The 112,827-nt window shown below is 72.6% G+C and carries 98 protein-coding genes, 1 pseudogene and 1 CRISPR repeat array (2 of these 100 only partly in view); of the genes and pseudogenes, 57 read left to right on the top strand and 42 right to left on the bottom strand.

What is annotated here, in order from left to right:
* Both ACWCRA_RS18105 and ACWCRA_RS18100 read left to right on the top strand, forming a co-directional pair.
* Positions 1-69: the final stretch of a TIGR01777 family oxidoreductase gene (locus tag ACWCRA_RS18105; protein WP_351552604.1), read on the top strand. It extends 828 nt beyond the left edge of the window; 69 of the gene's 897 nt are visible here — the last part of the coding sequence; the start codon falls outside the window, past its left edge; it ends in the stop codon at positions 67-69.
* A 221-nt stretch (positions 70-290) separates the two neighbouring features.
* Positions 291-1,610: an NAD(P)/FAD-dependent oxidoreductase gene (locus tag ACWCRA_RS18100; RefSeq protein WP_451068041.1), complete on the top strand. Its 1,320-nt coding sequence runs from the start codon at positions 291-293 to the stop codon at positions 1,608-1,610.
* Between the two features lie 488 nt (positions 1,611-2,098).
* On the opposite strand, the gene ACWCRA_RS18095 is transcribed toward ACWCRA_RS18100, so the two are convergent.
* On the bottom strand, positions 2,099-3,553 hold the full coding sequence (locus ACWCRA_RS18095) for a regulator (RefSeq protein ID WP_351552610.1): 1,455 nt from the start codon (positions 3,551-3,553) through the stop codon (positions 2,099-2,101).
* Between the two features lie 268 nt (positions 3,554-3,821).
* On the opposite strand from ACWCRA_RS18095, the gene lipB reads away from it, so the two are divergent.
* From lipB to ACWCRA_RS18075, 4 genes are all read left to right on the top strand, one after another.
* Entirely contained in the window at positions 3,822-4,616 is a 795-nt protein-coding gene (gene lipB / locus ACWCRA_RS18090) for a lipoyl(octanoyl) transferase LipB (RefSeq protein ID WP_451068040.1), read from the top strand.
* A 168-nt stretch (positions 4,617-4,784) separates the two neighbouring features.
* A complete protein-coding gene (locus ACWCRA_RS18085; protein WP_351552616.1) occupies positions 4,785-5,747 on the top strand; it encodes a lipoyl synthase in 963 nt (320 codons plus the stop codon).
* A 295-nt stretch (positions 5,748-6,042) separates the two neighbouring features.
* Positions 6,043-6,288, top strand: coding sequence for an SCO2195 family GlnR-regulated protein (locus tag ACWCRA_RS18080; protein WP_451068039.1), 246 nt, complete (start codon positions 6,043-6,045; stop codon positions 6,286-6,288).
* A gap of 10 nt (positions 6,289-6,298) precedes the next feature.
* Positions 6,299-7,009 carry a DUF4191 domain-containing protein gene (locus ACWCRA_RS18075; RefSeq protein ID WP_351552622.1) on the top strand — a complete coding sequence of 237 codons (711 nt, stop codon included), beginning with the start codon at positions 6,299-6,301 and terminating at the stop codon, positions 7,007-7,009.
* Positions 7,010-7,189: 180 nt separating this feature from the next.
* Here ACWCRA_RS18075 and ACWCRA_RS18070 read toward each other — a convergent pair whose 3' ends face one another.
* Positions 7,190-7,657, bottom strand: a complete 468-nt coding sequence (locus ACWCRA_RS18070; RefSeq protein ID WP_351552625.1) for an RDD family protein — start codon at positions 7,655-7,657, stop codon at positions 7,190-7,192.
* A 246-nt stretch (positions 7,658-7,903) separates the two neighbouring features.
* Here ACWCRA_RS18070 and glnA point away from each other — a divergent pair, with 246 nt between their 5' ends.
* The 5 genes from glnA to ACWCRA_RS18045 all read left to right on the top strand — a co-directional run bounded on the left by glnA (position 7,904) and on the right by ACWCRA_RS18045 (position 12,384).
* On the top strand, positions 7,904-9,313 hold the full coding sequence (gene glnA, locus ACWCRA_RS18065; RefSeq protein ID WP_351552628.1) for a type I glutamate--ammonia ligase: 1,410 nt from the start codon (positions 7,904-7,906) through the stop codon (positions 9,311-9,313).
* Positions 9,314-9,516: 203 nt separating this feature from the next.
* Positions 9,517-10,452 carry a hydroxymethylbilane synthase gene (gene hemC, locus ACWCRA_RS18060; protein WP_451068038.1) on the top strand — a complete coding sequence of 312 codons (936 nt, stop codon included), beginning with the start codon at positions 9,517-9,519 and terminating at the stop codon, positions 10,450-10,452.
* 62 nt (positions 10,453-10,514) lie between these two features.
* Entirely contained in the window at positions 10,515-10,814 is a 300-nt protein-coding gene (locus ACWCRA_RS18055) for a mycothiol transferase (RefSeq protein ID WP_351544079.1), read from the top strand.
* A 78-nt stretch (positions 10,815-10,892) separates the two neighbouring features.
* On the top strand, positions 10,893-11,486 hold the full coding sequence (locus ACWCRA_RS18050) for a GNAT family N-acetyltransferase (protein ID WP_351544082.1): 594 nt from the start codon (positions 10,893-10,895) through the stop codon (positions 11,484-11,486).
* Positions 11,473-12,384, top strand: a complete 912-nt coding sequence (locus ACWCRA_RS18045; protein WP_451068037.1) for an MOSC domain-containing protein — start codon at positions 11,473-11,475, stop codon at positions 12,382-12,384. The genes ACWCRA_RS18050 and ACWCRA_RS18045 overlap by 14 nt, the downstream gene beginning before the upstream one ends.
* 166 nt (positions 12,385-12,550) lie before the next feature.
* Here ACWCRA_RS18045 and ACWCRA_RS18040 read toward each other — a convergent pair whose 3' ends face one another.
* Positions 12,551-12,883, bottom strand: coding sequence for a hypothetical protein (locus ACWCRA_RS18040; RefSeq protein ID WP_451068036.1), 333 nt, complete (start codon positions 12,881-12,883; stop codon positions 12,551-12,553).
* 133 nt (positions 12,884-13,016) lie between these two features.
* Here ACWCRA_RS18040 and ACWCRA_RS18035 point away from each other — a divergent pair, with 133 nt between their 5' ends.
* The gene (locus tag ACWCRA_RS18035; RefSeq protein WP_451068035.1) at positions 13,017-13,415 is read left to right on the top strand and encodes an ArsC/Spx/MgsR family protein; all 399 of its coding nucleotides are present in this window, start codon (positions 13,017-13,019) and stop codon (positions 13,413-13,415) included.
* A gap of 55 nt (positions 13,416-13,470) precedes the next feature.
* Positions 13,471-14,427, top strand: coding sequence for an aminoglycoside phosphotransferase family protein (locus ACWCRA_RS18030; RefSeq protein WP_451068034.1), 957 nt, complete (start codon positions 13,471-13,473; stop codon positions 14,425-14,427).
* Between the two features lie 755 nt (positions 14,428-15,182).
* Here ACWCRA_RS18030 and ACWCRA_RS18025 read toward each other — a convergent pair.
* Complete coding sequence (locus ACWCRA_RS18025; protein ID WP_451068033.1) at positions 15,183-16,094, bottom strand: Gfo/Idh/MocA family oxidoreductase; 912 nt, start codon at positions 16,092-16,094, stop codon at positions 15,183-15,185.
* A 206-nt stretch (positions 16,095-16,300) separates the two neighbouring features.
* On the opposite strand from ACWCRA_RS18025, the gene glnII reads away from it, so the two are divergent.
* The gene (glnII, locus tag ACWCRA_RS18020) at positions 16,301-17,329 is read left to right on the top strand and encodes a glutamine synthetase (RefSeq protein WP_351544099.1); all 1,029 of its coding nucleotides are present in this window, start codon (positions 16,301-16,303) and stop codon (positions 17,327-17,329) included.
* Positions 17,330-17,835: 506 nt separating this feature from the next.
* Positions 17,836-18,468, top strand: coding sequence for a winged helix-turn-helix domain-containing protein (locus tag ACWCRA_RS18015; RefSeq protein WP_351544102.1), 633 nt, complete (start codon positions 17,836-17,838; stop codon positions 18,466-18,468).
* A gap of 57 nt (positions 18,469-18,525) precedes the next feature.
* On the opposite strand, the gene ACWCRA_RS18010 is transcribed toward ACWCRA_RS18015, so the two are convergent.
* A complete protein-coding gene (locus tag ACWCRA_RS18010) occupies positions 18,526-19,977 on the bottom strand; it encodes a PepSY-associated TM helix domain-containing protein (protein WP_351544104.1) in 1,452 nt (483 codons plus the stop codon).
* Between the two features lie 45 nt (positions 19,978-20,022).
* Entirely contained in the window at positions 20,023-20,643 is a 621-nt protein-coding gene (locus ACWCRA_RS18005) for a hypothetical protein (RefSeq protein ID WP_351544107.1), read from the bottom strand.
* An 861-nt stretch (positions 20,644-21,504) separates the two neighbouring features.
* On the opposite strand from ACWCRA_RS18005, the gene ACWCRA_RS18000 reads away from it, so the two are divergent.
* The 5 genes from ACWCRA_RS18000 to ACWCRA_RS17980 all read left to right on the top strand — a co-directional run bounded on the left by ACWCRA_RS18000 (position 21,505) and on the right by ACWCRA_RS17980 (position 29,536).
* On the top strand, positions 21,505-22,542 hold the full coding sequence (locus ACWCRA_RS18000; RefSeq protein WP_451068032.1) for an NAD-dependent epimerase/dehydratase family protein: 1,038 nt from the start codon (positions 21,505-21,507) through the stop codon (positions 22,540-22,542).
* Between the two features lie 116 nt (positions 22,543-22,658).
* Entirely contained in the window at positions 22,659-23,960 is a 1,302-nt protein-coding gene (locus ACWCRA_RS17995) for a sensor histidine kinase (RefSeq protein WP_351544113.1), read from the top strand.
* Positions 23,945-24,592: a response regulator transcription factor gene (locus ACWCRA_RS17990; RefSeq protein WP_351544116.1), complete on the top strand. Its 648-nt coding sequence runs from the start codon at positions 23,945-23,947 to the stop codon at positions 24,590-24,592. The genes ACWCRA_RS17995 and ACWCRA_RS17990 overlap by 16 nt, the downstream gene beginning before the upstream one ends.
* 441 nt (positions 24,593-25,033) lie before the next feature.
* Positions 25,034-28,147 carry an alpha-N-acetylglucosaminidase gene (locus ACWCRA_RS17985; protein ID WP_451068031.1) on the top strand — a complete coding sequence of 1,038 codons (3,114 nt, stop codon included), beginning with the start codon at positions 25,034-25,036 and terminating at the stop codon, positions 28,145-28,147.
* Positions 28,148-28,819: 672 nt separating this feature from the next.
* Entirely contained in the window at positions 28,820-29,536 is a 717-nt protein-coding gene (locus ACWCRA_RS17980) for a TetR/AcrR family transcriptional regulator (protein WP_351544122.1), read from the top strand.
* An 86-nt stretch (positions 29,537-29,622) separates the two neighbouring features.
* Here the strand turns inward: ACWCRA_RS17980 and pulA are convergent, their stop codons facing one another.
* Positions 29,623-34,956 carry a pullulanase-type alpha-1,6-glucosidase gene (pulA, locus tag ACWCRA_RS17975; RefSeq protein ID WP_451068030.1) on the bottom strand — a complete coding sequence of 1,778 codons (5,334 nt, stop codon included), beginning with the start codon at positions 34,954-34,956 and terminating at the stop codon, positions 29,623-29,625.
* A gap of 50 nt (positions 34,957-35,006) precedes the next feature.
* A pseudogene (locus ACWCRA_RS17970) lies at positions 35,007-36,353 on the bottom strand (alpha-amylase); the annotation flags it as partial.
* Between the two features lie 537 nt (positions 36,354-36,890).
* On the opposite strand from ACWCRA_RS17970, the gene ACWCRA_RS17965 reads away from it, so the two are divergent.
* The 6 genes from ACWCRA_RS17965 (at position 36,891) to ACWCRA_RS17940 (ending at position 43,990) form a co-directional block, all read left to right on the top strand.
* On the top strand, positions 36,891-38,189 hold the full coding sequence (locus tag ACWCRA_RS17965) for an extracellular solute-binding protein (RefSeq protein ID WP_351544127.1): 1,299 nt from the start codon (positions 36,891-36,893) through the stop codon (positions 38,187-38,189).
* A gap of 89 nt (positions 38,190-38,278) precedes the next feature.
* A complete protein-coding gene (locus ACWCRA_RS17960) occupies positions 38,279-39,220 on the top strand; it encodes a carbohydrate ABC transporter permease (RefSeq protein ID WP_351544130.1) in 942 nt (313 codons plus the stop codon).
* A gap of 5 nt (positions 39,221-39,225) precedes the next feature.
* Positions 39,226-40,131 carry a sugar ABC transporter permease gene (locus tag ACWCRA_RS17955; protein ID WP_451068063.1) on the top strand — a complete coding sequence of 302 codons (906 nt, stop codon included), beginning with the start codon at positions 39,226-39,228 and terminating at the stop codon, positions 40,129-40,131.
* 157 nt (positions 40,132-40,288) lie between these two features.
* Positions 40,289-41,890 (top strand): glycoside hydrolase family 13 protein, encoded by a 1,602-nt coding sequence (locus tag ACWCRA_RS17950; protein WP_351544132.1) that lies wholly within the window; start codon positions 40,289-40,291, stop codon positions 41,888-41,890.
* A 1-nt stretch (position 41,891) separates the two neighbouring features.
* Positions 41,892-42,986 (top strand): LacI family DNA-binding transcriptional regulator, encoded by a 1,095-nt coding sequence (locus tag ACWCRA_RS17945; RefSeq protein WP_351544134.1) that lies wholly within the window; start codon positions 41,892-41,894, stop codon positions 42,984-42,986.
* A gap of 110 nt (positions 42,987-43,096) precedes the next feature.
* Positions 43,097-43,990: a phosphatase PAP2 family protein gene (locus ACWCRA_RS17940; protein ID WP_351544438.1), complete on the top strand. Its 894-nt coding sequence runs from the start codon at positions 43,097-43,099 to the stop codon at positions 43,988-43,990.
* Between the two features lie 65 nt (positions 43,991-44,055).
* On the opposite strand, the gene ACWCRA_RS17935 is transcribed toward ACWCRA_RS17940, so the two are convergent.
* Positions 44,056-45,252 (bottom strand): serine hydrolase domain-containing protein, encoded by a 1,197-nt coding sequence (locus ACWCRA_RS17935; RefSeq protein WP_451068029.1) that lies wholly within the window; start codon positions 45,250-45,252, stop codon positions 44,056-44,058.
* A 413-nt stretch (positions 45,253-45,665) separates the two neighbouring features.
* Between ACWCRA_RS17935 and ACWCRA_RS17930 the strand changes: the two genes are divergently transcribed.
* The gene (locus tag ACWCRA_RS17930; protein WP_451068028.1) at positions 45,666-46,202 is read left to right on the top strand and encodes an RICIN domain-containing protein; all 537 of its coding nucleotides are present in this window, start codon (positions 45,666-45,668) and stop codon (positions 46,200-46,202) included.
* A 48-nt stretch (positions 46,203-46,250) separates the two neighbouring features.
* Here the strand turns inward: ACWCRA_RS17930 and ACWCRA_RS17925 are convergent, their stop codons facing one another.
* On the bottom strand, positions 46,251-46,673 hold the full coding sequence (locus tag ACWCRA_RS17925; RefSeq protein WP_451068027.1) for a hypothetical protein: 423 nt from the start codon (positions 46,671-46,673) through the stop codon (positions 46,251-46,253).
* 14 nt (positions 46,674-46,687) lie between these two features.
* On the bottom strand, positions 46,688-46,924 hold the full coding sequence (locus tag ACWCRA_RS17920) for a hypothetical protein (RefSeq protein ID WP_451068026.1): 237 nt from the start codon (positions 46,922-46,924) through the stop codon (positions 46,688-46,690).
* Between the two features lie 120 nt (positions 46,925-47,044).
* Here ACWCRA_RS17920 and ACWCRA_RS17915 point away from each other — a divergent pair, with 120 nt between their 5' ends.
* Both ACWCRA_RS17915 and ACWCRA_RS17910 read left to right on the top strand, forming a co-directional pair.
* Complete coding sequence (locus tag ACWCRA_RS17915) at positions 47,045-47,863, top strand: helix-turn-helix domain-containing protein (RefSeq protein WP_351544149.1); 819 nt, start codon at positions 47,045-47,047, stop codon at positions 47,861-47,863.
* Positions 47,860-48,138, top strand: coding sequence for a DUF397 domain-containing protein (locus ACWCRA_RS17910; RefSeq protein ID WP_451068025.1), 279 nt, complete (start codon positions 47,860-47,862; stop codon positions 48,136-48,138). Before ACWCRA_RS17915 ends, ACWCRA_RS17910 begins: the two co-directional genes overlap by 4 nt.
* Positions 48,139-48,257: 119 nt before the next feature.
* A CRISPR array of direct repeats spans positions 48,258-48,955; the repeat unit is 28 nt; unit sequence GTGGTCCCCGCGCACGCGGGGGTGGTCC.
* A gap of 97 nt (positions 48,956-49,052) precedes the next feature.
* Here the strand turns inward: ACWCRA_RS17910 and ACWCRA_RS17905 are convergent.
* Positions 49,053-50,303, bottom strand: a complete 1,251-nt coding sequence (locus ACWCRA_RS17905) for an acyl-CoA thioesterase/bile acid-CoA:amino acid N-acyltransferase family protein (protein ID WP_451068024.1) — start codon at positions 50,301-50,303, stop codon at positions 49,053-49,055.
* A gap of 59 nt (positions 50,304-50,362) precedes the next feature.
* Positions 50,363-51,931, bottom strand: a complete 1,569-nt coding sequence (locus ACWCRA_RS17900; RefSeq protein ID WP_451068023.1) for an amidohydrolase — start codon at positions 51,929-51,931, stop codon at positions 50,363-50,365.
* A gap of 90 nt (positions 51,932-52,021) precedes the next feature.
* Here ACWCRA_RS17900 and ACWCRA_RS17895 point away from each other — a divergent pair, with 90 nt between their 5' ends.
* Entirely contained in the window at positions 52,022-52,630 is a 609-nt protein-coding gene (locus ACWCRA_RS17895; protein ID WP_451068022.1) for a TetR/AcrR family transcriptional regulator, read from the top strand.
* A gap of 172 nt (positions 52,631-52,802) precedes the next feature.
* On the opposite strand, the gene ACWCRA_RS17890 is transcribed toward ACWCRA_RS17895, so the two are convergent.
* Positions 52,803-55,793, bottom strand: a complete 2,991-nt coding sequence (locus ACWCRA_RS17890) for a bifunctional [glutamine synthetase] adenylyltransferase/[glutamine synthetase]-adenylyl-L-tyrosine phosphorylase (RefSeq protein ID WP_451068021.1) — start codon at positions 55,791-55,793, stop codon at positions 52,803-52,805.
* A gap of 222 nt (positions 55,794-56,015) precedes the next feature.
* On the opposite strand from ACWCRA_RS17890, the gene ACWCRA_RS17885 reads away from it, so the two are divergent.
* The gene (locus ACWCRA_RS17885) at positions 56,016-56,531 is read left to right on the top strand and encodes a pyridoxamine 5'-phosphate oxidase family protein (protein WP_451068020.1); all 516 of its coding nucleotides are present in this window, start codon (positions 56,016-56,018) and stop codon (positions 56,529-56,531) included.
* A gap of 240 nt (positions 56,532-56,771) precedes the next feature.
* On the opposite strand, the gene ACWCRA_RS17880 is transcribed toward ACWCRA_RS17885, so the two are convergent.
* From ACWCRA_RS17880 to ACWCRA_RS17870, 3 genes are all read right to left on the bottom strand, one after another.
* Positions 56,772-56,963 carry an antitoxin gene (locus tag ACWCRA_RS17880; protein WP_351544168.1) on the bottom strand — a complete coding sequence of 64 codons (192 nt, stop codon included), beginning with the start codon at positions 56,961-56,963 and terminating at the stop codon, positions 56,772-56,774.
* Between the two features lie 165 nt (positions 56,964-57,128).
* On the bottom strand, positions 57,129-58,046 hold the full coding sequence (locus ACWCRA_RS17875; RefSeq protein WP_351544171.1) for an SAM-dependent methyltransferase: 918 nt from the start codon (positions 58,044-58,046) through the stop codon (positions 57,129-57,131).
* Between the two features lie 236 nt (positions 58,047-58,282).
* Positions 58,283-59,644 (bottom strand): glutamine synthetase family protein, encoded by a 1,362-nt coding sequence (locus ACWCRA_RS17870; RefSeq protein WP_351544174.1) that lies wholly within the window; start codon positions 59,642-59,644, stop codon positions 58,283-58,285.
* 230 nt (positions 59,645-59,874) lie between these two features.
* Between ACWCRA_RS17870 and ACWCRA_RS17865 the strand changes: the two genes are divergently transcribed.
* The 3 genes from ACWCRA_RS17865 to ACWCRA_RS17855 all read left to right on the top strand — a co-directional run bounded on the left by ACWCRA_RS17865 (position 59,875) and on the right by ACWCRA_RS17855 (position 61,618).
* Positions 59,875-60,246 (top strand): hypothetical protein, encoded by a 372-nt coding sequence (locus ACWCRA_RS17865; protein WP_351544177.1) that lies wholly within the window; start codon positions 59,875-59,877, stop codon positions 60,244-60,246.
* A 65-nt stretch (positions 60,247-60,311) separates the two neighbouring features.
* Positions 60,312-60,959 carry a DUF3105 domain-containing protein gene (locus tag ACWCRA_RS17860; protein WP_351544180.1) on the top strand — a complete coding sequence of 216 codons (648 nt, stop codon included), beginning with the start codon at positions 60,312-60,314 and terminating at the stop codon, positions 60,957-60,959.
* Positions 60,960-60,964: 5 nt separating this feature from the next.
* Complete coding sequence (locus ACWCRA_RS17855) at positions 60,965-61,618, top strand: DUF305 domain-containing protein (RefSeq protein ID WP_351544182.1); 654 nt, start codon at positions 60,965-60,967, stop codon at positions 61,616-61,618.
* Positions 61,619-61,759: 141 nt separating this feature from the next.
* Here the strand turns inward: ACWCRA_RS17855 and ACWCRA_RS17850 are convergent, their stop codons facing one another.
* Positions 61,760-62,188: a DUF5990 family protein gene (locus ACWCRA_RS17850; protein ID WP_451068019.1), complete on the bottom strand. Its 429-nt coding sequence runs from the start codon at positions 62,186-62,188 to the stop codon at positions 61,760-61,762.
* Positions 62,189-62,302: 114 nt separating this feature from the next.
* Between ACWCRA_RS17850 and ACWCRA_RS17845 the strand changes: the two genes are divergently transcribed.
* A complete protein-coding gene (locus tag ACWCRA_RS17845; protein WP_351544188.1) occupies positions 62,303-62,722 on the top strand; it encodes a CBS domain-containing protein in 420 nt (139 codons plus the stop codon).
* 21 nt (positions 62,723-62,743) lie between these two features.
* On the opposite strand, the gene ACWCRA_RS17840 is transcribed toward ACWCRA_RS17845, so the two are convergent.
* Both ACWCRA_RS17840 and ACWCRA_RS17835 read right to left on the bottom strand, forming a co-directional pair.
* Complete coding sequence (locus tag ACWCRA_RS17840) at positions 62,744-63,568, bottom strand: alpha/beta fold hydrolase (protein ID WP_451068018.1); 825 nt, start codon at positions 63,566-63,568, stop codon at positions 62,744-62,746.
* The gene (locus ACWCRA_RS17835; protein WP_351544194.1) at positions 63,568-64,230 is read right to left on the bottom strand and encodes a DUF998 domain-containing protein; all 663 of its coding nucleotides are present in this window, start codon (positions 64,228-64,230) and stop codon (positions 63,568-63,570) included. The genes ACWCRA_RS17840 and ACWCRA_RS17835 overlap by 1 nt, the downstream gene beginning before the upstream one ends.
* A gap of 502 nt (positions 64,231-64,732) precedes the next feature.
* On the opposite strand from ACWCRA_RS17835, the gene ACWCRA_RS17830 reads away from it, so the two are divergent.
* Complete coding sequence (locus ACWCRA_RS17830) at positions 64,733-66,490, top strand: NAD+ synthase (protein WP_351544197.1); 1,758 nt, start codon at positions 64,733-64,735, stop codon at positions 66,488-66,490.
* 64 nt (positions 66,491-66,554) lie between these two features.
* Here ACWCRA_RS17830 and ACWCRA_RS17825 read toward each other — a convergent pair whose 3' ends face one another.
* Positions 66,555-67,580 (bottom strand): endonuclease/exonuclease/phosphatase family protein, encoded by a 1,026-nt coding sequence (locus tag ACWCRA_RS17825; protein WP_451068017.1) that lies wholly within the window; start codon positions 67,578-67,580, stop codon positions 66,555-66,557.
* A 430-nt stretch (positions 67,581-68,010) separates the two neighbouring features.
* On the opposite strand from ACWCRA_RS17825, the gene panB reads away from it, so the two are divergent.
* The 3 genes from panB (at position 68,011) to ACWCRA_RS17810 (ending at position 70,928) form a co-directional block, all read left to right on the top strand.
* The gene (gene panB, locus ACWCRA_RS17820; protein ID WP_351544203.1) at positions 68,011-68,871 is read left to right on the top strand and encodes a 3-methyl-2-oxobutanoate hydroxymethyltransferase; all 861 of its coding nucleotides are present in this window, start codon (positions 68,011-68,013) and stop codon (positions 68,869-68,871) included.
* Between the two features lie 138 nt (positions 68,872-69,009).
* Positions 69,010-70,029: an ATP-binding cassette domain-containing protein gene (locus tag ACWCRA_RS17815; RefSeq protein ID WP_351544206.1), complete on the top strand. Its 1,020-nt coding sequence runs from the start codon at positions 69,010-69,012 to the stop codon at positions 70,027-70,029.
* On the top strand, positions 70,026-70,928 hold the full coding sequence (locus ACWCRA_RS17810) for an ABC transporter permease (RefSeq protein WP_451068016.1): 903 nt from the start codon (positions 70,026-70,028) through the stop codon (positions 70,926-70,928). Before ACWCRA_RS17815 ends, ACWCRA_RS17810 begins: the two co-directional genes overlap by 4 nt.
* Before the next feature lie 50 nt (positions 70,929-70,978).
* Here the strand turns inward: ACWCRA_RS17810 and ACWCRA_RS17805 are convergent, their stop codons facing one another.
* Positions 70,979-74,242, bottom strand: coding sequence for a BTAD domain-containing putative transcriptional regulator (locus ACWCRA_RS17805; RefSeq protein ID WP_451068015.1), 3,264 nt, complete (start codon positions 74,240-74,242; stop codon positions 70,979-70,981).
* 384 nt (positions 74,243-74,626) lie between these two features.
* Between ACWCRA_RS17805 and ACWCRA_RS17800 the strand changes: the two genes are divergently transcribed.
* The gene (locus ACWCRA_RS17800) at positions 74,627-75,427 is read left to right on the top strand and encodes a site-2 protease family protein (RefSeq protein ID WP_451068014.1); all 801 of its coding nucleotides are present in this window, start codon (positions 74,627-74,629) and stop codon (positions 75,425-75,427) included.
* Positions 75,428-75,461: 34 nt separating this feature from the next.
* Here the strand turns inward: ACWCRA_RS17800 and ACWCRA_RS17795 are convergent, their stop codons facing one another.
* Both ACWCRA_RS17795 and npdG read right to left on the bottom strand, forming a co-directional pair.
* The gene (locus tag ACWCRA_RS17795) at positions 75,462-75,641 is read right to left on the bottom strand and encodes a hypothetical protein (protein ID WP_351544216.1); all 180 of its coding nucleotides are present in this window, start codon (positions 75,639-75,641) and stop codon (positions 75,462-75,464) included.
* Between the two features lie 85 nt (positions 75,642-75,726).
* Complete coding sequence (gene npdG / locus ACWCRA_RS17790; RefSeq protein ID WP_351544219.1) at positions 75,727-76,440, bottom strand: NADPH-dependent F420 reductase; 714 nt, start codon at positions 76,438-76,440, stop codon at positions 75,727-75,729.
* A gap of 107 nt (positions 76,441-76,547) precedes the next feature.
* Here npdG and ACWCRA_RS17785 point away from each other — a divergent pair, with 107 nt between their 5' ends.
* Entirely contained in the window at positions 76,548-77,150 is a 603-nt protein-coding gene (locus ACWCRA_RS17785; RefSeq protein ID WP_451068013.1) for a hypothetical protein, read from the top strand.
* Positions 77,151-77,665: 515 nt separating this feature from the next.
* Positions 77,666-78,949 carry an MFS transporter gene (locus ACWCRA_RS17780; RefSeq protein WP_351544225.1) on the top strand — a complete coding sequence of 428 codons (1,284 nt, stop codon included), beginning with the start codon at positions 77,666-77,668 and terminating at the stop codon, positions 78,947-78,949.
* A 6-nt stretch (positions 78,950-78,955) separates the two neighbouring features.
* On the opposite strand, the gene ACWCRA_RS17775 is transcribed toward ACWCRA_RS17780, so the two are convergent.
* A complete protein-coding gene (locus tag ACWCRA_RS17775; RefSeq protein ID WP_351544228.1) occupies positions 78,956-79,204 on the bottom strand; it encodes a hypothetical protein in 249 nt (82 codons plus the stop codon).
* An 81-nt stretch (positions 79,205-79,285) separates the two neighbouring features.
* Here ACWCRA_RS17775 and map point away from each other — a divergent pair, with 81 nt between their 5' ends.
* Together map and ACWCRA_RS17765 are read left to right on the top strand one after the other, a co-directional pair.
* The gene (gene map / locus ACWCRA_RS17770) at positions 79,286-80,143 is read left to right on the top strand and encodes a type I methionyl aminopeptidase (RefSeq protein WP_351544231.1); all 858 of its coding nucleotides are present in this window, start codon (positions 79,286-79,288) and stop codon (positions 80,141-80,143) included.
* 141 nt (positions 80,144-80,284) lie between these two features.
* Positions 80,285-80,962 (top strand): biliverdin-producing heme oxygenase, encoded by a 678-nt coding sequence (locus tag ACWCRA_RS17765; RefSeq protein ID WP_451068012.1) that lies wholly within the window; start codon positions 80,285-80,287, stop codon positions 80,960-80,962.
* Between the two features lie 97 nt (positions 80,963-81,059).
* Here the strand turns inward: ACWCRA_RS17765 and ACWCRA_RS17760 are convergent, their stop codons facing one another.
* The 3 genes from ACWCRA_RS17760 to ACWCRA_RS17750 form a co-directional block, all read right to left on the bottom strand.
* The gene (locus tag ACWCRA_RS17760) at positions 81,060-81,821 is read right to left on the bottom strand and encodes a PhzF family phenazine biosynthesis protein (RefSeq protein ID WP_351544236.1); all 762 of its coding nucleotides are present in this window, start codon (positions 81,819-81,821) and stop codon (positions 81,060-81,062) included.
* A gap of 93 nt (positions 81,822-81,914) precedes the next feature.
* Entirely contained in the window at positions 81,915-83,615 is a 1,701-nt protein-coding gene (locus ACWCRA_RS17755) for an HtaA domain-containing protein (protein ID WP_451068011.1), read from the bottom strand.
* Between the two features lie 23 nt (positions 83,616-83,638).
* A complete protein-coding gene (locus ACWCRA_RS17750) occupies positions 83,639-85,114 on the bottom strand; it encodes an HtaA domain-containing protein (RefSeq protein WP_451068010.1) in 1,476 nt (491 codons plus the stop codon).
* Positions 85,115-85,350: 236 nt separating this feature from the next.
* Between ACWCRA_RS17750 and ACWCRA_RS17745 the strand changes: the two genes are divergently transcribed.
* From ACWCRA_RS17745 to ACWCRA_RS17730, 4 genes are all read left to right on the top strand, one after another.
* Positions 85,351-86,388: a heme/hemin ABC transporter substrate-binding protein gene (locus ACWCRA_RS17745; RefSeq protein ID WP_451068062.1), complete on the top strand. Its 1,038-nt coding sequence runs from the start codon at positions 85,351-85,353 to the stop codon at positions 86,386-86,388.
* Complete coding sequence (locus ACWCRA_RS17740; protein WP_451068009.1) at positions 86,385-87,566, top strand: FecCD family ABC transporter permease; 1,182 nt, start codon at positions 86,385-86,387, stop codon at positions 87,564-87,566. Before ACWCRA_RS17745 ends, ACWCRA_RS17740 begins: the two co-directional genes overlap by 4 nt.
* Complete coding sequence (locus ACWCRA_RS17735) at positions 87,563-88,396, top strand: heme ABC transporter ATP-binding protein (RefSeq protein WP_451068008.1); 834 nt, start codon at positions 87,563-87,565, stop codon at positions 88,394-88,396. The genes ACWCRA_RS17740 and ACWCRA_RS17735 overlap by 4 nt, the downstream gene beginning before the upstream one ends.
* A 405-nt stretch (positions 88,397-88,801) precedes the next feature.
* Positions 88,802-89,818, top strand: a complete 1,017-nt coding sequence (locus ACWCRA_RS17730) for a hypothetical protein (RefSeq protein ID WP_451068007.1) — start codon at positions 88,802-88,804, stop codon at positions 89,816-89,818.
* Positions 89,819-89,957: 139 nt separating this feature from the next.
* On the opposite strand, the gene ACWCRA_RS17725 is transcribed toward ACWCRA_RS17730, so the two are convergent.
* A complete protein-coding gene (locus ACWCRA_RS17725) occupies positions 89,958-90,782 on the bottom strand; it encodes a bifunctional DNA primase/polymerase (protein ID WP_351544254.1) in 825 nt (274 codons plus the stop codon).
* Between the two features lie 127 nt (positions 90,783-90,909).
* Positions 90,910-91,593: a TetR/AcrR family transcriptional regulator gene (locus ACWCRA_RS17720; protein ID WP_451068006.1), complete on the bottom strand. Its 684-nt coding sequence runs from the start codon at positions 91,591-91,593 to the stop codon at positions 90,910-90,912.
* Between the two features lie 157 nt (positions 91,594-91,750).
* Here ACWCRA_RS17720 and ddaH point away from each other — a divergent pair, with 157 nt between their 5' ends.
* On the top strand, positions 91,751-92,575 hold the full coding sequence (gene ddaH / locus ACWCRA_RS17715) for a dimethylargininase (protein ID WP_351544260.1): 825 nt from the start codon (positions 91,751-91,753) through the stop codon (positions 92,573-92,575).
* A gap of 55 nt (positions 92,576-92,630) precedes the next feature.
* Here ddaH and ACWCRA_RS17710 read toward each other — a convergent pair whose 3' ends face one another.
* From ACWCRA_RS17710 to ACWCRA_RS17700, 3 genes are all read right to left on the bottom strand, one after another.
* Complete coding sequence (locus tag ACWCRA_RS17710; RefSeq protein ID WP_451068005.1) at positions 92,631-93,683, bottom strand: small ribosomal subunit Rsm22 family protein; 1,053 nt, start codon at positions 93,681-93,683, stop codon at positions 92,631-92,633.
* Between the two features lie 42 nt (positions 93,684-93,725).
* Positions 93,726-95,006, bottom strand: coding sequence for a Bcr/CflA family multidrug efflux MFS transporter (locus ACWCRA_RS17705; RefSeq protein WP_351544266.1), 1,281 nt, complete (start codon positions 95,004-95,006; stop codon positions 93,726-93,728).
* Between the two features lie 656 nt (positions 95,007-95,662).
* The gene (locus ACWCRA_RS17700) at positions 95,663-97,330 is read right to left on the bottom strand and encodes an alkaline phosphatase D family protein (RefSeq protein ID WP_451068004.1); all 1,668 of its coding nucleotides are present in this window, start codon (positions 97,328-97,330) and stop codon (positions 95,663-95,665) included.
* Between the two features lie 423 nt (positions 97,331-97,753).
* Between ACWCRA_RS17700 and ACWCRA_RS17695 the strand changes: the two genes are divergently transcribed.
* Complete coding sequence (locus tag ACWCRA_RS17695; protein WP_351544271.1) at positions 97,754-98,080, top strand: MazG-like family protein; 327 nt, start codon at positions 97,754-97,756, stop codon at positions 98,078-98,080.
* Between the two features lie 16 nt (positions 98,081-98,096).
* Here the strand turns inward: ACWCRA_RS17695 and ACWCRA_RS17690 are convergent, their stop codons facing one another.
* Complete coding sequence (locus tag ACWCRA_RS17690) at positions 98,097-98,702, bottom strand: CGNR zinc finger domain-containing protein (protein ID WP_451068003.1); 606 nt, start codon at positions 98,700-98,702, stop codon at positions 98,097-98,099.
* Positions 98,703-98,800: 98 nt separating this feature from the next.
* Positions 98,801-99,445, bottom strand: a complete 645-nt coding sequence (locus ACWCRA_RS17685) for a TetR/AcrR family transcriptional regulator (RefSeq protein ID WP_351544275.1) — start codon at positions 99,443-99,445, stop codon at positions 98,801-98,803.
* 184 nt (positions 99,446-99,629) lie between these two features.
* On the opposite strand from ACWCRA_RS17685, the gene ACWCRA_RS17680 reads away from it, so the two are divergent.
* Positions 99,630-100,235 (top strand): CatB-related O-acetyltransferase, encoded by a 606-nt coding sequence (locus tag ACWCRA_RS17680; RefSeq protein WP_351544441.1) that lies wholly within the window; start codon positions 99,630-99,632, stop codon positions 100,233-100,235.
* A gap of 277 nt (positions 100,236-100,512) precedes the next feature.
* On the opposite strand, the gene ACWCRA_RS17675 is transcribed toward ACWCRA_RS17680, so the two are convergent.
* From ACWCRA_RS17675 to ACWCRA_RS17655, 5 genes are all read right to left on the bottom strand, one after another.
* Positions 100,513-101,439, bottom strand: a complete 927-nt coding sequence (locus ACWCRA_RS17675) for a GlxA family transcriptional regulator (protein WP_451068002.1) — start codon at positions 101,437-101,439, stop codon at positions 100,513-100,515.
* A 10-nt stretch (positions 101,440-101,449) separates the two neighbouring features.
* Positions 101,450-102,049, bottom strand: coding sequence for an isochorismatase family protein (locus ACWCRA_RS17670; protein ID WP_351544279.1), 600 nt, complete (start codon positions 102,047-102,049; stop codon positions 101,450-101,452).
* A gap of 132 nt (positions 102,050-102,181) precedes the next feature.
* Positions 102,182-103,090 carry a S1 family peptidase gene (locus ACWCRA_RS17665; RefSeq protein WP_351544281.1) on the bottom strand — a complete coding sequence of 303 codons (909 nt, stop codon included), beginning with the start codon at positions 103,088-103,090 and terminating at the stop codon, positions 102,182-102,184.
* Between the two features lie 798 nt (positions 103,091-103,888).
* Positions 103,889-104,236, bottom strand: coding sequence for a DUF397 domain-containing protein (locus ACWCRA_RS17660; RefSeq protein ID WP_451068001.1), 348 nt, complete (start codon positions 104,234-104,236; stop codon positions 103,889-103,891).
* A 4-nt stretch (positions 104,237-104,240) separates the two neighbouring features.
* The gene (locus ACWCRA_RS17655) at positions 104,241-105,125 is read right to left on the bottom strand and encodes a helix-turn-helix domain-containing protein (protein WP_451068000.1); all 885 of its coding nucleotides are present in this window, start codon (positions 105,123-105,125) and stop codon (positions 104,241-104,243) included.
* Positions 105,126-105,408: 283 nt separating this feature from the next.
* Between ACWCRA_RS17655 and ACWCRA_RS17650 the strand changes: the two genes are divergently transcribed.
* Positions 105,409-105,897, top strand: a complete 489-nt coding sequence (locus tag ACWCRA_RS17650) for an ATP-binding protein (protein ID WP_451067999.1) — start codon at positions 105,409-105,411, stop codon at positions 105,895-105,897.
* A gap of 63 nt (positions 105,898-105,960) precedes the next feature.
* Complete coding sequence (locus ACWCRA_RS17645) at positions 105,961-106,497, top strand: NUDIX hydrolase (protein WP_351544291.1); 537 nt, start codon at positions 105,961-105,963, stop codon at positions 106,495-106,497.
* Positions 106,498-106,717: 220 nt separating this feature from the next.
* Here ACWCRA_RS17645 and ACWCRA_RS17640 read toward each other — a convergent pair whose 3' ends face one another.
* On the bottom strand, positions 106,718-108,103 hold the full coding sequence (locus ACWCRA_RS17640; protein WP_351544294.1) for an APC family permease: 1,386 nt from the start codon (positions 108,101-108,103) through the stop codon (positions 106,718-106,720).
* A gap of 268 nt (positions 108,104-108,371) precedes the next feature.
* On the opposite strand from ACWCRA_RS17640, the gene ACWCRA_RS17635 reads away from it, so the two are divergent.
* Genes ACWCRA_RS17635 through ACWCRA_RS17620 form a run of 4 tightly spaced genes read left to right on the top strand, consistent with a single transcriptional unit; the run spans position 108,372 to position 112,034 of the window.
* Positions 108,372-109,250, top strand: a complete 879-nt coding sequence (locus tag ACWCRA_RS17635; protein WP_451067998.1) for a polysaccharide deacetylase family protein — start codon at positions 108,372-108,374, stop codon at positions 109,248-109,250.
* Positions 109,247-110,053: an SDR family NAD(P)-dependent oxidoreductase gene (locus ACWCRA_RS17630; protein ID WP_451067997.1), complete on the top strand. Its 807-nt coding sequence runs from the start codon at positions 109,247-109,249 to the stop codon at positions 110,051-110,053. Before ACWCRA_RS17635 ends, ACWCRA_RS17630 begins: the two co-directional genes overlap by 4 nt.
* Entirely contained in the window at positions 110,050-110,826 is a 777-nt protein-coding gene (locus ACWCRA_RS17625; RefSeq protein WP_451067996.1) for an SDR family NAD(P)-dependent oxidoreductase, read from the top strand. Before ACWCRA_RS17630 ends, ACWCRA_RS17625 begins: the two co-directional genes overlap by 4 nt.
* Positions 110,823-112,034 (top strand): C45 family autoproteolytic acyltransferase/hydolase, encoded by a 1,212-nt coding sequence (locus ACWCRA_RS17620; RefSeq protein ID WP_451067995.1) that lies wholly within the window; start codon positions 110,823-110,825, stop codon positions 112,032-112,034. Before ACWCRA_RS17625 ends, ACWCRA_RS17620 begins: the two co-directional genes overlap by 4 nt.
* A gap of 21 nt (positions 112,035-112,055) precedes the next feature.
* Here ACWCRA_RS17620 and ACWCRA_RS17615 read toward each other — a convergent pair whose 3' ends face one another.
* Positions 112,056-112,827, bottom strand: partial view of an ABC transporter substrate-binding protein gene (locus tag ACWCRA_RS17615; protein WP_451067994.1) — the 3' end only. The gene runs 998 nt beyond the window's last position; only the last 772 of its 1,770 coding nucleotides appear in the window; the start codon falls outside the window, past its right edge; the stop codon is at positions 112,056-112,058.

Raw genomic sequence — 112,827 nt, 5'->3', positions numbered from 1 at the left:
GAGTCGGGGTTCGTCTTCGCCTGTCCGACCATCGACGAGGCCATCGCGGCGGCGCTCGCCCCGGCCTGAGCGGGGTGCGCGGGGCCGCCGGGCGGGCGCGGCGGGCGGGGGCGGGGCGGGGCACCCGGGCGGGACCGGCGGGCGCGCGCCCCCGCGCAACGGTGACCCGCTCCGTGCGCGCGTCGAAGTCCGGCCACCGCTCCCTACCCTCGGTGCGAACTCCGCTTTCCGGGCGCCGGCCGGGGGCATGACCCTCCCGGCAGCGCCGCGCCGACCTCGGGGAGGGGCACGTGCTCATCAGCACCGCTCACACTGCGGACCATGCGGACGTCATCATCGTCGGGGCCGGGATCGCCGGGCTCACGGCGGCCCACCGGCTGACCAGGGCAGGAGTCAGCGTCAGTGTTCTGGAGGCCGCCCCCCGACCGGGCGGCAGAATGTCCACCGAGGAGATGGACGGGTTCCGGCTCGACCGGTCCGGGCAGCTCCTCTCCACCGCGTACAGCGAACTGGTGCGGGTGGCGGCGCTCGGGGATGTGGCGCTGCGCCCGTTCGCCCCGGGGGTGCTCCTGCACAGCGGAGGGCGGCTCCAGCGCTCCGGGGAGACCGTGCGGCGGCCCGGCGAACCCGGAAGCGCGAGGGGCGCACTGACCGTCGCGCGCGCCCTGGCAAGCGCCCCCCGGCCGCTGGACGAGGCCCGGTTCAGCGCCTCCCTCGCGCGTCTCGCGGGGACCTCCGTGGAGCGGCTGATGGCCCGCCCCGAACGGTCCGCCGCCGAGGCGCTGCTCGCCCGGGGGCTGCCGCCGCGCACCGCGCTGGGTGTGCTGCGCCCGCTGCTGTCGGCGCTGCTGTGCGACCCGGGGCTGACGACCTCCAGCCGGTGCGCGGATCTGGCGCTGCGGGGGTTCGCCCGGGGCCGGCTGTGTCTGCCCGGGGGCGGGGTGGCCTCGCTGCCGGAGCGGCTGGCCGCGACGCTGCCGGAGGGCACGGTGCGCACCGGGGTACGGGTCGGGGACATCGCGGTCAACCGGGTCACCACGGAGGAGTACGGCCCGCTCTCGTGCCGGGCCGTGGTGCTGGCGACGGGCGCGCGGGAGGCGGCGGAGCTGCTGCCGGGGCTGCGGGTGCCGAGGTTCCACCCGGTGACGGTGGTGCACCACACGGCCCCTCAGGCGCCGCCCACGGGGGCCTCGCTGGTGCTCGACGCGGACGGGACGGGGCCGGTGGCGCACACCGCCGTGGTGAGCGAGGTGGACGCGGCTCGGGCGCCGGGCGGGCGGGTGCTGATATCGAGCACGGTGCTGGGGGCGGCTCGGGCGGGGCTGGAGGAGGAAGTGCGGGGGCAGTTGGGGAGGGTGTACGGGGTGCCGACGGAGGAGTGGGAGCTGCTGGCGGCGCACCACGACCCGTGCGCCGTCCCGGCGATGGAGCCGCCGTACGACGTGCACCGCCCGGTGCGGGTGCTCTCGGGGCTCTACGTCTGCGGGGACCACCGTGCCACCAGCACGGTCCAGGGAGCCCTCCTCTCCGCGCAACGCGCGGCGACGGCGGTGCTCCACGATTTCTCCCTCCGCCCCCGGGAGATCCACCCACTGCCCTCAGCGGCCTGACACGGCCGACCGGCCGACCCGAGGCACACGTCCATCCCCTCCGACGCCCGACCCGCACCACCCCAGCCCCTCCGGCTTTTGGGCAGCACCCCTCAGCCCCTCCAGCGTTTGGGCAGCACCTCTCAGCCCCTCCGGCGTTTGAGGAGCGGGGGTTCGGGGGCTGGCCCCCGACCGTGGCCCGCAGGGTGCGGGGGCCTGCGGCACAGGGTCCGTCCTCAAACGCCGGACGGGCTGGGTTTGCTCGGGCCACCCGTGGCACAGGGTCCGTCCTCAAGCTGCCCCGGAGCTGCCTCTGGGAGGTGCCCCCAGACGGGCTGGGTTTTCCAGCCCCTCCGGCGTTTGAGGAGCGGGGGATCGGGGGCCGGCCCCCGACCGTGGCCCGCAGGGTGCGGGGGCCTGCGGCACGGGGGCACCCGGGCCGCACCGGGCGGGGCCCTGTGGCACAGGCCCACCCCGGGGCCGCACCGGGCGGGGCCCTGCGCGCGGATTCAGCCGAGCGCGGAGACGCGGTCGCGGTAACCCCGGACCGCCGCCGCCTCGCGGTACGGCTCCAGCCTCCGCTCAAAGTCCCGCACATACTCCAGCGCCCGCGCCGACCTCATCTCCGCCGCCTGCAACGCCGCCTCCGCCCCCAGCGCACACGCCTGATCCAGCTCCCCCAGCCCCAGCCGCGCCGACGCCAGCACCACCCGGCAGAACAGCCGGCTGCGCGCCAGCGCCGAGGGGCGCAGCTGGAGCGAGCGCTCCGCGTGCTGCACCGCCTGCCGGTACTGCTGGAGGTCCCGGTAGCAGTGCCCGAACTCGTCCGCCATCTGCGCCTCGTCGAAGAACCTCGCCCAGTACGGCACCTCGTCCCCCGGCCGCGCCGCCCCCAGCGCCCGTTCCGCCCGCACCAGACACGCCGTACACGCCCGCGCGTCCCCCAGCACGCCGTGCCCGCGCGCCTCCACCGCGTGCAGCAGCGCCTGCACCACCGGCGGGGCGGTCGGCCCCACCCCCTGCTGGGCGACCCGGGTGAGCTGGACCGCCTCCCGGCCGTGGCCGAGGTAGACCGCCTGGCGGGCCATGGTCACCAGCACATAGGACCCGTACGCGCGGTCCCCCGCCGCCTGCGCGAGCCGCAGCGCCTGGACGAAGTAGCGCTGGGCGAGCCCATGGGCGGCGATGTCGTACGAGGTCCAGCCGACCAGCCTGGTCAGATCGGCGACCGCCGCGAAGAGCCTGCGCCCGGTGACCTCCCCGTACGACCCGCGCAGCATCGGCTCCGCCTCGTGCTCCAGATAGCGCACCAGGGCCTGCCGGGCGTGCCCCCCGCCGTAGGCGTGGTCGAGGGTGCGGAACAGCTCCCCCACCGACCGCAGCGCCGCGATGTCCCCGCTGGAGACCCGCTGCCCGGGCCCCCGGTCCGTCCCCCGCTCGGCGACGGCCCGCTGCCGGGGCACCCCGGGGCCGCCCTGCGCGGGCACCCGTCCGGAGGGCTGCTCCGGCGCCCGCCCCACCCGTTCGTCGGCGCGGCCGATCAGCCAGTCCCGGCTGGGCACCACCAGACCCGCCGGGGTGAAGGCGATCTTGCGCAGCTCCGCGTGGCTGCCGGAGTCCTTGCGCCAGAGGCCGCTGACGATGTCCACGGCCTCCTCGGGGGTCGCGGCGAACTCCAGGCCCGCGTAGACGGGCGCACAGGCGTCGAGCCCGAGATCCTGGGCGGAGAGCCGGCGCCCGAGCCGCCGGGTGAAGACCTCGGCGATCAGCGCCGGGGTGGTGCCGCGCGGCTGCTGCCCGCGCAGCCAGCGGGTCACGGAGGTCTTGTCGTAGCGGAGGTCGAGACCGTGTTCAAGTCCGAGCTGATCGACTCGGCGGGCGAGGCCCGCATTGGAGAATCCGGCTTCCTGGATCAGTGCGGCAAGCTGGCGGTTGGGGATGCGCTGCGAGGGTCGTTCCGTCATCAGCTGTGCGGTCTCCTGCCTTCCGGGCCAGTCGCAGCCCTCATGGAACGGCGCGAATTTAGCGGCCTTTGCCCTGCACACCGCCACATTGGCCGCACATTCATCCGATCGTGTGAGGATCAGGGCCGGTACCGGCCCGGGACTGACGCCCCGGGGCCCCGCCACCGGGAGCGCCCCTCCCTCCCGGCCGTGCCCGCCCCCACCGCCGTACAGTGGCTGGGGCGCGGGAAGTGCCGCCGCGGAGTGAGGGTTCTAGGGAGGCAGTGCCGTGAGTGAGCTGCGGTTCGTCCGGCTGGGCTTCGGCGGGGAAGCCGTCGAGTACCAGGAGGCGTGGCAGAAGCAGCGCGAGGTCCACGCCGCCCGCTTCGCCGACGAGGTCCCGGACACCTGTCTGCTGCTGGAGCACCCCCCGGTCTACACGGCCGGGCGGCGCACCGAGGACAGCGAGCGCCCCCTGGACGGCACGCCGGTCATCGATGTGGACCGCGGGGGCAAGATCACCTGGCACGGCCCGGGCCAGCTGGTGGGATACCCGATCCTGAAGCTGCCGCGCCCGGTCGATGTGATCGCGCACGTCCGCAGGCTGGAGGACGCCCTGATCCGCACCTGCGCGGACTTCGGCCTGGAGACCAGCAGGATCGAGGGCCGCAGCGGTGTCTGGGTGCTGGGCGACCCGGTGGCGGACCGCCCGTCGGCCGGCGGTCTCGAACTGGACTTCGACCCCCGGCTCCAGGACGACGAGTTCGACCCCCGGCTGAACGGCCCCGAGTACGCCCCCTCCAACGCCGGCCAGCGCCGCGAGGACCGCAAGCTGGCCGCCATCGGCATCCGTATCGCCAAGGGCGTCTCCATGCACGGCTTCGCCCTGAACGTGAACCCGGACAACACCTGGTTCGACCGGATCGTGCCGTGCGGCATCCGGGACGCGGGGGTGGCGTCCCTCGCGGGCGAGGTGGGCCGCGAGATCACCATCGCCGAGGTGCTGCCCGTGGTGGAGCGGCGGCTGCGGGAGGTGCTGGAGGGCGCCGATCTCCGGCCGAGGACCGTGGGCGCGGCCGTGTAGCGCGCCCCGGACTCCGGGCGGCTCACCGGCCTCACCGCCCGCCGTACCCGGCCGGGGAATGCACCCCGGCGAGCCGGGGTTGGCCGGACGTAGAGCCGAACAATTGACGGGCGTACCCTGGTGTGCGCCGCAGAATCGAATGCCGCGATAGCAGAAAGGGGCGCCGACGTGTCCGCTGTCGCACCCGACGGACGCAAGATGCTGCGCCTGGAGGTCCGGAACGCCCAGACCCCCATCGAGCGTAAGCCGGAGTGGATCAAGACCCGGGCGAAGATGGGCCCCGAGTACACCAAGATGCAGGCGCTCGTGAAGAGCGAGGGGCTGCACACGGTGTGCCAGGAGGCGGGCTGTCCGAACATCTACGAGTGCTGGGAGGACCGCGAGGCGACCTTCCTCATCGGCGGTGACCAGTGCACCCGGCGCTGTGACTTCTGCCAGATCGACACGGGCAAGCCGCAGGCCCTGGACCTGGACGAGCCCCGCCGGGTCGGCGAGTCGGTCGTCACCATGGACCTGAACTACGCCACCATCACCGGCGTCGCCCGCGACGACCTGGAGGACGGCGGGGCGTGGCTGTACGCGGAGACCGTGCGGCAGATCCACGCGATGACGGCGGAGCGCGAGGGCGGCCACACCAAGGTCGAGCTGCTGATACCGGACTTCAACGCGGTCCCCGAGCAGCTGGCCGAGGTCTTCTCGTCCCGCCCGGAGGTCCTCGCGCACAATGTCGAGACCGTGCCCCGGATCTTCAAGCGGATTCGCCCCGGTTTCCGTTACGACCGCTCGCTCGAAGTGATCACCCGCGCCCGTGAGGCGGGGCTCGTCACCAAGTCCAATCTGATCCTGGGGATGGGCGAGGAGCGCGCGGAGGTCAGCGAGGCGCTGCGCCAGCTGCACGAGGCGGGCTGCGAGCTGATCACGATCACCCAGTATCTGCGCCCCTCGGTGCGCCACCACCCGGTCGAGCGCTGGGTGAAGCCGCACGAGTTCGTGGAGCTGAAGGAGGAGGCCGAGCAGATCGGCTACTCCGGTGTGATGTCGGGCCCGCTGGTCCGTTCGTCGTACCGGGCCGGCCGGCTCTTCGGCCAGGCGATGGAGCGGCGCCAGAGCCTCACCGCCCAGACTGTGTGAATTGAGGCACAAGCGCCTACCGCCCAGTAGTGGCGGGCGGCGCCGCGGCCCGTACTCCCCCGCAGGCAGGGGCGGTGTACGGGCCGCGTCACTGTTCCCGGGGCTTGCGGGCCGCTCGCGTCAGGGTTTCATCGGCGTTTGACCGCCCGGTCACCCGCTGGTAACACCATCGGGTAACCCTGTGGTCAGGTATCGCACACCTGCTCGCGCGCACACCCGTCCGACGGCCACGGCACCGGCCCGCGCGGGCGGCAGTCCGATCCACCGTTCACCCATCCCGAGGGGGCCTCAGCCCATGCAGGCCGTGCCACTACACCCGGTACGCGAGGCGGACTCCGTACGCCCGGTCCGCGCCACCGCCATTCCGTCGCTCACCCACGCCCTGCGCGCGATGGAGCGGCTGCTCCTCGGCGCGGGCCAGCGCACCGCCCGGCGCAACGCGTGGACGGCCGTCCTGGAGGACCGCCGCCGGGCCAGGGACCGGGCCGAGGCACAGCATGTACTGGAGGCCGTGTCGGGGCGCGCCTCGCAGGCCACGTAAACTTCCCGTTATGGCGAGGAAGGCAAAATCCGACAGCGCTGACGCTGCTGCGAACCCGGGGCGACTGAAGCAGATCGCTCTGACGTACAAGATGACCCGGAAGGCCGACCCGAAGATCGGTCTGATCATCGCGGGTGTGGGAATCGTCACCTTCGGTGCCTTCCTCGCGATCGGCTTCTGGGTCGGCTACCCCATCTATCTGGGCATTCTCGGCTTCCTGCTGGCGTTTCTCGCGATGGCGATCATCTTCGGCCGCCGCGCGGAGCAGGCCGCCTTCGGTCAGATGGAGGGGCAGCCCGGAGCCGCCGCCGCCGTTCTGCAGAATGTCGGCCGCGGCTGGTCCACGACCCCCGCGGTGGCGATGAACCGCAACCAGGACGTGGTGCACCGGGCCGTCGGCCGGGCCGGCATCGTGCTGGTGGCCGAGGGCAACCCGAACCGGCTCAAGACGCTGCTGGCGGCCGAGAAGAAGAAGATGGCGCGCATCGTGGTCGATGTCCCGGTGCACGACATCATGGTGGGCACGGGCGAGGGCCAGGTGCCGCTGAAGAAGGTCCGCACGACGATGCTGAAGCTGCCGAGGGTGCTGAACGGCGCCCAGGTCTCGGTGGCGAACGACCGGCTGCGCGCGATGGGCGATCTGATGAGCAACATGCCCATGCCGAAGGGGCCGATGCCCAAGGGGATGCGGATGCCGCGCGGCGGCCCGAAGGCACGCTGAGGCGCTCGAACACGACGAGACGAAGGGGGCTCCCGGATTCCGGGAGCCCCCTTCTCTGTGTGCCTCACTGGGCCTCTGTGGCTCTGTGGCTCTCTGGGCCTCTGTGGCTCTGTGGCTCTCTGGGCCTCTGTGGCTCTGTGGCTCTCTTGGCCCTGTGCCGCTTTCGCGCCGCCCCGCGGGCTAGACCCGCACCTGCACGGCGCGGGAGAGGCGGTCGTGCAGTCCGCGCCCGTCCCGGTCCCAGATCAGCGCGGGGAGCGCGAGACAGAGCAGGACGCTCCGCAGGGCGACCCGGCCGATCCCCAGCCGCCCGCCGTCGGCCGCGACGACCCGCAGGCCGAGGAGCCGCTTGCCCGGGGTGAAGCCGACCGTGCCGATGGTGACCAGGTTCAGTACGAGCAGGACGGCCAGCGCCCAGTTCCCCGCGGCCTGGCGGTCACCGCCCGCGAGGAGTCCGTATGCGATCAGGAAGCAGAGCCCCCAGTCGATGAAGAGGGCGCCGAAGCGCCGTCCGGTGGGGGCGATGGAGCCCGGTCCCGCCTCGGGCAGACCGAGCCGCTTGCCCCGGTGCCCGAAGTCGGCGCCCATCTCCTCGGCCGCCGCGCGGGGCCCGGAGAGCCACGATCCGATTGCTTGCCTGTTGTCCACCCGTCCACGGTACTGCGCCCGGAATTCCCGTCTTCCGCCCGGTCCCGTTTCCGGGGTGGCATGCCCATGCCCTCACACGGGCCCGTTCCGCCCCCGGGGCACCACCCTGGTTAACTTGTGCGAAACAAATGGGTCATGCTGGAGAAATCCCGTCTGCCTAAGGTCGGGTCCTGCGCGTGCCACCGCACTGGCCGCACGACCGAGCTGCAACCCCGCCCCGCCCGGGACGGGAGTAGGAGGAGTTGGATGTTCCAGAACGCCGACGACGCGAAGAAGTACATCGCCGACGAGGACGTCAAGTTCATCGATGTCCGGTTCTGCGACCTGCCAGGCGTGATGCAGCACTTCACGATCCCGGCCGCGGCGTTCGACCCGACCGAGGAGCTGGCGTTCGACGGCTCCTCGATCCGCGGCTTCCAGGCGATCCACGAGTCCGACATGGCGCTCCGCGCCGACCTGTCGACGGCCCGTGTCGATCCCTTCCGCCGGGACAAGACGGTCAACATCAACTTCTTCATCCACGACCCGATCACCGGCGAGCAGTACAGCCGTGACCCGCGGAACATCGCCAAGAAGGCGGAGACCTACCTCGCCTCCACCGGCATCGCGGACACCGCGTACTTCGGCCCGGAGGCGGAGTTCTACGTCTTCGACTCGGTGCGCTTCAGCACCTCCGCCAACGAGGGCTTCTACCACATCGACTCCGAGGCCGGCGCCTGGAACACGGGCGCCGTCGAGGACAACCGCGGCTACAAGGTCCGCTACAAGGGCGGCTACTTCCCCGCCCCGCCGGTGGACCACTTCGCGGACCTCCGCGCGGAGATCTCCCTGGAGCTGGACCGCCAGGGCCTCCAGGTCGAGCGCCAGCACCACGAGGTGGGCACGGCCGGCCAGGCGGAGATCAACTACAAGTTCAACACGCTGCTCGCCGCCGCCGACGACCTGATGCTCTTCAAGTACATCGTGAAGAACGTCGCCTGGCGCAACGGCAAGACCGCGACCTTCATGCCGAAGCCGATCTTCGGCGACAACGGCTCGGGCATGCACGTCCACCAGTCGCTCTGGCAGGGCGGCGTCCCGCTCTTCTACGACGAGCAGGGTTACGCGGGCCTGTCGGACACCGCCCGCTACTACATCGGCGGCATCCTCAAGCACGCCCCCTCGCTCCTCGCCTTCACCAACCCGACGGTGAACTCCTACCACCGCCTGGTCCCCGGCTTCGAGGCCCCGGTCAACCTGGTCTACTCCCAGCGCAACCGCTCGGCGGCCATGCGCATCCCGATCACGGGCTCCAACCCCAAGGCCAAGCGCGTCGAGTTCCGCGCCCCGGACCCGTCATCCAACCCGTACCTGGCCTTCTCGGCCCTGCTGCTCGCCGGCCTCGACGGCGTCAAGAACAAGATCGAGCCCGCCGAGCCGATCGACAAGGACCTCTACGAACTGGCCCCCGAGGAGCACGCGGGCGTCCCCCAGGTCCCGACCTCCCTGCCGGCGGTCCTGGACGCCCTGGAGGCGGACAACGAGTACCTCCAGGCGGGCGGGGTGTTCACCTCCGACCTGATCGAGACCTGGATCGACTTCAAGCGCACCCAGGAAATCGCCCCGATCCAGCTCCGGCCGCACCCGCACGAGTTCGAGCTGTACTTCGACATCTAGGACGACACGCCTTCGCCTCGGCGGGCCGCCACCGGTTTCCGGTGGCGGCCCGCCGCGCTTTCGTTCCGGCCCGGGCGCCGGAGCGGGCGCCCCGGCGGGGAGGGGGGCGGGGTGGTTCACCGCGTCCCGGCGGGGCCGGGGGGGTTCACCCGACTGCGCGGATGAGGGATGACCTTGGGGGCGCACCCTCTAGGGTGTTCGGCATGTCTGAGCCTGAGCTGATCCGGATCGTCTCCCGCTCCTCCCCCATGGCCCTCGCGCAAGTCGAGCGCGTACGGGCCGAGTTGACGCGGCACCGGCCCGGGGTGCGGACCGAGGTGGTGCCGGTGACGACCTCCGGGGACCGGTGGATGGGGGATCTCGCCCGGCTGGGCGGGAAGGGGGCGTTCACCAAGGAGGTGGACGCGGCGCTGCTGGCCGGGGAGGCGGATCTGGCGGTGCACTGTGTGAAGGACGTGCCGGCCGACCGGCCGCTGCCGGCGGGGACGGTGTTCGCGGCGTTCCTGGAGCGCGACGACATCAGGGACGCGCTGGTGCACCCCGGCGGGCTGGGGCTCGACGCCCTGCCGCAGGGGACCCGGATCGGGACGTCCTCCGTGCGCAGGGTGGCGCAGCTGGCCGTGTCGCATCCGCATCTGGAGTGTGTGCCGATGCGCGGGAACGCCAACCGGAGGCTGGAGAAGCTGGCGGGCGGGGAGGCGGACGCGCTGCTGCTCGCGGTGTCGGGGCTGGCGCGGATCGAGCGGCTGGACGTGGTCAGCGAGGTGCTGTCGGTGGAGACGATGTGCCCGCCGATCGGGGCCGGGATTCTCGCGCTCCAGTGCCGGGAGGACGACACCGCGACCATCGAGGCGGTGAGCGGGCTCGGCGATCCGGCGGTGCACCGGGAAGCGACGGCGGAGCGGATGTTCCTCCATGTGCTCCAGGGGCACTGCAATTCGCCGATCGCGGGGTTCGCGCGGGCCGAGCGGAGCGGGGAGCTGTCGCTGCGGGCGAAGGTGTTCACACCGGACGGGAAGCGGGTGCTCAACGCGCACGAGTGGGCGGGCCCGCTCGACCCGGCGACGCTGGGGACCTCGGTCGCCGTGGCACTGTTGCGCCAGGGTGCGCGGGAGCTGATCGACCGGATCGCCCACTGACGGCCCCGGTTCTGGGCGAGGATGCGCGCGAGGGAACAGGCGGACGGGGAGGAGGGCGCCCGGTGACCGGCGACGGCCGCGTGGGACCACCCCGCTCGGGCAGCGGACGCGGCACGCTCCGGGCGTTCCTGGACTGCCACCGCGCGACCCTCGCCATGAAGTGCGCGGGGCTCACCGACGAGGAGTTGCCGCGCCGCGTCGAGCGCACGGCCGAGCCCCTGGACGTGACCGGGTACCAGCGGCGATGGGGCGAGGAGGTGTCGCTGCGGATGGTGGTGGCGCATGTGCTCCTGGAGCACGGGCGCCACAACGGGCACGCCGGCCTGCCGCGTGAGGGAATCGACGGTGTGGTGGGCGCCTGAGCCGCCGCCATATCGCCCTTTATGCACTAGTGCATAAATTCATTGCAGCTAATGCAGAAAAGCGTTAGCGTCGGTGGCATGCCCGCGACGTCACCCGTGCCCATCACCCTCACCGGGCGGCACATCCGCCTCGAACCGCTCGCCCCGGCGCACCTCCCCGACCTCTTCGCCGCCGGCGGCGGGGACGACGAGGTCTGGCGCTGGCTGGGCGGGCCCACCCCGCGCACCGAGGACGAGCTGGGCGGGAAGCTGCGCGAGCTGCTCGGCGAGGCCGAGCGGGGGGAGTGCGTGCCCTTCGCCGTCGTTCTGCTGCGGACCGGCCGGGCGATCGGCTGGACCGTCTATCTGGACATCGACGCCGGAAACGAGCGGCTGGAGATCGGCTCGACCTGGTACGGCAGGGAGCACTGGCGCACCGCGGTCAACTCCGAGGCCAAGCTGCTCCTGCTCACCCACGCCTTCGAGGATCTGGGGATGGGCCGGGTGCAGTTGAAGACCGACCACCTCAATGAGCGCTCCCAGGCCGCCATCGCCCGTCTCGGCGCCCGGCGCGAAGGGGTGCTGCGCCGCCATCGGATGCGGCCCGACGGGAGCTGGCGGGACTCGGTCCACTTCTCGATCCTCGGCGACGAGTGGGCGGCCGTGAAGGAGCGTCTCCGTGCCGAACACTGACTCCGCGATCACCGTCGAACGGCTGACGTACTTCCCCGTGAAGGGATGCGCCGGTACGGACGTGGTCTCCGCCGCCCTCGTGGAGACGGGACTGCTGCACGACCGCACCTTCATGATCGTGGACGCCGTCGATGGCTCCTTCCGCAGTCAGCGGACGCTGCCCGCCATGGCCGCCGTCCGGCCGGAGGTCCTCGACGGCGGGGCCCGGCTGCGGCTGGCGGCCGATGGCGTCGAGACCCTGGTGGTCGAGGTCGACCCCGAGGCCGGGCGCCGGGCGGTGAGCATGTTCGGGAAGCCGATCGGCGAGGGCGCGGACCAGGGCGACACCGTGGCCGAGTGGTTCTCCGAGGTGCTCGGCGCCGCGTCCCGGCTGGTGCGGGCGGTGCCGGGGTACGACCGGGACGGCTGGGGCGAGACCCCGGGGAAGGTCGCCTTCGCCGACGCGCACGCCCTGCTGATCGTCTCCCGGGCCTCGCTGGACGGTCTGAACGCGCGGATCGAGGCCCACGGGGGCCGGCCCGTGCCGATGGACCGCTTCCGGCCGAACATCGTCCTCGGCGGCTGCGCCGAGCCCCACACCGAGGACGGGATGCGCGGACTGGAGGCCGGGAGCGTCCGCCTCGCCTACGCGGTACGGGCGACGCGCTGTGCGGTCCCGATGGTCGACCAGACCACCGGGGTGCGGGCGGGGCCCGAGCCGATCCGTACGCTCGCGGGCTACCGGCGCGAGCCCGAGTACGACAACAAGGTCAGCTTCGGGGTGAAGGCCGCCGTGGCGCGGCCGGGCACCCTGACCGTCGGCGACAGGGTGCGGGTGACCCGCTGGGCGCCCCCGCCCCCCGCCCCGGCGGGCAGCGCACCGGGCGGGGCGGCGGGCGGGGTGGACCAACGGCCCTAGGGAGTTTCTTTCGGATCGGGCCGGATCGGTGAGCGGGGTCCGGTGCCGTGGATCGCGAGGCGGAGGAGGGAGCCCACGCGGAGCGTCGGCGACCGGCGACAGCGCGGCGAGGCGCGGCACCGGGGCTCGCGAGCCCGGCACGATCCGAAAGAGACGACCCAGCGGGTCAGCGGCCGTAGCGGATCAGCGCGCGCACCATGCGGCAGGTGGTGTCGGACGGCGGGTGGATGCCGATCAGGTCCGCCGTCGTCCGTATCCGTGCGTTGTCGGCGGTGGCCGGGGGGTGGACACCCCCGTCGAGCAGGGCGATGGCCAGGCGCATCGCCTTGAGCCTGCGGTTGTGGTTCACATACCACTCGCGCGGGCGGCCGGCCGGGAGCGGGTGCTTCCGGAGCGGTGGGGCGGCGGACGCGGTGGGTGCGGTGGGTGCGGCGGATGCTGCTGATGTGGTCGGGTGAGCGGTGTCGGTCGGCTTCGTCATGACTCTGGCTGCGGCCATCGGCAAACCTCCAGGCGCGGTGGCGGGACCATCCCGAACTGCTCTCCATTCTAGGTCCCGGCACTGACAATCGCCCCTGGCCAGGCAGGGTTTGGAGGGTCCGCGCGAGAGAGCGTCCGGATATCGTCGCGGGATGGAGATCTGGATCAACCCCGTCTGTTCCAAGTGCCGCGGCGCCCTCGCCCTGCTCGACGCGGAAGGCGCCGCGTACACCGTGCGGCGCTATCTGGAGGACGTGCCGGACGAGGACGAGATCCGCGCGGTGCTGGAGCGGCTCGGACTGGAGCCCTGGGACATCACCCGCACCCGGGAGCCCGGGGCACAGCGGCTCGGACTGGCGGAGTGGGCCCGGGAGGAGAGCGCGCGGGGGCGGTGGATCGAGGCGCTGGCCCGGCACCCCGAACTGATCCAGCGGCCCATCATCACGGCGGAGGACGGCACCGCGGTGGTGGCGCGCACGGACGAGGCGGTGCGGGACGCGCTGGGGCGCCGCCGGGGAAAAGGGGAGGCCGGGGAGACGGTGCGCGCATAGGGTGGCGGCGCCCGGTGACGCAGGACCGGACCCGACCCTCGGAGGAGCCTCCGGCATGAGCCCCGCATCCCAGTCCCTCGACGTTCCCGCCGCCTTCGCCGCGTCGTACGGCGTCGGCGATCCGGCCGCCCGCGCCTGGGTCGCCGCGCTGCCCAAGCTGGCCGCGGACCTCCTGGACCGCTGGGACCTGCGGCCCGACGGCCCGCCCGGGCACGGCATGGCCTCACTCGTCCTGCCGGTGAGACGGGCGGATGGAACGGACGCGGTGGTGAAGTTCCAGCGGGTCACCGAGGAGACCGCCGGGGTGCCCGCCGGGCTGCGTGCCTGGGGCGGCCAGGGGGTGCTGGAGCTGTACGACCACGATCCGGCCACCGGCACCATGCTGCTGGAGCGGCTGGACGCCGCCCGCCCGCTGTCGTCCGTCGCCGACACCGACGACACCGCCGCGATGGGGATTCTCGCCGGGGTGATGGCGCGGCTGGTGGCGGTGGAGGCGCCCGAGGGGCTGCGGCGGCTGGACGATGTCGCCGCCGCCATGCTGGAGGAGGTGCCGAGGGCGCTGCCGGCGGTGCGCGACCCGGACGAGCGGCGGCTGCTGCGCAGATGCGCCGACACCGTGGCGGAGCTGATCGGCGACGAGCCGGGGAACCGGCTGCTCCACTGGGACCTGCACTACGACAACGTCCTCGCCGGGCAGCGGGAGCCCTGGCTGGCCATCGACCCCGAACCACTCGCCGGTGACCCCGCCTTCGAGCTGTGGCCGGCGCTGGACACCCGCTGGGAGGAGGTGGTGGTGCCGACGGGGGATGTCACCCGTGCGGTGCTGCGCCGCTTCGACCTGCTGACCGAGGTGCTGGGGTTGGACCGGGGGCGGGCGGTGGGGTGGACGATGGGGAGGGTGCTGCAGAACGCGTTGTGGGAAGTGGAGGATGGGGGGGTGGGGGTGGAGGGGGCGCAGGTGGCGGTGGTGAGTGCGCTGCTGACCCGCGAGCCCGCCCCACCGGTGCGCTGACCCGGCGCACCGGTGGGTCTCCTCCGGCGTGTGGGCAGCGCCCCTCGGCGTTCGGCGTTCGGCGTTCGGCGTTCGGGCCGCGCTACCCGAACCCCGTCGGCGGGCCGAGGCACGAAATCCAGCCCCGCTGGGGGCAGCTCTGGGGGAGTTCGAGGAGCACCACCCCAACCCTCCGGCGATTGGGGCAGCACCACCTCAGCCCCGCTGGGGGCACCTCCCAGAGGCAGCTCTGGGGGAGTTTGAGGCAGCACCACCCCAGCCCCTCCGGCGATTGAGCCGCACCACCCCAGCCCCTCCGGCGATTGAGGCAGCACCACTCCAGCCCCTCCGGCGATTGAGCCGCACCACCCCAGCCCCTCCGGCGTTTGAGGAGCGGGGGTTCGGGGGCTGGCCCCCGACCGTGGCCCGCAGGATGCGGGGTCCTGTGGCACAGGGTCCGTCCTCAAACGCCGGACGGGCTGGGGTGTGCCGGACGGGCTGGGATTGCCGGACCCGCTGGGATTGCTCGGGACACCCCCGGTGCGGCGTCCGTCCTCAAACGCCGGACGGGCTGGGTGTGCCGGACGGGCGGGAGGGGCCGGACCTGCCAGGTTTGCTCGGGACACCCCCGGTGCCGGGTCCGTCCTCGAACTCCTCCAGAGTTGCCTCTGGGAGGTGCCCCCAGACCGGCTGGAGGGGCGGAGCCGGGTTCGCTGGCGGGGTGCGGGATTGCGAGCGCGCGGGGGGGGCGGGTGCGGGTCGGACAGGGGTTGAGGTCAGGGGAGTTGTGATTCGGCCTCCGCGAGGATCTCCGTCAGCCTCACCCCGAAGCGGGCATCACACGCATTCGGCTCCCCACTCCTGATCGCCTGGCGCAGCTCATCCACCGCCTGCCGCAGCGCGTTCACCGCGTCCGACCCCTTCGGCAGCACCGCCCTCCCCCGCTCCCCCGCGAACTCGACGCTCACGCCGGCCGCCCTCCGGGGGGCGCCCAGGCCGATCGTCGCCGTGCTCGATCCGCCGGAGGCGTGCTGGAGCACCAAGTGCACGGTGCCGGTGTCCCGCGCCCCGGGGATCGCCCTCACCTCCGTCACCTCCCCGAGGAAGGGGATCAGCACCGACAGCACATGCGGTCCGACATCCCACAGCCCGCCCTTCTCGCGGCGCCACGGCGACGGCGGGTACCGGACGTCCTCGCCGGGGGTGTTCCGCGAGCCGAGCCACACCGCGGAGGCGGTGAACCACCCGCCCGCCGCCGACTGCTCCGCGATCCAGATCGCGGTGTCCGGGTCGAATCGCGGTGTGCAGAAGACCACGGAAGCCACCCCGGCGCGTGCCGCCGCCTCGGCCGTCTCCCGGGCGGCGGCCACGCTGGTGGCCACCGGCTTGTCGAGGATCAGATGGCGGCCGGCCTCGGCGGCCCGCGCGGCCAGCGGGGCCTGGACGTCGGGCGGCAGCGCGAAGGCCGCCGCCTCGCACTCCGCGAGGAGCGCGTCGATTCCCTCGTCCCCGGAGTACGCCTCCGTGCCGTGCGCGCGGGCGAGCGCGGCGGCGGCCTCCGGCCTTCTGGCCCAGACCCCGGCGAAGTCCACCCCGCCGTGCGCGGCGAGGGCCGGCGCATGGGCGTGTTCCGCCCACGGACCGGCGCCGAAGAGACCACAACGTAGGTTCCGCACGGGATTGTCCATGCGTACCAGTGTGACCGGCGCCACCGCCCCACCGGGGCGGAATCCGGTGAGTACCCGGCATACGGGGCTCCGGGGCCCGCGTAACACGGGGTTCACAATAGGGCAACGGCCGGGAAATGGGACATTGCGAAGCTGCACCGCAGAGAGCACCACCGCACCACCCGCACCACCCGCACCGGCCCGCCGCACCCGCAAAGGACGACCCCGTGACCTTCAAGGCCGAGTACATCTGGATCGACGGCACCATGCCGACGGCCAAGCTGCGTTCCAAGACGAAGATCCTCGGCGACGGCGCCGAGCTGCCGCTCTGGGGCTTCGACGGGTCCAGCACCAACCAGGCCAAGGGCCACGCGTCCGACTGCGTACTGAAGCCGGTCTTCTCCTGTCCCGACCCGATCCGGGGCGGCGGCGATCTGCTGGTGCTCTGCGAGGTCCTCAACACGGACATGACCCCGCACGAGTCGAACACCCGGGCCGAGCTGGTGGAGCTGGCCGAGCGGTTCACCGCGCAGGAGCCGGTCTTCGGCATCGAGCAGGAGTACACCTTCTTCGAGGGCGACCGTCCGCTCGGTTTCCCCGTCGGCGGCTTCCCCGCCCCCCAGGGCGGCTACTACTGCGGAGTCGGTGTGGACGAGATCCACGGCCGTGACGTGGTGGAGGCGCACCTCGACAACTGCCTCAAGGCCGGGATCGGGATCTCCGGCATCAACGCCGAGGTCATGCCGGGCCAGTGGGAGTTCCAGGTCGGCCCGCTCGGACCGGTCGAGGTCGCGGACCAGCTGTGGATCGCGCGCTGGCTGCTCTACCGCACCGCCGAGGACTTCGGGGTCGCGGCGACGCTCGACCCCAAGCCGGTGAAGGGCGACTGGAACGGCGCGGGCGCGCACACCAACTTCTCCACGAAGGTGATGCGGGAGGGCCCCGAGGGGTACGCCGCCATCATCACCGCGTGTGAGTCGCTGGGCGAGGGCTCCAAGCCGCTGGACCACGTCAAGAACTACGGCGCGGGCATCGACGACCGTCTCACCGGACTGCACGAGACCGCGCCGTGGAACGAGTACAGCTACGGGGTCTCCGACCGGGGCGCATCGGTGCGCATCCCCTGGCAGGTGGAGAAGGACGGCACGGGTTACCTGGAGGACCGGCGGCCCAACGCCAACGTCGACCCGTACGTGGTGACCCGGCTGATGGTGGACACCTGCTGCACGGCGCTGGAGAAGGCCGGGCAGGTCTGAGCCGTGCCGTTCCGTCAAGACCGTGGGGGCGCCCGCCGATTCGGCGGGCGCCCCCACGGGTGTGTCCGCTTCGGTGTCCGAGGAGTGGGACGGCTGTCCGGGGCGGGCACCGGTGGCCGAGGCACTGCCGTGGTGCGCTCCCACCGCGCTGAGCGGGGAAGTTACCGGCCAGAGAGGGGATTTCCGGCCTGGCGGGTGGGACGGCACCACCCGGGTGTGACGCGATCGGCGTCTCGAACCGTGAGAGAGGCCCTCGTTCACGCCGTGGACATCTGCTTCAATGAGCCCATGGCCAGCTTGGAGAAACCCGCGACAGGTCGCAGTGACCTGGAGCCCTTCTGGCCCTCCCGGCAGCACCACGACTTCGACCGGGAGTGTTGCCGCGCGATGAACGCGCAGGCCCTCTAAAGCCGTCCTTCGGCCTTCGGCCCGCGCGCACGACGTACGTCCGTCCTACCGACTCGACGACTCGACGACTCCATCGCGCGAAAGAGAGCTGACCTCTCATGGCGAACTCCCGCCCCCTCTCCGCCCTGTCCGCCGCGGTCAACGGAAGCGCCGCCTCAGCGGCCTCCGCCGCGACCGCCGCTGTCCACGCGGGAGCGCTGAACCCCGCCCGCCACCGGTTGCGCGCCATAGACCGGGACGAGGTGGTGCCCCCGGGCAGCCTCGTCGACGTGGCGGAGTTCCTGCCGCCGGGCGCCACCTGGCTGCCCGTGCCCCAGCACAGTGTCCCCGGGCTGCCCGGCCGGCCGCCGATGGTCGGCTATCTCGTCCTCGTACCGGCCGACCAGCATCCGCCCGCGGCACTCACCCCCGTCCGTGTCCCCGACGAGCCGGAGGAACCGGTGGAGCCGGCCGGGCCGGTGCGCATCGACGCGGCGGAGCGGGTCGCGTGGGTGGGCGGTACGGCGCTCGATCTGACCTATCTCGAATTCGAGCTGCTGGCGCATCTGGTGGCGCATCCGCACCGGGTGCACACCCGCGACCAGCTGGTGACGACGGTGTGGGGGTACGGGCATGTGGGCGACGGGCGCACCGTCGACGTCCATGTCGCCCGGCTGCGCCGCAAGCTCGGCGCCGAGCACCGCCGTACGATCCAGACCGTGCGGCGGGTCGGCTACAAGTACACACCGTGAGCGACGGCCCGGCCCCGGCACACCCGCCGGGGCCGGGCCGCGCCCCCTCACCCCTGGTCAGGCCCGGGCGCGGGCCTTCGCCACGGCTCCCAGCGCCAGGTCGAACGCCAGGAACACCAGCAGGGTGACGCCGAGCAGCGGCACGAACCAGCCGACGAACACGGTGGCCGCGGTGAGCGGCAGCAGCGCGGTCGCCGGGACGCGCCGCCAGGCGCCGCGCGGCACCGGCCTTCCGCCGGCGAACAGCCGCGCCTTGGTGGGCCTGCGCAGCCACCACATCCGGTAGCCCCAGAGGATCAGCGCGATGAGCGCGAGCGCCAGGGCCGCCAGCGCGAGCTGGTTGGGCAGCCCGAACAGGACGCCCATGTGCGCGTCGATGCCGAACCGGGTGAGCTGGGCGAGTACGGGGTGGTCGGAGAAGCGCAGTTGGTCGATGACCGTGCCGTCCGCCGGGTCGACGGCGGCGGAGTCGAGCTGGACGGGGAAGGTGGTGTCGGTCTCCTTGACCACATAGCCGGTGCCCTCGGAGGGGAGGGTGACAGCCAGCTTCCCGGAATCGATTCCGGCGGTACGGGCGGACTCCAGCGCCTTGTCGATGCCGACGTCCGCCCCCTGGCGGGCCGCTCCCCCGCCGCCGCCGTGGCCCTCGTGCCCCTCGTGGCCCCCGCCGGAGGCGGAGCCTCCGTCGAGGGTGGCCGACACGGCGGGGGTGGCGCCGCCGAGCTGGTCCTGGACGGCTCCGATGTTCTCGCCCGCGTAGCGGGACCAGGTCAGTCCGGTGGCGGAGAGCAGGACGAGACCGGTCACCGCCCACAGGCCGACGGAGCCGTGCCAGGTGAGGGTGCGCCGGCGGCCCCGGGCACCGCGCTCCGGGACGAGCAGGGCGCGCTTGCCGGCGCGCCTGCGGCCGAGCCAGAGCAGCAGGCCGCCGAGGGCGACGACCCAGAGCCAGCTCGCGGCGAGTTCGCTGTAGTTGCGGCCGATCTCGCCGAGGTGGAGATCCCGGTGCAGCTCGTCGAGCCAGGTGCGCAGGGGGAGGGCGCCGGAGCTGCCGTAGGAGGGCAGCTCACCGCGTATCTCGGCGGTGTACGGGTTGACGAAGACGGCGAGTGACCTGCCCTCCTCGACACCGGGGGCGCTCATCAGCACCCGGGTGGTGGACTCGCCGTCGGGCGCGGGCCAGACGGCGGTCACCGTGCCGTCGGGGCGGGCCTCCCGGGCGGCGTCGACCTGGGCGGAGAGGGGGAGGGCGCGGTCGCCCTCGGGGACGGTCAGCTCATGGCGGTAGACGATCTTCTCTGCCTGGAAGGAGAGGGCGTAGAGAAGGCCGCTGAGGGCGGCGACCAGCAGGAGCGGGCCGACCAGCAGACCGGCGTAGAAGTGGATGCGGAGGGCGAGTGGCCGCAGGGCGCTCCAGGTGGAGGAGGGGGCGCCGGGTGTCGCGGCGGTCTCCTGCTCCGTCTCGGTGCGGCCCTCGGTACGACCCTCGGTGGGGGCGTCGATGGACATGGCGGTCCTAGGGAGTTGTGAGTGACATGGGGAACCGGCCCCAGGTCAGACAGCAGCTCCGGGGGCCGTGGCGCGGGGTGCGAGGGGCGCGGGCGGGCCACGGCGCACGAGCGAGTCGGCGAGGAGAAGGCTGCGGCGCCGGGCGCGGGCGGGGCGGCGGCGCACGGGCCGGGGGGCGGGGTCGGGCAGCGGCCGTACGACGGCGAGGAGCAGCCGCAACGGGGTGAAGGCGAGGGCGGCGACGGCGCGCGCGAGCCGGAGGAAGGCGGCTTCGCCCCGGGCCAGCCAGACCGCGCACACGGCGGCGGAGAGGAGGTGCGCGGCGACCATGGCGACGGGCGAGGGCCCGAGAAGACCGAGGTCGGGGGTGGGGTCGGGGGTGTGGTGGTGCGCGGGCTCGGGTGCGCCGTGGAGCTGGGCGCGCGCGAAGTAGAGGTGGAGGGCGCCCTGCACGGCGAGCAGCCCCAGCCCGATGGTGAGGGCGCCGCGCCGGCGCGCGGCGGCGAGCCAGGCGAGGGCGGAGATGAGGGGGAAGGCGGGGAGGAGGGGGGTGAGGGGGATGTCGTGGCCGGAGACGAGGGTGTGGCCGAGGGTGGCAAGGGAGATGCAGATCGCCGCGAAGAGGAGGGCGCGGAGGGCGCGGAGGGGGGAGCGGGCGTCTGTCATGGTGGGGATATGGTGCCACCGGGGTGGAGGTTTTGGGCCATGGGGGCGGTTATTTTCTCGCCGCCGGGATGGCCTTGGGGTGGTGGGGCGCGCCTTCCGGGTGGCGGTCGGGAGGCATTGGCGTGTGCGGCGCGGGAGGGCGGGGTCTGTGCGACAACTCCAGCCTGTCTGGGGCGCCTCCCGGGGCCAGCTCCGGGGGAGCTTGAGGACGGACCCTGTGCCACAGGTGACCCGAGCAGTTTCAGCCCGTCCGCGGACAGTTTCAGCCCGTCCGGCGATTGAGGACGGACCCCGCACCGCAGGTGACCCGCACAAACCCAGCCCGTCCGGCGATTGAGGACAGACCCTGGTCCACAGGTGACCCGAGCAACTCCAGCCCGTCCGGCGATTGAGGACGGACCCTGTGCCACAGGACCCCGCATCCCGCGGGCCACGGTCGGGGGCCGGCCCCCGAACCCCCGCGCCTCAAACGCCGGCGAGGCTGGATTTCGTGCCTCGGCTCCCCGGCGAGGCCGGGGGTCGTGCCTGGCTTTGTGCCTCGGCTCCCCCGCAGAGGTGGATGCCGTGCCTCGGGTCCTCCGCGAGGCTGGGTGATGCGGCTCAGCTCCCCGGCGAGGCCGGGGATCGTGGATCGGCTCCCCCGCAGAGGTGGATGCCGTGCCTCGGCTCCCCGGCGAGGCTGGGTGATGCGGCTCAGCTCCCCGGCCACGCTGAGGGGTGTGCCTCAGCCACCCCCGCCGGGCTGAGGAAACCCCGGCCCCGTCCGGAGGCACCCCCCGGAGGGAGCGAGTCAGCACGGGAGGTTCTTCCCGTAGCAGAAAGACGTGGTGGCAGCAGGGGGGCACGGGGCAGGGTGGGGGGATGAGGCTATTGGTGTTGGGCGGGAGCGAGTTCGCGGGGCGGGCCCTGGTGGCCGGCGGGGTGGGGCGGGGGTGGGAGGTGAGTGTGTTCAACCGGGGGCGGCGCCCGGCGCCCCCCGGGGTGCGGGCGCTCGTCGGCGACCGGGAGCGGCCCGGGGGTCTCGACGCGCTCCGGGGCGGGGAGTGGGACCTCGTGGTCGACACCTGGGCCTCCGACCCCCGCGTGGTGCGCGACTCCGCGCGGCTGCTCGCCGGACGCGCCGGGCGGTACGCCTATGTGTCGAGCTGCTCCGTCTACGCCTGGCCGCCCGCCACCGGGTTCGACGAGAGCGCCCCGGTCGTGGACGCCTCCCCCGACGCGTCCGGCGTCCCCTACGCGGAGGCCAAGCGCGGCGGCGAGATCGCCGCCGTCGAGGCCTTCGGCGAGCACCGCTCCCTGCTGGTGCGGGCCGGGCTGCTGCTCGGCCCGCACGAGAACGTGGACCGGCTGCCGTGGTGGCTGCGGCGCGTCGCCCGGGGCGGCCCGGTCCTCGCCCCCGGCCCCCGGGACAACCCGCTCCAGTACATCGACGTACGCGATCTCGCCGAGTGGACCCTGTCGGCGGCGCAGGCCGGGCTCAGCGGCCCGTACAACCTCGTCGGCGAGGCCGGGCGGACGACGATGGAGGAGGTGCTGACGGCCTGCGCGCGGGTCACCGGCTCGGTCGCCGAGCTGCGCTGGACCCCGCCGGAGGCGATCATCGCTGCGGGCATCGAGCCCTGGACGCACCTCCCCCTCTGGGTCCCCCGCACCGAGGCCGCCGAACTGCACAACGCGCTCTACGGGCTGAGCGTCGCCAAGGCGTCCGGCGCCGGGCTGCGGTGCCGGCCGCTCGCGGAGACCGTGGCCGACACGTGGGCGTGGATGCGGGACGCCGGGGAGTCCGGGGAGCGCCCGGTGCGGGCGGCGGCGGGGCTGGCACCGGAGCTGGAGGCCCGGGTACTGGGCCTGGCCGGGGACCGCCCGGCCCCCGGCGCGGCCGGTCCCGTGGGGCCCTAGGACAAGGCCGGAGGGTGGTGCCGGCTACACCCCCGGTCCGGTGGCGGGGCCCAGTGCCCCCGCCCCGTGTCCGGGACAGACTGGTGGCCGGACCGCACACTCCCGGGGGGACGGCCATGAACGCGACGAGGATCGGGGCGGCGGTGGTGGCCGCCGTCCAGGGGCTGGCGCTGACCCTGCTGGCACTGGCCGGATCGGTCACGCTCTTCGTGTCGGCGGTGGTCTCCATCGCCCTGATCCCCATCGGCGTCGGGGTCTTCACCACCCCGGCGGTCCTGCATCTGGTGCGGCTGCACAGCGCCCGGCGCCGGCTGCTGGCGGCCACCTGGGCGGGGCGGCGGATTCCGGCCGCGCACCGCCCCTTCCCCCGCGATCTGCGCGGCGGGGTCACCGGCCAGGTCGAGCGCTGCTCCCTGATGCTGAAGGACCCGGCCACCTGGCGCGATCTCCAGTGGCTGCTGGTGGACATGACCGCCGGGGCGGTCGTCGCCGCGCCGGCCCCCGGGCTGATCCTGCACGGTCTCTTCGGGCTGCTGGTCGCCGCCGGGCTGTGGATACCGCTGGCCGATGCCTCGGACGGCCCGTACTGGTACGCCTTCGTCCCGGTCCAGGGCTGGGGCACCGGCGGTCTCGCGGCGCTGCTCGCGCTCGCCCTGATCGTCCTCGCGGTCAAGGCCAACCCGGCCCTGGTCCGTATCCACTTCCAGCTCACGGCGGCGGTCCTCCAGCCCGACCGGGAGGGCGAGCTGGAGCAGCGGATCGACCGGCTCACCGAGACCCGGCACGACGCCCTGGACACCTCGGCGGCCGAGCTGCGCCGGATCGAGCGCGACCTCCACGACGGGGCGCAGGCCCGGCTGGTGGCGATGGGCATGAACCTGGGCACGGTGGAGGCGCTGATCGAGAAGGACCCGGCGCGGGCGAAGCTGCTGCTCGCGCGGGCCCGGGCGGACTCCGCCGAGGCGCTGACCGAACTGCGCGACCTGGTCCGGGGCATCCATCCGCCGGTGCTGGCCGAGCGGGGTCTCGGGGACGCGGTGAAGGCGCTGGCTCTGCGGCTGCCGGTCCGGACCGAGGTGGATGTGGAGCTGACGGGGCGCACCGAGGCGGCGGTGGAGTCGGCGGCGTACTTCGCGGTGAGCGAGACCCTGGCCAACGCCGTCAAGCACGCGGGCGCGGAACGGATCTGGGTGGACATCTCCCACGCGGAGGGCGCGCTGCGGATCGCGGTCACCGACGACGGCGGGGGCGGCGCGGTGATCGGCCCGGAGGCGCGGGCGGGGGCGCCGGAGGGGTCCGGGACGGGTCTGAGCGGGATCGAGCGCAGGCTCGGTACATTCGACGGCGTCCTGGCCGTCAGCTCGCCCGCCGGCGGCCCCACCATGGTCACCATGGAGATCCCTTGCGCGTTGTTCTAGCCGAAGACCTCTTTCTCCTCCGTGACGGCCTGGTGCGGATGCTGGAGGCGTACGGCTTCGAGATCCTGGCCGCGGTGGAGTCCGGGCCCGAGCTGGCGAAGGCGCTCGCGGAGCTGGAGCCGGACGTGGCCGTGGTGGATGTGCGGCTGCCGCCGTCCCACACCGACGAGGGCCTCCAGTGCGCGCTGGCCGCCCGGCGGGCCCGGCCGGGGCTGCCGGTGCTGGTCCTCTCGCAGCACGTGGAGCAGTTGTACGCGCGTGAGCTGCTGGCCGACGGCCACGGCGGGGTCGGCTATCTGCTCAAGGACCGGGTCTTCGACGCCGACCAGTTCGTCGACGCGGTGCGGCGGGTGGCGGGCGGGGGCACGGCGATGGACCCGCAGGTGATCTCGCAGTTGCTCTCCCGGCGCTCGCAGGACAGGCCGATGGGCGGGCTGACCCCGCGCGAGCTGGAGGTCATGGGGCTGATGGCGCAGGGGCGGTCCAACGCGGCGATAGCCGAGCGGCTGACGGTGACCGAGCGGGCGGTGGCCAAGCACACCTCCAACATCTTCGCCAAGCTGGGGCTTCCGGTGTCGGACGACGACAACCGCCGGGTGCTGGCGGTGCTCGCCTATCTGGACCACGGCTGAGCCCCGGGGCGGGCAGGGCCGCCCCGCCCCTGGCGCGAAACGATCCGGCCGATTACCGCCCTCCCGGGCCGGGGACCGTCCGGCGCCGTGCTCCCGGGGGCCCGGAGGCGTCCCGCACGTGCTCCCGCGCGTGGTGGCTCGGCGACGGGCTGCCCATCGGACGGATGCCGGGCTCCCCGGCCGTGTTGATCCGCTCCCCCGTCCCCGGCCGGGTCCCGGGGCCCGCCGCCACGCCGATCGCGCGGCGTCGGCGGAGGGACATCCGGGGGCGGGGGCCGAACCACAACTGCCGGTGCCGCAGGGGCCGTACGCCGGGTGCCGGGCCCCGCGCCCGTCCGCATCCGGCCACCGTGTCCCCGCTCCCCCGTTCCCGGAGGGCGGACGCCCGGTAACCTGCGCCACGCATGCACCGAGTGTGACGCGGGCAACACGGAGGCGCTGATGGACGAGTTGTCGAGACGCGGGGTCCTGGGCACCGTGGGGGTGATCGGCGCGGGCGCGGCCCTCGCGGGCGCGGCGCCGGGTGCCGCCGCGCTCCCCTCCGTGTCCTCCGTGCCCTCCGCGCCCGTGACACCCGGCGCGGCCTCGGACATCACCCCGGCGCGCGCCACGCTGCGGCGACTGCTGCCGGACCACGAGGAGCAGTTCGAGCTGTCCGCGCTCAGCGGCGCCGAGCGCTTCCGGGTGACCGGCACCGCCGGGCGGATCGTGGTCGCGGGCACCTCGCCCGCCGTCCAGCTCACCGGTGTGCACTGGTACCTCAAGTACACCTGCCGGGCCCATATCTCCTGGTCCGGCAGCCGGCTGGAGCTGCCGGACACCCTGCCCGCGCCGCGCCGGACGCTCACCCGCTCGGCGACCGTGCCGCACCGGTTCGCGTACAACGACACCCACGACGGCTATACCGGGCCGTACGCCGACTGGGCGCGCTGGGAACGGCTGCTCGACGTGCTCGCCCTGCACGGCTGCAACGAGGTGCTGGTGACCCCCGGGCAGGAGGCCGTCTACCACCGGCTGCTGCTCGACTTCGGCTACACCGACACCGAGGCCCGCACCTGGCTGCCCGCCCCCTCGCACCAGCCGTGGTGGCTGCTCCAGAACATGAGCGAGTACGGCGGCCCGGTCTCCCCCGCCCTGCTGGAGGCCCGCACCGAACTCGGTCGGCGGATCGTGGCGCGGATGCGGGAGCTGGGCATGCGGCCGGTGCTGCCGGGGTACTTCGGCACGGTCCCGGACGGCTTCGCCGCCCGCAACCCCGGCGCCCGGACCATCCCCCAGGGAAGCTGGAACGGGCTCCCCCGCCCCGACTGGCTCGATCCGCGCACCAGGGTCTTCGCCGAGGCCGCCGCCGCCTTCTACCGGCACCAGGAGGAACTCTTCGGCGCGACCGATTTCTTCAAGATGGATCTGCTGCACGAGGGCGGCAACGCCGGTGACGTGCCGGTCCCGGACGCCGCGCGCGCGGTCGAGACCGCGCTGCGGACCGCCCGCCCGGACGCGACCTGGGTGATCCTGGGCTGGCAGGCCAACCCCCGCCCCGCGCTGCTGGCGGCCATCGACACCAGCCGGGTGCTGATCGTCGACGGGCTCTCGGACCTGGACACGGTCACCGACCGGGAGACCGAGTGGGGCGGGGCTCCGTACGCCTTCGGCACCATCCCCAACTTCGGCGGGCGCACCACCATCGGGGCGAACACCGACCGGTGGACGGCGAAGTTCACGGCCTGGCGGGACAAGCCGGGGAGCGCGCTGGCCGGCACGGCCTACATGCCGGAGGCCGCCGAGCGGGACCCGGCGGCGCTGGAACTCTTCAGCGAGCTGGCGTGGCGCGAGGAGCGGATCGACCGGGAGGCGTGGTTCGCCGAGTACACCCGGTTCCGGTACGGCGGCGACGATCCGCAGGCGCGGTCGGCGTTCGCCGCGCTGGCGGCCACCGCGTACCGGCTGACCAGCACGGACGGACGGCCCTTCGACTCGCTGTTCCTGCGGCGGCCGAATCTGACCTCGGCGATCGCGACGGCCTTCGACCCGGCCGTGTTCGACCGGGCGCTCGCCGGGCTGCTGAGGGTGCGCCCGGGGCTGCGGGACTCGGACGCGTACCGTCACGATCTCACCGACATCACCCGGCAGGCGCTGGCGAACCGGTCGCGCACCCTGCAACTGGTGCTGCGGGCCGCGTACAGCGCCGGGGACGTGACCACCTTCCGGGGGGTGACGGCGCTCTGGCTGAAGCTGATGCGGCTGGCCGACACGGTCGCCGGCTGCCACCGGGCGTTTCTGCTGGGGCCCTGGCTGGAGGAGGCCAAGCGGCTGGCGACCAGCCCGGCGGAGGCGGTCGAGCTGGAGCGGACCGCGCGGGTGCTGGTGACGACCTGGGGTGACCGGGCGGCGGCCGGGCAGCTCAGCAACTACGCCAACCGGGACTGGAACGGGCTGATCAGCGATGTCCATGTGCCGCAGTGGGAGGCGTTCCTGACCGAGGCGGGGGCGGCGCTCGCGGAGGGCCGGGCGCCGAAGCCGTTCGACTGGTACCCGGACGAGGAGACCTGGACCAGGGACCGCAGGGCGTATCCGGTCCGGCCCACGGGCGACGCGCACAAGGTCGCGTCCCGGGTGTACGAGACCCTGGCGACCGCGCCCTACCAGGGGCACACCACCGTGTCGGTGGAGCCCGGCGCCTTCTCCCCGGGCAGTTCGGGGACGGTGACGGCCGCCTTCCGCAACCTCAGCGGGCTGCGCGCCACCGGCCGGGTCGATCTGGCCCTCGCCGGCGCGGAGCTGGCTCCCGTGCCCGAGGGGCCGACGAGTCTGCCGTCCGTGCCCGCCGGTTCGTCCGGGTCGGTCTCCTGGCGGGTGACCGCCCCGGCCGAGCCGCTCACCGAGCCGCTGCGCTCGCTGCCGTACGAACTCGGGGTGCGGTACGGGCCGAGCGGCGGGAGCCGGGTGTCGGTCACCCAGCGCGGCGCGCTGCACATGGCCGCGCCGCTGGCGGCCGGCTGGTCCGTCTTCACCAACAACGCGGCGGTCTTCGGGCAGCTCGGCGAGCGGTTCGCGGTGAACGGCGGGGGCAGTGATCTGTGGCGCGGTACGGCGCACTTCGGCACGGCGTACCGGGCGCGGGCGCTGGCTCCGGGGACGCGGGTGGTGGTGCGGGTGGACGCGCAGGAGAACACGGGGTCGTGGGCGCGGGCCGGGATCGTGGCCCGCGACGAGCTGGCGGCGCAGGGCGCGCGGGGCTTCGTGAATCTGGCGGTGACCCCGGGGCAGGGGGTGGCCCTGTCGTACGACTCAAACGGCGACGGCACCCTGGACACCTACCGGCGGGTGACGGGGGTGCGGGCTCCGGTGCTGCTGCGGCTGACCCGGGAGCCGGGGGTGTCGTACACGGGGGAGTTCTCGGTGGACGGGGGGGAGAGCTGGCGGACGGTGGGGACGGTGGGGGTGCCGGGGGCGGGGGCGGTGCAGGATGTGGGGATGTTCATGACGGCCATAAACGGGGGGAGCGGGGTGCGGGGGACGGTCCGCTTCAGCGAGTGGGAGGTGAGCCCGGGGTGACCCCCGGCTCACGGCTGCGGCCCGCCCACTGCGGCTTTTCGCGCCCCGGGTTCGCGGCGTGCGGGGTCCTGTGGCGCGGGGTCCGTCCTCAAACTCCCCCAGAGCTGCCTCTGGGAGGTGCCCCCAGACGGGCTGGAGTTGCTCGGGCCACCCGGGGCGCGGGGTCCCTCCCCAACGCCGGACGGGCTGAGTGGACCCAGCCCCCCGGCGACTGAGCAGCACCACCCCAGCCCCTCCGGCAACTGAGCAGCACCACCCCAGCCCCTCCGGCGATTGAGGAGCGGGGGCTCGGGGGCCGGCCCCCGACCGTGGCCCGCAACATGCGGGGCTCCCGTGGCACAGGGTCCGTCCTCAATCGCCGGACGGGCTGGAGTTGCTCGGGCCACCTGTGGACCAGGGTCCGTCCTCAAACTCCCCCAGAGCTGCCTCTGGGAGGTGCCCCCAGACGGGCTGAGATGGCTCGGGCCCTCTCGGAGGTGCACCCGGGCAGGCTGAGATTGCTCAGCCCCGCTGGGGGCACCTCTGGGGGAGATTGAGGCAGCACACACCCCAGCCAGCCCCTCCGGCGATTGAGGAGCGGGGGTTCGGGGGCCGGCCGCCGAGCCGGGGCCGCGCCATGCGGGGGGTGGCGGGTAGAACTGGTGCGCGGGGCGCAGTCGGTAGGGTGTCGGTATGACGACCGGGGTACGCCGCAGGATGGGCGTCGAGGAGCGCAGACAGCAGCTGATCGGTGTGGCACTGGAACTCTTCAGCGCCCGCTCCCCCGACGAGGTCTCGATAGACGAGATAGCCGCCGCGGCGGGCATCTCCCGCCCCCTCGTCTACCACTACTTCCCGGGCAAGCAGAGCCTCTACGAGGCAGCCCTGCGCCGCGCCGCCGACGAACTGGCCGCCCGTTTCGTGGAACCCCGGGAAGGCCCCCTCGGGCTCCGGCTGCTGCGGGTGATGCGGCGGTTCTTCGACTTCGTGGACCATCACGGCCCCGGGTTCTCCGCGCTGATGCGCGGCGGCCCGGCCGTCGGGTCGACGACGACCAACGCGATGATCGACGAGGTCCGGCAGGCCGCCTACGACCAGATCATGGCGCATCTGGGCATCGACACCCCGCCGGCCCGGCTCGCTCTGGTGGTGCGCTCCTGGGTGTCGCTGGCCGAGTCGACGGCGCTGCTCTGGCTGGACGGGCGGGAGATCCCGCGCGCCGAGCTGGAGCTGAAGCTCGTGCACGACTTCGCGGCGCTCTGCGCGGTCAGTGCCGCCTATGACGACGCCATGGCGGCGGTGGTGGTGCGGATTCTGGAGCAGGAGCCGCTGGAGGGGCCGTTCGGGGAGCTGGTGGACCGGCTGATGGCCATCGCGCCCGCCGTGCTGCCGGGGCCGCGCACCCCCTGACCGTACACAGAGCGCAGAACACAGAACACAGGCCGAGGGCCCCGGGAGCGGACTCCCGGGGCCCTCGGCCTCGTCCACCGGACTGTTCACCCCCGCCGGAAGACGGCCACCGTCCGGCCCGGCACCGAGAAGGTCCCGGTGGCGCGGTCGTACGAGGCGGTCTTCACCGTGGGGTCCGCGCCCGCGGCCTGGACCGGGTGCAGGGTGTGGTCCGAGGAGCCGCCGAGGCGCTGGGCCCGCCGCTCGGGGGTCGCGTTGAAGACCACCACCAGCTCACCGGCGCGCAGGGTGATCACCCCGGGTGTCTCGTCCGGTCCGGAGAGCGGGAAGGAGAGCGCCGACCGCACCTGCTCCGCCGTCGCGAGGCCGAACACCGGCTCCGTGGCGCGGATCTTCAGCAGATCCCGGTAGGCGGCGGAGGCGCCGCTGATCTGTTCGCACCCCGGGGTCAGGGAGGCGGCGGTGAGCAGCGGTTTCGCGTACCGCCACTTGTCCTGGTTGTCGGGCGCGGGCGGCAGCCCCCGGCCGAAGCCGTTGCCGTCGCGGCAGTCCCAGTGGATCGCGTTGAACCAGTCGCCGCTGTCGTAGGAGTTGCGGTCGAGCGATTTGGAGCGCAGCAGGTCCGTTCCGGCCTGGGAGAGCGCCGGGCCCTGGGAGAGCGCGGCCGTCGCCATGGCCAGGACCTGCATACGGGCCCGGTCGGCGGCGGAGGTGTCCCGGGGGAGCTTGAAGGCGAGGGCGTCGTAGAGGGTCTCGTTGTCGTGGGCGTCGGCGTAGGCGAGCGCGTCGCCGGGGGCGTCCGCGTAGCCGGCGGGCGCGCCGTTGTAGTCGACGTCGGAGCCCTTGACGGTGCGGCCCCGGGTGTCGGTGAAGGTGTAGGAGGCGAGGTTGCCGGTGAGCCCGACCTTGATCAGGTCCTGGTAGTGGAGCAGCCGGGCGCGCTGCTCGTCGCGGCTGCCGTTCCCGGCCGCCGGGTTGGGGTCGGTGTAGAGACCGGAGGCGAAGCCCTGGACACCGGGGTCGGCGTCGAAGGGGCCGCCGCCGCGCACGGCGTCGCGGGCGCGGTCGGAGAAGGTGGCGATATCGGTGCCGGCCATGTGCTTCTGGGTGGCCTGGACGAAGCGGGCGTCGTCGGCGATCTCGCCGAAGTTCCAGCCCTCCCCGTAGAGGACGATCTTCTTTCCGTCGACGCCGTCCCGGGCGGGGGTGAGCGCGTCGAGGGCCTCGCGGACGGCGAGCATGTTCGCCTTGGGGTGGTGGCCCATCAGATCGAAGCGGAACCCGTCGACCTTGTACTCCTTCGCCCAGGTGACGACGGAGTCCACCACCAGCTTGCCCATCATGGCGTTCTCGGGGGCGGTGTTGGCGCAGCAGGTGGAGGTGGCGACGGAGCCGTCGGCGAGGAGCCGCTGGTAGTAGCCGGGGACGATCCGGTCGAGCACCGACTTCTCGGACTGGCCGCCGGCGACGGTGTGGTTGTAGACCACGTCCATGACCGTGCGCAGTCCGATGCCGTTGAGCGCGGCGACCATCTCACGGAACTCGACGGTGCGCCGGGTGCCCTCGGGGTCGGAGGCGTAGGAGCCCTCGGGCACGGTGTAGTGCAGCGGGTCGTACCCCCAGTTGTAGGCGTCCTTCGCGGCGGACCGGGCGACGCACGCCTGCTGCTCCGGGGAGTCCGGCGCGAGGATCTTGAGGTCGCAGCCGGGGGTCTGCTGGGCCGCCTTCCGCTCGGGGATGGTGCCGATGTCGAAGGCGGGCAGCAGATGGAGGTAGGAGGTGCCGCTGTCGGCGAGCTCGCGCAGATGCCGCATCCCGGCCGAGTCGCGCTCGGTGAACGCCCGGTACTGGCCGGGGTTGCGCGCCGTGCGGTCCGCGATGGAGAAGTCGCGGATGTGCAGTTCCTGGATCCGGGCGTCGCGCAGGGGCACGGCGGCCGGTTTCCGCAGCGTCCGCCAGCCCTTGGGGGCGAGCTTCGGGTCGGTGAGGTCGACGGCGAGGCTGCGGGCGGAGTCGGTGGTGAGCGCGGTGGAGTAGGGGTCGGTGACCTGGTTGGTGACGGTCCTCCCGACGCTGGGTGCCCAGACGGTGACCTGGTAGCGGTACGGCTTCCCGGTCCAGCTCCGGGGTCCGGCCGCCGACCAGACGCCGCTGCGGTCGTCACGGCGCATCGGGACCGTCCGCCCGTCGAGTTCGAGGGAGACGCTACGGGCGGTGGGCGCCCAGACGGAGAGGGTGACGCCGTTGCGGCCGAAGACGGGTCCGAGCGCGGCCCCGGTGGCCTTCGCCGCGTACAGATCGTCGAGGACCCCGGCGGTCTGCACGCCGGTCGCGGCGAGCAGCGCCCCGTTGGCGGCCCGCTGGGTGGCGATGAGCTGTCCGCGCAGGGAGTGGCGGACCCGGTCCCGGTCGCGCGGGTCGACGGTGAAGGCGGGGTACTCCCTCAGATGCGGGAACTTGGCCTTCTGCGCCCCGGTGAGCGAGGCCGGTCCGAGCCGCAGCCAGCGGCCCTCGTCGCTGAGCGCCCCGTCCTTGACGGTGATCGGCTCCCCGGTCCCGTACACCAGCTGCTGGCTGGTGGCCTCGGTCGCCTTCACCTTCCAGACGACGGTGTTCCGGTCGATCCACTGGGCCTCGGCCCTGCCGAGGTCGAGCGAGGGCACCGCGCCGGCCTGCGGCAGCAGGTACCCCGGCCGGCCGGCGAGCAGCCAGACCTCGTTGGTGTGGGTGGCGAGATCGAGTGACTGGTCGGAGGGGAGGTCCTTCTCGTCGCCCTTGTGGACGATGTAGCCGAGCGATGTGGCGCCGGGGGCGAGCGGGACCTCGAAGGTCACTCCGTACGCGTCCCTGCGGACCGGCTCCAGGGGCCTGGACCAGTCGGTGGGCTCGGCGGCGCCGGTCCAGGTGTGGAGCCCCCAGCCGTCGTAGTCGCCGTCGGGGCGGTGGTAGTGCAGCACCGCCTTGCCCTTGTCCTGGGGCGGATAAACGCCGTCGGGCGCGCGGTCGGACTGGCCGTCCCGGCCCTGGGTGATCCACACCTGGCCGGTGCGGGAGAGGTCGATGGTGCGCGGGGGCCCGTCCTGGGTGCCGTCCTTCTCGACGGTGTACGGGACGGTGGCGGCGCCGTCGGGGACCTCGACCCAGGCGAAGGCGCCGTGGGCGTCGCGTCCGGTGAAGGCCGCCGTGGTGTTCCCGCTCCGCAGCCGCCAGCCGTCGTAGTCGCCGCCGGGCCGCTGGTAGTGGACGACGGCCCACTCGCGCTCGACGGCCACCGGCTTCCGGGGCGGCGGTGCCTGGCCCGCGGTGGAGGACGCGAGGGCGCTCGCGGTGCGCCCGGCGGCGTCCACCACGACCGCCTTGTACCGCAGGGGTGTACCGGCCCGGACCTTCTCGTCGAGGTGCTGGGTGACCCGGTGGGGCGCGTGGTCGGAGGAGCCGAGGGTGCGCCAGGGGCCGTCGCCGGTCCGGGCGGCGAAGACGACCCGGCCCAGCTCCCCCGCGTCGGCGTCGGCGCTGATCTCGACGGTGCCGGTGGCCCCGGCGGCCGGTGCCCTCAGGCTGATCACCGGCTCGGCGGTGGGCAGCGGCTGCGGCCGGTCGGCCCGCAGCACGGTGGAGGAGAGCGGCGGGACGGTGACGGAGAGCCGTCCGGCGGAGTCGGTGCGGGGGCGGGCGTCGCCGCCGTGGAGGGTGCGGAAGGCGGTGTCCGGGGTACCGGTGGTGAGGGGTACGGTCCGGGGCGCGGTGCCGCTGTTGACGGCGACGACGTACTCGTACCGCCGCTCGGCGTCGATCCGGGAGAAGGCGTACAGCGGGCCCTCGGCGTACCGCTGGCGCTGGACGCCGTCGCGCAGCGCCGGGTGGGCCCGGGTCAGCCGGGAGAGCGCGGCGATGGAGCGGTAGAGCGGGTGGCCGCCGTCGTAGGCGTCGGTGGCGTGGGTGCGGTCGGTGCCGAGCTGGTCGTCGTCGAGGTAGTCGGGTGTTCTGGAGGCGAAGAGGCTCTGGCGGGCGTCCTTGTCGCCGCCGGCGCCGGTGAAGCCCTGTTCGTCGCCGTAGTAGACGACCGGGTTCCCCCGGGTGAGGAACATCAGCTCGTTGGCGAGCCGGGCCCGCCGCAGCAGCTCGGTGTCGTCGGCGCCCGGGTTGTCCTGCCGGAGGAAGGTTCCGAAGCGGCCCATGTCGTGGTTGCCGAGGAAGGTCACCTGCTCATAGGCGTTGGCCTTGTCGGTGGTGTAGCGGTAGTCCTGGCCGAGGACCCCGGCGAGCCGTTCGGCGGGGGCGCCCCGGGAGGCCACGGCGCGGATCGCGTCCTGGAGCGGGAAGTCCAGGGTGGAGTCGAGCCGGCCCCGGGTGACATAGGGCGCGGTGGTCGCGGGGTCGGCGGAGAAGACCTCCCCGAACATGAAGAAGTCGTCCCGGCCCTGCCGGGCGGCGTACGCGTCGAGCGCGGTGGCCCACTGGGTCCAGAACTCCATGTCGACGTGTTTCACGGTGTCGATGCGGAAGCCGTCGATGTCGAAGTCGCGGACCCACTTCTGGTAGATCTTCTCCATCCCGCGCACGACCTCGGGACGCTCGGTCCACAGATCGTCCAGGCCGGAGAAGTCGCCGTACTCGGCGCTCTCCCCGGCGAAGGTGGAGTCCCCCCGGTTGTGGTACATCTCCGGGTCGTTGAGCCACTCCGGGACCTTCTTCCCGTCGCGCGGCCTCGGCGTGTACGGGAAGGAGTCGCCGTCCACCGGGCGGATGCCGGCGCGGTCGTCGAAGGGCCGGCCGCCCCGGTCGAGATAGGGGTGGGAGCCCTTGGGCTTGTAGCCGTAGGTCTTCTCGGCGTGGTCGACGGTGTCGGCGGTGTGGTTGGTGATGACGTCGAAGAAGACCTTCATGCCCTTGGCGTGGGCCTGGTCGATCAGCCTCTCCAGGTCCTCGTTGGTCCCGAAGTGCGGATCGACCCGGGTGAAGTCGGTGATCCAGTAGCCGTGGTAGCCGGCCGACGCGTCCTTGCCCTCGCCCTGGACGGGCCGGTTCTTGAAGAGGGGGGCGAGCCAGAGCGATGTGGTGCCCAGGCCCTTGATGTAGTCGAGCTTCGCGGTGAGCCCCTTGAGGTCGCCGCCCTGGTAGAAGCCCTTGTCCGCCGGGTCGTGGCCGGTGGTGAGCCGGGAGCCGGTGAGGCCGCCCCGGTCGTTGCGGGGGTCGCCGTTGGCGAACCGGTCGGGCAGGACGAAGTAGAACTGCTCCCGGGTGAGGTCGTGCCGGGCGGGCTCGGCGGCGAGGGCCGCGTCCGAGGGCGGCGGGGGTGGCTTCCCCTCCGGGGCGGAGGCGGCGGGGCCGGCGGGGCCCGCGAGGGCGGGCGCGCCGGGCAGCAGCGTGGCGCAGAGGGCGGCGGTCAGGGCGACCGCCACCGGTCCGGGGCGTATCAAGGTGTCTCCAGGGGGTGCCGTGCGGAGGGCGGGAACAGGGGGCCTCAGGCGCAGTTCCGCGCGCCGGTGTGGAGGGCGAGGGCGGTGCCCGGGGCGAGGGTGGCGGTGAGACGGCCGGAGCCGTCGACGGTCACCGTGCGCCGGGACTGCACATCGCAGTAGCTCCCCGGCGCCAGCGCGGTCTGGAAGGTCCGGGTCAGCGGACGGGTCTCGTGGTTGAGGGCGGTGTACGCCCGGCTGCCGCGCCCGAAGGCGATCTGGTCGCCGCCGTTGTCCCACCAGTCGGTGACCGGCTGTCCGTGCGCGGTGTTCCGGAAGGCGACCATGGCGGCGATCTCGGGCCAGGCGTGCTGGCACTTCCAGCCGTCGGTCCAGCAGGCCCCGACCCGCCCGCCGCCGGGCGGGCCCGCGTCCTTGTCGCTCCACTCGTAGCCGGAGTGGACATCGGGCGCGCCGTACGGCCAGGCCAGCATGAAGACGTTGGCGAGGGTGTAGGCGGAGCCGTCCTTGTAACTGAGGGTGTCGCCGACGCGCTCGGTGTCGTGGTTGTCGACGAAGACCCCGGTCCGCGCGGAGGGGAGATAGCCCCAGCCCTCGCCGTAGTTCCTGAGGTACGCGAGGTTCTCGGAGGTGAAAACCCGCTTGAGGTCACGGGCGTACCGGAACTCCTGGACATCGCCGTTGCCGAGGTAGTCGCCCGGCGCGACGGCCTCGCCTTCGCCGTGGATGACTTCCTGTTTCCAGTACACACCGGGGTCGCTCAGCCGGGATCTGACGGCGGCGAGATCGGCGGCGGGCATGTGCTTGGCGGCGTCGATCCGGAAGCCGTCGACACCGAGGGAGAGCAGATCGTCGAGATAGCCGGCTATGCGTCCGCGCACGTACTCCTCGCCGGTGTCCAGGTCGGCGAGGCCGACCAGCTCGCAGTGCTGCACATGCCAGCGGTCGCGGTAGTTGACGATCGGGGAGCGGCAGTCGTCGAGGTCGGCGCCTGAGTAGACGCCGGGGTAGTCGTACTTGCGGTACGGGGTGCCGCCGGTGCCGGTGCCGTCGCCCGCGGCCATGTGGTTGATCACGGCGTCGACGACGACCTTCACCCCGGCCGTGTGGCAGGTGTTCACCATCGAGGCGAAGGCGGCCCGGTCGCCGAGCCGGCCGGCGATGCGGTAGCTGACGGGCTGGTACGAGGTCCACCACTGGTCGCCCCTGATGTGCTCCTGGGGCGGGGAGACCTGGACGTATCCATAGCCGTCGGGGCCGAGCCGCTCGGCGCAGGCGCGGGCGACGGAGGCGAAGTTCCACTCGAAGAGGACGGCGGTGACGTCCTTGGGGCCGGGGGGCGCGGCACGGGCCGCGCCGGCGGGTGCGGTGAGGGCGAGCGCGGCGCCCGCGACCAGGGCGAGCCCGGCGGCGAGGGCTCTGCCCGCCCTGCCCCGGCCCCCGCCTCCTCCCCGGCCCCCGGCCCTCCCCCTGACTCCGGCTCCTGCTCCGGCTCTGGCTCCGGACTCCGCTCCGGCTTCCGCTCCGGCTCCGGCTCCGGCTTCTGCTCTGGCTCTGGCTCTGGCTCTGGCGGCCATATCTCCTCCTGCACAGCGCTGTGCGCACCTGGGGGAAGCGGGGGTCCTGCCGTCACTGACGCGGCTGCCCGGAAAGGGTCTTGAGGTTCTCTGCAAACTTGCTGATGAATCCTGCCGGTTCTTGCAGCAACCGCGCCGACCTGCCTGGCAGCAGACCGTAGGAGCAGCACTGACCGGAGGTCAACCCCCTGGACACCGCTGCGACATCCGCAGGACACAGGGAGGTCACAACATCGAAATCTTGCCGTTTTCTTTCTGCAAGGTCTTTCGCAAAGTCTTGCAAGACTGTTAACTTCACGCCGCAGCAGCAGCCCGGCCCGAGGACAGGCAGGGCCTGACCTCAATGAGGAGATCATGATGCGCAAGGGCATAACGGTCGCCGCCATCGCCGGTGTACTGGCTCTCACCGCCACCGCCTGCGGCGGCGGCGAGGGCGGCGGCGACAGCAGCGGCAAGCAGGCGGCCGAGGACCCGAAGAGCGTCTCCGGTTCCATCACCTGGTGGGACACGTCCAACGAGGCCGAGGGCCCGACGTACGACAAACTCGTCGCCGCGTTCCAGGCCGAGTACCCGAAGATCAAGGTGAACCGGACCTCGGTCTCGTTCGACCAGGCGGAGCAGAAGTTCAAGACCGCCGCCCAGTCCGGCAAGGGCGCGCCGGATGTCATCCGTACCGATGTCGGCTGGTCCGCCGGGTTCGCCAACCTCGGCTATCTCCAGCCGCTCGACGGCACCCCGGCGCTCGACGGCGTCGAGGACTTCCTCCCCGGGCCGCTCTCCACCGCCAAGTGGAAGGACGAGACGGTCGGCGTCCCGCAGGTCACGGACACCCTGGGGCTGCTCTACAACAAGAAGCTCTTCAAGGAGGCGGGGATCGGGAAGCCCCCGGCCACCTGGGACGAGTTCATCGCCACCGCGAAGACCATCAAGAAGAAGACCGGGGTCACCGGCACCCAGCTCAACCCCGAGGGCTACTTCTCGCTGCCGTTCCTCTACGGCGAGGGCGCGGACATGCTGGATGTCGACGGCAAGAAGATCACCGTCAACTCCGCCGCGGGCGTCAGGGCGATGGAGACCGCTCTCGAACTGGCCGACCCCGCGGTCGCCCTGAAGCCCGTCACCACCGACGGCTACGTCGCGGCCCAGACGTCCTTCAAGGACGGCAAGGTCGCCATGATCCTCAACGGCCCGTGGTCGGTCTCCGACAGCTACGCCGGCGACGCCTTCAAGGACAAGGACAACCTGGGCATCGCCAATGTCCCGGGCGGCGCGGGCGGCAAGGCCGCGGCCCCCATCGGCGGCCACAACTACTCGGTGTACCGGGGCTCCGGGAACAAGGACGCCTCCTACCTCTTCGTGAAGTTCATGTCCTCGGCGAAGAGCCAGGAGCTGACCGCCAAGGAGATCAACACGCTCCCGACGCGGAAGTCGGCGTACACCGCCGAGGTCACCGCGGACCCGGCGAAGAAGGCGTTCCAGCAGGCGCTGTCGATCGCGAGGTCCCGGCCGGTCATCCCCGGTGTCGGTGATCTCTTCGTCGCCTTCGACCAGCACTACGTGAAGATCCTGCGCGGCGACGTCTCCCCGAAGGACGGGCTGGACGCGCTGGCGAAGGAGTGGAACGGCAAGCTCCTGAAGGACTGGACGACCGGCTGAGGCCACCCCGGTCCGGCCGGCGGCGCCCCCCGCGCCGCCGGCCGGACCGAACCTCCTTCTTCCGCAGGCCAGACGCACATCGGAGAAAGATGAGCACCCTCATAGTCAGGACCAGAAGGTCCTTCGCCACCCACTGGTACGCGTGGGCCATGGTCCTGCCCGTGGTGGTCGTCCTCGCCGTGCTCGTCGGCTATCCGCTGGGCCGTGGCGTCTATCTCTCCTTCACCGACGCCAACGAGGCCAATATCGGCCGGACGATCGGTGACTTCACGGTCCCGGCGACCTATGAGTTCGTCGGCCTGGAGAACTACTGGAACATCCTCTCCGGCCAGGAGGGCTCGTTCTATCCGCGGCTGATGTGGACCGTCGTCTGGACCGCGAGCTGTGTCTTCCTGCACTACACGATCGGGCTCGGACTCGCGCTGCTGCTCAACCGGCGGCTGCGCGGGCGCTCGCTCTACCGGGTGCTGCTGATCCTGCCCTGGGCGGTCCCGGCGTTCGTGGCCGCGTTCGCCTGGAAGCTGATGTACAACGCCAACAACGGCGTCCTCAACGAACTGCTGGCCAAGGTCGGGATGGGCCCGGTCGACTGGCTCGGCGACCCCTTCGTCCAGAAGCTCTCGGTCATCGCCGTCAACACCTGGCTGGGTGTGCCGTTCATGATGGTGGCGATCCTCGGCGGGCTCCAGTCCATCCCGCGCGAGCTGCACGAGGCCGCCGAGATGGACGGCGCTTCGCCCTGGCAGCGGTTCCGGAATGTGACGGTGCCCGGTCTGCGGCCGGTCAGCTCCACCATCGTGCTGCTGGGCACCATCTGGACCTTCAACATGTTCCCGATCATCTTCCTGGTGATCGGACAGGCCGGCGGCACCGAGAGCGAGATCCTCGTGACCTACGCCTACCGCCTCGCCTTCCAGGGAGTGCGGGACTACGCGGGCTCCGCCTCCTACGGAATCGTGATTCTCTCGCTGCTCCTGGTCTTCTCCGTCTTCTACCGGAGCATGCTCAAGCGCCAGGAGGCCGCCAAGTGACCACCGTGGACAAGGCCCCGGCCCCGCACCCGGCCGAGCGGGCCCCGGCCCGGAGCCGCGCCGGGGCCGTGCCCCGGACCCGCGGCAGGGAGGAGCGCTCCCGGGGAGCCTCCATCGCCCTGCACGCGACCCTCGTCACGGCCACCCTGATCGCGCTCTTCCCGATCGTCTTCATCTTCCTGGTGTCGATCCGGGGCGAGCGCGGCTGGACGCGCCCCATGGAGCTGTCGGGCTTCACACTCGCCAACTACAGCCATGTGCTGGGCGAGACGGAGTTCCTCACCTGGATGCTGAACTCGGTGGTCATCGCCGCCGGCACCATGCTGGTGGGGGTGCTGATCTCGGCGAGCGCCGGTTACGCGATCTCCCGGATGCGCTTCCCCGGGCACAAGTCCCTGATGTGGACGTTCCTGGTCTGCCAGATGTTCCCGGTGGCGGTGCTGATCGTGCCGCTCTACAACATCCTCGGCGCGCTGGGACTGCTGGACAGCTACGGCGGCCTCATCATCACCTACTGCTCGGTGTCGGTGCCGTTCTGCGCCTGGATGCTGAAGGGGTACTTCGACACCATCCCGACCGAGATCGACGAGTCGGGCCGGGTCGACGGGCTCACCCCCTTCGGCACCTTCTGGCGGCTGATCGTGCCGCTGGCGCGGCCGGGTCTGGCGGTGACCGCGTTCTACACCTTCCTCACCGCGTGGGGCGAGGTGGCCTTCGCGACCCAGTTCATGAGCAGCGAGACCAAGTACACGCTCGCCGTGGGCCTCCAGACCTTCGTCGGCCCGCACCGCGCCGAGTGGGGTCTGATGACCGCGTCCTCGGTGCTGATCATGGTCCCGGCGGGGCTGCTCTTCTTCTTCGCGCAGAAACACCTCGTCGCCGGTCTCACGGCGGGCGGCACCAAGGGCTGAGCCCGGCGCGGTCCCGCGCGCCGCGCCCGGAAGGTGCGGCGGGGGCGCGTCGACCGTGCGCGTACCGGGCAAAGATCCCAGTCTGCGGGATCTGCGGGAGAAAGTCCCCATACCCGCTGGCACCACCATGTATTTGACGACTTGCAAGGGAACGTACATGACCCAGGAGCTCGCTCCCACCCTCCGTGACCAGTCCGCCGCCCACCCGGCGGGCTGGTGGCGGGACGCCGTCATCTACCAGGTGTACGTACGCTCCTTCGCGGACAGCGACGGCGACGGCATCGGTGATCTGCGGGGCGTGCGGGAGCGGCTCCCGCACCTCGCGGACCTGGGCGTGGACGCGGTCTGGCTGACCCCCTTCTACGCGTCCCCGCAGGCCGACGGCGGCTACGACGTGGCCGACTACCGGGCCGTCGACCCGCTGTTCGGCACCCTGCCGGACGCGGAGGAGCTGATCGCGGAGGCCCATCGGCTGGGGCTGCGGATCATTGTCGACATCGTGCCCAACCACACCTCCGACCAGCACGCCTGGTTCCGTTCCGCGCTCGCGGGCGGGCCGGAGCGCGAGCTGTACCACTTCCGTCCGGGCCGGGGCACGGGCGGCGAGCTGCCGCCGAACGACTGGGAGTCCGTCTTCGGCGGCCCGGCGTGGACCCGCACCGGCGCCGGGGACTGGTATCTGCACCTCTTCGCCCCCGAGCAGCCCGACCTCAACTGGGACCGGCCCGAGGTGCGCGAGGAGTTCGAGTCGATCCTGCGGTTCTGGCTCGACCTGGGGGTCGACGGATTCCGGATCGATGTCGCCCACGGCATGGTCAAGGCCGAGGGGCTGCCCGACATCGGGCTGAGCGAGCAGGCGAAGCTGATCGGCGCGCAGGTGCTGCCCTTCTTCGACCAGGACGGCGTCCACGAGATCCACCGCTCCTGGCGCACCCTGCTCGACGGGTACGAAGGCGAGCGCATCGGCGTCGCCGAGGCGTGGGCCCCGACCTCCGAGCGGCTGGCCCTGTACGTCCGCCCCGACGAGCTGCACCAGGCGTTCAACTTCCAGTTCCTCACCAGCGACTGGGACGCGGCGGCGATGCGCCGGGTCATCGACGAGTCGCTGGCGGCGACGGCCTCCGTGGGGGCGCCCACGACCTGGGTGCTCTCCAACCACGATGTCGTCCGCCACACCACGCGGTACGGCGGCGGGGCGCGGGGGCTGCGCCGGGCGCGGGCGGCGGCGCTGCTCACCCTGGCGCTCCCCGGCTCGGCCTATGTCTACCAGGGCGAGGAGCTGGGCCTGCCGGAGGTGACGGAGCTGCCGGCGGCGGCCCGCCAGGACCCGGCGTTCTTCCGGGGCGACGGCCAGGACGGGCTGCGGGACGGCTGCCGGGTGCCGCTGCCGTGGTCGGGCGCCAAGGCGCCGTACGGCTTCGGCCCCGGCGGGAGCTGGCTGCCGCAGCCCGCCGAGTGGGCGGCCCTCACGGTGGAGGCCCAGAGCGGCGACCCGCGCTCCACGCTGGAGCTGTACCGCTCGGCCCTCGCGCTCCGCAAGGAGCTGCCGGGCCTCGGCGACGGCGCGATGGAGTGGCTGGCGGCCCCGGACGGGGTGCTGGCCTTCGCCCGCGCCGGTCTGGTCTGCACCCTGAACACTCTGGGTGAGGCGGCCGAGATGCCGGCCCCGGGGCGTCCGCTGCTCTCCTCGGCGCCGCTGGAGTCCACCGGCGCGCGTGTCCGCGTCCCGGGCGAGACCTGCGTCTGGTGGGCAGTCTGAGATGCGCCCGGTACAGTCCACACCTGTGACCGCACCCGCACGACTGGCAGACATAGCGGCCCAGGCGGGTGTCAGCGAAGCGACGGTGAGCCGTGTCCTGAACGGGAAGCCCGGCGTCGCGGCGACCACCCGGCAGGCCGTGCTGGCCGCACTCGACGTCCTCGGCTACGAGCGCCCGGTGCGGCTGCGCCAGCGCAGCGCGGGCCTGGTGGGACTGATCACACCGGAGCTGGAGAACCCGATCTTCCCGGCGCTGGCGCAGGTGATCGGGCAGGCGCTGACCCGCCAGGGCTACACCCCCGTGCTCGCCACCCAGACCCCCGGCGGGTCCACCGAGGACGAGCTGACCGAGATGCTGGTGGACCGGGGGGTGGCGGGGATCATCTTCGTCTCCGGTCTGCACGCGGACACCACCGCCGATATGCAGCGCTATGAGCAGCTCCGCGCCCAGGGAGTGCCGTACGTCCTGGTCGACGGCTTCTCCCCGAAGGTGCGGGCGCCCTTCATCTCCCCCGACGACCGGGCGGCGATGAAGCTGGCGGTGACCCATCTGGTGTCCCTGGGGCACACCCGGATCGGTCTGGCGCTGGGCCCGCGCCGCTTCGTCCCCGTGCTGCGGAAGATCGAGGGCTTCGTCCAGGTGGTCGGCGACCAGCTCGGCCTGGCCCCGGCGGTGGTCGAGGCGGAGCTGATCCAGCACTCCCTGTACACCCTGGAGGGCGGCCAGGCGGCGGCGTCCGCGCTGATGGACCGGGGCTGTACGGCGGTGGTGTGCGCCAGCGACATGATGGCGCTGGGGGCGATCCGGGCGGCGCGCCAGCGCGGTCTGGAGGTCCCCGACGACATCTCGGTGGTCGGCTTCGACGACTCCCCGCTGATCGCCTTCACCGACCCGCCGCTGACAACCGTCCGCAAGCCGGTACCGGCGATGGGCCAGGCCGCGGTACGCACGCTGCTGGAGGAGATCCAGGGCAATCTGGCCCCTACGGGTTCGGACGGGGCCGCCGCCCCGACGTACGGCGAGTTCGTCTTCATGCCCGAGCTGGTGGTCCGGGGCTCCACGGCCTCGGGCCCCGGCGCGGGCGGACGAGCCTGAGCCCCGACGCGAGGAGGGGCCGGGGTCGTCCTTGAGGGGGAGCGGGTGCGGCGAGGACGGGACCGAGGGATGATCAGTGGGTGGGCGAGCATCTGGCAGACTTTCGTCCCATGGGTGAAACGACCGTGAAAACTATGGAAGGCCGGACGGCCACCACCCCCTCACCCATGGTGGACGAGGACGCCGGGGACCGGGCGGGCACCGCGCCGCCGGGGCGGCTCGCGCGCCTGAGGGCGCTGCGCTCGCCGCGCCGCCCGCGGATATGGTTCGAGATCCTGCTGATCGCGATCAGCTACTGGACGTACTCGCTGATCCGGAACGCGGTGCCGGAGCAGAAGGCCCAGGCGCTGCGGAACGCGGACTGGATCTGGGATTTCGAGAAGTCGATCGGCCTGGCCTTCGAGGAATCGGTGAATCACGCCGTGAACTCGGTGACATGGCTGGTCGTCTCGATGAACTACTACTACGCCACGCTGCACTTCATCGTGACGATCGGTGTGCTGGTGTGGCTCTACCGCTGGCACCCGGGCCGCTACGCGGCGGGACGTCTGGTGCTCTTCGCCACCACAGGCGTGGCCCTGGTCGGTTACTATCTGTATCCGCTCGCACCGCCTCGGTTGATGAACGGGCAGAACTTCATCGACACGGTGCTGGTCCACGAGACCTGGGGTTCGATGGCCTCGGGCGACCTCAAGAACATGTCGAACCAGTACGCGGCGATGCCGTCGATGCACATCGGCTGGTCCCTCTGGTGCGGTCTGATCATCTTCGCGGTGGCGGCGACGCCCTGGGCGAAGGTGCTGGGCCTGCTCTACCCGGCGGCGACCCTGGTGGTGATCGTGGCGACGGCGAACCACTTCTGGCTGGACGCGGTGGGCGGGATCATCTGTCTGGCCTTCGGCTTCGCGGTCTCGTACGCCTGGTACGCGGCGCTGCCGCACCAGCTCCCGAGGCTCCCGGAGCGCGAGACGGGCCGGCGGGGCCTGCGCCCGGCGGAGGCGTAACCGCTCCCCCGCTCCTGTGTGCCATCGGGGCCCCGCCGGATCGCCGGCGGGGCCCCGGGTTCTCCCTAGAGGAGCGGCGCGGGCCGCTTGAGGCCCTTGCTCGCGGTGTTGCCGCAGAACTCGGCCTCGACGGCCCCGCCCATGACGGGGAAGTTCACATTGGTCGTCAGCGTGTGACGGCCGTCGGCGGTGGTGACCGCCTCGGTCCCGGAGCCGATGGTGCCGCCGCTGTGGCTCCACAGCTCCTTGCCGCAGCTGTTGGGCACGGTGTAGATGCCCAGGCCGTAGCCGGCGTAGAAGTCGTCACCGGGGACGGGGATGGTGGTCTTCATCGCCTTGAGCTGCTTCTCCGGCATCAGTTTGCCCCGCATCAGCGAGCTGAAGAAGCGGTTCAGATCCCCGGTGGTGGAGATCATGTCCCCGGCGGCCCACCCCCAGGACATGTTGTTCGCGGTGACGTCATGGATGGTGGTGGCCGCCGGGTCGCGGCTCAGCGTGGAGTAGTCGCGGGAGCTGGGGCCCGGCATGTGCGGGTTGTTCCCGGGGAGGGTGGTGGCGCGCAGCCCCAGGGGCTTGATGATGCGCTGGCGCACCTGGTCCTCGTAGCTGTCGCCGCTGATCTTCTCGATGATCAGCCCGGCGAGGATGTATCCGGTGTTGGAGTACGCGTGCCGTTCCCCGGGCGCGAAGTCGGGCTTGTGCGCGAGGGCGACCCGCACCAGATCGCGGGGCGCGTGGGTGTCGTAGCGGTGCTTGAGGAAGCCGGGCCCGGTGAGGTTGCGCTGCTGGAACGCGGGGTCGCTGGTGTAGTTGAAGAGCCCGCTGGTGTGGTTGAGCAGCTGCCGTACGGTGATCTTCCGCCCGTCGTTGCCGTTGCCCCGCACCAGGCCGGGGAGGTGCTGGTGCACCGAGTCGTCGAGGTCGAGCCTGCCCTCGGCCTCCATCTGGAGCAGCACGGTGGACACGAAGGTCTTGGTGACGCTGCCGATCCTGAACCGGTCGTCCTTCCCGCGCGCCTTGCCCTTCCTCACATCCCCGAGCCCGGCGGTCCCCTGCCAGACCCCGTTCCTGTCGACCGCGCCGGCGGTGACCCCGGGCAGTCCGTCCTTGACCAGGGCCTCGATGGCCTTCTGTGTCGCCTCGTGCCCCTTCGACCCGTTCGGGGTGTCGGCGGCCTGCGCGGGCACCGTGAACGCGGCGGCGGCGACCGCCGCCGCGACGAGTCCGGCGATGCCCGTGCGGGTTATTCGGGACGTGGTCATGGGGTGCTCCTCATGGGTGGTCTCGAAGCCGCCGCGCTGTGGTTCGCGCGGTGCGGCGGGGGGTTCCGGTGAACCGGAGTCACCCGGGATGACCGAGGAGGGGGGTGGGGGAGTTGAGAGGGCGGCGGGCGTTGGCCGGAAGTAGTTGGTGCATGCACGAGTGCTCGGGCCGCACGGGCGTACGGCGCAAGGCGCGCACCCTGGCCTGCGGCTGAGCGCCGCTCTGGCGGAAAGGGGCTCCCCCGGGAGACCGGCTTCCGGCGTCTACCGGGACCGAGGGGACGTGTGCGTCAAGAAGCCCTCGGTGGACATAATCCAATGGTTTCGGACAGTTCATCCGGAGAACGGGTGATGGTGTCTGACATGGGAAGGATGCGCCTGTCCCGGAGGATCAGAGGATCAGAGGAGCAGGCATGAATCCCGGCATGAAGCGGCGCGCCATGAGGCATCTCCCGACGGCGGCGGCCACCGCGTTTCTCCTGGCGGCGGCCTCCACGGCGACGGCGACGGCGGCCCCGGCCGACCGCCCGTCCCCCTCCCCCCGGAGCCCCCAGGCATGGGTCAACCAGAACTCCGGCAAGTGCCTGGAGATCCACGGCAGCGGTACGGGGGACGGCGTGGGCGCCTTCCAGTGGTCGTGCAACGGCGGGGCCAACCAGCGCTGGCTGAACACCGTGGGCGGCACACCGACCGAGATGAGGAACCTCCACTCGGACAAGTGCATAGAGGTGCGCGGGGGCGGTCTGGGCAATGGGGTGGGTGTCGCCCAGCGCACATGCAGCGGGGTGAACTGGCAGAAGTGGCGGATCACCCCGAATGGGGACGGCACCTGGACCATCGTCAACCACAACTCCGGAAAGTGCCTGGAGATTTATGGTGGCGGGTTCGGGGACGGGGTGGGGGCGTTCCAGTGGGACTGCGATGGGAAGGGCCACCAGAAGTGGCGATAGGAGTGGTGGTGGTTCTCCGGGATGCGCGGAGAACCACCCCTTTTCGATTCAGCGAGGGTGAGGGAGGTGAGCTTCGGCTTCGGCTTCGGCTTCGGCGAATTCGAGGGAGGCGAGGACGGCCTCGTACTCCGGATCGACGAAGGCGAAGCTGTGCGCGCCGAAGTGCCCATCGAAGAGCGCACAGGCGTCGTTCGCGCCGGCCGCCTCGCCGTTGTCGGCGGGGCAGTCGGGGAGAAGCCCGACGGCTTCGGGGCTGCGGCCCTCGTCCCACCAGGTCCAGACCTCGCCCCGGCTCGCGTCGTCCAATTCGCGCACGAGGTCGAAATGCGGCCCGTCGGGGTGCTCTTCGAGCCCGCAGCGGAGCCGGGTCACCACTTCGAGCGGATGCCCCTGCTCGGCGGGGGTGATGTCCAGGGCCAGGACGAGCAGCCGCAGGGGAAGGGTGATGGTCGCCCCGCAGATCCGGCGCACGGGAGCCCGCTCCGTCACTTGACCGCCCCCCAGCGGCTCTGCGCGTTGGCCTCAGCGACGGCCGCGCTCATGGCGTCGGACTGGACGGCGGGGGTCAGGTCCTCGGGAAGGGCGTCCCATTCCCGTCCGCCATTGAGCGGCCGGAGCTGGATACGCCCGCCGACCCGGCCCATGACGCGGCCAATGCGCTTTCCGGCCGCGTCCCTGACAACGTCACCTGCGGTCGGTTCATAGGGAGTTCCCGTTGTCATGTCTTTCTGCACCTTTCTCCGGACACATGACTCTTTGTAGTTCTAGAGTCGCTCTGCGCGTGGTGGCGCGACAGGTGTGGCGCCATGACAGGCCGAGAGTCATGAGAGGCGGGTGCGCGCATGACCGCTGAGACCGATGGACCGGACCCGACGAGGTCGTTGCTCGCTTTCTTCGGGTGCGAGTTGTGCCGGATTCGAACTGAGGTGGGGATGTCGCAGGGGAAATTGGCGAGGGCGGCGCATACGACGCAATCGATGATCAGCAAGATCGAGGCGGCGAAGCGGGTGCCGTCGGAGGAGCTGGCGACGGATCTTGATGCCGCGCTGGGGACCGGGGGGCACTTCGGGAGGCTGTACCCGCTGGTGATTCACCATGCGTACCCGTCGTGGTTTCTGCCGTACATCGAGTTGGAGCCGGATGCGACGTCTGTCCGCTCGTTCGAGAACCTCGTCATGCCTGGACTGCTGCAAACGGAGGAGTACGCACGAGCGATCGTGAGTACGGGCGACGCGGTGGACGCTGAGGACTTGGTCGCGGCTCGCATAAGTCGGCAGAGACTGTTCGAACGGGAGGTCCCGCCCAGGCTCTGGTTCATCATGGAGGAGTATGTGCTGCTCAGGCACGTCGGTGGGAGGGCGATCATGCAAGCCCAGCTTCAGCGCCTCCTGGAAGCGGGCAGGGAGTCCCGCACTGTGATTCAGGTGATCCCTCGGAGCGTTCCCGTTCATGCCGCCCTTGCCGGCGCCTTCCAGATCCTGGGCTTCGAGGAAGATCCGGACGTGCTCTATGTGGACGGCTTCTCCCAGGGCCGCATCGCTCTCGACGCGGCAGAGGTGGATGCGGCGGCCCGTGCCTATGATCTGCTCAGAGCCGTAGCCTTGTCTCCCGAGGCGTCAGCCGAGTTGATCGGCGCGCACCTGGAAGGACTGAAGCAATGATCCACGCGAGCGAGTTGCCCGTCGCATGGCACAAGAGCAGCTACAGCGCCAACAATGGCGGGAACTGCGTTGAGGTCGGCGCGAGCACCCTGCCGGTGACCTGGCGCAAGAGCAGCCACAGCACCAACGGTGGAAACTGCCTTGAGGTAGGCGAAGGCATCACCCATGTCGTCCCTCTCCGCGACAGCAAGGACCCGCACGGCCCGGCGCTCATGCTGGCGCCGTCCGCGTTCACGGCCTTCGTCACGGCGGTACGCGAGGGTGAGTTCACCTGAGGGTGGGGCCCGCTGTCGGGGGTACCTGTCCGGGAAGCACCGGAAGGTGTGCAATGCCCGATGCTCAGGAAGTAAAGAGAATCGGGGCCTGGCCTGCGTAAAACCGCAGGTGGCGAAGTGTGGTCCCCGCGCACGCGGGGGTGGTCCCCTTTGGGATTACCTCGATGTATCCAGTGCCAAGTGGTCCCCGCGCACGCGGGGGTGGTCCTTCGCCGCGATGCTCGGCGCTTCCCCGGCCCCCGTGGTCCCCGCGCACGCGGGGGTGGTCCGCTGGGCCCTCTCATTGTGCTCCGCACTGTTCTGTGGTCCCCGCGCACGCGGGGGTGGTCCCGCGACAACGACTAGCCGAACCCCCAAGGAGCAGTGGTCCCCGCGCACGCGGGGGTGGTCCTCCATGACGGTCAGAGTCATCAGGCGGCCTTCCGTGGTCCCCGCGCACGCGGGGGTGGTCCGCTCAAACGCCGTGGTCAGAAGGCTAAGCGCTGGTGGTCCCCGCGCACGCGGGGGTGGTCCCCAGTAGTGAGCCTCGACCACCTCGTAGGACATGTGGTCCCCGCGCACGCGGGGGTGGTCCGTCAGGCTGACGTGTCGGGCCGGCTGCCGTACCGTGGTCCCCGCGCACGCGGGGGTGGTCCCCCTCGCCTGGGCCAAGACCCGCAAGCTGCTGAGTGGTCCCCGCGCACGCGGGGGTGGTCCGTGGGTGCCGACGTCGGCGGAGTACATCCGGGAGTGGTCCCCGCGCACGCGGGGGTGGTCCCGTCCAGAAGCCGCTGCAAGGGGGTGCGGGGGGTGGTCCCCGCGGCTGCGGGGGTGGACCTCCACCACAGCCTTGGGCGGGTGGGTGGGAGGCGAAGGGCTCCCGGAACCCGGGGCTCAGGCACAAGGCCCCCCGGGCCAAGCCCCCCGCAGGGGGCTCAGCGGGTCAGCACTCGCAGGACCTCCGGCCACGCCTGTGCGCGGGCCTTCGCGTCCGCCGGGCGGCTCCCTCCCATGGAGATGAAGTCCTGGAGGTCCGCCGCCCACGAGAACGTGCTCCGGGGGGTGTACGGGTACGAGTTCAGGGCGTGGCCCGCCCCGGGGTGGATCAGGGCGCGGTGCGGCTCCGCGATACCCCGGCGGGCGGCGATCGACTCGGAGGACTTACGGGTGTCCCACAGCGTGTCCTTCCCCCCGGCTATCGCGAGGACCGTTCCGCGCACCTGGTCGTACGGGATCGGGAACCCCTCGGGGAAGGGCTTCCCGCCCCGCAGCCAGGCGGGCTTCGACATGTCGGGGAAGCCGGTCACGATCCGGTCCGTCGGTGCGAACACGACCGCGTCGCGGACGACGTCCGGGTAGTACTGGGCCAGCAACTGGGCCGGCTCCGTCCCCCGGGAGGCCCCGATGGCCACCACCCCGCCGGGCTTCGCCCCGGGCTGCCTCGCCACCAGGCGGGCCCCTTCGGCGAAGTACTCCAGGGGAATGTTCGCCAGCTCCTTCGGGAGGCCGTCGCAGCCGAAGTAGCAGAGGGAGAGCGTGGGGTGGCCGCGCGAGGCGAGGAGCGCGGCCTCGGGGCGCGTGTAGTCCCCGCCGCCCTCGGACCCGCCGAAGATCAGTACGGGGGCCCGCTTCGGGGTGCCCTGCGGCGGCTGGTAGAGCCGCCCGGCGACCTTGTCCTGCTTCAGCAGGAGCGCACGCGAGCCGACCCCCTCGGCCATCCGGACGCGGGTGATCTCGCGCCGGGCGGCGGGCCGGTCGTCCCCGGTGGCCGACAGCAGGACCGTGAAGTCCCTCTCCTGTTCCGGGAAGAGCTGCTCGAACGACCTTCTGGACTCGCCTCCGGGCGGCGCCTTCATGGACCAGAAGAGCCCCATCCCGTCGGCACCCGCGTACGTCCCCGAGAGCGGCTTCGCCCGGGTGAGGTCGACCACGCCCCGCCGGTCCGCCGTGAAGCGGGCCTCCCCCTTCCAGGTGCCCGCCCTGTCGTCCGCCTCGGCGGTGACGGTCACCCTCTCGCCCGCGTTCAGCCCGGTGATCCGTATCCGCACCGCTTCGTCCACGAGGGTGACGGGCCTGTCCACCTCGATGGCCGCGGCGGCGCGCTTCTGTTCCCCGGCTGAGCAGCCGGTGGCCAGCAGAGCCAGCGCGACCAGTCCCAGCAGCCCCTTGGCTCCCCTGAATCCCATGGCGGGATTCTGCGCCAGGGCGACCGGGCGAGGAAGGGACCATCACGTGATCACGCTGCTCAGGCCCGGTGCACGACCCTCCCCGCGGTCACCGTCAGCACCACCGGCGCGTCGCCGAGTTCGTCGGCGTCCGCCGCCACGGGGTCGATGGCGAGGGCGGTGAGGTCGGCGCGGTGGCCGGGGGTGATCCGGCCCGCGATGTGCTGTTCGCCCGCCGCGACGGCGGCGTGGGTGGTGAGGCCCTCCAGGGCCTCCTGGCCGGTGAGGCCGGGGCCGGCGGCGGCGCCCCGGGGGGTGCGGGCGGTGGCCAGGATCTGGCGGGCGTCGAAGTGCGCGATGGGCCAGTCGGAGCCGAGCGCCAGGACCGCGCCCGCGTCGCGGAGGTCGCGCAGACGCCAGGCGTGGGAGGCCCGTTCGGCGCCGAGCCGCTTCGACCACTCGTCGGTGTGGTCGGTCCGGGTGTACGCGGCGTGCGGGGGCTGCATCGAGGCGCTCACCCCGAGCCGGGCGAACCGGCCGAGCTGCCCGTCCGGGACGGTCTCGATGTGCTCGATCCGGTGGCGCGGCCCGGTGGGGCCGAGGGATTCCACGGTGTCCAGCACATGGCGTACCGCAGCGTCGCCGATCGCGTGGGTCGCCGTCGCGACCCCGGCGCGGTGCAGGACCCGTACCGCCGTGCTGTACGCGGCGGGGTCGGGCCAGAAGGCGTCCGTGCCCTCGCCGTGGCAGTCGGCGTGCTCCAGCCAGGCCGTGCCGCCCTCCACGGTGCCGTCCATGAAGAACTTCACCCCGCCGACCCGCCAGGTGCGGCCCCGCTCGCGCTGGAGCGCGACGAGTCCGCCCAGTTCGGCGGGGCCGGCGCCGGGCATGCACCAGGGGGCGAGGCGCAGGCGCAGCGGGAGTTCGCGCTTCTCCTCCACGGAGGTGAGCAGCCGGAGGGTGTCGCCGTCGAGGTCCATCACATGGGCGGAGGTGAGTCCGGTGGCGGCCATGGCGGTGAGGAGTTCGATGAGGCGGTCGCCGCGCTCGGCCTCGGGGGTGCCGGGGAGCAGGGGCGCGACCAGGTCCATGGCGGCGGACTCGACGAGGTGCCCGGTGGGGCGGCCGTCGCTGTCGCAGACGACGCTGGCCCGCTGGTCGAAGGCGCGCGGTCCTTCGATGCCGGCGAGGGTCAGGGCCCGTTCGCTGACGAGGGCGGAGTGGCCGTCGTACAGGCGGAGGTGGGCGGGGGCGCCGTCGACGGCGCCGGCGATGAGGGAGTGGTGGAGGGGGCGGCCCTCGAAGGCGTTGTGGTCGAGGCCGTGGCCGAGAATCCAGCCGTCGGCACGGGGGGCGGCACGGAGCGCGGCGTTCAGCTCCGCCAGGGTGGTGACGGCGGAGAGATCGGTGCCGGTGGCCAGCTCCAGGCCCCAGACGGGGTGGCTGTGGGCATCGGTCCAGCCGGGGGTGAGATGGGCGCCGGCGAGGTCGGCGGTCTCGGTGCCGGGGCCGCGCCACTCCCGTACATCGCGCTCGTCGCCGACGGCGGCGATCAGCCCGTCCTTGACGGCGACGGCGGAGGCGTACGGGCGGCCGGGGTCCAGGGTGCGGACCCTGGCGCCGGTCAGGACGAGGTCGGCTGTGGGCACGGTTCACTCCATAAACCTAAAGGGTTTCGGTTTTGGCAATGTAACCTCCGGGGGACGCAGCGGGGAAGAGTCGGCGGGGAGAGAAACACCATGGGACGGCCGCGCACACCACTGATCGACCGGCAGCGGATCACCACGGAGGCGCTGCGGCAGGTGGACGGGACGGGCGGGTTCAGCGTGCCGGAGATCGCGCGGCGGCTGGGGGTGCGGACGGGGTCGATCTACCACCATGTGGACGGGCGGGAGGGGATCGTCGAGCTGCTGCGGGAGCGGGTGTGCGAGGCGATCGACGCGTCGATGCTCGGGACGCTCCCCTGGGACGAGGCCCTGCCGGCCTGGGCCCGCTCCTACCGCGCGGCCTTCGCGGCGCACCCGAGGGTGATCCCGCTGCTGCTGGCGTCCCCGGTGCGGGCGCCGAGGGTGCTGGCGCAGTACGAGGCGGTGGTGGGGGTGCTGCTGGGGGCGGGGTTTCGGGTGGGAGAGGTGATGCGGGTGATTGTGGCGCTGGAGAACGTGGTGCTGGGGGCGGCGCTGGAGGGGGCGGGGCCGGAGGGGATGTGGGAGTTGGGAGAGGAGGGGGGGAGGGTGCCGGGGTTGGTGCGGGCGCTGGAGGCGGAGCCGGAGGGGCGGGCGGAGGCCGCGTTCGAGCTGGCGCTCGGTGCCTGTGTCCGGGGTTTCCGGGAGCTGCTGCTCCCGTGACCCGCCGCCGAGCCGAGGCGCGCCATCCAGCCCCTCCGGCGATTGAGGAGCGGGGGCTCGGGGGCCGGCCCCCGCCCCGGACCCGCACCGTGCGGGTCTCCTGTCGCACAGGGCCGTCCCCGGACGCGGGACCGGTCCGGGCTGCCCGGTCCCGTGGAGCGGGGTCCCGGGGTCAGGCGTCGTAGAAGAGACTCTCCATCACCGCGCGGGCGCGGCGCGTGGTGCGGCGGTAGTCGTCCAGCATGTCCCCCACATGCCCGGGCTCGTACCCCAGATACCTCCCCACCGCCGCCAACTCCCTCCCGTCCGACGGAAACGTGTCCCCCGCCCTGCCCCGCACCAGCATCACCCCGTTCCGCACCCGCGAAGCCAGCACCCACGCCTCGTCCAGAATCTGCGCGTCCTCCGTGGAGATCAGCCGCGCGGCGTGCGCCGCCGCCAGGGCGCGGCGGGTGCGGGTGGTGCGCAGGCCCGGTTCGGCCCAGGCGTGGCGCATCTGGATGAGCTGGACCGTCCACTCCACATCGCTGAGCCCGCCCCGGCCGAGCTTGGTGTGCAGGGTGGGGTCGGCGCCGCGCGGCATCCGTTCGGACTCCATCCGGGCCTTCAGCCTGCGGATCTCCCGTACCGCGTCCTCCCCGAGCCCCTCCAGGGGATAGCGCAGCGGGTCGATCAGCTCGATGAAGCGGGCACCCAGCTCCCGGTCCCCCGCCATCGGCTCGGCGCGCAGCAGCGCCTGCGCCTCCCATCCGAGGGACCAGCGCCGGTAGTAGGCCTCGTACGACGCGAGGGTGCGGACCAGCGGGCCGCTCTTGCCCTCCGGGCGGAGGTCGGCGTCGATCAGCAGCGGCGGGTCGGCGGCGGGGAGCTGGAGGAGCCGCCGCATCTGGGTGACCACCGCGTTCGCGGCGTTCCGCGCCTCCTGTTCGTCGTCGCCCTCGCGCGGCTCGTGGACGAAGAGGACATCCGCGTCGGAGCCGTACCCCAGCTCGTGGCCGCCGAAGCGGCCCATCCCGATGACGGCGAACCGGGTCGGCAGCCGGTCGCCCCACTGCTCCCCCACCGCCGCCCGCAGCGCGCCGGCGAGTGTCGCCGCGTTGAGGTCGGTGACGGCGTTGCCGACCTGGTCGACCAGGGCGCCCGTGTCCGTCTGCGCCGGGTTCTCCTCGGTGCCGTACGAGCCGATGAGGTCGGCGGCCGCGGTCCGGAACAGCTCCCGCCGCCGCACCCCGCGCGCCACCGCGACCCCGGCCTCGGCGGTCTGCGCCCGGCCGACGGCCGCGAGGATCTCCGGTTCCAGGTGCTCCCGGCCGCGCGGCTTCAGCCCGCCGGGGTCGCCCAGGATGGCGACCGCCTCGGGGGCGCGCAGCAGGAGGTCGGGGGCGAACCGTCCGGCGGAGAGCACCCGCGCGAGATTCTCCGCCGCCGCGCCCTCGTCGCGGAGCAGCCGCAGATACCAGGGCGTCTTGCCGAGCGCGTCGGAGACCTTGCGGAACCCGAGGAGCCCGGCGTCCGGGTCGGCGGAGTCGGCGAACCAGCCGAGCAGCACCGGCAGCAGCGTCCGCTGGATGGCGGACTTGCGGGTGACGCCGGAGGCGAGCGCCTCCAGATGGCGCAGGGCGGCGGCCGGGTCGGCGTAGCCGAGGGCCTCCAGTCGCTGCCCGGCGGCCTTGGTGCTCAGCCGGGCCTCGCCGGGCGCGAGCTGGGCGACGGCGTCGAGGAGCGGCCGGTAGAAGAGCTTCTCGTGCAGCCGGCGCACGACGGAGGCGTGCCGGCGCCACTCGCGGTTCAGCTCGAAGACGGGGTCCATCCGCATGCCGAGGGAGCGCCCGAGCCGGCGCAGATCGGCCGGTTCCTCCGGGACGAGGTGGGTGCGGCGCAGCCGGTAGAGCTGGATGCGGTGCTCCATGGAGCGGAGGAAGCGGTACGCCTCGTCGAGCTGTCCGGCGTCCGCGCGGCCCACATAGCCGCCGGCGGCCAGCGCCTGGAGGGCCTTCAGGGTGGAGCCGCTGCGCAGGGTGGTGTCGCTGCGCCCGTGCACCAACTGGAGGAGCTGGACGGCGAATTCCACGTCCCGCAGCCCGCCGGGTCCGAGCTTCAGCTCCCGTTCCACCTCGGCGGCGGGGATGTTGTCGATGACCCGGCGGCGCATCTTCTGGACGTCGGGGACGAAGTTCTCCCGCTCGGCGGCCTGCCAGACGAGCGGGGAGACGGCGTCGATGTACGCGTCGCCGAGTGCGGGGTCCCCCGCGACGGGCCGGGCCTTGAGAAGGGCCTGGAACTCCCAGGTCTTGGCCCACCGCTGGTAGTAGGCGAGATGGCTGGAGAGGGTGCGCACCAGGGGGCCGTTGCGCCCCTCGGGGCGCAGATTGGCGTCCACCGGCCAGATGGTGCCCTCGACGGTGGTCTCGGAGCAGATCCGCATCAGATGGGAGGCGAGCCGGGTCGCGGCCTGGATCGCGGGGTTCTCCTCGGCGCCGCCCGCCGGTTCGGCGACGAAGACGACATCGACGTCGGAGACGTAGTTGAGTTCATGGCCGCCGCACTTGCCGAGCGCGATCACGGCGAGCCGGCAGAGCGCGGCGTCCTCGGGCGCGGCGGCGCGGGCGATGGCCAGGGCGGCGCGCAGGGTGGCGGTGGCGAGGTCGGCCAGTTCGGCGGCGGCCTCGGCGACATCGGTGGTGCCGCAGACGTCGCGCGCGGCGATGGCGAGCAGACAGCGCCGGTAGGCGATCCGCAGCGACACGGGGTCGTCGGCACCGGCGAGGCCCTGCTCGAACTCGGCGACGCCGGGGTGCAGATCGACCGACTCCCAGGTGGTGAGGGCCTGCCAGTCGCCGGGGTGGCGGGCGAGGTGGTCGCCGAGGGCCTCGGAAGCGCCGAGGACGCCGAGGAGCCGGTCGCGCAGGGGTTTCGCGGTGACGAGGGTGTCGAGGAGTACGCGGCGGTCGGCCTCCCGCTCCGCGTCGACCAGGCGGACCAGGCTGCGCAGCGCGAGATCGGGATCGGCGACCGCGCCGAGCGCCTCCAGCAGTACGGCGTCGTCGTGGACGGCCGCCATGTCGGGGAGGTCGAGCAGCCGCTCGGCGACACCGGGGTCGGTGAAGCCGTGCCGCAGCAGCCGTGTGAAGGTACTGCTCCTGCGCCCGGGTGCCGCCGTCATGGTCGCCGTCTCCTCGTTCTGGGAGGGGTGCCGCATCACCCGTCCCGTGTCTCGCGCACCGCGCCCCGTCCTGCGATCAAGGCCCGTGGGACCGAGACTAGCCGCAGGGCGGCCCCGCCGAACGAAATGATCATCCCTGGAGCGATGAGTACCGGCCGCTCCGGCGGTCGGCACCACGGCGGCACGACGCCGGCACCGCGCTTTCGAGGAGAGGTCACGACCATGACGGAGACAGTCCCGCGCACCCAACTGGACGCCCGCTACAGCGAGGAGGGGGCGGCGGCCGAGGGGTGGTCCGGCGCGGTCGGGCGGCTGACGGCGGCGGAGGTCTTCTGGCTGTCGACGGTACGCCCGGACGGCCGCCCGCATGTCACCCCGCTGATCGCCGTCTGGCTGGACGGAGCGCTGCACTTCTGCACCGGGCCCGACGAGCGCAAGGCGCTGAACCTCCGGGAGAACCGGGAGGTGGTGCTCACCACCGGCACCGACACCCTGAGGGAGGGATTCGACCTGGTGGTGGAGGGGGAGGCGGTCGCGCTGACGGACGAGGCCCGGCTGCGGGAGGTGGCCGCCGCGTTCCTCGGGAAGTACGGCGAGGAGTGGACCTTCGAGGTCCGGGACGGCGCCTTCGTGGGCGACGGCGGCCGGGCCCTGGTGTTCCGGGTGGAGCCGCGCACGGCCTTCGGATTCGCCAAGGCGCCCTATGCCCAGACCCGCTGGCGGTTCACCCGGCCGTAGTGGCCGCGCGCTGACGCGGAGGGGCGCGGAGGCGAAGGAGCGCCGGCGCGGAGGAGGTGCCGGCGCGGAGGAGGTGCCGGCGGGTCACCGCCCGCCGGCACCTCCTGTCGCTCACCGGTCGCCCTCCGGTCACCGCTCCCGGCTCTCGCCGGTGATCCGGGCCGGGCAGCCGCTGTCCGGGCCGCGCGGGCGGGCGCCGCCGCTGTCGCTGTCGCTGTCGCCGGGGCCGTACCGGCCGGGTCAGACCTGTGGCGGCTGGTCCTTGCGGCCCGTGCCGTACTGGTCCTTCAGCTTGTCCTGACCGGTGTCGACCTGGCGGCTGTACTTGCCCTGGGTCTTGGAGTCGACGGCGTCTCCCGCCTTGTCGACCCCCTTGTCGACCTGGGACTCGTGGCCCTTGAGCATCTGCTTGAGCTTGTCCATCACGGACATGGGTCATCCCTTTCACCGCGTTTCCCCCACGTCTCCAGGGTCACCGCACACCCCGGACTCCGCATCCCGGGGAGCCGCGGCCACCTCGCGCGGCTCCCCGGACGCCCCGGACGCCCCGGACGCCCCGGACCGGCCGGTTCCGCCGGGAGGGAGGGACAGGCGGGGTCAGGGCTTGACGGCGACCATCCCGCAGATGTTGATGTCGGTCTCGGTCACATCGTGGATGTCCAGGTACTTGGTGCGGTCCAGCTCGTCCAGCTCCTCGGCCCCGTCCCCCGCTCCGGCGGGCTCGGCGGTGAGCCGGACCGCGTCCGGCGCGTGGTCCGGGCGCCAGCGGTAGGTCTGGACGACTCCGGGCTCGACGATCTCCAGTCCGTTACGGGTGGCGAACTCGGCGACCCGCTCCCGGCTGCGCAGGACGAAGTCGACCCCGCGCCCCTTGTAGGACGCGGCGACCGCGCGGGCGGACTCGGGGTTGAAGTCGTCACTGAGGTGGCTGAAGATCAGCGCGCTGCCGGACGGCAGGGCGTCGAGGAGGTTCTTGGCGGCCCGGTGGGCCGGCTCGTCCTCGACGAAGTGCAGAATCGCGGCGAGGACCAGGGCGACCGGCCGGTCGAAGTCCAGGGTCCGCGCCGCGCCGCTCAGGATGTCGGCGGGCTCGTGCAGATCGACATGGAGGTAGTCGGTGCGGCCCTGGGGCCCGGAGGCGAGCAGGGCGCGGGCCTGGGCGAGGACGACGGGGTCGTGGTCGGTGTAGACGACCCGGGACTCGGGGGCCAGGCGCTGGGCGATCTGGTGGACATTGTCCTGCGTGGGCAGGCCGGTGCCTATGTCGAGGAACTGGCGTATGCCGGCCTCGGTGACCAGGTGGGTCACCGCCCGCCGTAAGAAGTCGCGGTTGTGGCGGATGTCGAGGTACCCGCGGGGATTGTGGGCGAGCGCCGCCTTGGCGGCCTCGCGGTCGACCGGGAAACTGGCGCTCCCGCCGAGAAAGACATCGTAGATCCGGGCCGTGTGCGGCTTCGATGTGTCGATGTCGCGCAGCGGGTCGGCGGGGTCGTGGGCGCGGGTGGCACCGGGCATGAGGACTCCCTGAAGATCGTCGAAGGCTTCAGCATCGGAACTTCCACATCACTGTAGATGCCGGACGCGATCACAGACAGACCGCCCTTTTCGGCGTATCCCCTGCTGGGAAAGGGGAGTTGGGGAGCCTTGGACGAGAGGCCCCCGCCGGCGGCCGGACCGCTCCGGCCACCGCCGGGGGCCACCTGCGGGGGACGGCCGCCTGCGGGGGACGGCCGCATGGCTGCGGCGCGGGACTACAGCACCGGCAGGTTCTTCCGCAGCTCGAAGGCGGTGACCTCGGAGCGGTACTCCTCCCACTCCTGCTTCTTGTTGCGGAGGAAGAAGTCGAAGACATGCTCCCCCAGCGTCTCGGCCACCAGCTCGCTCCGCTCCATCAGGGCGATCGCCTCGCCCAGGTTCTGCGGCAGCGGCTCGATGCCCATCGCGCGGCGCTCGGCGTCCGACAGCGCCCAGACGTCGTCGTCGGCGCCCGGCGGCAGCTCGTACCCCTCCTCGATGCCCTTGAGGCCCGCCGCCAGCAGGACCGCGTAGGTCAGATAGGGGTTGGCGCCGGAGTCGATGGAGCGGACCTCGACCCGGGAGGAGCCCGTCTTGCCGGGCTTGTACATGGGGACGCGGATCAGCGCGGAGCGGTTGTTGTGGCCCCAGCAGATGTACGAGGGTGCCTCGCCGCCGGCGCCCGCGCTGCGGGCCGAGCCGCCCCAGATGCGCTTGTAGGAGTTGACCCACTGGTTGGTGACGGCGGAGATCTCCGCCGCGTGCCGGAGCAGACCGGCGATGAAGGAGCGGCCGACCTTGGAGAGCTGGTACTCGGCGCCGGACTCGTAGAAGGCGTTGCGGTCGCCCTCGAAGAGGGAGAGGTGGGTGTGCATCCCCGAGCCGGGGTACTCGCTGAACGGCTTCGGCATGAAGGTCGCCTGGACACCCTGCTCCAGCGCCACCTGCTTCATCACCAGCCGGAAGGTCATGATGTTGTCGGCGGTGGAGAGCGCGTCCGCGTACCGCAGATCGATCTCCTGCTGGCCGGGGGCGCCCTCGTGGTGGCTGAACTCCACCGAGATGCCCATCGACTCCAGCATGGTGATCGCCTGGCGGCGGAAGTCCATGCCGACGTTCTGCGGGGTGTGGTCGAAGTAGCCGGAGTTGTCCGCGGGCGACGGGCGGCTGCCGTCCAGCGGCTTGTCCTTGAGCAGGAAGAACTCGATCTCGGGGTGGGTGTAGAAGGTGAAGCCCAGATCGGAGGTCCGCGCCAGGATGCGCTTGAGGACATAGCGCGGATCGGCGAAGGACGGCGAGCCGTCGGGCATCAGGATGTCGCAGAACATCCGGGCGGTGCCGGGGGCCTCCGCGCGCCAGGGGAGGATCTGGAAGGTGGCCGGGTCCGGCTTGGCGATCATGTCGGACTCATAGACCCGGGCGAAGCCCTCGATCGCCGAGCCGTCGAAGCCGATGCCCTCGTCGAAGGCCTGCTCCAGCTCGGCGGGGGCCACCGCGACCGACTTCAGGAAGCCGAGCACATCGGTGAACCACAGGCGCACGAACCGGATGTCACGCTCTTCGAGCGTGCGGAGCACGAATTCCTGCTGCTTATCCATTTCCACCCAATCCTTGCTGGTCAAGCCGCCTGCTCCCCCGAGCATCCCATCCATGGGTTTCCGGCACATTGCGAACCCCGGGCCGAGCCCCATTGTGGGTCAGCGGTCCCGGGGAAACGAGCCCGGAGGTCCCGGACCGGTCCCGCACCGGGCCCGCACCGGTCGCGGGGTGGCCGTATCCCCGCCCCGTATGAGGTGCGCGGCGCCCGTGCTCGCTACGATCTGCGAGCATGGGGGGTTCGCCGCTCGGGCCGATAGCCCGCACCAGGCGTCCCACGGCGCTGCTGAGCGCCGTGGCGACGTTCCTCGGCGCGCTCTTCATCTGCCTGGGCCCGGCCGCCGAGCACCACTCCACCACGGTCACGCTCGCCCTCTCGGCCGAGCAGGTGCCCGCCTTCTCGTGCCCGTACGACCGGGGTGCCTGCGGGCTGCTGCCGGTGGCGGGACCCGCGGTGCTGACCGCGCCGCCGCCGGACGCCCCGCCGGCCGCCCGGGAGCCGCTCCCGCGCCTCGGGCAGCTCGACCGCCGGGGGCCGACGGCGCTCGCCATGGCCCAGCCGCGCGCTCCTGACCTGTACGTCCTTCAGGTGCTGCGGACCTAGACACCCCCGCTTCCGCATTCGCCCGCGTACCCCCCTTGATCATCTCTCCCGTGAAGGACGACACCATGGCTTCCCGTAAGAACAGCGACGACCGCCGCGCCCGCATAGAGGCCATGCGCCGCGCGGAGCAGTCCCGCGAGCGGCGCAGCCGCATCATCACGATCGCCCTCAGCGGTGTGGTCGTGGCCGGTCTCGTCGGCTTCGGCGTCTATGTCCTCAACAAGGAGTCCGAGGAGAAGGAGCAGGAAGTCGCGATGGCCAAGGAGCCCATCGCGCAGGAGAAGTCCTGGGACGCCAAGAAGCTGGGCCGCAACCATGTGGACAAGACCGTCAGCTATCCGCAGAAGCCGCCGGTCGGCGGGGACCACCACCAGGCGTGGATGAACTGCGACCGCAATGTCTACAAGGAGCCGATCCCCAACGAGAACGCGGTGCACTCGCTGGAGCACGGCGCGGTGTGGGTCTCCTACAACGACAAGGCGCCCCGGGCCGAGGTGAAGAAGCTGGAGGACAAGGTCAAGAAGACCTCGTACACGATGATCAGCCCGGTCAGGGACCAGGCCGACCCGATCATGCTGACCGCGTGGGGCAAGCAGGTGAGCGTGGACAGCGCCGACGACAAGCGCGTGACGCAGTTCTTCGGCAAGTACATCCAGGGCCCGCAGACCCCTGAGCTGGGCGCGGCCTGCACCAACGGGGTCAGCGGCAAGTGAGGGGGATGACGCGTACGCACGGGGCCGCGATCGCGGCGGTGGTGCTCGCCCTGCTCTTCGCGGGCGCCGCGACGGTCGCCTCCGCCGGTGACGGCGAGCGCTCCGGGCCCGCCACCCCGGTGTCGGGCTCGGCGGACGCCGGGTTCGCGCGGGACATGTCCATCCACCACCAGCAGGCGGTGGAGATGTCGTTCATCGTCCGGGACCGCACGGACGACGAGGACGTGCGCCGTCTCGCGTACGACATCGCCAACACCCAGGCCAACCAGCGCGGCATGATGCTGGGCTGGCTGGATCTGTGGGGTCTGCCGAAGGTCGCCCCGGACGCCGAGCCGATGGCGTGGATGGCGGACGGGGAGGGCGGGCACGGCGGTCACTCCATGGCGAAGGCCGAGGAGGGGTCGCTGATGCCCGGGATGGCGACCGATGAGCAGCTCGCCCGGCTGGGGAAGCTCAGCGGGAAGAAGGCGGAGATCGAGTATCTCCAGCTGATGATCGTCCACCACAACGGCGGGGTCGACATGGCCGAGGGCTGTGTACGGCTCTGCGCCGTGGGAGCGGAGAGGACGCTCGCGCAGGGGATGGTGGACGCCCAGCGCTCGGAGGTCGAGCTGATGGTGGATCTGCTGCGGGAGCGCGGCGCCCAGGTCCGTACCTGACCACGCGTGGCGGACCGACCCGTGTCCCGGCCCCGGCGGTTCGTCCGCCGGGGCCGGGCCCGTGCCGGAGGCCGTCAGGAGCCGGGGGCCGTGCCGGAGGCGTCAGGGGGCGGGGCCGTGCCGGAGGCCGTCAGGGGGCGGTCAGGGACCAGGTGACCAGGTGACCAGGGGTGGGCGGAGGCCGGCGCACCGGGGCAGGCCCTGGTCGTCGGTGAGGCCGAGCACCGTCTCGGCCGTGCCCCCGTCCGCCGCCCCGGGGGGCAGATCCGCCAGGAAGAGCTTCGCGCGCCGGAACATGGTGAACTCCCCGCCCGGCGGCAGTTCGCCCCAGGTGAGATAGACGAACCGGGCGCCGCGCCGGCCCTGCGCGTACGGGCCCCGGAAGTCGGGCGTGCCGTCGGCGGCGGTGACGGTCTCGACCGGGATCTCGAAGACCGCCTCGGCGGCGTCCGCGCGCACCAGCTGGTCGGGCTCGCGCCCGCGCTGGGTGCCGAGGTGGACGTGCCGGTACCCGCCGCAGTCGGCGCCGGGCAGCTCGCGCGCCGTGATCCGCAGGGTCAGCTCCGCCATCGCGCTCCCTCTCCCCCATCACCCGTTTGGCCTACACCGGTCGCGTACTCCGAATGGCCCCGCGGACGATGGTCTGGCCTGTACACAGACCGCCCGTGAGGAGGCGCGTACACCATGACCACCGCCAAGGACATCATGCACCCCGGGGCCCAGTGGATTCCCGCGCACGAGACGCTCGACCGGGCCGCGCAGCTGATGCGCGAGCTGAACGTGGGCGCGCTGCCCATCGCCGACGCCGATGAGCGGCTCTGCGGCATCCTCACCGACCGGGACATCGTCGTCGGGTGCGTGGCCATGGGCCACGACCCCGCGAAGGTGACCGCCGGGGAGATGGCGCGGGGCACCCCGCGCTGGGTCGACTCGGGCTCGGGGGTGGAGGAGGTGCTCCGGGAGATGGAGGGGCACCAGATCCGGCGGCTGCCGGTGATCGAGGACAAGCGGCTGGTCGGGATGATCAGCGAGGCGGATCTGGCGGGGCATCTGTCGGACGAGCAGCTCGCGGGGTGGGTGGAGCGGGTCTACGCCAGGGGGTGAGCCTCCCCGGGGGCGCGGCGGTCATCCCCGGTCGCCGAGGATCGCGCGGGCGACCGCGTCCGGGCGGTCCAGCATCAGCAGATGCCCGGCGGGGGTGATCTCGCGGAAGCGGGCGCCCAGCTCCAGGGCCAGTCCGCGCTGGCGGGCGGTCCAGCGCCGGCCGCCGTCCGTCCCCGCGAGGACGGTGACCGGCGCGGCGGGCGGCAGGGGGCGGCGCGCGCGCAGGGCGAGGAGTTCGGCGGCGACGGCCCGGTAGTGGGTGTTCTCCAGGAGGGCGCCGCGCAGCACGCGTGAGGTGGAGTAGCAGCGGCGCACCAGGCCGGCGGGGGCCGGGTCGCCGCCGCCGGTCCTGGAGAGCCGCACCACGGCCCGCCGGGCGGACGGCCCGAGGGCGGCGGGCAGCCCCAGGGCGCCCAGCGCGCCCCCGGCGGCCCGGGTGAGGGCGGTGCGCAGGGCGGGTGCGGCGGGGGTGGTGGCGTGCTCCTCGACGCTGGAGTCGACCAGCACCACGGCGGCGGTACGGGCGGGGTGGAGCCGGGCGAACGCCTCCGCGTGGAACCCGGCGATGGAGTGCCCGACGACGGTGGCGGGGCCGTCCGCGCCGAGGGCGTCCAGCACGGCCGCGACGCGGTGCGCCTCACCGGCGGCGGACGGGGGGACCCGGGCGGGGCCGCTGAGCCCGTGCCCGGGGCGGTCGAAGCGGACCACGGTGCGGTGCGGGGCGAGCAGGGGGACGACGGGGTCCCAGTCGAACCAGCTCAGCGCGAGGCCGGCGGAGAGCACACAGACGGGGCCGCTGCCCTCGGCGACCACATGGTGCGGTACGCCTCCGATCCGTACGAACATCACTGGACCGCCTTGTCGGTGCGCTCCCGCGCCAGGGAGAGCGCGAGCAGTCCCAGCCAGACTGCCACGAGGAGCACCTGGAGCCGCTGTCCGGCCCCCAGGCCCCAGGTGCCGTGGCCGGCGGTGAAGGCGGCGACGGAGGCGAGGGTCCAGACGGTGGCGGCGAGTTCGAGGGCGACGAGCAGCGGGCCGGTACGGGCGAGCAGCGGCCACCAGCCGTGGCGGCGGGCGGCGACGGTGAGGGCGGCCATGCCGATGACCGCGCCGGTCATGGCGACGGAGGAGCTGACGGCGTGGGCGGTGTGGGTCGCGGGGACGAGTCCGGCGGCCTCGCGGGCGGCGCAGGCGGCGTCGTCGGTGGGGGCGCAGCTCAGCGGGAGCCGTGAGTCGATGGCGGTGGCGGCGCCGAAGAGCGCGACGCCGCCCCACCCGATCAGGGCCCAGGGCGTGCGGGGGGTGCGGAGCAGGGCCCAGAGGGCGCCGGCGAGGACGAGGAGGCCGGCGAGGAGGTCGGTGGTGCGGAAGAGGGTGCCGAAGGGCTGGTTCTGGGCGGCGAGTTCGCTGACGTAGGAGTGGAGGGGGTGGAGGCCGGTGTTGAGGGCGGGTTCGATGAGCCAGGCGGTGTAGACGAGCGCCCCGCCCCCGAGAAGTGCGGCGATCATCCCTCCATGATCCCCGAGCCCCCCGCCGGGGCAGCCGCCGCCCGGCGCGGGGGGGGCCCGGCCCCTCGGGTCCGCCCGGCGCGGGGAGGCCCGGCCCCTGGGGTCCGCCCGGCGCGGGCTCCTGTGGCCCGGGGTCCGTCCTCAAACGCCGGACCGGCTGAGTTGTCCAGCCCCACCGGAAAGCCGAGGCACACAATCCAGCCCCTCCGGCGATTGAGGAGCGGGGGCTCGGGGGCCGGCCCCCGACCGTGGCCCGCAGCATGCGGGGGCCCGGCCCCTCGGGTCCGCCCGGCGCGGGGACGCGGCCCCTGGGGTCCGCCCGGCGCGGGCTCCTGTGGCCCGGGGTCCGTCCTCAAACGCCGGACGGGCTGGGTGTGCCGGACCGGCTGGATCTCTCAGCCCCTCCGGCGATTGAGGAGCGGGGGCTCGGGGCCGGCGCCCGAGCTGGGTTCGGGGGGGCGGGGAGGGGCATTGCGTCAGAGAGACGATTACACTGGGAGGCGTGCCTCAACTTCGCCTCGCCCTGAATCAGATCGACTCCACCGTCGGCGACCTCCCCGGCAACACCGAGTCAATCCTCCACTGGACCCGGCACTCCGCCGAGCAGGGCGCCCACCTGGTCGCCTTCCCCGAGATGGTGCTCACCGGCTACCCGGTGGAGGACCTCGCCCTGCGGTCCTCCTTCGTCGAGGCCTCCCGCGCCGCCCTGCGCGCCCTCGCCCGGCGGCTGGCCGAGGAGGGGCTGGGCGAGCTGCCCGTCCTCGTCGGGTATCTGGACCGCTCCGAGAGCGCCCAGCCGAGGTACGGGCAGCCCGCCGGCACCCCGCGCAACGCCGCCGCCGTGCTGCACCGGGGCGAGGTGGCGCTGCGGTTCGCCAAGCACCACCTCCCCAACTACGGCGTCTTCGACGAGTTCCGCTACTTCGTCCCCGGCGACACCCTCCCCATGATCCGCGTCGGCGGCATCGATGTGGCCCTCGCCATCTGCGAGGACCTCTGGCAGGACGGCGGCCGTGTCCCCGCCGCCCGCTCCGCCGGCGCCGGCCTGCTGCTCTCCATCAACGCCTCGCCCTACGAGCGCGACAAGGACGACACCCGGCTGGAGCTGGTCGCCAAGCGCGCCCAGGAGGCCGGCTGCACCACCGCCTATCTGGCGATGATCGGCGGCCAGGACGAGCTGGTCTTCGACGGCGACTCGATCGTGGTCGACGCGGCGGGCGAGGTCATCGCCCGCGCCCCGCAGTTCTCGGAGGGCTGTGTCGTCCTCGACCTGGAGCTGCCGGCCGCCGGCGAGATCCCCTCGGGCACCGTCGACGACGGCCTCCGCGTCGAGCACGCCGTCATCTCCGCCGACCCCTTCCCGGCGTACGAGCCGGAGCTGACCGGCGGCTACGCCGAGCGCCTCGACGACGACGAGGAGATCTACTCGGCACTGGTGGTCGGCCTGCGCGCGTACGCCGCCAAGAACGGCTTCCGCTCCGTCCTCGTCGGCCTCTCCGGCGGGATCGACTCCGCGCTGGTCGCCGCCATCGCCTGCGACGCGGTCGGCGCGCGGAACGTCCACGGCATCTCCATGCCGTCCAAGTACTCGTCCGGGCACTCCCGGGACGACGCCGCCGAGCTGGCCCGCCGCACCGGCCTCAACTTCCGCACCGTGTCGATCGAGCCGATGTTCGACGCGTACATGGGCTCGCTGGGCCTGACCGGCCTCGCGGAGGAGAACCTCCAGTCCCGGCTGCGCGGCACCCTGCTGATGGCCGTCTCCAACCAGGAGGGCCACATCGTGCTGGCCCCGGGCAACAAGTCCGAGCTGGCGGTGGGGTACTCCACGCTCTACGGCGACTCCGTCGGCGCGTACGGCCCCATCAAGGACGTCTACAAGACGACGGTCTTCCGGCTGGCCGAGTGGCGCAACCGGGCCGCGGCGGAGCGCGGGCAGACCCCGCCGATCCCGGAGGCGTCCATCACCAAGCCCCCGAGCGCGGAGCTGCGCCCCGGGCAGATGGACACCGACTCGCTGCCGGACTACAACGTCCTGGACCGCGTCCTGGAGCTGTATGTGGACCGGGACCGGGGCAAGGACGAGATCGTGGCCGCCGGGTTCGACGAGGAGCTGGTGGCGCGGACCCTGCGGATGGTCGACACCGCCGAGTACAAGCGGCGGCAGTACCCGCCGGGCACGAAGATCTCGGCGAAGGGCTTCGGCAAGGACCGCCGGCTGCCGATCACCAACCGCTGGCGGGAGTCGACGGCGCGCTGACGCCGCACCGCGACGGCGAGGGGCCCCGGAGCAGCGCGCTCCGGGGCCCCTCGCCGTCCGCCGTTCAGAGCTGGACGCGCGCCGCGACCGGCAGATGGTCGCTGTCCGTGCGGGGCAGCGTCCAGGACGACACCGGCTCGACGCCCTTCACCAGGATCTGGTCGATCCGCGCCAGCGGGAAGGAGGCCGGCCAGCTGAAGCCGAAGCCGTCGCCCGCCGCGCCCTGGGTCGAACGCATCTGGGAGGTGACCGCGTTCAGCGCCCGGTCGTTCATCGTGCCGTTGAGGTCGCCGAGCAGCACCACCTTGCCGGAGCGCTCCCGGGAGATCGCCTCGCCGAGCGCGTCGGCGCTGTCGTCGCGCTGCCCGGCGGTGAAACCGGCGCGCATCTTCACCCGTACGGACGGCATATGGGCGACGTACACCGCGACTTCGCCCTGGGGGGTCGCCACGGTGGTGCGCATCGCGCGGGTCCACCCCATCCGGATTCCCACCGGCTTGGTGCCGGCCAGCGGGTACTTGCTCCACAGCCCGACCGTGCCCTGCACCGAGTGGTACTTGTAGGTGGAGGAGAGCGCCTTCTCGTACGTCTTCACCTGGCCCTGGGCCAGCTCCTGGAGCGCCAGCACATCCGCGCCGGACGCGGCGACCTTCGCGGCCGTGCCCTCGGGGTCGGGGTTCTCGGCGTTGACGTTGTGGCTGGCGACGGTCAGATCGCCGCCGCCGGTGGACTTGTCGGTGAGCAGCCCGCCGAAGAGGTTGAGCCAGACCACGGCCGGCAGCAGCACCGCGATCAGGGCGGTCGCCGAGCGCCGCCAGAGCGCGGCGGCGAGGAGCACCGGGACGAAGATCACAGCGAGCCAGGGGAGGAAGGTCTCCCCGAGACTGCCCAGATTGCCGATCCGGTTGGGGATCTGCGCGTGGAAGATCATCACCAGGGCGACCAGGACCGCGCAGACCGCCAGCACGATCCCGCGCCGCCAGATGCCCCGGTCACCGCGCCAGCGGGCGAACGGACGCCGGGCACGGGGTCCGCCGACGAGGGTCTCCGGGCCGCCGCTTCCGGTCTCCGTCTTGTACGCCTGCACCATGGAGCTGTCCTTACTGCCTTGCTGCCATCACACGAGCCTCGCCAATGACCCTAGGCGATGACGGTACTTGTCCTGCCGCCCCGGGTGCGGCGGTTCTGTGCCCATGACGAATGGGCGACACCCGTGGTTCCTGATATCGGTCCAGGTGGGGGACGTGTCACACCATCCACACACCGTGCGGGGAACCACGGTGCGCGGGGCCTCTTCCGGCGCGGCGCCCGAATCGACGCGATCATGTCAGAAATCCAGCGCCCCGGGCACCCCCCGGACACCCTCTGGCACGCCGTGCCGGGGACACGCGCCGTGACAGACGCGGGACCCTCCGTGCACCTGCCCGCCCCCTTCCGCGCGAGCGGCACGAAGTGCCACCATGGAGGTGGTCCGGGGACGCCGTCAGGGCGCCTCGAGATGACGTAAGGAGCCGTTGGCCATGTCGCTTCAGGCTGCCCGCAACCCCGCCGACAGCAGCAGAGCGCTGTACGGCGGCAAGGGCACGCGCCGCCTCACCGTCCACGACATCGCCGCCGCCAAGGAGCGCGGCGAGAAGTGGCCGATGCTCACCGCCTACGACGCGATGACCGCGTCCGTCTTCGACGAGGCCGGCATCCCGGTCATGCTCGTCGGCGACTCCATGGGCAACACCCACCTCGGCTACGACACCACCGTCCCGGTCACCATGGACGAGATGACCCTGCTCTCGGCCGCTGTCGTCCGCGGCACCAGCAGGGCCCTGATCGTCGGGGACCTCCCCTTCGGCTCGTACCAGGAAGGGCCCGTACAGGCCCTGCGCAACGCCACCCGGCTGGTCAAGGAGGCGGGCGTCGGCGCGGTCAAGCTGGAGGGCGGCAAGCGGTCCCTCCCGCAGACCGAGCTGATCATCGAGGCGGGCATCCCCGTGATGTCGCACCTCGGGCTGACGCCGCAGTCCGTCAACACCATGGGCTACCGGGTGCAGGGCCGTGGCGACGAGGCGGCCCACCAGCTGCTGAACGACGCCAAGTCGGCGCAGGACGCGGGCGCGTTCGCCGTCGTCCTGGAGCTGGTGCCGGCGGAGCTGGCGGCCGAGGTCACCCGCTCCCTGCACATCCCGGTCATCGGCATCGGGGCGGGCCCCGACACCGACGCCCAGGTTCTGGTCTGGACCGATATGGCCGGTCTCACCGGAGGCAAGGTGCCGCGCTTCACCAAGCAGTACGCGGACCTGCGCCGCACCCTGGGCGACGCGGCGAAGGCGTTCGCCGAGGATGTCGCCGGGGGCGCGTTCCCGCAGGAGGAGCACACCTTCCACTAGCCGCGGACCGGACCCGCCGGCCCCACCAGCCACTCCCGGCACAGACGACAGCCCGCCGAACTTCCCCCGTCGGCGGGCTGTCGGGTTCTGTCGGCGGACTGTCGGCGGGCTGTCGGTGGCGGGCGCCAGGGTGGGGGCATGACACAGATCGACAGGAACCCGGGCGGCGGCAGGGGCCTCGCCGTCGAGGTACGGGGGCTGGTCAAGCACTACGGCGAGACCAGGGCACTGGACGGTGTGGACATCGACGTCCGCGAAGGCACCGTCCTCGGAGTGCTGGGACCCAACGGCGCCGGCAAGACCACCCTCGTACGCTGCCTCGCCACCCTCATCGTGCCCGACGCGGGCACCGCCACCGTCGCCGGCTACGACGTGGTGCGCCAGCCCCGCCAGCTGCGCCGCACCATCGGGCTCACCGGGCAGTACGCCTCGGTCGACGAGAAGCTCTCCGGCTGGGAGAACCTCTACATGATCGGGCGGCTGCTCGACCTCTCCCGGTCCGCGGCCCGCGCCCGCGCCGACGCGATGCTGGAGCGCTTCTCGCTCACCGAGGCCGCCAGGAAGCCCGTGATGCAGTACTCCGGCGGAATGCGCCGCCGGCTCGACCTCGCCGCCTCCATGATCGGGCAGCCGTCCGTGCTCTATCTGGACGAGCCGACCACCGGGCTCGACCCCCGGACCCGCAACGAGGTGTGGGACGAGGTCAAGCGGATGGTCTCGGAAGGGGTGACCGTCCTGCTCACCACCCAGTACATGGAGGAGGCCGAGCAGCTCGCCGACGCGCTGACCGTCATCGACCGGGGCAAGGTCATCGCCAACGGCCGGGTCGCGGAGCTGAAGGCCAGGGTCGGGGGACGCACCCTGCGGATTCGGCCCAGCGACCCGGCGGTGCTGCCCGCGATGGCGGCGGCGCTGCGCGAGTCCGGGCTCGACGGGATCGCCGGCGCGACCGTCGTCGCCGACGAGGGACGGCTGTACGTGCCCATCCTGGCCGACGAGCAACTGACCGCCGTGGTGGGCCTGCTGGCCGCCCGCGGCTTCGGCATCGCCGACATCGGCACCCATCTGCCCAGCCTGGACGAAGTGTTCCTGGCGATCACCGGAGAGAAGGCGACGGTGTCCGCACCCGAGCCCCAGAGCGCGGAGGCCGCGGCATGAGCACCGGAACCACATCCCGCCCGGAGAAGACCGGCCCGGCGACCGGCCCGGCCACCGGCCCGGCCACCGATACGGCGGTGAGCACGGCGGGGCCCGGAGCGCCGGGCCGGCCGCGCGGCGAGGGCCGGATCGGGCCGCGCTCCCATCTGCGGCACATCGGCGCCCTGGTGCGCCGCAACGCGCTCCAGATCAAGCAGGACCCCGAGTCGATGTTCGACGCGCTGATGACGCCGATCGTCCTCACCCTGCTCTTCGTCTATGTCTTCGGCGGGGCGATCTCCGGCAAGGGCAATCAGGACACCTATGTCAACTATGTCGTCCCCGGCCTGATGGCGATGATGGGGCTGAGCATCGCGATGGCCGTGGGCACCGGCATCAACACCGATGTCACCAAGGGGGTGATGGACCGCTTCCGGTCCATGCCGATCGCCCGCTCATCGGTGCTCGTCGCGAAGATCGTGGTCGAGATAGGCCGGATGTCGATCGCGATGGTCATCCTGCTGGGCATGGGCTTCCTGCTCGGGCTGGAGATCAAGACCTCCGTCCCGCACCTGCTCGCGGCGATGGGGCTGTCGATCGTCTTCGGCGCGTCGCTGATGTGGATCTTCATCCTGCTGGGTCTCGCGATGAAGACGGCTCAGGCCGTTCAGGGAACGGCCATGCTGATCCTGATGCCGCTCCAGTTCGGCTCGTCCATCTTCGCCCCGCCGTCGACGATGCCCGACTGGCTGAGGACCTTCACCGACTACAACCCGCTCTCCAATCTCGCGGACGCGTCCCGGGCCCTGATCAACGGGGGCCCGGTGGCGAGTTCGGTGTGGTGGACGCTCGGCTGGGCGGTGGCCATCACGGCGGTCACCGCGCCGATCGCGGTCGCGAAGTTCGTCAAGAAGAACTGAGGCGCTGGGCGGCCCGGGTGCGGACGGCCCGGGTGCGGACGGCCCGGGGCTCAGACGAGGTCGGCGGCCTCCTCCAGCGTGAGGCGGCCGCCCTCGGCGTGCGCGGCGTCGAAGGCGGCGCCGCCCAGCAGGGCGCGGATCTCCGCCTCCGCCCGCTCGCGGCCGATCCGCTCGTACATCGCGGGGTGATGCCCGGCGGGGAGCATGGCATCGGAGGCGCCGAGCAGGCGGGCCGCGTCCGCCGCCCGGCCGGGGTCGCTCGCGGCCACGGCACCCGCCGCCGTCACCAGATGCGCCGAGGCCAGCTGGGGCGCCACCACCACGGAGAGCGGGTCCTTGGCCCGCTCCAGCGCCTCCCGGACCCGCTCCAGGGCCGTGGCCCAGTGGCCGTCGCCCAGTTCGATCCAGGCGAGCAGGCCGATGACCATGCCCTGGAAGACGGCGAGGGTGTTGGGGTGGAACTGGGTGCGCAGCGCCTCGATGTGCTCGCGCGCCTCGGCGCGGCGGCCCGTGTGGCCGAGCCAGAGCGTGAGATGGATACGGGACACGGCGGTGCACTCGTTGACGGCGCCGCCGTACTCGGCGAGGACCTCGCGGATCATCGCCTCACCGCGCTCCCCCTCCCCCAGCTGGAGCAGCACACCGCCGAGCCGGGCCCGGCAGAGCGCCAGATGGGCGCGGGCGCCCATCCGCTCGGCGTAGCCGACGGCGGCGGTGAAGTCCTCGGCGGCGAGCGCGTACTCGCCGCGCCGCTCCCGGGTCTCGGCGCGCGCGCAGAGCGCCTCCGCCGCGCCCCAGGCGTCCCCGATCCGGGTGAAGATCTCCAGGGCCTCCTCGGCGTCGCGTGTCGCGTCCCCGCCCCCGGTGCCCCGGTTGGCGAGGATGTTGGCGCGCTGCTGGAGGCCGGCGGCCAGTTCCCACTCGTAGCCGAGGTCCCGGCAGGTGCGGACGGACTCGTCCAGCAGCTCCCACAGCTGCTCGGCCCGCCCGCCCATGACGACGGCGAAGAACCAGAGGATGCCCGGGCCCCGGCAGGTCTGCGGCAGACCGGGCCGGTAGGCCTCGGCGACCCGGGCGAGACGCTCCAGGGTGTCGCCCCCGCCGACACCGGCCTCGTTGACGAGGAAGACCAGATGGATCATGGTGGCGGCCCGGCGGGCCTCCTGGAGCAGCTCGGGTCCCATCGGCGGCGGCGCGTCGGTGAACCGTTCGTGGACGGGGGGCACGGGTGCCACGGGCGGAGCGAACGGGTCGGGGCCCAGCGCGGCGGCGGCGCCGGCCCAGTGGCTGGCCTCGGAGGTCAGATCCCGCAGCTGCCAGTACCAGAAGAGGCTGAGGACGAGGGAGAGCGACTCCTGCTCGTTCCGGGCGGCGGTGGCGCGGCGCAGGGCGGTGCGCAGATTCTCGTACTCGCGCTGGAGCAGCTCGATCGCGGCGCGCTGGGCGGGGCCGCGCAGCAGGGGGTCGGTGGTGCGGGCGAGTTCGCGGTAGTGGACGAGGTGGCGCTGTTCGGCGGCGGGGCGCTCGCCGGCGTGGTCGAGGCGTTCGGCGGCGTACTCGGCGACGGTCTCCAGGAGGCGGTAGCGCATGCCGCGCGCGCCGTCGGGGGCGGCGACGACCAGGGACTTGTCGACGAGCGCGGCGAGGGCTTCGAGGGTGTGGGGGCCGCAGACGGCCTCGGCGGCGGCGAGGTCGCAGCCGCCCGCGAAGACGGACAGGCCGCGCAGGACGGCCTGCTCGTGCCCGTCGAGGAGGTCCCAGGACCAGTCGACCACCGCCCGCAGGGTCTGCTGGCGCGGCAGGAGGGTGCGGCTGCCGCCGGTCAGGAGGCGGAAGCGGTCATCGAGACGGGCGGCGATCTGCCGGGGGGTGAGCAGCCGCAGACGGGCGGCGGCCAGCTCGATCGCCAGCGGGAGGCCGTCGAGCCGGCGGCAGATCTCCGCGCAGGCCTCCGGGTCGTCGTCCGTGCGGAACCCGGGGCTCGCCGCCGCGCCCCGCTCCCCGAGGAGCCGCAGCGCGCTCGGCGCGGCCAGCGGGCCCACCGGCCGCACCAGCTCACCGGGGACCCCCAGCGGCTCCCGGCTCGTGGCCAGCACCCGCACCCCGGGGCAGTGCGTCAGCAGGGCCTCCGCCAGCGCCGCCGCCGCACCCACCACATGCTCGCAGTTGTCCAGCACCACCAGCATCCGCCGCCGCGCGCAGTGCTCCACCAGCCGGGTGACGACGCTGTCACCGTGGCGTTCGGCGGCCCACAGCTCCTCGGTGGCGCCGCGCAGCACGGTCTGGCGCCCGCCGAGGACGGTGAGGACCGCCTCGGGGACGTCGTCGGGATCGTCGACCGGGGCCAGCTCAGCGAACCAGACGCCGTCCGGGGCCCGCTCGGCGACCAGCTCGGCGACCTCCTGCGCCAGCCGGGTCTTGCCCGCTCCCCCGGGTCCGAGGAGGGTCACCAGCCGGGCCGCCGCGAGATCCTCCCGCAGGACGGCGATGTCCCGCTCCCGGCCGACGAAGGAGGTCAGCCGGGCACGGAGGTTGCCCGGGGGCGGGGAGCCGGCGGGTATGGAGCCGGGGGCGGGGCGGGCCGCCAGGAGTTCGGCGTGGAGGGCGCGGAGGGCGGGGCCGGGGTCGGTGCCCAGGCGGGCGGCGAGATCGCGGCGGAGGGTGTCGTAGGCCGCGAGGGCCTCGGCCGGGCGGTCCGTGGCGCGCAGGGCGCGCAGGCGCAGGGAGTGCAGGGCCTCGTCGATGGGGTGGGCCTCGCAGAGGGCGGTCAGCTCCGGGAGGGCCTCCTCGGCGCGGCCGAGCGCGAGCAGGGCGGTGAGCCGGGCGCGGCGGGCCTCCAGGCGGCGGGTCTCCCAGCGGGCGGCCTCCGCCGCGCGGTCGGGCAGGTCCGCGAGGACGGGGCCGCGCCACAGCTCCAGCGCCTCGTCGAGCAGGGTCGCCGCCTTGGACGCGTCGCCCTGCTCCAGGGCGCGGGAGCCCTCGCCGGTGAGCCGGTCGAAGCGGTGCAGATCGATCTGGTCGGGTTCGGCGAGCAGCCGGTAGCCGCCGCCTTCGGCCGAGGCGACGGCCTCCCGTCCGATCGCGCGGCGCAGCCGCCCCACGAGGGCCTGGACGGCGGCGGGGGCGTCGGCCGGGGGTTCGCCGTCCCAGACCTCGCCGATGATGAGGCCGACGGGGACGGTGCGGCCGGGGCGCATGGCGAGCACGGTGAGCAGCGCGCGCAGCCGCGCGCCGCCGAGGGGGACGGGGGTGCCGTCGCCCCGGAGGGCGTGGGTGGTGCCGATTACCGAGAAGCGCACCCGCTCATTCTCCATGCGCGGGCCGCGCCCCGGGCGCCCCGAGCCGGAGCCCCCTCCGGGCGGGGCCCGTCCGGAGCTGCCTCTGGGAGGTGCCCCCGGACAGGCTGGGCGTGCCTGGACGAGCTGGGATTGCTCGGGCCGCCCGTGGCGCGGGGTCCGTCCTCAAACGCCGGACGGGCTGGGGTATGCCGGACGGGCTCGGGGTGGCCGGACGGGGCGGGATTGCTCGCGGGCCCGTGGGTGCGGGAGGCCCGGGCGCTGCGGCCCCGGGTGCGGGAGACCCGGGTGCGGGAGACCCGGGTGCGGGGGGCCCGGGTGCGGGGCCACGGGGATGGGGGCTTGGGGTGGGAGGGGGCGGGTACGGTTCGGGGCGCAGGTCCCCGCACCCCAGGAGCCCCCATGCCCACCCCCCACAAACCCCCCACCCGCGTCAGCCCCGTCTTCCTCGGGATCACCGCGGTCATGGCGGTCACCGCCTGGGCGGTGTGGACCGACTTCTCCGCCTCCCCCGGCCTCGCCGTCTTCCTCTTCGTCACCTCGGCCTGGATCGTCTCGCTCTGTCTGCACGAGTACGCCCACGCCCGCACCGCCCTCCACAGCGGTGACCTCTCCATCGGCGCCAAGGGCTACCTCACCCTCAACCCCCTCGCCTACACCCACGCCATGCTCAGCCTCGTCCTCCCGGTGCTCTTCGTGATCCTCGGCGGCATCGGCCTGCCGGGCGGCGCGGTCTTCATCGAGCGGGGCCGTATCCACGGGCGCTGGAAGCACAGCCTGATCTCGGCGGCCGGTCCCCTGACCAATGTCCTGTTCGCGGTGGTGTGCACGGCCCCGTTCTGGCTGGACGCGCTGGACGGCGTGCCGGTGCTCTTCCAGTACGCGCTCGGATTCCTGGCGCTGCTCCAGGTCAGCGCCGCGATCCTGAACTTCCTCCCGGTGCCGGGGCTGGACGGCTACGGAGTGATCGAGCCCTGGCTCTCGCACCGCGTCCGCCGCCAGGTGGAGCCGCTCGCGCCGTTCGGGCTGTTCCTGGTCTTCGCGCTGCTCTTCATCCCCGAGGTGCACGGGGTCTTCTTCGACGCGGTCCACGCGATCCTGCGGGGTCTGGGCGTCGACGAACTCGCGAGCGGCTGCGGCTTCGACTACTACCGCTTCTGGCAGGGCGAGAACGAGTACTGCGCCTCCTTCACCGGCCGCTGACCGGCTGGAGGGGGAGGCGGGGGCGGCGGCCGGTTCAGCCGGCCGCCGCGCGCTCCAGCTTCGCCTTGCGGAGGTAGTACCAGGCCATGTTGGACGAGAGACCGGCGATCAGCACCCAGACGACCCCGAGCCACAGGCCCTGGGTGAAGGAGACGACGGCCGCCGCGACGGCGAGGGCGCAGACGACGAGTGCGTAGAGAGCGAGGCGGGGCATGGGGTGAGGCTCCTGTCGGGGGTGTGTCCGTCCCGTCCAGTGTCCCCCATGCCCCCGGCGGGCCCGCACCTCACCCGGGCATCGCTCAGACGTCGGTGATCCGCAGTCCCGCGTGGGCCTTGTAGCGGCGGTTCACCGAGATCAGGTTGGCGACCAGGGACTCCACCTGGTGGGCGTTGCGGAGCCGGCCGGCGAAGACTCCGCGCATGCCGGGGATGCGGGCGGTGAGCGCCTGGACGAGATCGGTGTCGGCGCGGGACTCGCCGAGGACCATCACATCGGTGTCGATCCGCTCCACCGACGCGTCCTGGAGCAGGACGGCCGAGAGGTGGTGGAAGGCGGCGGTGACGCGGGAGTCCGGCAGCAGGGCCGCGGCCTGCTCGGCCGCGCTGCCCTCCTCGGGCTTGAGGGCGTAGGCGCCCTTCTTGTCGAAGCCGAGCGGGTTGACGCAGTCGATGACGAGCTTGCCGGTCAGCTCCTCGCGGAGGGCTTCGAGGGTCTTGGCGTGGCCGTCCCACGGCACGGCCACGATCACCACGTCGCTGCGGCGGGCGCACTCGGCGTTCTCCGCGCCCTCGATGCCGAGGCCGAGTTCGGCGGCGGCGGACTCGGCGCGCTCGGCGGCGCGCGAACCGATGATCACCTTCTGGCCGGCCCGGGCGAGCCGGTAGGCGAGGCCGCGCCCCTGGTCGCCGGTGCCACCGAGGACACCGACGACCAGGCCGGACACGTCGGGGAGGTCCCAGGGGTCCTTGGGGGTGGGCTTGGCGGCTGCGGCTGTGTTCTCACTGGAGGTCATGGGGTGACCCTACTTCGCGGGTACGGACCGTGGCCGGGACCCTCGTACGGGTGAGCCCGGGCCGACGCCCCGACGCCCGGGCGGCCGGTGGCGGAGGATGCGGGGGCATGGACGCGGTACGAGTGGCGCTGCTGCGCGAGGTTCTGGCGGGCACCGAGTGGCCGGGGGCGACCCGGCGGTTCGCGAGGGTGCTGAGGTCGTCGGTGGTGCCGCAGGGCGGCGGGCTGCTGCTGGTCGGCACGGAGGAGTACGAGCCGTGGCACCTGGCGGCGCATCTGGTGGACGAGGCGGCCTGGTCGGGGCTGCCGGAGCTGACGCCGACGCTGGTGCGGCACCGGGCGCGGCCCGGGGACCCGGCGCATCTGGCGGTGGGGCTCGGGCGGCTGGAGGCGGTGCGGCGGGGGGAGACGGTGCTGGTGGTGGCGCCGGGGGCGCCGGAGGAGGGGTTGCTGGAGCGGGTGGGGGACGCGCGGCGGGCGGGGGCGAGGGTGCTGGTGCTGGAGGAGGGGGGCGGGGGGTTGGAGGGGGTGGCGCATGAGTGGCTGGCGGTGCCGGGGGGTGGGGAGGTGGACATGGACATGGTGCAGCACCTGGTGAGCGCTGCCGCGGGCGAGAACAGTCTCCCGGTGCCGAGGGGCCGCCTCCGCTTCCGCGACCGCCTCTCCCGCTTGGCGGACCAGCTGACGTCTCCCCCGCCTTCCCCCTGGTGACCCCCGAGCCAAGAGCCACCCGAACAACCCCGGCCCACCGGAGCAAACCCAGCCCACCCGGCAAACCAAGCCCACCCGGCAAACCCAGCCCACCCGGCAAACCCAGCCTGTCTGGGGGCACCTCCCGGAGGCAGCTCTGGGGGAGCTTGAGGACGGACCCCGCACCACAGGACCCCGCATCCCGCGGGCCACGGTCGGGGGCCGGCCCCCGAACCCCCGCTCCTCAATCGCCGGAGGGGCTTGGGTTGCTCAGGTCTCCAGCGAGGCTGGATTTCGCGCCTCGGCCTGCCCGGAGGGGTGGGGGTGGCGCGCTTCAAACGGCGGCGGGGCCGGGGGGCCGCCTCCAGGGGAGCTTGAGGGCGGACCCCGCACCACGGGCAACCCGGGCCGGCACCGGGAGCAGCAACCCCGAGCCGACGCGGGCCCCGAACCCGGGGCCCCCCGGCAGGGACATCGCCCAGGTCACAGGGAAATCAGTTGCTCGGGGCAGCGAAAGAGACCGACGATGGTCCGTTGTGACCTCGAAGCTCTCCGCGATACTCCCCGACCTCTCCCCCTGGCGCTCCTCCCCCGACTTCCGCCTCCTCTGGATTCAGGGCCTCATCGCCCACTTCGGCAGCGCCATGGCCATGATCGCCCTCCCCCTCCAGATCAAGCACCTCACCGGGTCACCGCTCGCGGTCGGGGCCATGGGGGCCGTGGAGCTGATCCCGCTGATCGTCTTCGGGCTGTACGGCGGGGCGCTCGCCGACTCCGCCGACCGGCGGAAGCTGATCATCTGGACGGAGGCGGGGCTCGGGGTCCTCGCCGTGGTCCTCATGATCAACGCGCTGCTGCCGGAGCCCATGCTCTGGCCGCTCTATCTCGTGGCGGCCGGGGTCTCCGCCATGGCGGGGCTCCAGCGGCCGGCGCTGGACGCGCTGATGGCGCGGATCGTCCCGCACGACCAGCTCACCGCAGCCGCCGCGCTGAACAATCTCCGCTGGCAGCTCGGCGGGATCGCCGGGCCGTCGGCGGCCGGGCTGGTGGTGGCGTACTCGGGGCACGCCACGGCGTACGGGATCACGATCGCCGGGTTCACGGTCTCCGTGCTGATGTGTCTGCGGCTGCGCCCCGCCCCGCCCGCGCACGACGCGGAGAAGCCGTCGCTGCGCGGCATCGTGGAGGGCGCGCGGTACGCCGCCTCCCGCCCCGTCCTGCTCGGCACCTACGCCATCGACCTGGTCGCGATGATCTTCGCCTTCCCGATCGCGATCTTCCCCTTCCTCGCGGACGACCTGGACGCCCCCTGGTCCCTCGGCCTGATGTTCGCCGCGCTGTCGGTGGGCTCGGTGTTGCTGAGCGCCATGAGCGGCTGGACCACCCGGGTGCGGCGGCACGGTCTGCTGGTGATCTACGGCGCGGGCTCCTGGGGGCTGGCGATCGCCGCGGCGGGGTGGTTCGACAATGTGTGGCTGGTGCTGCTGGCGCTGGCCTTCGCGGGCGCGGGCGACACACTCAGCGGTCTGGGCCGGATGACGATCTGGAACCAGACGATCCCGGACGAGCTGCGGGGGCGGCTCGCGGGCATCGAGGTGCTCTCCTACAGCGTCGGCCCGCAACTGGGACAGGTCCGCTCGGGCGCGATGGCCGGCTGGACCGGGACCCGGGCGGCGATCTGGAGCGGCGGTGTGGTCTGTGTGGCGGGTGTGGTGCTGCTGACGGCGGCGCTGCCGAAGCTGCTGCGGTACGACTCCGCCACGGACGAGGACGCCCTGCGCCGCCGCGCCCAGTCGGAGGCGGCGGCGCTCCCGGAGTAGGGGCGCTCAGGCGCCGGGCCCACGCCGAGGGCCGCCCTGGGGGCCCTCGGGGGCGTCATGCCACTTGGGGTCGGTCTCCCACTCCAGATTCCGCTCCCGGGCGGTCTCCATCGCGTGCTCCGCCTCCTTCCGCGACCCGTACGGGCCGAAGCGGTCCTTCGCCGGACAGTCCGGCCCCTCCTCGACCTTCTGGTGCTTGAGGCAGTAGTACCACTCGCCCGGTTTGCCCACCGTGCGCCTCTTGAACAGGGCCATGGTCCGCTCCCTTCCCGTCGGGTCCTGGTCGTGCCGTCAGTAGCCATGCTGCCCCAGACCCCCCTGGTTAGACTCGCTGGCATGTCTGGCCAGTCACTGCTCGTGCCCGGGGAACTCTCCCCCCACCGCCCCGTCCCCGCCGCCATCCGGCGCCCCGAGTACGTCGGGAAGTCCGCCCCGACCCCGTACACGGGCCCGGAGGTCCAGGACTCCGACACCGTCGAGCGCATGCGGATCGCCGGCCGTATCGCCGCGCGGGCGATGGAGGAGGCCGCCCGGCACATCGCCCCCGGGGTGACCACGGACGCGTTGGACCGGGTCGCCCATGAGTACATGTGCGACCACGGCGCCTACCCCTCCACCCTCGGCTACCGGGGCTTCCCCAAGTCGCTCTGCTCCTCGGTCAACGAGGTCATCTGCCACGGCATCCCCGACTCCACGGTGCTGCGCGACGGCGACATCGTGAACCTCGACGTCACCGCGTACATCGGCGGGGTGCACGGCGACAACAACGCCACCTACCTCTGCGGCGAGGTCGACGAGGAGTCCCGGCTGCTGGTGGAGCGGACCCGTGAGTCGCTGAACCGGGCCATCAAGGCGGTCCGGCCCGGCCGCCAGATCAATGTGATCGGGCGGGTCATCGAGTCGTACGCCAAGCGGTTCGGCTACGGCGTGGTCCGCGACTTCACCGGCCACGGGATCAACACCGCCTTCCACTCCGGTCTGATCGTCCCGCACTACGACTCCCCGCACGCCACCACCGTGATCCAGCCCGGTATGACCTTCACCATCGAGCCGATGCTGACGCTGGGGACGCACGAGTACGACATGTGGGACGACGGCTGGACCGTGGTCACCAAGGACCGCAAGCGCACGGCCCAGTTCGAGCACACGCTGGTGGTGACGGAGACCGGAGCGGACATTCTCACCCTGCCCTGAACAAACGGCGCGGAATCTTTTTACCGACAGGACGTCGGGAACCCATTGACTTAGGTAAGCCTAAGTAGGATGATCGGAGGCGGTACCGGCCATGGCCGCGTGCCGCCCGTTCGTCCGCCCCCTGTCCTGGAGGTCCCTGCCTTGGACGCCACCGCCACCGCCACGCCCACCGGCACACCTTTCTCGACGCTGATCCGTGTGGCATCGCACGAACAGCACACCGAGGCGGAGAGCTCCCCGTTCATGGGGCACCTCCTCGGCGGCAGACTCGGAGTGGAGGCGTACGCGCGCTACACCGAGCAGCTCTGGTTCGTGTACCGCGCGCTGGAGGGAGCGGCGGAGGCGCTGCGGAACGACCCGGTCGCCGGGCCGTTCATCCAGTCGGAGCTGTTCCGCACCACCGAGCTGGAGCGCGATCTGACGCATCTGCGGGGCGAGGGCTGGCAGGCGAGCGCGACCCCGCTCCCCGCGACGGCGGCGTACGCCGAGCGGGTCGAGGAGTGCGCCCGCGTCTGGCCCGCCGGTTACATAGCGCACCACTACACCCGCTATCTGGGCGACCTCTCCGGCGGCCAGATCATCCGTGACCGCGCGGAGAAGACCTGGGGCTTCGAGCGCAAGGGCGACGGCGTGCGCTTCTACGTCTTCGAGGGCATCGGCAACCCGGCGGCGTTCAAGCGGACCTACCGCGAGCTGCTGGACGCGGTGCGCGCCGACGACCTGGAGAAGCAGCGGATCATCGACGAGTGCAAGCGCGCGTTCGACTTCAACGGCGCGGTCTTCCGCGAGCTGAACGGCGAGTTCCCGCTCAGCGCCTGAGCCCTGAACCGCTCCCGCGCGACCGCGCACCCGCGACCGCGCGGCGGCACCCGCACCCGCACGCACGAGCCCCGGGGCCTTCGAGAGGCCCCGGGGCTCAGCTCATGAGCCGCAGCGCCTCGGCGACGCTCAGCCGGCGGGCCGGCACCGGGGCCGGGCCCGCGATGCCCCGCGCGCGCGGGGGCGCGGGCGCGGCGAGCCGTACCCGTCCGCCGATCTCCACCGTGCCGTCGGGGCCGGGGGCCGTGAGAATCTGCGACCCCCGGCCCTGGGTGATGTTCAGGGCGCGCCCGAGCAGGTCGGTGAGCAGCAGGGCGGCGGCGCCGGTCGCCTCGTCCTCCGCGATGCCGTCGTCGCGCCGGGGGAAGCCCCGGGCGCGCACCCGTCCCGCGGCCTCGTCCTCCCACGCCCAGGCGTAGAGCCAGCCGTCGCCGGGGGGCGGCGCGGGCAGGGCGTCGACCTCCGCCGGGGTGGCGTACCGCTCCAGGAGACGCGGGGGCGCCCAGGCGGCGCGGGCGGTGATCCAGGTGAACTCGCCGTCCCCGCGCGCCCACACGGGCCCCGCGGGCGGGTTCAGCTCCTCCAGGTCCAGCAGCCAGGCGGCGCCCACGAGAGGGTGTCCGGCGAAGGGGAGCCGGAGGGTGGGGGTGTAGATGTCCACGGTCCCGCGCTCGGGGTCGTCCACGAAGACGGTCTCGCTGAAGCCGAGTTCGGCGGCGAGTCTCTGCCGGGACGCCCGGTCGGGGAAGCCGCGCGGATCGCGGACGACCCCGAGGGGGTTGCCGTGCCGGCCGTCGGCGTCGCAGAAGACATGGAGCACATCGAGCACATGGCGCAGCTCGCGATCGCGTTCGTTCACGGGGGCATTGAAGCACCAGCGGGGCCGCGATCCGCGCGAAGTGCGCTGATCGCGGCCCTGTTGTCACCCTGAGGCGGTGCCGTGCGGGCGGTGTCAGGAGGCGGTGGTCCCGGTGCCCCGGCGGCGGACGGCGAAGACCACGCCCGCTCCGGCCGCGACGATGCCCGCCGACGCGGCGATCAGCGCGGTGGCGGGGAGGTCGGCGCCGGTGGAGGCGAGCGCACCGCTGGTGGAGCCGCCCGTCGAGCCGCCGGTCGCACCGCCCGTGGTGCCACCGGTCGTACCGCCGCCGGTCGAGCCGCCGACGGAGCCCGAGCCGCCCGTGGTCCCGCTGCCGGTCGTGCCACTGCCCGTGCCACTGCCCGTGGAGCCGCCGGTGGTGCCACCGGTGGAGCCGCCGCCCGTCGAGCCGCCGTCGGAACCGCCGGAGGTGTCGGGGACCTCGGTGTCCTTGTCGAGCGAGACCGCGAGCGTGATCGGGTCGAGCGGCTCGTTCACCTCGTACAGGTCCTCGAAGCCCTTCCTGGCGCCCTCGGCGGTGAGCTTGCCCGGGACGGCGGTGAGCTTCACGATGTTGTTCTCGGCCTTGAGGCCGCCGGCCGGGATGGTCAGCGCGCCCAGTTCGACGTCCTTGTGGACGGAGACCTTGCCCGTGTCGCGGGACTTGGTCCTCACATCCACGACGATCGAGCCCTTGGTGCCGCTCGCCCTGACCTCGATGCCGCTCATCGTCAGGTCGAGGCCGTAGGCGCCGTCCTTGAGGTGGCCCAGGAAACGGACGCTGCCGTCGAAGGAGGCCGCGAGGGTCTTCGTGCCGGCGTCGAAGGTTCCCGTGCCCTTGGTGAAGCGGTAGAGGTCGCCCGACTTCACCGCGCCGTCCGCGAGTTCGGCCTTGCCGTGGGCGATCGGGCCGGAGACGTACTTGCGCCAGCGCTCCATCAGGCCCCAGTCGAGATTGCCGTCGGCGATCACACCGTTGCGCGCGGCCGGGCCGCCGGAGGAGCCGGTGCCGCCGGACGGCTTCGCCTCCGGCCTGAACCCGGGGTTCTTCGTGTGCGAGGGCGCGGGGGAGGCGGAGGTGGTGGCCTCCGGCTCGGTCTCCGGCTCGGTCTCCGGGTCCGGTGCGGGGGAGGTGGAGGTGGACGGGGAGGGCCGGGTGCCGCCGCCCGCCGTCTTCACCGAGAGGGAGACCGTGTCCAGCACCTCGCCCTCCGGGTAGTTGAGGAACGCCTCGGCGCCCTCGGCGGTCAGGGTCGCCGGGATGGACCCGAAGAGCATCTCGCCCTTCCCGCCCGAGCCCTTCGTCGCCTTGGTCATGTCGAGGTCGGCGATCGGCACGTCCTGGGTGGTCTTTCCGTCCAGGGTGATGTCGCCCTGGATCGTCCCCGCCTCCCGGTCGCTGATCATCCGCACATCGGAGAGCTTGAGGGAGAAGTGGCGGGCGGAGAAGAGCACACTGCCCCGGAAGGCCACCTTGTTGACATGGGTGCCCAGGTCGTACGTGCCGGTGCCGTCCGTGAAGCCGAAGGGGCCGTTGCCCGCGGCCTGCTCGGCGCCGTCGGCGACCGTGATGTTCTCCGCCTTCACATACTCGCGGAAGGACTTCTTGAAGCCCCAGTCCAGCCGGCCCGCCTCCAGCTGGTACACGGTGGAGCCGGACGGAGCGGACGCCGCCGGGGCGGCGGGCTTCGAGGTGTCGGCCGCGACCGCCGGGAGGGCGAGGGCACTGGCTCCCAGCGCCGCGGCGGTGGCCGCGGCGGCGGCGAGGACGAGGGGACGGCGGGTGGCTGGCATGGTGCGTTGCTCCTTGGGGGGAATCAGTTCTGCGGCGTCGTGCGGCGACGGCGCACAACGGCCAGGGCGATGGCGGCGGCGACGAGCAGCCCGGCGCCCACGGCGATGTACACCCAGGTGAGGGAGGAGGAGTCGGAGGAGTCGGCGGCGGGGGCCGCGTCGTCGGCGGACTTCCCGGCGGACTTCTGGGCCGTCTTCTGCTCGCTCTGCTCCGCCGCCGGGCTCGGCTCGCTGCCGAGGTCGGGCAGCGCGGGCAGTTCGGCCTTCTTGTCGACGGCCACGGCGAGCGAGACCGGGTCCATGGCGGTGCCCGCCTTGTACATCGAGCCGAACGCCTTGGCGCCGCCCTCGGTGAGCGTGGCCGGGGCCTCGGTGAGGGAGGCGAGCCCGTCCTTCACGGCGAAGTCCTTCGCGGCGAAGGTGACCAGCTCCACGTCCTTCTGCGTCCTGCCCTCGCTCGCCACATCGGCGCTGAGGGTGCCCCTGCCGTCCTTCACCTCGGTGGTGACCTCGGAGAGGGTGAGGTCGAGGTGCTCGCCGGTGAAGCGGACGGCTCCGGCGAAGGAGGCGTTCAGGGACTGCTTCCCCGCGTCGTAGGTGCCCTTGCCCCGCGGGAAGCGGAAGAGGGCCCCGCCGTCCTGGGCGCCTTCGGTCAGGGTCCACTTGCCCTGGGCGATGGAGCCGGTGACGTACTCGCGGAAGGTGCGGCGCACGCCCCAGTCGACGGCCCCGTCCCGCACCGGGCCCGAGCGCTGCCCGGACGCGGCGGCCCCCTTCTCCGTCCTCTCCGTCTTCTCCGCCTTCTCGGCGGGCTCGCCCGCCTCGGTCCCCTTCTCGTCGGCCGGCGGCGCGGCGGGGGTCTCCCGCCGCTGGTCGGCGGCGACGTCGACGCTGAGGCTGATCGGGTCCAGCGGGGTGCCCGCGGTGTAGAAGCCGGCGAAGGCGTCGGCGCCCTGCGAGGTCAGCGTGGTGGGGATGTTGTTGAGCCGGACCGGCCCCGTGCCGCCCTTCATGTTGATGCCGGAGAGGTTGAGCGCGGCGAAGGGGACCTGGGTGGAGGTGGTGACCTCGCCGGTGCCCCGGGCCTTGCTCACCATGTCGACATGGAGCGTGCCCTTCCCGCCGGAGACGCGGACCGTGGGGCGGCTGACCTTGAGGTCCATCTCCCGGCTGCCGTCGGGCTTCTCGTGTCCGGTGAAGTGGACACCGCCGCTGAAGCGGGCCTCGAACGCTCCGGTCGCGGGGTCGTAGCCGCCCTGGGCCGAGTGGAAGCGGAAGAGGCTGTCCCCGACGGTGGCCGCGCCGCCGGTCAGGGTGAAGTTGCCCTTGGCTATGGGGCCGGTGACGTACTTCTGGAAGGAGGACTTCAGCCCCCAGTCGAGTCTGCCGCCCTGCACCGAGCGTTCCGCCGCGTGGGCGGTGCCCGTCGGGAGCAGGGTTCCGAGCAGGGCCGCGAGGATGGCGGCGGCCGGCACACGGGCCCGTCTGTACGGCAGCATGAGGTCCCTCCGGGGGGTACGGCATCTAGCAGAGCGAGGTAAGGCTAACCTAAGCTATGTCCAGCCTGTGCCGGTAGCCCCATGCATTCCGGTTTTGGCCATTCGGGTCCGGTTCCGGCGCAGTCGGCGAACCCGGGACAACCAGGGGGAATCGCCCCCAGCGCCACGCCGACAACGGCGTGGAACGGAACGACAGGACGGTGCTCTCGGTGCTCTCGCAGGCCTCGGTGCCCTTGGTGCCCTCGGTGCGCAGATTTCGGCTGGTGGGTGCGGCGCTGACCGCGTTCACCGTCGCCCTGGTGGCGACGGGCTGTGGCGGTGGTTCCGCTTCGCCCGCCGGGGACGGATCGGGGAAGGCGAAGCCGGCCGCTTCCGCGACCGCCGACCGGGTCGAGCCGCTGGGCGGCACACCCACCCCCGAACTGCCCGTCACCGTGGACTCGGCGGACGGGCGGAAGGTGACCGTCGCCTCCACCGAGCGGATCGTTCCGCTCACCGGATCGCTGAGTGAGATCGTCTTCACCCTGGGGCTGGGCGAGCGGGTGGTGGCCCGCGATGTCACCGCCACCTTCGAACAGGCCGAGAAGCTGCCGGTGGTGACCCGGGGCCACGATGTCTCCGCCGAGAGCGTGCTCTCGCTGAAGCCCACCGTCGTCCTCGCCGAGACCGTCTCCGGTCCCGCTGAATCCATTCAGCAGATCCGCGACGCGGGCATTCCGCTGGTGGTGGTGGAGACCGCGAAGGGCCTCGACGACGTGGGGACCCGGATCGACGCGGTGGCCGGGATGCTGGGTGTGCCGGCCGCGGGCGAGGAGTTGAGGGAGCGTACGCGGGACCGGATCGCAGCGGTCCAGAAGAACATCCCGGAGCCGGCCGAGGGCAAGAAGCCCCGGGTGGCGTTCCTGTATCTGCGGGGCACGGCCTCGGTGTACCTGCTCGGCGGCGCGAACTCCGGCGCCGCGTCGCTGCTGGAGGCGGCGGGCGCGGTGGACGCGGGCAAGGAGTCCGGACTGACCAAGGACTTCACCGCGATCACCAGCGAGGCGCTCGCCAAGGCCGCGCCCGACGCGATCCTCGTGATGTCCAAGGGGCTGGACTCGGTGGGCGGCGTGGACGGCCTGGTGAAGATCCCGGGCGTGGCGCAGACCCCGGCGGGCATGGACCGCCGCGTGGTGTCGGTGCCGGACGGGGTGCTGCTCAACTACGGGCCCCGCACGGACGAGGTGCTCCAGTCCCTGGTGGACCAGTTGTACGCGGGCGGTAAGGGACGATGACGACAGAAGCCGCGTCCCGTACGCCGGAGCCGGCGGGGACGCCCTCGGCCGGGGAGCCCGCCGGAAGACCTCCCGTACCGCTCGCCGGGGAAGCACCGGCCGGCGCCGGGGAATCCCCCGGGAAGCCGGTGCCGGTGGTGCCCGCCGGGCGGCGCACCACCGCGTATCTCCTCACCGCCGGGATGCTCGGCGCGCTCTTCCTCATCACGCTCGTCTCCGCCGGATACGGCGCCTACGACATCCCCGTCGGCGATGTCATCGCCTCCGCCCAGCACCGTCTGGGCCTCGGCGGACAGACCCTGGACCGGGTCGGCGAGAGCGTGCTGTGGAACGTGCGGCTGCCCCGGGTGGTGCTCGCGCTGCTCGTCGGGGCGTCGCTGGGGTGCGCCGGGGCGCTGATGCAGGGGGTCTTCGGCAATCCGCTCGCCGAGCCCGGCATCATCGGCATCTCCTCCGGTGCCGCCGTGGGCGCGGTGGCCTCCATCGCGCTCGGGCTGAGCTTCTTCGGCAACTGGACCATCACCGCCTGCGCCTTCGTCGCGGGGCTCGTGACGGTGCTGCTGGTGTACGCGCTCTCGCGCTCCGGCGGGCGGACCGAGGTCGTCACGCTCATCCTCACCGGTATCGCCGTCAACGCCTTCGCGGGCGCGCTGATCGGTCTCTTCATCTTCTTCGCGGACAACGCGCAGATCACCCAGATCACCTTCTGGCAGCTGGGCTCGCTCTCCCAGGCGACCTGGCCCAAGGTGCTCGCGGTGCTGCCGTGCACCGTCCTCGGACTGCTCATCGCGCCCTTCTACGCGCGGAAGCTGGATCTGCTGGCCCTCGGTGAGCGGCCCGCCCGCCATCTCGGCGTCGATGTGGAACGGCTCCGTATCGTGCTCATCCTGGTCGTGGCGCTGCTCACCGCCGCCGCGGTCGCCGTCGCCGGCATCATCACCTTCGTGGGGCTGCTCGTACCGCATCTGCTGCGGATGGCGAACGGGCCGGGGCACCGGTTCCTGGTGCCCGGCTCCGCGCTCGGCGGGGCGCTGGTGCTGGCGCTCGGGGATCTCGCGGCGCGGACGATCGCCGAGCCCGCCGAGCTTCCGCTCGGGGTGCTCACCGCACTCTTCGGCAGCCCGTTCTTCTTCTGGCTGCTGCGCAGGACCCGTCGCAGGCAAGGTGGTTGGGCGTGAGGGCTCTCTTCGGTATCCGCAGGCGCGAGTTGCCCGGGCGTCCCGCGCCCGGGGAGGTGCTCGCCGAGGCGAGCGGGCTGCATGTCCGGCTCGGGGGGCGTGAGGTGCTCGCCGGGATCGAGATCGCGGCGCGCGCGGGTGAGGTGCTGGCGCTCGTCGGGCCCAATGGCGCGGGGAAGTCGACGCTGTTCGGGGCGCTCGCCGCCGATCTGGCCGCCGACCGGGGCTCGGTACGGATCGCCGGGCGGCCCGCCGGGGAGTGGACCGCCGGGGAGCTGGCGCTGCGGAGGGCGGTGCTGCCGCAGGCCGCGGCGCTCTCCTTCCCCTTCCCGGTGGAGGAGGTCGTCCGGATGGGGCGGGCGCCGTGGGCGGGGACGGAGCTGGACGAGGAGGACGACGCGGCGGTCGCGGAGGCGATGGCGGCGACGGAGACCGGGGAGTTCGCGGGGCGCCCGTTCGCCGCGCTCTCCGGGGGCGAGCGGGCCCGGGTGGCGCTGGCCCGGGTGCTGGCCCAGCGGGCCTCGCTGCTGCTGCTGGACGAGCCGACGGCGGCGCTGGACCTGCGCCACCAGGAGCTGGTGCTGCGGATCTGCCGGGAGCGGGCGGGGGCGGGGGACGCGGTGGTGGTGGTCCTGCACGACCTGGGGCTGGCGGCGGCGTACGCGGATCGGGTGGCGGTGCTGCACGAGGGGCGGGTCGCGGTGGAGGGGGGGCCGGCGGAGGTTTTCGAGGAGGGCTTGCTGAGCCGTGTCTACCGCCAGCCGGTGGAGGTGTTCCCCCACCCGCGCTCGGGCACCCCGGTGGTCCTCCCCCACCGCGCCACCCCCTAGGTCGTCTCTTTCGGATCGTGCCGGGCTCGCGAGCCCTGACCCGTCCGACCCGTGAGGACGGCCCCCTGTGCCACAGGCCCCCGCATCCCGCGGGCTACGGTCGGGGGCCCACCCCCGAACCCCCGCTCCTCAAACGCCGGAGAGGCTGGGTTCGCTCGGGCTTCCAACAGCCTGAGTGGGTGCACCCCAGCCGGTCCGGGGGCACCTCCCAGAGGCAGCTCTGGGGGAGTTTGAGGACGGACCCCGCGCCACAGGACCCCGCACAGTGCGGGCCCGGGTCGGAGGCCCCCGTGGCTCAGTCGGCCGGCCGGGCCGGGGGCGCCGGTGTGGACGGGCGAGCACTCGTCACCCCGCCCCACCCCGGTAGGCTTCGGGCGTTCACCGGGGGCGAGGAGAAGACGACGGATGAGAAGGCAGCCGAACCGCCGGAGCCGGGCGGCGACGGGTGGCCCGGTGGTCGCGGTGGCGCTCGCGCTCGCGCTGGCGGCGAGCGGGTGTGTGACGGTGCACGGCGAGCGGGCGATCGTCCCGGCGGCCACCCGCGCCGAGGCGGCCGAGGCGCTGAAGGAGTTCACCGCCGCGTACAACGCCGCCGACAAGGCGTACGACCCCGCCCTCAGCGCCCCCCGCGTCACCGGCGCGCTCGGCGCCATCAACCAGGCGGGCCTGCGGTCCCGGAGCGTCACCTTCCCCGACGGCAACAAGGACCATGTCCCCCTGGAGCTGACGGACGCGAAGTTCACCGTCCCGAAGAAGGCCGGCTGGCCCCGCTACTTCCTCGCCGACGCCGACTCCAACCGCGACGACGACGCCGGCCCCGCCGACAACCGCTGGGTGATCGTCTTCCTCCGCAACGGCCCGGACCAGCTCTGGCGGGCCGCCTATCTGACGATCCTCGCCCCGGCCGACATCCCCGCGCTGAAGACCGACAAGGACGGCTTCGGCGAACCGGTCGCCGTCGACACCACCGCGCTGTCCCACGCGCCGGGCGGACTCGGCGAGCAGTACGTCTCCTACCTCCGGACCGGCGAGCCGGCCGCCTTCGAGGACGGCCCGCACACCTCCGTCTGGCGCGAATCCCGCGCGAAGGCCGCCAAGCGGCCCGGCCGCTCCCGGCAGTATCTGGACGAACCGGTGGACCGGGGCGACTACGCCCCGCTGGCGCTGGCGACCGAGGACGGCGGGGCGCTCGTCTTCTTCACCGTGCGGAACTTCGAGCGCGAGACCACCGCGAAGGGGGTCCGGATCGAGATCGGCCCCGATGTGCGGGCGCTGCTGAACGGCGAGGTCACGAACTCGCTCACCAAGGAGATGGTCTCCGGCCAGGCGGTGCGCGTCCCGCCGGCGGGCGGCGGGGCGGCGGACGGCAGGGTCGAGGTGCTGGGCAGGCTGACGGGGATGACCTCGGCGAAGGGCTCCTAGGTCGTCTCTTTCGGATCGTGCCGGGCTCGCGAGCCCCGGCACCGCGCCTCGCCGATCCGGCCCGATCCGAAAGAAACTCCCCAGCGCCCCGGGAAACCCCGGACACCCCGGACACCCCGGGGCCCCCGGAGGCCCGGGATCAGCGCCGCCCGCCCATGGGCCACGCCACCCGGTGTCCCGACAGCCCCTTCTCGTACCGCTCGTACTCCGCGTACGCCTCGTCCGCCGCCAGCGCCTGCACCTCGCCCGCGTACCGCGCGCACGCGTCGGTCAGCGTCTCCAGCAGGGTCAGCGGGTCGGGCAGCGGATGCTCGGGGCCGCGCACCCACCGCACGTCGTGGTCGCCGGGCAGCCGCGCGGGCGGTACGAGGACATAGCTGCCCCGGCAGTGCCAGCGCAGCCCCGGGTGCTCGTCCATGGTCTCGGGGCGGCAGTCCAGCTCGCAGGGCCACCACTCGTCCTCGTCCTCCGGGGTGCCCCGGGTGGCGGTGAAGAAGAGCGCGCGCCCCTCCTCGCCCTCGCCGCCGGACTCGGCGACGGGCCCGACCTCGACGCCCTCGTCGAGGAGCCGCTCCAGGGCGGCGCGCCCGGCGTCCAGCGGGACGTCCAGCACATCGTGGATCATGCCGGTCGCGGTGATGAAGTTGGCGTCCGGCTCGCCCTCGGCCCAGCGCTGGATCTGCGCGCGGTCGGTGGTGGACTGGGTCTGCCAGGCGAAGGAGACGGGGTGCCGGCCGGGGGTGGGACAGCCGATCCGCTCACACGAGCAGCGGTACGCGACGGGGTAGGCGGCGGGTGCCAGTGGCATCCCGGCGGCGGCGACGGCAAGCAGCAGATTCTCGCGGCGGGAGCCGTCGGTCTCGGTGGTGTCCTTGGGGCGCCTGCGCAGCCACTGGGGCAGCCGGCTCTCCCAGGTGAGCCTGTTCTCCGTGCCGCTGGTGTTGCGGCCTTTGCCGTCGCCCATCTATCCCCTCACACCTCACACTCGCCCCAGGTGGTCTCTACCATCGTCCCACCATCCTGCGCTGTGGGTGTCCACAGTTTCCCACCGGGGGGTTCCCGGCGCGGGGGGCGGCCGGGGGCGGAAAGGGTCAGTCGTGGGGCGCGAGGCCGCCGAGGGCGTAGTCGACCAGGGTGTCCGCGTACGCGTGGGTGAGCGGAAGGGTCCGCAGCAGCCAGCGGTGCATCAGCGGTCCGACAAAGAGTTCGAGCGCGATCCGGAGATCGAGTCCGGGCCGCAGTCCGCCCGCCTCCTCGGCCGCGCGCAGCCGGTCGGCGTAGAGCCGGAGGGAGGGTTCGAGGAGCTTCTCCACGAACTGCGCCCCCAGCGCCGGATCGACCACTCCCTCGGCGGCGAGCGCCCGGGTGGGGCCGTCGTAGACCGGGTCGTTCATCTCGTCGACGGTGGCGCGCAGCACCGCCTTGAGGTCGGCGGCGAGATCACCGGTGTCGGGGATGGCGGTCTCGCCCCCGGCGGCCCGGTCGGCGAGGTCGAGATAGGCCTCCAGGAGCACGGCGGACTTGGAGGGCCACCAGCGGTAGATCGTCTGCTTGCCGACCCCGGCGCGGGAGGCGATTCCCTCGATGGTGGTACGGGCGTAGCCGGCCTCGGCGACCATGGCGAGGGCGGCGTCGTAGATGGCACGGCGGGAGCGCTCGCTGCGGCGGCCGGCGTCGGGCGCCTTCGCGCCCGGGGCCCTGCCGCTCCGGGCGCCGCCGCCGGGCGCTGCTGTGGTGCCGTGCGCCTGTGCGCCCCGCGCCTCGGAATCGTTCATGGGCCCAATCTAGCAATGCCGAATCCGAGACGTTTCGTCTTCTTTCGATTCCGGTGGTGTCCGCTCCGGAGCGCCTCCGGCGAATTGGCCTCACCATGGCTGGAACACGCACGCCGACCGCGTGCCGACCACCGCAGTCGTATGTGAGGAGCCCTCATTGCGCTCATCGCTCCATGACGCATCGCCGCGCCGCTATCTGATGTGCCCACCCGCGCACTTCATGGTGACGTACTCCATCAACCCGTGGATGGACCCGGCGAAACCCGTTGACCTGCCGCTGGCCATGACCCAGTGGGAGGATCTGCGGGACCGTTACCGCTCGCTCGGCCACACCGTCGAGCTGCTCGGCCCGCGCCCCGGCCTGCCGGACATGGTCTACGCCGCGAACGGCGCGACCGTCGTCGACGGCAGGGTCCTGCTCGCCCGGTTCGCCCACCGGGAGCGGGAGCCGGAGGCCGAGGCCCATCTGGACTGGTTCCGGGGGGCCGGGTTCACCGAGATCCGGGAACCGGTCCACATCAACGAGGGCGAGGGGGACTTCGCGGTCACCTCGTCGTACGTCCTGGCCGGGCGGGGATTCCGGTCGAGCCCGCTCTCCCACGGAGAGGCCCAGGAGTTCTTCGGCAGGCCGGTGATCGGCCTGGATCTGGTGGACCCGCGCTACTACCACCTCGACACCGCGCTCGCCGTGCTCGACGACGCGGCGGACGAGGTCATGTACTACCCCGGGGCCTTCTCGCCCGGCAGCCGCGAGGTGCTGGCGAGGCTCTTCCCGGACGCGCTGCTCGCACGGGAGCGGGACGCGGCGGCGCTCGGTCTGAACGCGGTGAGCGACGGGCTGCATGTGCTGCTGCCGCAGGCGGCGGTGGGCCTTTTCGAGCCACTGCGGGACCGGGGGTATGAACCGATCGGGATGGATCTGGGCGAGTTGCTCAAGGGCGGCGGCAGCGTGAAGTGCTGTACGCAGGAGCTGCGGCCGTGAGCTGAGACACCCGCCGGGCCCGGCGCGCCGGCTCCCGCCCTCCCTCCCCCCGGGCTCAGCCCCGGGGCGGAGCCGGGGGCGGGGGCCAGGGGTCGCCCCACTCGGCGTCGCGGGCGGCCTTGTAGAGAGGGCCCTGCCGCTTGGTGACGTTCTCGCGGCCCAGGGACCCGTCCGCCGCGCAGAGGTCCAGCTGGACCAGGCCCTTGCGGATCTGGGGGCGGCGGGTGACGCGGGCGGGCGCCGGGGCGGGCGGGAAGCGGGTGGCGGCGACATAGCTGAACTTCTCGTCCTCGTAGGGCAGCGATCCGCCCTTCACCTGCCGGTGGAGCGAGGAGCGGCTGACCCGGGCCGCGAAGTGGCACCAGTCGGAGCCGGGGACGATGGGGCAGTCCGCGCTGTGGGGGCAGGGGGCCGCGACGGTCATGCCCGCGGCGATCAGCCGCTCGCGGGCCTCGATCACACGGCGATAGCCGTCGGGGGTGCCGGGCTCGACGATCAGCACGGCGCCGAGGGCGGCCCGCGCGGCCTCGGTGACGACGGCGGCGCGGTCGCCCTCGGTCAGCTCCTTGAGGACGTACGACACGGTGACGAGATCGGTGCTCTCGATCCGGAGCGACGCACTGATACGAGAGCGCTCCCAGCGGGCGGTGGTGAGCCCCGGCACCCCGGAGGCCATGGCCAGCTCCCGGCCGAGGACGAGCGCGGGCTCGGCCCAGTCCAGGACGGTGGTCCGGGGCCCCGCGCCGTCGCCGCCGCCGTCACCGTCGCCCGTGGGTGTCTCGCCCTCCCATGCCTCCGCCACCGCCCAGCTCGCCGCGCCGGTGCCGCCGCCGATGTCGGTGTGGGTGGCCGGCACCCAGGCGGGGGCGGCGTCCCGGAGCGCGGCGAGCGCCGACCGTACGGCCTCGAAGGTCGCGGGCATCCGGTACGCGGCGTAGGCGGCGACATCGGAGCGGTCCCGCAGCACCGGGGCGTCGGTCGGGGTGGTCCCCCGGTAGCTGGAGATCAGCCGGTCGACGGCCCGGGCGGCCTGGGTCGGCGGCAGCCCGTCGAGCAGCCCGGCGAGGGCGGAGCGCAGGGCTTCCGCAGGGGGGAGGGTGGAAGGCACTGGGAGATTCTAGGCGCCGGGCACCCGGGCCCCGGGCCGGGCTCACATCAGCGGGGCCCCGGACCTGCGCTGCTGCTGCCAGGGGCGGCAGAGCCCCAGGAAGCACCCCACCGCCGCCAGCGCGCACACCAGCTGCACCACGGCCATCGGCACGGCCGTGTCCTCCCCCGCGATCCCGACCAGCGGCGAGGCGATCGCCCCGATCAGGAACGAGGAGGTCCCCAGCAGCGCGGAGGCGGAGCCCGCCGCGTGCGGGGTGCGGTTCAGGGCCAGCGCGTTGGTGTTGGGCATGCCCAGGCCCATGGCGGCCATCAGCACGAAGAGCCCGGCGGCGATGGGGAGGAGCCCGACCTCGCCGAAGACGCCGAGGGTCATCAGCAGCAGCGCGAGCGCGGCGAGGACGATCACCGCGAGGCCGGTGCCGAGCACCTTGTTGAGGCTGACCCGCCCCACCAGCAGCCGGCCGTTGACCTGGCCGACCAGGACGAGACCGATGGAGTTGACGCCGAAGAGCAGGCTGAAGGTCTGCGGCGACGCGCCGTAGATCTCCTGCACCACGAACGGGGAGGCGGCGATGTAGGCGAAGAGCGTGGCGAAGGCGAGCCCGCCGGTGAGCATGTACCCGGTGAAGACCCGGTCCGCGAGGAGCCCGCGCATGGTGCGCAGCGCCTGCCCGACCCCGCCGCCGTGCCGGCGCTCCGGGGGCAGGGTCTCGGGGAGCCACTTGACGACCACGACGGTGAGCAGCACCCCGACGGCGGCGAGGACGACGAAGATCCCGCGCCAGTCGGTGACCCGGAGGACCTGCGCGCCGATCACGGGCGCGATGACCGGCGCGACCCCGGAGACCAGCATCAGGGTGGAGAAGAAGCGCGCCATCGCGACGCCGTCGTAGAGATCGCGCACCACCGCGCGGGCGATGACGATGCCGGCGGCCCCGGCGAGGCCCTGGAGCAGCCGGAAGCCGATGAGGAGTTCGGCGGTGGGGGCGAAGGCGCAGATCGCGGTGGCGACCACGTACACGACCATCCCGATGAGGAGCGGTCTGCGCCGCCCCCACCGGTCGCTCATGGGTCCGACGACGAGCTGCCCGAGCGCCATTCCGGCGAGACAGGCGGTGAGGGTGAGCTGAACGGTGGCGGCGGGCGAGGAGAGGGATTCGGTGACGGCGGGGAGCGCCGGGAGGTACATGTCCATGGAGAGCGGCGGGAGGGCGGTGAGGCCGCCGAGGACGAGGGTGAAGAGGAGGCCGACGCGGCGGGGGGAGGTGAGGGGGGGTGGAGGGGTGCCTGGGGTGGGGGTGGGGGTGCCTGGGGTGGTCATTTCCAGGGCGGTGATGTGGGGGTGGGGTATGTGGCTTTCGCTGCTGTCTGGGCTGCTGCCCGGCTTCCGCATCACAACTCCGTATCGTCGAATCCCCCCCATGCTCTCAGCTCCCCCACCCACCCGGACCCGCAGAGTGCGGGGTCCTGCGGCACAGGGTCCGTCCTCAATCGCCGGACGGGCTGATCAAACCCGGCCCGTCCGGGGGGCACCTCCCAGGGGCAGCTCTGGGGAAGATTGAGGCTCACCACTCCAGCCCCGCCGGCGTTTGAGCCGCACCCTTCAGCCTCGCCGGAGACCTGAGCAAACCCAGCCCCGCCGGAGGCCTGAGCAACCCAAGCCTCGCCGGAGACCTGAGCAAACCCAGCCCCGCCGGCGTTTGAGCGCACCACTCCAGCCCCTCCGGCGTTTGAGGAGCGGGGGTTCGGGGGCTGGCCCCCGACCGTGGCCCGCAGGGTGCGGGGTCCTGTGGCACAGGGGCCGTCCTCAAACGCCGGACGGGCTGGGTTTGTGCGGGTCTCCTGTGGCACAGGGGCCGTCCTCAAACGCCGGGCGGGCTGATCAAACCCAGCCCCGCCGGCGATTGAGGCGCGGGGGCTCGGGGGCTGGCCCCCGACCGTGGCCGCGGCGGGCGGGCGAGTGTCGGATCGGCTGGGTCAGGTGGGGTGGAGGGTGGGGGTGCCGGAGAGGGTGGTCAAGGAGGCGGCCGTCGCGAGAGGCGCCCCGGGGGTGGTGACAGCGGCCACCGTCCGGAAGTCCGCACGCGCCCGCGTCTCGGTGAGCGTCACCACCACATACCCCCGCCGCCCATTGAAGAACCGCAGATGCGGATTGGCGCGCGTCACCGCCTCATACCCGGCCGGCCGGTCCGCCCCATCCCTCCCACTGCTGATCGAGGTCGTGACGATCTCCGTCCCGAGCGTGCGGGACCCCGGATCGTCCCAGTCCGCCTTGAGGTCGTACCCGCACGCCTCGTGCACATCCCCCGTCAGCACGAGCAGATTCTCCACCCCCGCCTCCCCGGCCCCCTCCAGCAGACGCCTCCGCGCAGCCGGATACCCGTCCCACGAGTCCATGTTCAGCCGGTGCCCCGCGCCCGGCGCGTCCCGCCGCCGCGCGAAGTTCATCTGCTGCGGCACCACATTCCAGCGGGCGTGCGAGTTCCGCCACCCCTCCAGCAGCCAGCTCTCCTGCTCCGCCCCGGTCATCGTCCGCGCGGGGTCGTCGATCCCCGGCCCGGGGAGCTGCCAGCCGTCCCCGGCGAGCTGGTCCGAGCGGTACTGCCGGGTGTCGAGGAGATCGAACTGCGCGAGCCGCCCGAAGTGCAGCCGCCGGTAGAGCCGCATACCGGGCCCCCGGGGCTTCTGCGGCATCCGCAGCGGCTGGTTCTCCCAGTACGCCCGGTAGGCGGCGGCCCGCCGCAGCAGGAACTCCTCGGTGGGAACGTCCGCGTTCTCCGACCGCCCGGCGGCGTAGTTGTTCTCGGTCTCGTGGTCGTCCCAGGTGAGGGCGAAGGGGTGGGCGGCGTGCGCGGCCTGGAGATCGGGGTCGGAGCGGTAGAGCCCGTACCGCAGCCGGTAGTCCTCCAGGGTGACGGTCTCGCGGTTGAAGTGCGCCGGCAGCGGTGGCCCGGTAAGGGCGCGGGCGCCGCCGGCGGCGTCGACGGGATGCTCGTAGAGGTAGTCCCCGAGGTGGAGGACGACATCCAGCTCCTCGTCGGCGAGATGCCGGTACGCGGTGTAGTGGCCGTGGTGGTACGCCTGGCAGGAGACGGCCGCGAGCCGCAGCTCCCCGATCGGGGCCGTGCGGGCGGGTGCGGTGCGGGTCCGCCCGGCGGGGCTGATCCAGTCACCGGCGCGGAAGCGGTAGTGGTAGACGCGGTCGTTCTCCAGCCCGTCGATCTCCAGGTGGACGCTGTGGTCGACCTCGGGGTGCGCGGTGGCGGTGCCGCTGCGGGCGATACGGGTGAAGCGGGGGTCGTGGGCCAGCTCCCAGCCGACGGTGAGCCTGCCCGCGGGGAGTCCGCCGCCGGGTTCCCAGGGCCGGGGGGCGAGCCGGGTCCACAGGAGGACGGAGTCGGGTTTGGGGTCCCCGGAGGCGACGCCGAGGGTGAAGGGGTTCTCCTTGACGGTGTTCTTCGCGTCGAGCCCGGCGGTGTGGGCGGCGCCGGTGCCGGGGAGGTCGGTGGTGAAGGCGAGCGCGGCGACCGCGCCGGTGAGGAATCGCCGGCGGGCGAGGGGCCGGGCGGCGGGCCCGTCGCCGTCGACCCGCTGGGCGATCCGGCGGGCGGCGGCGCGGAGCACGGACGGATGGGCCGGCCTCACGCTCCCCCCTCCCCCGGCGAACGCGCGGGCCCCGGGGCGGCCGGCGGTGGCGGGCCGCCGCGCGGAGGCGCGGGAGCGGGCGGAGGCGCGGGAGCGGGCGGAGCCGCCGTCGGACGGAAGGGTCCTCTGTGTGCCCGCTGATGTGACGTCACCGACCGATGTGAACATGCTTTTTGGCACAGTATGCACGGATTTCGACCGTGTCGACCTGTTGTTCAACAAGGCGGGTGCGTCCGGTGCGCGCGATATCCCCTTCGCGGACACCCGCGGGAGGAACGGTGGGCACGAGGAGGAGACCTGGGGGACACGGCACACCCCTTGTGGCGAATGTGCGGTTCGCGACCGTCATGGCGATGGCGATGCCGTATATCGGCCATGGATGAGGGGGGTCGGAGAGGCCGTGCGCATGGGACTCTGATGCGTATGGATCACAGCACCCTCGACCCGATCTGGGACACCGTCGACGACCTTCACACCTGGCTCAACGACCACACCACCCGCCCCCCGGAGGAGGAGTTGCTCCTCCGGGTGCTGAAACTCTCCGAGGAGGTGGGGGAGGTGGCCCGGGCGGTGATCGGGGCGACCGGCCAGAACCCCCGGAAGGGCGTCTCGCACGGCTGGGGCGATGTCGCGTCCGAGCTGTCCGATGTCATCATCACGGCCATGGTCGCCCTGCGCTCCCTGACCCCGGACGCGGCGGGTGTCTTCGCGGGCCGTCTCAGCACGGTGGCGGCGAGATCACCGGCCTGAGCCGGAGGCGGCGGGCTCAGCCGTTGGCCGTGGCGCGCTTGGCGGCGTAACGGCGGGCCTTGGTGCGGTTGCCGCAGACGCGCATGGAGCACCAGCGGCGGCTGCGGTTCTTGGAGACGTCCCAGAAGACCCAGGCGCAGGCGTGCTCGGCGCAGCGCTTGAGGCGGTCGGCGTCGCCGGTGATGAGGAGTTCGCTCCAGGCGATGGCGATGACGGCGAGCGCGTGCCGTACGGGAGTGAGGTGCGGCGCCGGTACGAGCACGGCGCCGCCGGGGCGTCCCCCGGCGAGCAGGGGGAGTTCGGCGAGGGCTCCGCCGGCGGCGGAGGCCGCTTCCGGATCGGGGGTGTCGCCCGCCCGCGCACCCAGTTCGGCGCGGATGCCGTCGCGGAGGGAGAGCCCGAGGCGGTGGTCCCCGGGGGTGACGGACACGCCCGGATCGAGCAGCCGGTGGTGGGCGAGCCAGGCGGCGAGCCGGTCGGGCCCGGAGCACCCGCCGGGTCCGGAGTGCCCGTCACGTCCGGCGAGATCGTCACGTCCGGCCAGATCGTCGGTGCCCCGATCCACGTCCACGGTGTTGACGAACGCCTCGACCAGCCGGGCCGAAGCCGGCGCCTCGATCACGGTCCACCTCCTGGGGAACCCGTCCCGGCCGGCCACCCAACCTTCCAACCGCTTGACCGGTCACCGGGCAACACAACACTGCACCCTACACGCAACGGTCAGACGGCCGGCGGGGCGAAGGCCCCGGCGGCTGCGGCGAGGGCGGCGGTTCCGGCCGCGCGGGCGGGCAGCCCCGGGTCGTGGGGCGTACGGAGGATCACCAACTGGTGGTAGAGCGGCGCGGTGGCGGTGATGAGCAGCCGCCGGGCGTCGGTGCGCGGCGGGAGTTCGCCGCGCCGGACGGCCCGGGCGACGATGACCTCGCAGCGGGCGTACCGGTCCTCCCAGAGCCGCCGCTGGGCGAGGGCGGCCTTCTCGGAGCGGAAGGAGGCGGCGATCAGCGCCGCCATGACCGATGGCCGCGCGGTCATGGCGGTCTGGATCTCCTGGTTCAGCGCCGTCAGATCACCCTCCAGCGACCCGGTGTCGGCCGGCTGCCAGTCGTCGTCGCCCGCCGCGTCGAGAACGTCGGCGAGCAGACCTCCGACGTCCCCCCAGCGCCGGTAGACGGTGGCGCGGTGCACCTCGGCGCGGGCGGCGACGGCGTCCACGGTGAGCCCGTCGTATCCGTGGTCGCCCAGCTCCGCGCGGACCGCTTCGAGGACCCGGGTACGGATACGGGCGCTGCGGCCCCCGGGGCGGCGCCTGGCCGGCGGCGGGGCGGGCTGAGGGGCTTCCGGTTCCGGGGCCTCGGGTGTCGTCACGGGATGTGCCTTTGCTGTGGGGGGCTGCGCCATGACAGCATGCCCGCATCTTAAAGCAACAGACGTCGCGATAGCAGCGGCGATCGGAACAGCCCGCCCACTCCCCCGAGCCCGCCCACTCCCCCGAGAAGGAAGCCCCCCCGTGACGCGACCCGTTCCCGCCGATCCGACCGTGGTGCACCCGATGCCCGGGCAGCCCCGGGTGGTGCTGCTGAAGCCGCTGATCACCTCGCCGCTGATCGAGGCGGGCGAGTTCTCCTACTACGACGACCCCGACGACCCGACCGCCTTCGAGACCCGGAACGTCCTCTACCACTACGGGCCGGAGAGGCTGGTCATCGGACGGTTCTGCGCCCTGGGGACAGGGGTGCGGTTCCTGATGAACGGCGCCAACCACCGTATGGACGGCCCCTCCACCTTCCCGTTCCCCATCATGGGCGGCTCCTGGTCCGAGCACTTCGACCTCATCACGGGCCTGCCCGGGCGGGGCGACACGGTGGTGGGCCACGACGTCTGGATCGGCCACGGGGCGATGGTGATGCCCGGTGTGCGCATCGGCCACGGAGCGGTCGTCGCCTCCGGCTCGGTCGTCGTCGACGACGTCCCCGACTACGGCGTCGTCGGCGGCAACCCCGCCCGCTTGATCCGCCGCCGCCACAGCGACGCCGATATCGCCCGGCTGCTGGATCTGGCCTGGTGGGACTGGCCGCTCCAGCACCTCACGGACCACATCCGCACGATCATGTCCGGCAGCGTCGACGAACTGGAGGCGGTGGCACCAACGCCCTGAGCGGGACTGACGATCAGCTGAGCGCTCGCCTCCGGAGGGCCGGCGCTCCCCGCGTCCGCGGGGGTGGCCCCTGCGGGAGGGTGAAGGCCATCGTCTCTCCGCGGAACGGCCCCGCGCACACCGGCTCGACGACGAGTCGTCCCCGCCCACGCGGGGGTGGTCCGTCCACGAACAGGCCCTCCGCGCCGTCGGGACCGTGGTCCCCGCGCACGCGGGGATGGTCCCCGGTACACGATCTGATCGTTCAGGAACGTGAGGAGTCCCCGCCCACGCGGAACTACCCCCACCCCGCCGGAGGCGCTCCCCTTCCCCGCAGCCTTCTCAGCATCCGCGCGTCCCCGAACCCCACCCCCCTCGCCGCCGCCTCCACCGTCGCCCCGTGCCCGATCAGGTGCTCCGCCCGCTCCAGACGCAGAGCCTGCTGGTAGCGCAGAGGCGTCAGCCCCGTCGCCCGCGCGAACACCCGCGTCAGCGTCCGCTCGCTCACCCCGGCCTCCGCCGCCAGCCCCGCCAGGGGCAGCGGCTCCGCGAAACGGGCATCGATCAGATCCTGGACGCGGTGGACCGTGTCGTCCACATGGGAGCGGTGGCGGAGCATCGCGCTCTCCTGGGGGGAGCCGCCGTTGCGGCGGGCGTACACCACCATCTCGCGTGCCGCCCGCGCCGCCACCGCCGGGCCGTGGCGGGACGCCACCAGGTGGAGCGCCAGATCGATCCCGCTGGCGATACCCGCCGAGGTGATCACCCGGTCGTCGGATGTGAACAGCACATCCCGCACCACCACCGCCCTGGGATACCGGCGCGCCAACTCCTCCTGGACGTCGTGGTGCGTCGTGCACCGGCGCCCCGTCAGCAGCCCCGCCCTCCCCAGCGCCTCCGCCCCCGCGCACACACTCGCCACCGTCCCGCCGCTCTCGTGGTGCTCCCGGAGCACCCGGAGAGCCGTGGCGCCGATCCCGGGGCCGTCCGACAGCCTCCGCCCGCGCCAGCCCGGCACCACGATCAGGTCCTCGGGGCCCAGCGGCGGCCAGTCCGTCCCCGCCGTCAGCGGCACCCCCTGCGCGCTCGGCACCCGCGCGGCCTCGGCCACGTACGACAGCGCGTACGGATACCCGAAGTCCGCCGCCGTCGAGAAGACCTGGGCCGGGCCGGCCAGGTCCAGCAGATGCACTCCCGGCACCAGGAAGAAGACAACACGGCTCACGATCCGGTCATCATGCCCGACGCTCCGCCGCCGCCTCCAGCCCGTCCACCGTCGCGATCGTCGCGAACCGGCCCGCCAGCGCGTACTCCGTGCGCCGCACGACCTCTTCCGCCGGGAGCGTACGAGGGTCCGCCAGCAGCTCCGCCACGCTCCGGCCGGCCGGCGCGTCCCGGTGCGGGATCGGGTTCGTCGCCGTCGCGTCGACCACGAACGTCACCTCGTACCCGAGATCGCTCCCCACCCGCGCCGTCGTCTCCACGCACTGCTCGGTACGGATGCCGCACACCACCAGCTCCCGCACCCCCGCCGCCGTCAGCACCTGCTGGAGATTGGTCGTGGTGAACGCGTTGTGCGAGGTCTTGTGGAGCAGCGGCTCCCCCTCCTCCCGCTCCAGCTCCTCCATCAGCCGGACATGGCCCAGGGCCGGGTCGAACACGTCACCGCTCCCCGGCTCGGAGTGCAGCACCCACACCACCAGGTCCCCGGCCCCCCGCGCGAGCCGCACCAGCCGGTTCACCTTGTCGGCGATCTTCAGGTCCGATGTGGTCTCCCACAGCGGACGGGCACGGAAGGACTCCTGGACATCGATCACGATCAGCGCTCGGTTCATGCCCCCACCCTCCCTCCGCGACACCGGGGGCCGACAGGCCCCATCGGGTCCGGCACCGGACCGATCCGGTCACGGAACGCACAAGGCGGTGGCCCCTGCCAGAAGGAGCAGGGGCCACCGCGCGGGGTGTGGCTAGAAGACGCTCAGGCCGTGGATGCCGAGCGGCCGGGTGACCGGCTCGTAGAAGGTCGTGCCGCCGACGGAGCAGTTGCCGCTGCCACCGGAGAGCAGACCGTGCGCCGTGTTCCCGCTGAAGAGCGGGCCGCCGCTGTCACCGGGCTGGGCGCAGGCGTTGGTCTGGATGGTGCCGTAGACGACCTGCCCGCCGCCGTAGTTCACGGTCGCGTTCAGCGCGGTCACGCGGCCCGTGCGGTAGCCGGTGGTGCTGCCGCTGCGCTCGATCGCCTGGCCGACGCTCGGGGTGTTGGCATTGATGATGTCCCGGTACGTACCGTTGTGGAGGTAGACCCGGCCGTCCGCGTTCGCGTTGTTCGCGTGGCGGATCACGCCGTAGTCGTACGTCGGGAACTGTCCGGCCGCCACGTTGCCCAGCGTCCCGCCACCGAACGTCCAGGTGGGCCGTCCGTTGGTGCAGTGGCCGGCGGTGAGGGCGTAGTACACGCCGCCACCGACCACGTTGAAGCCGAGGGAACAGCGGGCCCCGGCGCCGTAGATGGCCTCGCCGCCCGCGATCATGCGGGTGAACTTCCCGGCCGTGCGCTTGATCTGGAGCGTCCCGGCCTGGTCGCCCGCCGCCTGCCTGATCTTGGCTATCTCGGCGGCCGAGACCGTGCTGTCGGCCGTGACGACGACCTTGCCCGTGCCCTTGTCGGTGTACCAGGAGGTACCCCCGACATCCGCGCCGTGGACCGCGTCGCTCGCCTTGGCGAGCTGGGCCGTGGTGGCCTTTGCGCCAACACCCGTGTCCGCGATCGCCGTGGGTGCGGCGAGCGCGGACACCGTGACCAAGCTGGCCGCGACGGCGACCAGACGAGCGCGTCTGGCGATGGCTCCCTTGGGCGAGAACTTCTTGATGTTCACGAATCCTCCAGAATCCGGGGCCCGTTCGGTTCCGGGCCCACTCAATACAGAAGGCAGTCCCATGGACGGTGCGGACGGTCATGAGCCTGCCAAGCGGCGTGATATGGATCGTGGGGTCCAGGTGACTCCCCCACAAGCTCCGCTTTTGGTCGCACTACGCGCGTCCGGATCGGCGACTTGGCCAACTGGCGCGTTCGTGCTCTTGCGCGCACATTCCGGGTGGCGCCGATTCGAAGATCAGGGAAAGGGGGGCACGGGTGGGCCCGGAGGACTATTGCCGGATTCCGGCGCGCGGCGTCCGGCCCGATATTCGAACAGTCCTCGTGAAGATCCCGTGGAGTTCCCCGCCAGGGGCATATTCAGGGGTCCGGCTGCTCAGCGTGTACTTGACAGTCACCTACACCCCACCCGGCCACCGGTGGCACCATTCCGCATTCACACGGCGACCGAGGCGTACGCGCCATTCCGGTACGCCGAGGATTCAGCTTTCGCGCCCCCGCAGCCGGACTGCCTGGGGGGACGCCGTCCGGCGCGGAAAAAATCGGGCCATCACCGGGCCCAGTGGCCGGATGCTCCTGCGGAACACGTCCACCCGGCCCCCCGGACCTCGCTGGTATGAGCTGATTGTCCCTCTTCGATTACGGGGGGCTCGTGACTGGTTTACGCGTGGCGCGCCCACCGGGGCACGCTCCCCCGGGCTGATTATCTGACTGCATGTCAGCTTCAGGCCAACAAGGAAACGGGCCACCCGACCGTCCGGGAGGGACGGCCGGATGGCCCGTTCGCAGCGGCGGCGCGCTAGAGATCGCCCGCCTTGAGGGAGGTGAGGAAGCCTGTCCAGGCGGGTCCGGCGAAGACGAACGCCGGGCCGGCCTCGGCGAGCTTGGTGTCGCGGACCGCTATCGCGTCGGGCAGCCGCGCCGCCTCGACGCACTCGCCGCCCTCATCGTTGCTGTAGGTGGAAGTGAACCACCGCGCTCCGTCGAGCTGTGCCACCTCCACGCACTCGCCCCCTTGGTTGTTGCTGTAGCTGGAGGTGAACCAGAGAGCCCCATCCAGCTGCGCCACCTCCACGCACTCACCTCCCTGACCGTTGCTATAGCTCGATGTGAACCAACGGGCTTCATCCAGCAGCTCATTGCTCATCCGCCTAATGCTCCTTCATCACGTCTCGGATCATGCTCAGGGACTCCTGCGGCCCCAAAGCATCAGCTTGCAGGTCAGCAAAAGCCTCTTCGTAGCGGGCCACATCAGGACCGCTCCGGATGACCTGCGCATCACCGATGCGCTCCAGATAGATGATCGGCTTCATCGCCTCACCCTCCCGGAAGTGCAGGGCCGCGAAGGCGCCGTTCATACTCGCGTGTGCGCCCACCTTGAAGGGCATCACCTGGACTCGGACAGGGGGTAGCGAGGAGGCGATCTCGGCGATGTACTCCAACTGGGCTCGCATGACCGAACTGCCGCCGACCTGCCGGTGGAGCACCGCCTCATTGATGACCGCCGTGAAGCGCAAGGGCGTATCCGCCCGGCGCAGCACCTCCTGACGTGCGATGCGAACGGCCACGCGGCGCTCGACTTCCTCGGCATCAAGACCCTTGTACGGCTGCTGGTGGATGGCCCTGACATACGCCTCGTTCTGCAACAGTCCCGGGACGAACTCCGACTGGTACGTGTGCATCGCGCCAGCCGTCTCCTCCAACCCCAGGTACGCCCTGAACGTCGGGCTTATGGCCGGCCGGTACTCCGCCGTCTGCCACCAGTCCTTCTTCGTCTTCGTCACCGCCGCGTACGCCGTCAGCAGCGCCCGCTTCTCCCCGTCCGCGCCGTACATGTCGCAGAGCGCGATCACGTCCGACGGCTCGACCGTGGCGTTCTCCCCGGTCTCCAGCCGTGTCAGCTTCGACGGGCTCCAGATCAGCCGCCGCACCACCTGCGTGGACTTCAGGTCGGCTGCCAGCCGCAGTTGCCGTAACTCCGTTCCCAAGTGCAGACGGCACAGAGCGGGCGTGGCCGACTCGATGTCCGTGATCATCTGCTGTCCTTCCTGCGCGCGTTACCCAGTGTGGTGGCGATGGTTCCGCCCGTGCAAGAAACGTTCTGCGCCAGAGCGGGAGCTTCTGCTCCGGCGTGAAAGACCCGCGAAATAGCAGCACTTCACGCAGAAATTTGATTTCAGAAGGCCCCTGAATCGGTCACCAGCGTAGCCGTTCTCCTGCCACCCTGGGTTCAGATTCTTCCGGATCTCAGCGATCTGCCCGCACGGCGCTCCACTTTCCCGTGGAGTCCAACGAGGCAACCGGCAAAAGGATTTGGCGATGCCCTCAACTCCCCATCCCACCCGTCTCCCGGAGAGTTCGACATCCGTTCGAGCGCGCACCGGACTGGAGCCCACATCGACGCGTATTCAACGAATCGAGGTCTCGTTCCCCTCTCAGCTCACCTCGGTCCGCCGGATGCGGAATCTCACCGCTCTTCTTCTCCAGCGGAGCGAACTGATCGACCCGGACCTGGTCCACACCGTGCAGTTGCTGGTCAGCGAGATCGTCACCAACGCGATTACCCACGCGCACGCGCACTCCCACCCGCCCGGCACCGATCTGGGGTTCGCGCTGGAATGCGATCCGCTCAGCGGGGTGCGTATCGAAGTGGACGACCACGCCACCGGCGTACCGCAGGTCAGGCACCCGGGGCCGGACGAGGAAAACGGGCGCGGGATGCAGCTGGTGGAGGCGCTCGCGGAGGCGTGGGGGCGAAAGGGCTCTTGTACGTGGTGCGTCGTGCCGACACAAGGAGTGGTGGTCTGACGGGTTCTGGAATATCGAATCGTCGGACGATCCGGCCGGACGCACGACGGGAGCAGGTGACTCATGCCTGTCGCAGACAGCGACATCGTGAAAGCACTCACGGGTTATATGCATCAGCACCCCACGGAGACGGGGGCGCTCATGCCCCTGTACGAGGCGATGCGTGACCACTCGGCGCTCGGGGTCTGTCCCCATGACGCCCAGTGCCCCCTGGTGAAGGCGGCGGCGCTGGTCGTCGACGAGGAGGAGCGGGTGCTGGCGTTCAGCCACCGGACATGGTGGGCGGTGGCGGAGGGGGCGCCGCAGGACGGGGACCAGTCGCTGGGCGAGGCGGCGCTGCGGGTGCTGGGCGAGTACGCCGGGATCAGGGGCGTATGGGCGGTGCCGGGGGCGGAGGACCCGGTGGATGTGGATGTCATCTGGGCGGCGCCGGAGGAGGGGCGGCGGCTGCGGTTCGGGTTCCGGTATCTCTTCCGGGCGGACTCGCGGGCGCTCCCGAGGGGGCTGGTGGAGAGCGGGCAGGCGCGGTGGGTGCCGATGTCGGGGATCGCGCCCCGGCTGGCGGCGCGGCTCCGGTCGCGGCTCGTGATGCCGCTGTGAGTCCGAGGGCCGAGCAGATCGCGTACATCATCTCCGTACTCGCCCTGACGGGGGCGCTGGCCTGGGCGGTCCTCGGCAGCGGACGGTGAGACGGCGGGGCTGCGGGGCGGCGGGGCGGCGGGGTCGTGAAAAGGCGGGGCGGGTGGTGCCGGATTCCCCCGGCACCACCCGCCCCGCCCGCCGGGCCCTCGCGGAGCCCGTCACCCCGGAGCCCGGGGGCTCAGCTCTGGCGTACCGCCTCCTCCGGGCCCGGCGCCGGGTCGCCCGTCTCCTCCATGTGCAGCTCGGGCGGCTGCCGGGTGAAGAAGCGGGTGGTGATCGCGAGCAGGACCAGGCCGGCGGCCATCCACAGCAGGCCCACCACGAACGTCTCGCCGGTCAGGCTGGTCCACAGCCACACCGTGGTCGCGAAGCCGAGGCCCGGCAGCAGGCCGTTGACCAGCAGCGAGCGCGGGGTGACCGGGCCTCGGCCCCGGCCGAGCAGATAGTGCTTGATCACGCTCAGGTTCACCATCGAGAACGCCGCCAGCGCACCGAAGTTGATCATCACCACGGCCTGGTCGAGCGTGAGGACGGTGGAGAGCAGGGCCACCGCCGAGACCGTGACCAGCGCGGCCACCGGCGTACCGAACTTCGGGTGCAGCCGGCCGAAGACCCGGCGCGGCAGCAGACCGTCGCGGCCCATGGAGAAGATGATCCGGGAGACGCTGGCCTGCGAGACCATGGCGGAGCCGAAGCAGCCGAGGACGTACACGGCGGTGAACGCGCCGCTCAGCGCCGAGCCGCCGACGATCTCCATCAGCTCCGCGCCCGCCGAGTCGGGGTCGCTGAAGTTGTTGTCCGGACGGACCAGGGAGCCGACCCACGCCACCAGGATGAAGAGGCCGCCGCCGATCGCGGTGGTGAGGATGATGCCCAGCGGGATCGTCCGGCGCGGGTTGTGGGCCTCCTCCGCGAGCGTGGAGACCGCGTCGAAGCCGAGGAAGCTGAGCGCCAGGATCGCCGCGCCGCCCGCGAGCAGACCCCACTGGCCGGACTCCGGGATGAACGACTGGAACGCCTCGCCCGCCGACACCTGGGAGCGGACGCCGCCGAGCGTCACGAAGGCCACCAGCAGCAGCGCCGTCGCGCCCATGATGATCGCGGTGATCCGGCTGACGAACTTCACGCCCAGGACGTTGAAGACCAGCACCACCAGCAGGACCAGCACACTCCACACACCCTGTGGCACCCCGGGGAACTGGGCGTGGAGATAGATGCCCGCGAGGAGGAAGGAGACCATGGGGAGGAAGAGGTAGTCCAGCATCAGCGTCCAGCCGGTCAGAAAACCGATATGGCCGCCGAACACCTTCTGTGAATACTTGTACGCGGAACCGGCCGCGGGAAAGCTGCGGACCATGCGCCCGTAACTGTGTGCGGTCAGCAGCATCACGCCCAGGGCCAGCACATACGCGGCGGGCAGATGGCCGGCCGTCTCGTCATTGACGATGCCGTAGGTCGTGAACACCGCGACGGGCGACATATAGGTGAGGCCGAACAGCACGATCGCGGGCAGCCGCAGCACTCGGTTCAGCTGGGGTGCTCTCTCAGTGTTTGTACTGGACACCGGCTTGATTCCTCTCCGCGCCCGTCGGTTCAACGGGAGTTCAATCGATTCCCGAAGAGTGGCAAAACCCGGCGGTGACCGACATACGCATCTGTACGTACGGCGGGACGGCGGGCGGAGCCGGACGGGAGCCGGGCGCAGTGGCGGCGGGCTGGGCTGGTGGGGCCTGCGGGGCGGGGCTGGGGGCGATACGTAATCTTACGGAGTTCGCGAAACGATCCGACTCGTTAACGTGTTCCTCGATCCCGCTCCGGAGAGAGGACCACAGATGTGGCCAGCAGGCTATAAGGCGGCTTTCGCGCTGACGGTCGACTTCGACGCCGAGGAATTGTGGCTCGCCGAGGACCCCGCCAACGCCCACCGCCCCGGAGTTCTCTCCCAGGCCCGGTACGGCGCCGAGATCGCGGTTCCGCAGTTGCTGGACATGCTCGACCGCATCGGAATACCCGCGACCTTCTTCGTCTGCGGCGGCGACGCCGAGCGCTATCCCTCGATCCTGGAATCGATCGCCGAGCGGGGGCATGAAATCGGCCATCACGGCTACTCGCACCGCTCCCCGCATCTCATGGAGCGGGACGAGGAGGCGGCGGAGCTGGCGCGCGGTCTCGCCGTGCTGCGGGAGTTCACGGACCGGGTCGAGGGGTACCGGTCGCCGTCGTGGGACCTCAGCCCGCACACCCTGGGGCTGCTGGCCGAGCACGGGTTCCGCTACTCCTCCAATCTGATGGACGCGATCCTCCCGTACGCCCACGCGGGTCACGACCTGGTGGAGATACCCGTCCACTGGTCCCTGGACGACGCGCCCCACTTCTGGTTCGACGCCACGAGCTGGGACCGGACGATGCGGTCCGCGCGGGAGGTCGCCGAGCTGTGGAACGAGGAGACCTCGGCGATCCACGACACGGGCGGGCTGGTGACGCTCACCGTGCACCCGCAGCTCATCGGGCGGCCGGGGCGGCTGCTGATGCTGGAGCGGTTCCTCACCGGGGTGCGGGACGGGAACAGAAGCGGGGGCGGGAGCGGCAGCGGCAGCGGCAGCGGGGACGGAGGCGGCTCGGGGGAGGTCTGGTTCGCGACCTGCCGCGAGGTGGCGGAGGCGGCGCGGGTCTCCGGACGCACCCCGGTCTCCCCGGAGGCACGGCCGTGAAGCGGCGCACCGCCGTGGTGACCGGCGCGGCGCGCGGGATCGGGCACAGCATCGCCCGGCGGCTGCTGGACGAGGGGTGGAATGTCGTCCTCTCCGATGTGGACCCCGGGGTGACCGCCACAGCCGAGCGGCTCGACGGCTCCGCGCGGCCCGAGGGCTCCGCGCGGCCCGACGGCGACGGTGAGCGGCGCGCGGTGGGGCTGGTCGCCGATGTGGCCGTGCCCCGGGACGCGGCGCGGCTGGCGGAGACGGTGGTGAGCGCCTTCGGCGGTGTCGACGCCCTGGTGGCGAACGCCGCCGTCGGCGGGCCCGACACTCCGCTGCTCGACACCGACGACGACGCCATCCGCCGGGTGTTCGAGATCAACTTCTTCGGTGTGCTGCACTGTGTGCAGGCGGTCCGGCCCCTTCTCGCCGGCGCCCCCGGTGGCGGGCGGATCGTGGTCATCGGCTCGCTCTTCGCCCAGCGGCCCACCCCCGGCGCGGGCGCCTACAGCGCCTCCAAGGCCGCCGTCCACTCCCTGATGCGCACGCTCTCGCTGGAGCTGGCCCCGCACTGCACGGTCAACGCGGTCGCGCCCGGCTATGTGATGACCGAGATGCACCGCGAGGAGCTGGACGCCCGCGCCCGGCGCGGCGGGTACTCCTTCGAGGCGGTACGCGACCAGGTGGCCGCCGAGGTGCCGCTCGGGCGGCACGGCGTGGGCGCCGATGTCGCCGACGCCGTCCACTATCTGCTCTCGGGGGCCGGCTATGTCACCGGCCAGACCCTGAACGTCAACGGAGGAGTGCTCACCTCATGAACAACACCACCCGGCGGCGGCTGGTCGTCACCGGCGCCGGCTCCGGGATCGGGCGGGCCACCGCGGCGCTCGCGAGCGGTCTCGGCTGGTCGGTCATCGGGCTGGACCTCCACCCGTCGGAGGTCTCCCCGGACTCCGGCCACGATTCCGGCTCCGGCTCGGACCCCGTTGGCGGCTTCCCGGTGCTCCGGTGCGACATCACGGACGAGGACTCCGTGCGCGGCGCCTTCGAGCGGATCGACGAGGTGTGGGACGGCCGGGCGCCGGACGCCCTGGTGCACTGCGCCGGGGTCTACCGCTTCAAGCCCGCCACCGCCACCACCGCCGCCGACTGGGACGCGGTGCTGAACCTCAACGGCCGGGGCTCGCTGCTGGTCGCCGCGGCGGCCGGGCGGCGCATGATCGACGGCGGGGAGGGGGGGAGCGTCGTCCTGCTGTCGTCGATCGCGGCGGTGCGCGGCGACGCGGGCGAACCCAGCGCCGCGTACAGCGCCAGCAAGGGGGCGGTGGTGTCGCTCGCCCGTCAACTGGCCGTCGAGTGGGGACCGCACGGCGTCCGCTGCAACGCGGTCGCGCCCGGGGTGATCAACACCCCGATGACCACCGTCTCGCACTCCCCGGACGCCCTCGGGCAGGTCCTCGCGCGCATTCCCGCGCGCCGTCTGGGCACGGCGGGCGAGGTGGCGCAGGTCTGTCTCTTCCTCGCCTCCGAGCAGTCCGCCTATGTCAGCGGGACCGTGATCGCCGTGGACGGAGGGCAGAGCGCGTCATGAGTGGCACCGGCAGGACCGAACCGCTGGTCATACGGGTGAGCGGTGGGCCGCGCGAGCGCGGGCGGCGGTACGGGGTCGCGGCCCGGGAGCGGATCGGGCTCTCCCTGGAGAACTACGCCCGTGTGTACGAGAGGTTCGCGGAGCTGCGGTGGGACGCGGCGACGGAGCTGGCCGAGACTTTCGTCCCGGCGGTCTCGCGCTTCGACGCCGGGCTTCTGGAGGAGATGGAGGGCATCGCGCTGGGCGCCGGAGTGGCCTTCGAGGACATTCTCGCGCTGAATCTGCGGACCGAGATCCTGTTCTCCGGGAAGGCCCGCAGGATCGCGGCGGAGGCGGCGAAGGCGGCCGGTTCCGGGGCCGGGGCCGGGGCTGGTTCCGGTTCCGGTTCCGCTTCCGGGCGGGGTGCGCCCGGCGAGTGCACCGCCTTCTGCGATCTGCGCGGGCCCGAGCCGGTCGTGGGGCAGAACTGGGACTGGATTCCCTTCTCGCACGGCACGGTGGTGGTGCTGGAGGCCGCGCCCGACCGGGGGCCCCGGTGGGTGTCGGTGGTGGAGGCCGGGCTGCTGGCCAAGTTCGGGATGAACGCGGCCGGGGTGACCGTACTGACCAACGCGCTGGTCACCTCGGTGGACCGGGGTGCGCCGGGGATGCCGTACCACCTGCTGCTGCGGGCGCTGCTCGCGGCCGAGTCGCCCGGGGCGGCCGAGGAGGTGCTGCGTACCGTCACGCGCTCGTCGTCGGCGAACTATCTGATCGTGGGCGGCGGGCGGGGCGTCGACATCGAGGCGCGGCCGGGCGGTGCCGGTGACCTCAGCCGGAGGGCGGTGGGGCCGGGCGAGTTCCTCGTCCACGCCAACCACTTCACCGCCGGGGAGGGCGACTTCGCCTCCTCGGGCGCCGATCACGGACCCCGGGTCATGCCGGACACCCTCTTCCGGCAGGGGCGGGCGACGGAGCTGGCGGAGCTGATGCCGCAGCCGTCGGTCGCCGGGTGGCACGAGGTGCTGAGCGACCATGTCAACTATCCGGACGCCGTGTGCTGCCACCCCGACCCGCGCGAACACGAGCTGGAGCAGGGGTCGACGGTGGCGAGCGCGGTCATCGAGCCGGAGCGGCGGCTGATGCACCTGGTGCTCGGTCACCCGTGCGCGGAGCCCCGGGTGACCCATGACTACGGGGACTTCTTCTCCGGGCTCCCCGGAGCGTGAGGGTGGGGCGCGGCGCGGCTGCTACGCCACGGTCAGGATCTGCTGGTCCGCGCCCGAGAGGCGGTAGGTGAGGGTGGGCTGGGAGAGGCTGCGGTCGACCGTGTCGTACGGGAATCCGCAGACCGCCTGGCCGGGTTCGGCGAAGAGGTAGGTGCCGTTGACCCCCCGGTAGGCGGAGTCCCGCAGATAGGCGCCGACCGCCTGCGGCCGGTGCGAGCCGGTGACGGCGAACGCCGCGTGCAGCATCCGTATCTGGTCGTAGGCGGCGCTGGCCTGGCTGCGGCCCGGGGCGGTGCCGAAGGTGCGGGCGTACGCCTCCGAGAAGCGGCGGCCGAGCGGGTCGTCGGGACGGCCGGTGACGGTGGACCAGACGACGCGGGCGCCGGGGTGCTCGATCCGGCGCGCGAAGCCCGGGACCGACGGGGTGTAGATGTGGTAGGTCAACTGGTGCGGGCTGTGGGCGGTGATCGCGTTCTGGAGGGCGGCGGCGGTCTCCACGGAGAGGTGGGAGACCACGACGATGTCCGGGCGGTCCGCGAGGACCCCGGCGATCAGCTCGTCCACGGCGTCGACGGTCAGGCCCACGCGGTGGGTGGAGGCGACCGTCCAGCCGATCTCCCTGGTCCGGGCCTCGAAGGTGTCATCGGTGACCGCGCAGCCGTAGCCGTCGAGTTCGATCACGGCCAGGCGGGGGGTGTGGTCGTCGGAGGCCCGTGAGCCCTTGAGGAAGGCGAGCAGCGCGGACTGGTAGGCGGTCTCGGTGGGACAGGTCTGGAAGACATGGCCCAGTCGG

Source organism: Streptomyces sp. NPDC001889 (assembly GCF_053594535.1).
Note: the sequence above shows the minus strand (reverse complement) of the source record. Positions and strands in the feature narration are given on the sequence as shown.

Coding starts and splice junctions, on each gene's coding strand:
- ACWCRA_RS18095 (WP_351552610.1), bottom strand. CDS start 3,553: ATGACGGAACGACCCTCGCAGCGCATCCCCAACCGCCAGCTTGCCGCA.
- ACWCRA_RS18080 (WP_451068039.1), top strand. CDS start 6,043: ATGCAGGCCGTGCCACTACACCCGGTACGCGAGGCGGACTCCGTACGC.
- ACWCRA_RS18075 (WP_351552622.1), top strand. CDS start 6,299: ATGGCGAGGAAGGCAAAATCCGACAGCGCTGACGCTGCTGCGAACCCG.
- glnA (WP_351552628.1), top strand. CDS start 7,904: ATGTTCCAGAACGCCGACGACGCGAAGAAGTACATCGCCGACGAGGAC.
- hemC (WP_451068038.1), top strand. CDS start 9,517: ATGTCTGAGCCTGAGCTGATCCGGATCGTCTCCCGCTCCTCCCCCATG.
- ACWCRA_RS18050 (WP_351544082.1), top strand. CDS start 10,893: ATGCCCGCGACGTCACCCGTGCCCATCACCCTCACCGGGCGGCACATC.
- ACWCRA_RS18040 (WP_451068036.1), bottom strand. CDS start 12,883: ATGGCCGCAGCCAGAGTCATGACGAAGCCGACCGACACCGCTCACCCG.
- ACWCRA_RS18035 (WP_451068035.1), top strand. CDS start 13,017: ATGGAGATCTGGATCAACCCCGTCTGTTCCAAGTGCCGCGGCGCCCTC.
- ACWCRA_RS18030 (WP_451068034.1), top strand. CDS start 13,471: ATGAGCCCCGCATCCCAGTCCCTCGACGTTCCCGCCGCCTTCGCCGCG.
- ACWCRA_RS18025 (WP_451068033.1), bottom strand. CDS start 16,094: ATGGACAATCCCGTGCGGAACCTACGTTGTGGTCTCTTCGGCGCCGGT.
- ACWCRA_RS18015 (WP_351544102.1), top strand. CDS start 17,836: ATGGCGAACTCCCGCCCCCTCTCCGCCCTGTCCGCCGCGGTCAACGGA.
- ACWCRA_RS18010 (WP_351544104.1), bottom strand. CDS start 19,977: ATGTCCATCGACGCCCCCACCGAGGGTCGTACCGAGGGCCGCACCGAG.
- ACWCRA_RS18005 (WP_351544107.1), bottom strand. CDS start 20,643: ATGACAGACGCCCGCTCCCCCCTCCGCGCCCTCCGCGCCCTCCTCTTC.
- ACWCRA_RS18000 (WP_451068032.1), top strand. CDS start 21,505: ATGAGGCTATTGGTGTTGGGCGGGAGCGAGTTCGCGGGGCGGGCCCTG.
- ACWCRA_RS17995 (WP_351544113.1), top strand. CDS start 22,659: ATGAACGCGACGAGGATCGGGGCGGCGGTGGTGGCCGCCGTCCAGGGG.
- ACWCRA_RS17985 (WP_451068031.1), top strand. CDS start 25,034: ATGGACGAGTTGTCGAGACGCGGGGTCCTGGGCACCGTGGGGGTGATC.
- ACWCRA_RS17980 (WP_351544122.1), top strand. CDS start 28,820: ATGACGACCGGGGTACGCCGCAGGATGGGCGTCGAGGAGCGCAGACAG.
- ACWCRA_RS17965 (WP_351544127.1), top strand. CDS start 36,891: ATGCGCAAGGGCATAACGGTCGCCGCCATCGCCGGTGTACTGGCTCTC.
- ACWCRA_RS17960 (WP_351544130.1), top strand. CDS start 38,279: ATGAGCACCCTCATAGTCAGGACCAGAAGGTCCTTCGCCACCCACTGG.
- ACWCRA_RS17950 (WP_351544132.1), top strand. CDS start 40,289: ATGACCCAGGAGCTCGCTCCCACCCTCCGTGACCAGTCCGCCGCCCAC.
- ACWCRA_RS17945 (WP_351544134.1), top strand. CDS start 41,892: ATGCGCCCGGTACAGTCCACACCTGTGACCGCACCCGCACGACTGGCA.
- ACWCRA_RS17940 (WP_351544438.1), top strand. CDS start 43,097: ATGGGTGAAACGACCGTGAAAACTATGGAAGGCCGGACGGCCACCACC.
- ACWCRA_RS17935 (WP_451068029.1), bottom strand. CDS start 45,252: ATGACCACGTCCCGAATAACCCGCACGGGCATCGCCGGACTCGTCGCG.
- ACWCRA_RS17930 (WP_451068028.1), top strand. CDS start 45,666: ATGAATCCCGGCATGAAGCGGCGCGCCATGAGGCATCTCCCGACGGCG.
- ACWCRA_RS17920 (WP_451068026.1), bottom strand. CDS start 46,924: ATGACAACGGGAACTCCCTATGAACCGACCGCAGGTGACGTTGTCAGG.
- ACWCRA_RS17915 (WP_351544149.1), top strand. CDS start 47,045: ATGACCGCTGAGACCGATGGACCGGACCCGACGAGGTCGTTGCTCGCT.
- ACWCRA_RS17910 (WP_451068025.1), top strand. CDS start 47,860: ATGATCCACGCGAGCGAGTTGCCCGTCGCATGGCACAAGAGCAGCTAC.
- ACWCRA_RS17905 (WP_451068024.1), bottom strand. CDS start 50,303: ATGGGATTCAGGGGAGCCAAGGGGCTGCTGGGACTGGTCGCGCTGGCT.
- ACWCRA_RS17895 (WP_451068022.1), top strand. CDS start 52,022: ATGGGACGGCCGCGCACACCACTGATCGACCGGCAGCGGATCACCACG.
- ACWCRA_RS17890 (WP_451068021.1), bottom strand. CDS start 55,793: ATGACGGCGGCACCCGGGCGCAGGAGCAGTACCTTCACACGGCTGCTG.
- ACWCRA_RS17885 (WP_451068020.1), top strand. CDS start 56,016: ATGACGGAGACAGTCCCGCGCACCCAACTGGACGCCCGCTACAGCGAG.
- ACWCRA_RS17880 (WP_351544168.1), bottom strand. CDS start 56,963: ATGTCCGTGATGGACAAGCTCAAGCAGATGCTCAAGGGCCACGAGTCC.
- ACWCRA_RS17875 (WP_351544171.1), bottom strand. CDS start 58,046: ATGCCCGGTGCCACCCGCGCCCACGACCCCGCCGACCCGCTGCGCGAC.
- ACWCRA_RS17870 (WP_351544174.1), bottom strand. CDS start 59,644: ATGGATAAGCAGCAGGAATTCGTGCTCCGCACGCTCGAAGAGCGTGAC.
- ACWCRA_RS17865 (WP_351544177.1), top strand. CDS start 59,875: ATGGGGGGTTCGCCGCTCGGGCCGATAGCCCGCACCAGGCGTCCCACG.
- ACWCRA_RS17860 (WP_351544180.1), top strand. CDS start 60,312: ATGGCTTCCCGTAAGAACAGCGACGACCGCCGCGCCCGCATAGAGGCC.
- ACWCRA_RS17855 (WP_351544182.1), top strand. CDS start 60,965: ATGACGCGTACGCACGGGGCCGCGATCGCGGCGGTGGTGCTCGCCCTG.
- ACWCRA_RS17850 (WP_451068019.1), bottom strand. CDS start 62,188: ATGGCGGAGCTGACCCTGCGGATCACGGCGCGCGAGCTGCCCGGCGCC.
- ACWCRA_RS17845 (WP_351544188.1), top strand. CDS start 62,303: ATGACCACCGCCAAGGACATCATGCACCCCGGGGCCCAGTGGATTCCC.
- ACWCRA_RS17840 (WP_451068018.1), bottom strand. CDS start 63,568: ATGTTCGTACGGATCGGAGGCGTACCGCACCATGTGGTCGCCGAGGGC.
- ACWCRA_RS17835 (WP_351544194.1), bottom strand. CDS start 64,230: ATGATCGCCGCACTTCTCGGGGGCGGGGCGCTCGTCTACACCGCCTGG.
- ACWCRA_RS17825 (WP_451068017.1), bottom strand. CDS start 67,580: ATGGTGCAGGCGTACAAGACGGAGACCGGAAGCGGCGGCCCGGAGACC.
- panB (WP_351544203.1), top strand. CDS start 68,011: ATGTCGCTTCAGGCTGCCCGCAACCCCGCCGACAGCAGCAGAGCGCTG.
- ACWCRA_RS17815 (WP_351544206.1), top strand. CDS start 69,010: ATGACACAGATCGACAGGAACCCGGGCGGCGGCAGGGGCCTCGCCGTC.
- ACWCRA_RS17810 (WP_451068016.1), top strand. CDS start 70,026: ATGAGCACCGGAACCACATCCCGCCCGGAGAAGACCGGCCCGGCGACC.
- ACWCRA_RS17805 (WP_451068015.1), bottom strand. CDS start 74,242: ATGGAGAATGAGCGGGTGCGCTTCTCGGTAATCGGCACCACCCACGCC.
- ACWCRA_RS17800 (WP_451068014.1), top strand. CDS start 74,627: ATGCCCACCCCCCACAAACCCCCCACCCGCGTCAGCCCCGTCTTCCTC.
- ACWCRA_RS17795 (WP_351544216.1), bottom strand. CDS start 75,641: ATGCCCCGCCTCGCTCTCTACGCACTCGTCGTCTGCGCCCTCGCCGTC.
- npdG (WP_351544219.1), bottom strand. CDS start 76,440: ATGACCTCCAGTGAGAACACAGCCGCAGCCGCCAAGCCCACCCCCAAG.
- ACWCRA_RS17785 (WP_451068013.1), top strand. CDS start 76,548: ATGGACGCGGTACGAGTGGCGCTGCTGCGCGAGGTTCTGGCGGGCACC.
- ACWCRA_RS17775 (WP_351544228.1), bottom strand. CDS start 79,204: ATGGCCCTGTTCAAGAGGCGCACGGTGGGCAAACCGGGCGAGTGGTAC.
- map (WP_351544231.1), top strand. CDS start 79,286: ATGTCTGGCCAGTCACTGCTCGTGCCCGGGGAACTCTCCCCCCACCGC.
- ACWCRA_RS17755 (WP_451068011.1), bottom strand. CDS start 83,615: ATGCCAGCCACCCGCCGTCCCCTCGTCCTCGCCGCCGCCGCGGCCACC.
- ACWCRA_RS17750 (WP_451068010.1), bottom strand. CDS start 85,114: ATGCTGCCGTACAGACGGGCCCGTGTGCCGGCCGCCGCCATCCTCGCG.
- ACWCRA_RS17740 (WP_451068009.1), top strand. CDS start 86,385: ATGACGACAGAAGCCGCGTCCCGTACGCCGGAGCCGGCGGGGACGCCC.
- ACWCRA_RS17730 (WP_451068007.1), top strand. CDS start 88,802: ATGAGAAGGCAGCCGAACCGCCGGAGCCGGGCGGCGACGGGTGGCCCG.
- ACWCRA_RS17725 (WP_351544254.1), bottom strand. CDS start 90,782: ATGGGCGACGGCAAAGGCCGCAACACCAGCGGCACGGAGAACAGGCTC.
- ACWCRA_RS17720 (WP_451068006.1), bottom strand. CDS start 91,593: ATGAACGATTCCGAGGCGCGGGGCGCACAGGCGCACGGCACCACAGCA.
- ACWCRA_RS17705 (WP_351544266.1), bottom strand. CDS start 95,006: ATGACCACCCCAGGCACCCCCACCCCCACCCCAGGCACCCCTCCACCC.
- ACWCRA_RS17695 (WP_351544271.1), top strand. CDS start 97,754: ATGGATCACAGCACCCTCGACCCGATCTGGGACACCGTCGACGACCTT.
- ACWCRA_RS17680 (WP_351544441.1), top strand. CDS start 99,630: ATGCCCGGGCAGCCCCGGGTGGTGCTGCTGAAGCCGCTGATCACCTCG.
- ACWCRA_RS17670 (WP_351544279.1), bottom strand. CDS start 102,049: ATGAACCGAGCGCTGATCGTGATCGATGTCCAGGAGTCCTTCCGTGCC.
- ACWCRA_RS17660 (WP_451068001.1), bottom strand. CDS start 104,236: ATGAGCAATGAGCTGCTGGATGAAGCCCGTTGGTTCACATCGAGCTAT.
- ACWCRA_RS17655 (WP_451068000.1), bottom strand. CDS start 105,125: ATGATCACGGACATCGAGTCGGCCACGCCCGCTCTGTGCCGTCTGCAC.
- ACWCRA_RS17650 (WP_451067999.1), top strand. CDS start 105,409: ATGCCCTCAACTCCCCATCCCACCCGTCTCCCGGAGAGTTCGACATCC.
- ACWCRA_RS17645 (WP_351544291.1), top strand. CDS start 105,961: ATGCCTGTCGCAGACAGCGACATCGTGAAAGCACTCACGGGTTATATG.
- ACWCRA_RS17635 (WP_451067998.1), top strand. CDS start 108,372: ATGTGGCCAGCAGGCTATAAGGCGGCTTTCGCGCTGACGGTCGACTTC.
- ACWCRA_RS17625 (WP_451067996.1), top strand. CDS start 110,050: ATGAACAACACCACCCGGCGGCGGCTGGTCGTCACCGGCGCCGGCTCC.
- ACWCRA_RS17620 (WP_451067995.1), top strand. CDS start 110,823: ATGAGTGGCACCGGCAGGACCGAACCGCTGGTCATACGGGTGAGCGGT.